Annotated in this window: 100 protein-coding genes and 2 tRNA genes (2 of these 102 cut by a window edge); 58 read left to right on the top strand and 44 right to left on the bottom strand. The window is 61.8% G+C overall.

Translation table 11 applies throughout. From position 1 onward, the window contains the following. Positions 1–1,212: the 3' portion of a TRAP transporter permease gene (locus PAF12_RS06555; protein ID WP_271109329.1), read on the top strand. Its footprint begins 1,629 nt before the window's first position; 1,212 of the gene's 2,841 nt are visible here — the last part of the coding sequence; its start codon lies off the left edge, out of view; the stop codon is at positions 1,210–1,212. Between the two features lie 13 nt (positions 1,213–1,225). Next, a complete protein-coding gene (locus tag PAF12_RS06550) occupies positions 1,226–1,651 on the top strand; it encodes a universal stress protein (RefSeq protein WP_271109328.1) in 426 nt (141 codons plus the stop codon). Positions 1,652–1,668: 17 nt separating this feature from the next. Here PAF12_RS06550 and PAF12_RS06545 read toward each other — a convergent pair whose 3' ends face one another. The 8 genes from PAF12_RS06545 to yidC all read right to left on the bottom strand — a co-directional run bounded on the left by PAF12_RS06545 (position 1,669) and on the right by yidC (position 9,212). Continuing rightward, complete coding sequence (locus PAF12_RS06545) at positions 1,669–2,151, bottom strand: hypothetical protein (RefSeq protein WP_271109326.1); 483 nt, start codon at positions 2,149–2,151, stop codon at positions 1,669–1,671. Between the two features lie 68 nt (positions 2,152–2,219). Further along, complete coding sequence (locus PAF12_RS06540; protein ID WP_271109324.1) at positions 2,220–2,930, bottom strand: TerB family tellurite resistance protein; 711 nt, start codon at positions 2,928–2,930, stop codon at positions 2,220–2,222. 94 nt (positions 2,931–3,024) lie between these two features. Next, entirely contained in the window at positions 3,025–4,230 is a 1,206-nt protein-coding gene (gene trpB / locus PAF12_RS06535) for a tryptophan synthase subunit beta (protein ID WP_271109322.1), read from the bottom strand. Between the two features lie 15 nt (positions 4,231–4,245). After that, on the bottom strand, positions 4,246–4,764 hold the full coding sequence (locus tag PAF12_RS06530; RefSeq protein ID WP_271109320.1) for a histidine phosphatase family protein: 519 nt from the start codon (positions 4,762–4,764) through the stop codon (positions 4,246–4,248). A gap of 143 nt (positions 4,765–4,907) precedes the next feature. Continuing rightward, a complete protein-coding gene (argB, locus tag PAF12_RS06525) occupies positions 4,908–5,807 on the bottom strand; it encodes an acetylglutamate kinase (protein ID WP_271109660.1) in 900 nt (299 codons plus the stop codon). A gap of 119 nt (positions 5,808–5,926) precedes the next feature. Further along, positions 5,927–6,577 (bottom strand): ribosome biogenesis GTP-binding protein YihA/YsxC, encoded by a 651-nt coding sequence (yihA, locus tag PAF12_RS06520; protein ID WP_271109318.1) that lies wholly within the window; start codon positions 6,575–6,577, stop codon positions 5,927–5,929. After that, positions 6,574–7,371 (bottom strand): MOSC domain-containing protein, encoded by a 798-nt coding sequence (locus tag PAF12_RS06515; RefSeq protein WP_271109316.1) that lies wholly within the window; start codon positions 7,369–7,371, stop codon positions 6,574–6,576. The genes yihA and PAF12_RS06515 overlap by 4 nt, the downstream gene beginning before the upstream one ends. Then, positions 7,368–9,212, bottom strand: coding sequence for a membrane protein insertase YidC (gene yidC / locus PAF12_RS06510; RefSeq protein ID WP_271109315.1), 1,845 nt, complete (start codon positions 9,210–9,212; stop codon positions 7,368–7,370). The genes PAF12_RS06515 and yidC overlap by 4 nt, the downstream gene beginning before the upstream one ends. Positions 9,213–9,402: 190 nt before the next feature. Between yidC and hmgA the strand changes: the two genes are divergently transcribed. Both hmgA and PAF12_RS06500 read left to right on the top strand, forming a co-directional pair. Further along, a complete protein-coding gene (gene hmgA, locus PAF12_RS06505; RefSeq protein WP_271109313.1) occupies positions 9,403–10,770 on the top strand; it encodes a homogentisate 1,2-dioxygenase in 1,368 nt (455 codons plus the stop codon). A gap of 58 nt (positions 10,771–10,828) precedes the next feature. Continuing rightward, positions 10,829–10,904: transfer RNA gene (locus PAF12_RS06500), tRNA-Val, on the top strand. 112 nt (positions 10,905–11,016) lie between these two features. Here the strand turns inward: PAF12_RS06500 and PAF12_RS06495 are convergent. The 6 genes from PAF12_RS06495 to PAF12_RS06470 form a co-directional block, all read right to left on the bottom strand. Beyond that, on the bottom strand, positions 11,017–11,988 hold the full coding sequence (locus PAF12_RS06495; RefSeq protein WP_271109311.1) for a formylglycine-generating enzyme family protein: 972 nt from the start codon (positions 11,986–11,988) through the stop codon (positions 11,017–11,019). 199 nt (positions 11,989–12,187) lie between these two features. After that, the gene (locus PAF12_RS06490; protein ID WP_271109309.1) at positions 12,188–13,114 is read right to left on the bottom strand and encodes a PHP domain-containing protein; all 927 of its coding nucleotides are present in this window, start codon (positions 13,112–13,114) and stop codon (positions 12,188–12,190) included. Between the two features lie 7 nt (positions 13,115–13,121). Beyond that, the gene (locus PAF12_RS06485) at positions 13,122–14,201 is read right to left on the bottom strand and encodes an ABC transporter ATP-binding protein (protein WP_271109308.1); all 1,080 of its coding nucleotides are present in this window, start codon (positions 14,199–14,201) and stop codon (positions 13,122–13,124) included. Then, positions 14,198–15,010 carry an ABC transporter permease gene (locus PAF12_RS06480; protein ID WP_271109307.1) on the bottom strand — a complete coding sequence of 271 codons (813 nt, stop codon included), beginning with the start codon at positions 15,008–15,010 and terminating at the stop codon, positions 14,198–14,200. Before PAF12_RS06480 ends, PAF12_RS06485 begins: the two co-directional genes overlap by 4 nt. Further along, positions 15,007–15,894, bottom strand: coding sequence for an ABC transporter permease subunit (locus PAF12_RS06475; RefSeq protein ID WP_271109659.1), 888 nt, complete (start codon positions 15,892–15,894; stop codon positions 15,007–15,009). Before PAF12_RS06475 ends, PAF12_RS06480 begins: the two co-directional genes overlap by 4 nt. Before the next feature lie 98 nt (positions 15,895–15,992). Further along, positions 15,993–17,081, bottom strand: a complete 1,089-nt coding sequence (locus PAF12_RS06470; RefSeq protein ID WP_271109658.1) for an ABC transporter substrate-binding protein — start codon at positions 17,079–17,081, stop codon at positions 15,993–15,995. Positions 17,082–17,460: 379 nt separating this feature from the next. On the opposite strand from PAF12_RS06470, the gene PAF12_RS06465 reads away from it, so the two are divergent. Genes PAF12_RS06465 through PAF12_RS06435 form a run of 7 tightly spaced genes read left to right on the top strand, consistent with a single transcriptional unit; the run spans position 17,461 to position 25,233 of the window. Then, a complete protein-coding gene (locus PAF12_RS06465) occupies positions 17,461–18,519 on the top strand; it encodes a transporter substrate-binding protein (protein WP_271109306.1) in 1,059 nt (352 codons plus the stop codon). An 8-nt stretch (positions 18,520–18,527) separates the two neighbouring features. Further along, positions 18,528–19,112: an ANTAR domain-containing response regulator gene (locus PAF12_RS06460; protein WP_271109304.1), complete on the top strand. Its 585-nt coding sequence runs from the start codon at positions 18,528–18,530 to the stop codon at positions 19,110–19,112. Beyond that, a complete protein-coding gene (locus PAF12_RS06455; RefSeq protein WP_271109303.1) occupies positions 19,109–19,987 on the top strand; it encodes an ABC transporter permease in 879 nt (292 codons plus the stop codon). Before PAF12_RS06460 ends, PAF12_RS06455 begins: the two co-directional genes overlap by 4 nt. Next, entirely contained in the window at positions 19,987–20,907 is a 921-nt protein-coding gene (locus PAF12_RS06450) for an ABC transporter permease (RefSeq protein WP_271109301.1), read from the top strand. The genes PAF12_RS06455 and PAF12_RS06450 overlap by 1 nt, the downstream gene beginning before the upstream one ends. A gap of 24 nt (positions 20,908–20,931) precedes the next feature. Continuing rightward, positions 20,932–22,551 (top strand): ABC transporter substrate-binding protein, encoded by a 1,620-nt coding sequence (locus PAF12_RS06445; protein ID WP_271109300.1) that lies wholly within the window; start codon positions 20,932–20,934, stop codon positions 22,549–22,551. A gap of 1 nt (position 22,552) precedes the next feature. After that, positions 22,553–23,512, top strand: coding sequence for an acetamidase/formamidase family protein (locus PAF12_RS06440; RefSeq protein ID WP_271109299.1), 960 nt, complete (start codon positions 22,553–22,555; stop codon positions 23,510–23,512). Further along, on the top strand, positions 23,512–25,233 hold the full coding sequence (locus PAF12_RS06435; protein ID WP_271109297.1) for an ABC transporter ATP-binding protein: 1,722 nt from the start codon (positions 23,512–23,514) through the stop codon (positions 25,231–25,233). The genes PAF12_RS06440 and PAF12_RS06435 overlap by 1 nt, the downstream gene beginning before the upstream one ends. A 108-nt stretch (positions 25,234–25,341) precedes the next feature. Here the strand turns inward: PAF12_RS06435 and PAF12_RS06430 are convergent, their stop codons facing one another. From PAF12_RS06430 to PAF12_RS06405, 6 genes are all read right to left on the bottom strand, one after another. After that, positions 25,342–25,545, bottom strand: coding sequence for a formate dehydrogenase subunit delta (locus PAF12_RS06430; RefSeq protein WP_271109295.1), 204 nt, complete (start codon positions 25,543–25,545; stop codon positions 25,342–25,344). Continuing rightward, complete coding sequence (gene fdhD, locus PAF12_RS06425) at positions 25,535–26,356, bottom strand: formate dehydrogenase accessory sulfurtransferase FdhD (RefSeq protein WP_271109293.1); 822 nt, start codon at positions 26,354–26,356, stop codon at positions 25,535–25,537. Before fdhD ends, PAF12_RS06430 begins: the two co-directional genes overlap by 11 nt. 3 nt (positions 26,357–26,359) lie before the next feature. Next, positions 26,360–29,281, bottom strand: coding sequence for a formate dehydrogenase subunit alpha (gene fdhF, locus PAF12_RS06420; RefSeq protein WP_271109291.1), 2,922 nt, complete (start codon positions 29,279–29,281; stop codon positions 26,360–26,362). After that, on the bottom strand, positions 29,278–30,813 hold the full coding sequence (locus PAF12_RS06415) for an NADH-quinone oxidoreductase subunit NuoF (RefSeq protein WP_271109290.1): 1,536 nt from the start codon (positions 30,811–30,813) through the stop codon (positions 29,278–29,280). The genes fdhF and PAF12_RS06415 overlap by 4 nt, the downstream gene beginning before the upstream one ends. After that, positions 30,810–31,286 (bottom strand): formate dehydrogenase subunit gamma, encoded by a 477-nt coding sequence (locus PAF12_RS06410; protein ID WP_271109289.1) that lies wholly within the window; start codon positions 31,284–31,286, stop codon positions 30,810–30,812. Before PAF12_RS06410 ends, PAF12_RS06415 begins: the two co-directional genes overlap by 4 nt. Positions 31,287–31,362: 76 nt before the next feature. Further along, a complete protein-coding gene (locus PAF12_RS06405) occupies positions 31,363–32,250 on the bottom strand; it encodes a LysR family transcriptional regulator (protein WP_271109287.1) in 888 nt (295 codons plus the stop codon). A 234-nt stretch (positions 32,251–32,484) separates the two neighbouring features. Here PAF12_RS06405 and PAF12_RS06400 point away from each other — a divergent pair, with 234 nt between their 5' ends. The 3 genes from PAF12_RS06400 (at position 32,485) to PAF12_RS06390 (ending at position 36,403) form a co-directional block, all read left to right on the top strand. Next, the gene (locus PAF12_RS06400) at positions 32,485–33,552 is read left to right on the top strand and encodes an ABC transporter ATP-binding protein (protein WP_271109285.1); all 1,068 of its coding nucleotides are present in this window, start codon (positions 32,485–32,487) and stop codon (positions 33,550–33,552) included. A gap of 102 nt (positions 33,553–33,654) precedes the next feature. Further along, the gene (locus PAF12_RS06395) at positions 33,655–34,680 is read left to right on the top strand and encodes a Fe(3+) ABC transporter substrate-binding protein (RefSeq protein ID WP_271109284.1); all 1,026 of its coding nucleotides are present in this window, start codon (positions 33,655–33,657) and stop codon (positions 34,678–34,680) included. A 124-nt stretch (positions 34,681–34,804) separates the two neighbouring features. Beyond that, complete coding sequence (locus PAF12_RS06390) at positions 34,805–36,403, top strand: iron ABC transporter permease (protein ID WP_271109281.1); 1,599 nt, start codon at positions 34,805–34,807, stop codon at positions 36,401–36,403. Between the two features lie 75 nt (positions 36,404–36,478). Here the strand turns inward: PAF12_RS06390 and PAF12_RS06385 are convergent, their stop codons facing one another. Next, the gene (locus PAF12_RS06385; RefSeq protein WP_271109280.1) at positions 36,479–37,546 is read right to left on the bottom strand and encodes a saccharopine dehydrogenase family protein; all 1,068 of its coding nucleotides are present in this window, start codon (positions 37,544–37,546) and stop codon (positions 36,479–36,481) included. Positions 37,547–37,671: 125 nt separating this feature from the next. On the opposite strand from PAF12_RS06385, the gene PAF12_RS06380 reads away from it, so the two are divergent. Continuing rightward, entirely contained in the window at positions 37,672–38,103 is a 432-nt protein-coding gene (locus tag PAF12_RS06380) for an Lrp/AsnC family transcriptional regulator (protein ID WP_271109279.1), read from the top strand. 40 nt (positions 38,104–38,143) lie between these two features. On the opposite strand, the gene PAF12_RS06375 is transcribed toward PAF12_RS06380, so the two are convergent. Beyond that, a complete protein-coding gene (locus PAF12_RS06375; RefSeq protein ID WP_271109278.1) occupies positions 38,144–39,484 on the bottom strand; it encodes an FAD-binding oxidoreductase in 1,341 nt (446 codons plus the stop codon). Between the two features lie 218 nt (positions 39,485–39,702). Here PAF12_RS06375 and PAF12_RS06370 point away from each other — a divergent pair, with 218 nt between their 5' ends. From PAF12_RS06370 to arsH, 5 genes are read left to right on the top strand one after another with little or no spacing between them, the layout of a single operon-like run. Further along, positions 39,703–40,035 (top strand): helix-turn-helix transcriptional regulator, encoded by a 333-nt coding sequence (locus tag PAF12_RS06370; protein ID WP_271109277.1) that lies wholly within the window; start codon positions 39,703–39,705, stop codon positions 40,033–40,035. 11 nt (positions 40,036–40,046) lie between these two features. Beyond that, the gene (locus tag PAF12_RS06365) at positions 40,047–40,559 is read left to right on the top strand and encodes an arsenate reductase ArsC (RefSeq protein WP_271109276.1); all 513 of its coding nucleotides are present in this window, start codon (positions 40,047–40,049) and stop codon (positions 40,557–40,559) included. Next, positions 40,556–41,239, top strand: coding sequence for an MIP/aquaporin family protein (locus tag PAF12_RS06360; RefSeq protein ID WP_271109274.1), 684 nt, complete (start codon positions 40,556–40,558; stop codon positions 41,237–41,239). The genes PAF12_RS06365 and PAF12_RS06360 overlap by 4 nt, the downstream gene beginning before the upstream one ends. A 10-nt stretch (positions 41,240–41,249) precedes the next feature. Beyond that, complete coding sequence (gene arsC / locus PAF12_RS06355) at positions 41,250–41,672, top strand: arsenate reductase (glutaredoxin) (RefSeq protein ID WP_271109272.1); 423 nt, start codon at positions 41,250–41,252, stop codon at positions 41,670–41,672. Next, a complete protein-coding gene (gene arsH / locus PAF12_RS06350; RefSeq protein WP_271109270.1) occupies positions 41,647–42,378 on the top strand; it encodes an arsenical resistance protein ArsH in 732 nt (243 codons plus the stop codon). The genes arsC and arsH overlap by 26 nt, the downstream gene beginning before the upstream one ends. Before the next feature lie 86 nt (positions 42,379–42,464). Here the strand turns inward: arsH and PAF12_RS06345 are convergent, their stop codons facing one another. Further along, a complete protein-coding gene (locus PAF12_RS06345) occupies positions 42,465–42,746 on the bottom strand; it encodes a metal-sensitive transcriptional regulator (RefSeq protein WP_271109269.1) in 282 nt (93 codons plus the stop codon). Positions 42,747–42,916: 170 nt separating this feature from the next. Between PAF12_RS06345 and PAF12_RS06340 the strand changes: the two genes are divergently transcribed. From PAF12_RS06340 to PAF12_RS06300, 9 genes are all read left to right on the top strand, one after another. Next, positions 42,917–45,214 carry a heavy metal translocating P-type ATPase gene (locus PAF12_RS06340; RefSeq protein WP_271109657.1) on the top strand — a complete coding sequence of 766 codons (2,298 nt, stop codon included), beginning with the start codon at positions 42,917–42,919 and terminating at the stop codon, positions 45,212–45,214. 487 nt (positions 45,215–45,701) lie between these two features. Further along, positions 45,702–47,711 (top strand): TonB-dependent receptor, encoded by a 2,010-nt coding sequence (locus PAF12_RS06335; protein WP_271109268.1) that lies wholly within the window; start codon positions 45,702–45,704, stop codon positions 47,709–47,711. Between the two features lie 79 nt (positions 47,712–47,790). Next, positions 47,791–48,687 (top strand): ABC transporter substrate-binding protein, encoded by an 897-nt coding sequence (locus tag PAF12_RS06330; RefSeq protein ID WP_271109266.1) that lies wholly within the window; start codon positions 47,791–47,793, stop codon positions 48,685–48,687. Then, positions 48,684–49,766 carry an iron ABC transporter permease gene (locus PAF12_RS06325; RefSeq protein ID WP_271109265.1) on the top strand — a complete coding sequence of 361 codons (1,083 nt, stop codon included), beginning with the start codon at positions 48,684–48,686 and terminating at the stop codon, positions 49,764–49,766. Before PAF12_RS06330 ends, PAF12_RS06325 begins: the two co-directional genes overlap by 4 nt. Beyond that, on the top strand, positions 49,763–50,515 hold the full coding sequence (locus tag PAF12_RS06320) for a heme ABC transporter ATP-binding protein (protein WP_271109264.1): 753 nt from the start codon (positions 49,763–49,765) through the stop codon (positions 50,513–50,515). The genes PAF12_RS06325 and PAF12_RS06320 overlap by 4 nt, the downstream gene beginning before the upstream one ends. A 196-nt stretch (positions 50,516–50,711) precedes the next feature. Then, a complete protein-coding gene (locus tag PAF12_RS06315) occupies positions 50,712–52,982 on the top strand; it encodes a FepA family TonB-dependent siderophore receptor (RefSeq protein ID WP_271109263.1) in 2,271 nt (756 codons plus the stop codon). A 71-nt stretch (positions 52,983–53,053) separates the two neighbouring features. After that, positions 53,054–54,403, top strand: a complete 1,350-nt coding sequence (locus tag PAF12_RS06310; protein ID WP_271109261.1) for a class I SAM-dependent methyltransferase — start codon at positions 53,054–53,056, stop codon at positions 54,401–54,403. A 30-nt stretch (positions 54,404–54,433) separates the two neighbouring features. Then, positions 54,434–58,357 carry an amino acid adenylation domain-containing protein gene (locus PAF12_RS06305; RefSeq protein WP_271109259.1) on the top strand — a complete coding sequence of 1,308 codons (3,924 nt, stop codon included), beginning with the start codon at positions 54,434–54,436 and terminating at the stop codon, positions 58,355–58,357. 106 nt (positions 58,358–58,463) lie between these two features. Further along, entirely contained in the window at positions 58,464–59,861 is a 1,398-nt protein-coding gene (locus PAF12_RS06300; RefSeq protein ID WP_271109257.1) for an ATP-binding protein, read from the top strand. A gap of 50 nt (positions 59,862–59,911) precedes the next feature. Here PAF12_RS06300 and PAF12_RS06295 read toward each other — a convergent pair whose 3' ends face one another. From PAF12_RS06295 to PAF12_RS06285, 3 genes are read right to left on the bottom strand one after another with little or no spacing between them, the layout of a single operon-like run. Beyond that, on the bottom strand, positions 59,912–60,760 hold the full coding sequence (locus tag PAF12_RS06295; protein ID WP_271109256.1) for an alpha/beta hydrolase: 849 nt from the start codon (positions 60,758–60,760) through the stop codon (positions 59,912–59,914). Between the two features lie 12 nt (positions 60,761–60,772). Then, a complete protein-coding gene (locus PAF12_RS06290; RefSeq protein ID WP_271109254.1) occupies positions 60,773–62,005 on the bottom strand; it encodes a TRAP transporter large permease in 1,233 nt (410 codons plus the stop codon). Next, positions 62,002–62,514, bottom strand: coding sequence for a TRAP transporter small permease (locus PAF12_RS06285; protein WP_271109252.1), 513 nt, complete (start codon positions 62,512–62,514; stop codon positions 62,002–62,004). The genes PAF12_RS06290 and PAF12_RS06285 overlap by 4 nt, the downstream gene beginning before the upstream one ends. Positions 62,515–62,571: 57 nt before the next feature. On the opposite strand from PAF12_RS06285, the gene PAF12_RS06280 reads away from it, so the two are divergent. From PAF12_RS06280 to PAF12_RS19005, 6 genes are all read left to right on the top strand, one after another. After that, complete coding sequence (locus PAF12_RS06280; protein WP_271109250.1) at positions 62,572–63,558, top strand: TRAP transporter substrate-binding protein; 987 nt, start codon at positions 62,572–62,574, stop codon at positions 63,556–63,558. Next, positions 63,555–65,171 (top strand): (2,3-dihydroxybenzoyl)adenylate synthase, encoded by a 1,617-nt coding sequence (locus PAF12_RS06275; RefSeq protein ID WP_271109249.1) that lies wholly within the window; start codon positions 63,555–63,557, stop codon positions 65,169–65,171. The genes PAF12_RS06280 and PAF12_RS06275 overlap by 4 nt, the downstream gene beginning before the upstream one ends. Continuing rightward, a complete protein-coding gene (locus PAF12_RS06270) occupies positions 65,168–65,386 on the top strand; it encodes a phosphopantetheine-binding protein (RefSeq protein ID WP_271109247.1) in 219 nt (72 codons plus the stop codon). Before PAF12_RS06275 ends, PAF12_RS06270 begins: the two co-directional genes overlap by 4 nt. A gap of 44 nt (positions 65,387–65,430) precedes the next feature. Continuing rightward, positions 65,431–66,051, top strand: coding sequence for a flavodoxin (locus PAF12_RS06265; RefSeq protein WP_271109245.1), 621 nt, complete (start codon positions 65,431–65,433; stop codon positions 66,049–66,051). 707 nt (positions 66,052–66,758) lie between these two features. After that, complete coding sequence (locus tag PAF12_RS06260; protein ID WP_271109244.1) at positions 66,759–67,340, top strand: hypothetical protein; 582 nt, start codon at positions 66,759–66,761, stop codon at positions 67,338–67,340. Positions 67,341–67,406: 66 nt separating this feature from the next. Beyond that, the gene (locus tag PAF12_RS19005) at positions 67,407–68,768 is read left to right on the top strand and encodes an AAA family ATPase (RefSeq protein WP_368045165.1); all 1,362 of its coding nucleotides are present in this window, start codon (positions 67,407–67,409) and stop codon (positions 68,766–68,768) included. Between the two features lie 144 nt (positions 68,769–68,912). Here the strand turns inward: PAF12_RS19005 and PAF12_RS06245 are convergent, their stop codons facing one another. Next, entirely contained in the window at positions 68,913–69,473 is a 561-nt protein-coding gene (locus PAF12_RS06245) for a metallophosphoesterase (RefSeq protein WP_271109243.1), read from the bottom strand. A gap of 173 nt (positions 69,474–69,646) precedes the next feature. Between PAF12_RS06245 and PAF12_RS06240 the strand changes: the two genes are divergently transcribed. The 7 genes from PAF12_RS06240 to PAF12_RS06210 all read left to right on the top strand — a co-directional run bounded on the left by PAF12_RS06240 (position 69,647) and on the right by PAF12_RS06210 (position 83,366). Beyond that, the gene (locus PAF12_RS06240) at positions 69,647–70,657 is read left to right on the top strand and encodes a YafY family protein (protein ID WP_271109242.1); all 1,011 of its coding nucleotides are present in this window, start codon (positions 69,647–69,649) and stop codon (positions 70,655–70,657) included. 233 nt (positions 70,658–70,890) lie between these two features. After that, a complete protein-coding gene (locus PAF12_RS06235) occupies positions 70,891–73,425 on the top strand; it encodes a PD-(D/E)XK nuclease family protein (protein ID WP_271109241.1) in 2,535 nt (844 codons plus the stop codon). A gap of 2 nt (positions 73,426–73,427) precedes the next feature. Continuing rightward, positions 73,428–76,595 carry an exodeoxyribonuclease V subunit beta gene (locus tag PAF12_RS06230; protein ID WP_271109240.1) on the top strand — a complete coding sequence of 1,056 codons (3,168 nt, stop codon included), beginning with the start codon at positions 73,428–73,430 and terminating at the stop codon, positions 76,593–76,595. Further along, entirely contained in the window at positions 76,592–77,803 is a 1,212-nt protein-coding gene (locus PAF12_RS06225; protein WP_271109239.1) for a hypothetical protein, read from the top strand. The genes PAF12_RS06230 and PAF12_RS06225 overlap by 4 nt, the downstream gene beginning before the upstream one ends. Beyond that, positions 77,803–79,596, top strand: a complete 1,794-nt coding sequence (locus PAF12_RS06220; protein WP_271109238.1) for a hypothetical protein — start codon at positions 77,803–77,805, stop codon at positions 79,594–79,596. The genes PAF12_RS06225 and PAF12_RS06220 overlap by 1 nt, the downstream gene beginning before the upstream one ends. Further along, the gene (locus tag PAF12_RS06215) at positions 79,596–82,136 is read left to right on the top strand and encodes a helicase-related protein (RefSeq protein WP_271109236.1); all 2,541 of its coding nucleotides are present in this window, start codon (positions 79,596–79,598) and stop codon (positions 82,134–82,136) included. The genes PAF12_RS06220 and PAF12_RS06215 overlap by 1 nt, the downstream gene beginning before the upstream one ends. A gap of 471 nt (positions 82,137–82,607) precedes the next feature. Continuing rightward, positions 82,608–83,366 (top strand): IS5 family transposase, encoded by a 759-nt coding sequence (locus tag PAF12_RS06210; protein WP_271109234.1) that lies wholly within the window; start codon positions 82,608–82,610, stop codon positions 83,364–83,366. 120 nt (positions 83,367–83,486) lie between these two features. Here the strand turns inward: PAF12_RS06210 and PAF12_RS06205 are convergent, their stop codons facing one another. Beyond that, positions 83,487–83,693 carry a hypothetical protein gene (locus PAF12_RS06205; protein ID WP_271109233.1) on the bottom strand — a complete coding sequence of 69 codons (207 nt, stop codon included), beginning with the start codon at positions 83,691–83,693 and terminating at the stop codon, positions 83,487–83,489. Next, positions 83,657–83,842 carry a DUF2842 domain-containing protein gene (locus PAF12_RS06200; protein WP_271109232.1) on the bottom strand — a complete coding sequence of 62 codons (186 nt, stop codon included), beginning with the start codon at positions 83,840–83,842 and terminating at the stop codon, positions 83,657–83,659. Before PAF12_RS06200 ends, PAF12_RS06205 begins: the two co-directional genes overlap by 37 nt. 24 nt (positions 83,843–83,866) lie before the next feature. Here PAF12_RS06200 and PAF12_RS06195 point away from each other — a divergent pair, with 24 nt between their 5' ends. Continuing rightward, positions 83,867–84,073, top strand: coding sequence for a hypothetical protein (locus PAF12_RS06195; protein ID WP_271109230.1), 207 nt, complete (start codon positions 83,867–83,869; stop codon positions 84,071–84,073). Here PAF12_RS06195 and PAF12_RS19000 read toward each other — a convergent pair. The 5 genes from PAF12_RS19000 to hemE all read right to left on the bottom strand — a co-directional run bounded on the left by PAF12_RS19000 (position 84,055) and on the right by hemE (position 87,525). Continuing rightward, positions 84,055–84,237: a hypothetical protein gene (locus tag PAF12_RS19000; RefSeq protein WP_368045164.1), complete on the bottom strand. Its 183-nt coding sequence runs from the start codon at positions 84,235–84,237 to the stop codon at positions 84,055–84,057. The genes PAF12_RS06195 and PAF12_RS19000 overlap by 19 nt on opposite strands. A gap of 73 nt (positions 84,238–84,310) precedes the next feature. After that, a complete protein-coding gene (locus PAF12_RS06190; RefSeq protein ID WP_368045163.1) occupies positions 84,311–85,330 on the bottom strand; it encodes an integrase in 1,020 nt (339 codons plus the stop codon). Positions 85,331–85,467: 137 nt separating this feature from the next. Beyond that, positions 85,468–85,557: transfer RNA gene (locus PAF12_RS06185), tRNA-Ser, on the bottom strand. Positions 85,558–85,625: 68 nt separating this feature from the next. Then, the gene (locus PAF12_RS06180) at positions 85,626–86,495 is read right to left on the bottom strand and encodes a DMT family transporter (RefSeq protein WP_271109228.1); all 870 of its coding nucleotides are present in this window, start codon (positions 86,493–86,495) and stop codon (positions 85,626–85,628) included. A 1-nt stretch (position 86,496) separates the two neighbouring features. Then, positions 86,497–87,525, bottom strand: coding sequence for a uroporphyrinogen decarboxylase (gene hemE / locus PAF12_RS06175; RefSeq protein ID WP_271109227.1), 1,029 nt, complete (start codon positions 87,523–87,525; stop codon positions 86,497–86,499). 78 nt (positions 87,526–87,603) lie between these two features. Here hemE and hemC point away from each other — a divergent pair, with 78 nt between their 5' ends. From hemC to ribD, 9 genes are all read left to right on the top strand, one after another. After that, positions 87,604–88,581 carry a hydroxymethylbilane synthase gene (gene hemC, locus PAF12_RS06170; RefSeq protein ID WP_271109225.1) on the top strand — a complete coding sequence of 326 codons (978 nt, stop codon included), beginning with the start codon at positions 87,604–87,606 and terminating at the stop codon, positions 88,579–88,581. After that, positions 88,581–89,165, top strand: a complete 585-nt coding sequence (locus tag PAF12_RS06165; RefSeq protein ID WP_271109223.1) for a TetR/AcrR family transcriptional regulator — start codon at positions 88,581–88,583, stop codon at positions 89,163–89,165. The genes hemC and PAF12_RS06165 overlap by 1 nt, the downstream gene beginning before the upstream one ends. 39 nt (positions 89,166–89,204) lie before the next feature. Continuing rightward, entirely contained in the window at positions 89,205–91,094 is a 1,890-nt protein-coding gene (dnaG, locus tag PAF12_RS06160; RefSeq protein WP_271109222.1) for a DNA primase, read from the top strand. 123 nt (positions 91,095–91,217) lie between these two features. Then, positions 91,218–93,200 (top strand): RNA polymerase sigma factor RpoD, encoded by a 1,983-nt coding sequence (gene rpoD, locus PAF12_RS06155; RefSeq protein ID WP_271109220.1) that lies wholly within the window; start codon positions 91,218–91,220, stop codon positions 93,198–93,200. Positions 93,201–93,295: 95 nt separating this feature from the next. Beyond that, on the top strand, positions 93,296–93,697 hold the full coding sequence (locus PAF12_RS06150) for a BLUF domain-containing protein (protein WP_271109218.1): 402 nt from the start codon (positions 93,296–93,298) through the stop codon (positions 93,695–93,697). 78 nt (positions 93,698–93,775) lie between these two features. After that, complete coding sequence (gene rmuC / locus PAF12_RS06145) at positions 93,776–95,269, top strand: DNA recombination protein RmuC (protein ID WP_271109216.1); 1,494 nt, start codon at positions 93,776–93,778, stop codon at positions 95,267–95,269. Further along, complete coding sequence (locus PAF12_RS06140) at positions 95,266–95,682, top strand: secondary thiamine-phosphate synthase enzyme YjbQ (RefSeq protein ID WP_271109214.1); 417 nt, start codon at positions 95,266–95,268, stop codon at positions 95,680–95,682. Before rmuC ends, PAF12_RS06140 begins: the two co-directional genes overlap by 4 nt. Before the next feature lie 101 nt (positions 95,683–95,783). Beyond that, a complete protein-coding gene (gene nrdR, locus PAF12_RS06135) occupies positions 95,784–96,257 on the top strand; it encodes a transcriptional regulator NrdR (protein WP_271109212.1) in 474 nt (157 codons plus the stop codon). After that, on the top strand, positions 96,254–97,258 hold the full coding sequence (ribD, locus tag PAF12_RS06130; RefSeq protein ID WP_368045162.1) for a bifunctional diaminohydroxyphosphoribosylaminopyrimidine deaminase/5-amino-6-(5-phosphoribosylamino)uracil reductase RibD: 1,005 nt from the start codon (positions 96,254–96,256) through the stop codon (positions 97,256–97,258). The genes nrdR and ribD overlap by 4 nt, the downstream gene beginning before the upstream one ends. Here the strand turns inward: ribD and PAF12_RS06125 are convergent. The 3 genes from PAF12_RS06125 to PAF12_RS06115 form a co-directional block, all read right to left on the bottom strand. Then, entirely contained in the window at positions 97,255–99,261 is a 2,007-nt protein-coding gene (locus tag PAF12_RS06125; protein WP_271109210.1) for a capsular polysaccharide biosynthesis protein, read from the bottom strand. The genes ribD and PAF12_RS06125 overlap by 4 nt on opposite strands. Next, positions 99,261–100,403 carry a polysaccharide biosynthesis/export family protein gene (locus PAF12_RS06120; protein ID WP_271109209.1) on the bottom strand — a complete coding sequence of 381 codons (1,143 nt, stop codon included), beginning with the start codon at positions 100,401–100,403 and terminating at the stop codon, positions 99,261–99,263. Before PAF12_RS06120 ends, PAF12_RS06125 begins: the two co-directional genes overlap by 1 nt. Before the next feature lie 94 nt (positions 100,404–100,497). After that, positions 100,498–101,841 carry a capsule biosynthesis protein gene (locus PAF12_RS06115; RefSeq protein WP_271109208.1) on the bottom strand — a complete coding sequence of 448 codons (1,344 nt, stop codon included), beginning with the start codon at positions 101,839–101,841 and terminating at the stop codon, positions 100,498–100,500. A gap of 154 nt (positions 101,842–101,995) precedes the next feature. Here PAF12_RS06115 and PAF12_RS06110 point away from each other — a divergent pair, with 154 nt between their 5' ends. Then, entirely contained in the window at positions 101,996–102,595 is a 600-nt protein-coding gene (locus tag PAF12_RS06110) for a riboflavin synthase (RefSeq protein WP_271109206.1), read from the top strand. A 16-nt stretch (positions 102,596–102,611) separates the two neighbouring features. Here PAF12_RS06110 and PAF12_RS06105 read toward each other — a convergent pair whose 3' ends face one another. The 5 genes from PAF12_RS06105 to PAF12_RS06085 form a co-directional block, all read right to left on the bottom strand. Then, positions 102,612–103,664: a trans-acting enoyl reductase family protein gene (locus tag PAF12_RS06105; protein WP_271109204.1), complete on the bottom strand. Its 1,053-nt coding sequence runs from the start codon at positions 103,662–103,664 to the stop codon at positions 102,612–102,614. Between the two features lie 208 nt (positions 103,665–103,872). Beyond that, positions 103,873–105,147, bottom strand: a complete 1,275-nt coding sequence (gene eno / locus PAF12_RS06100; RefSeq protein ID WP_271109202.1) for a phosphopyruvate hydratase — start codon at positions 105,145–105,147, stop codon at positions 103,873–103,875. A 68-nt stretch (positions 105,148–105,215) separates the two neighbouring features. Next, positions 105,216–105,899 carry an endonuclease/exonuclease/phosphatase family protein gene (locus PAF12_RS06095; protein WP_271109201.1) on the bottom strand — a complete coding sequence of 228 codons (684 nt, stop codon included), beginning with the start codon at positions 105,897–105,899 and terminating at the stop codon, positions 105,216–105,218. Further along, a complete protein-coding gene (locus PAF12_RS06090; RefSeq protein ID WP_271109199.1) occupies positions 105,896–107,305 on the bottom strand; it encodes a YdiU family protein in 1,410 nt (469 codons plus the stop codon). Before PAF12_RS06090 ends, PAF12_RS06095 begins: the two co-directional genes overlap by 4 nt. An 81-nt stretch (positions 107,306–107,386) precedes the next feature. After that, the gene (locus PAF12_RS06085; RefSeq protein WP_271109197.1) at positions 107,387–108,082 is read right to left on the bottom strand and encodes an MIP family channel protein; all 696 of its coding nucleotides are present in this window, start codon (positions 108,080–108,082) and stop codon (positions 107,387–107,389) included. 129 nt (positions 108,083–108,211) lie between these two features. Here PAF12_RS06085 and obgE point away from each other — a divergent pair, with 129 nt between their 5' ends. Beyond that, positions 108,212–109,240 carry a GTPase ObgE gene (gene obgE / locus PAF12_RS06080; RefSeq protein ID WP_271109196.1) on the top strand — a complete coding sequence of 343 codons (1,029 nt, stop codon included), beginning with the start codon at positions 108,212–108,214 and terminating at the stop codon, positions 109,238–109,240. Further along, positions 109,228–110,358 (top strand): glutamate 5-kinase, encoded by a 1,131-nt coding sequence (gene proB, locus PAF12_RS06075; RefSeq protein WP_271109195.1) that lies wholly within the window; start codon positions 109,228–109,230, stop codon positions 110,356–110,358. The genes obgE and proB overlap by 13 nt, the downstream gene beginning before the upstream one ends. A 62-nt stretch (positions 110,359–110,420) precedes the next feature. Here the strand turns inward: proB and ilvD are convergent, their stop codons facing one another. Together ilvD and PAF12_RS06065 are read right to left on the bottom strand one after the other, a co-directional pair. Further along, a complete protein-coding gene (ilvD, locus tag PAF12_RS06070; RefSeq protein WP_271109194.1) occupies positions 110,421–112,259 on the bottom strand; it encodes a dihydroxy-acid dehydratase in 1,839 nt (612 codons plus the stop codon). Between the two features lie 124 nt (positions 112,260–112,383). Then, a complete protein-coding gene (locus PAF12_RS06065) occupies positions 112,384–113,133 on the bottom strand; it encodes a PAS domain-containing protein (protein ID WP_271109193.1) in 750 nt (249 codons plus the stop codon). A gap of 175 nt (positions 113,134–113,308) precedes the next feature. On the opposite strand from PAF12_RS06065, the gene gmk reads away from it, so the two are divergent. The 3 genes in view from gmk to PAF12_RS06050 are tightly spaced (at most 12 nt apart) and all read left to right on the top strand, a layout consistent with a single transcriptional unit that may run on beyond the window. Beyond that, complete coding sequence (gmk, locus tag PAF12_RS06060) at positions 113,309–113,941, top strand: guanylate kinase (protein WP_271109192.1); 633 nt, start codon at positions 113,309–113,311, stop codon at positions 113,939–113,941. After that, positions 113,938–114,459: a gamma carbonic anhydrase family protein gene (locus PAF12_RS06055; RefSeq protein ID WP_271109191.1), complete on the top strand. Its 522-nt coding sequence runs from the start codon at positions 113,938–113,940 to the stop codon at positions 114,457–114,459. The genes gmk and PAF12_RS06055 overlap by 4 nt, the downstream gene beginning before the upstream one ends. A gap of 12 nt (positions 114,460–114,471) precedes the next feature. Beyond that, positions 114,472–115,343 carry the 5' portion of a cell wall metabolism sensor histidine kinase WalK gene (locus PAF12_RS06050; RefSeq protein WP_271109190.1) on the top strand. 223 nt of this gene lie beyond the right edge of the window, so 872 of the gene's 1,095 nt are visible here — the first part of the coding sequence; its start codon is at positions 114,472–114,474; its stop codon lies beyond the right edge, outside the window.

Genomic DNA, 115,343 nt, shown 5'->3' with positions numbered 1-115,343 from the left:
TGGGCGACCGCGTTCATGATCTTCATCCTTGTGACCCAGCGTCCGCTGATGGTGATGATGCGGGGCGAGGACCGGACCCATAACAACAGTGTCGGCGCGGCGTTCCGGGCGGGCGTTGATGACCTTGTTGACGGTATGATCTCCGGCGCGCGCAATATGATCGGGATCGGTATCGCGACCGCCACGGCGGGGATTATCGTCGGTGTCGTCAGCCAGACCGGGGTCGGCGCGGCGCTGGCCGATGTGGTCGAGGTGCTGTCCGGCGGCAATCTGCTGGCGATCCTGTTCCTGACAGCGGTTCTGTCGCTGATCCTGGGGATGGGGCTGCCGACAACGGCGAACTATATCGTCGTCTCGGCGCTGCTTGCGCCGGTGATCGTGACGCTCGGCCAGCAGAACGGGCTGATTGTGCCGCTGATCGCGGTGCATCTGTTCGTGTTCTATTTCGGGATCATGGCGGATGTGACGCCCCCCGTGGGGCTGGCCTCCTTCGCGGCGGCGGCCGTGTCGGGCGGCGATCCGATCAGGACCGGGGTTGTCGCCTTCTTCTACAGCCTGCGGACGGCGGCGCTGCCGTTCCTGTTTATCTTCAACACCGATCTGCTGCTGATCGACGTGGGCTGGCTGCACGGAATATTCGTGTTCATTACGGCGACGCTGGCCATGCTGCTGTTTGCGGCGGCAACACAGGGCTGGTTCCTGACCCGGAACAATATTCTGGAAACCGTGGCGCTGCTGCTGGTGGCCTTCACCATTTTCCGCCCGGGTTTCTGGATGGATATGGTCGCCCCGCCCTGGGACGATTTGCCGCCCGCGCAGCTTGAGCAGGCATTGGAAGATGCGCCTGTGGGCGAGCCGTTCCGCCTGTCCGTTGCCGGTCTGAATGCGGTTGGCGATCCGGTGGAGTTCCGCGTCGAACTGCCCGTGCCCGAGGGGGAGACGGGGGCGGACCGTCTTGCCGCGCTCGGGATCGAGACGATCCAGAACGGCGATCAGGTGATGATCGACAATGTTGCCTTCGATAGCCCCGCAGCAGAGGCCGGCCTTGACTGGGATCAGGAAATTCAGCTTGTCCGCGCGCCCGCTGATGCCCCGTCGAAATATCTGATGTATATCCCGGCCTTCCTGCTTCTGGCCTTCGTTGTCTGGATGCAGCGTCGCCGGGCCGGGCCGGGTGATTCCGGTGTGGCGGCGCAGCCTGCCGCGACCTGAGGAGGAACGTATCATGTTCAAGACAATCCTGATGCCGATCGACCTTCAGCATAAATCGAGCTGGTCGCGCGCGCTGCCAGCCGCGCGGGCGCAGCTGGGTGAGGGGGTGGAACTGCATCTGCTGGGCATCGTCCATGATGTCGGCAATGCCTGGGTCGCCAGCTATCTGCCGAAAGGTTATGAGCAGCGGGCGCTGGAGGAAATGAAGGCGGAGCTCGACAGTTTCGTCGCGCGCGAGCTGGCGGATGTCGACGGGGTCACGACCCATGTCGGATATGGCCATGTCGCGGAGACCATTGTGGAGACTGCGGACCGGATCGGGGCCGATCTGATCGTCATGGCGTCACGGTCGCCGGATGAGCTTCGGACCTTTCGTATCGCCAGCCAGGGCGACCGGGTCGTGCGCCACTCCCCGATCAGCGTACTGATCGTTCGCTGATCATGTCACCGGCCCGTTCACGCTGGGCATAGGGTGTCAAAGCTCGATTGGCGGGGGCGGGGCGAGGTCATCTTGCGGCTCTCGCCCGTTTTCGCCCGGATTTCCGGATTTGTTCCCGTCAGGCAAAAGCCGCTGCAATTCATTGGTGGAGGGCGGCGGCGGCGCATCGGCGCGGCGGCGGATGATATGTCGCCATTGGGCAGGCGTTCGGGACGCTGGTAATTGCCGATATCGTCCATCAAACCCGCCAATTCCTCGAAAGCCGGGCCGAATTCGGTGACGGTTTCGGCAAGCTCATTGCCCAACCCCTCCAGATGCGGCTGAAAACGCTGGAACATCTCGTTCATCATGCTCTCGATGCCCTGCTCAAAATCTGAAAGCGGCTCGTCCGGGGCGGTCACGGGCGGCTCCTCGGCAGGGGGCATTTGCCATTCCTGCGCGGACAGCGGCGCGATGACCGACAGGGAGAGGGCCATTGATGCGAGGAAAATGCGGGTCATGGGGACGCCTCCGGCGGTTGGGTGTGATGGGAGAACCGGACAAGGCCCGGTTGAGTTCCGGCGCAGTGTCAGCCCGGGCTTCTGCTCGCGCGGAATTGTTCCCAGGCCGTGTTGATGGCACGGGTACGGGCCTCCGCCAGCCGGATTGCCTCACGCGGCAGGCCGGCAGCGATGGCGCGGTCCGGGTGGTGTTCGTTCAGCAATTCGCGCCACCGTGCGCGCCCTTCGGCCAGTGTCGCATCCGGCGGCAGGCCAAGCTGCTGACAGGGCGGGCAGGCGGCTTCGGCATCATGCCGCGCGATGATGGTTGCGAGCCGTTCCTGCGGGACCGAAAAGATCCGGCTTATATCGTCCAGCATCGCCCGCTCGGCCGTGTGCATCGTCCCGTCGGCAGTTGCGATGATCACCAGCCCCTCGATCACGTTTTCCAGTGCGGGATCGCCGGGGCGGAACAAACGCGCGATCCGGTGCGCCCATGCGTCGTAACCCGCGACGTTCTGCCGGGCGAGATCGAAGACGCGGGCGGCGTTTTTTTCCTCCCCGCGGGGGATTTTGAACACCCGCCGAAATGCGGCCACCTCGGAGCGGTCGACCCGCCCGTCAGCCTTGGCCAGCTTCGCCCCGAGCGAGATCACAGCTATGGTAAACGCCACCGATTTTTCCGGCGGCGTTGCCGGTCTTTTCGATCCCATGAATGCGGCAAGCCGGTCCGCGATCCGCTGCCAGAAGCTGCGCGGGCGGGGAAGTTCGGGGGCCTGTGCGGGTACAACGTCTTTCATTCTGCGGATGCTAACTGGAATTTCCGCGTCACGCCAGACGCCCGGTCACCGATCTTGAGAATCGGCAAAGCCGGGCTGAACGCTGTACCGGAGATCAACCCTCGGCACTGAATCCATATGTTTCAGTCACATAGTCGATATCCTTGTCACCGCGCCCGGACAGGTTGATGAGGATGGTCTTGCCGGGATGTTTCGGCGCCTCGCGCAGCGCAAAGGCAACTGCATGGGCGCTTTCGAGTGCCGGGATGATCCCCTCGCGCCGGGACAGGCGATAGAAGGCGTCAAGCGCCTCCTTATCATCCGCCGCACTATATTGCGCGCGTCCGATCTTGCGCAGATAGGCATGTTCCGGGCCGACGCCGGGGTAATCCAGCCCCGAGGCGACGGTGTGGACCGGGGCCGGATTGCCATCGGCATCCTTCAGCACCACGGTTTTGAAGCCATGAATATCGCCATCCTCGCCATAGGTCAGCGTGGCCGCGTGATCGCCCAGCTTGGAAGAGGTGCCGAGCGGTTCGACCCCGTGCAACTCCACCTCCTCATCGTCGATGAAACCGGCGAACAGACCCATTGCGTTTGAGCCGCCACCGACACAGGCGGCAACCATGTCGGGCAGGCGGCCCGTCATTTCGAGGAATTGCTCGCGCGATTCGATCCCCACGACATGCTGGAAATCGCGCACCATCATCGGGAAGGGATGCGGGCCGACGACGCTGCCGATGGCGAATAGCGCATGCTCCGCCTGCGCGACATAGGATTGGAAACAGCTATCCACGGCCTCTTTCAGGGAGCGTCCGCCAAAGCTGACCGGCACGACCTCCGCGCCGAGCAGCTTCATCCGGGTCACGTTCGGGGCTTCCTTGGCGATATCGATCTCGCCCATATGAATCTCGCAATCGAGCCCGAAATAGGCCGCCGCCGTCGCCAGCGCCACGCCGTGCTGGCCCGCCCCGGTTTCGGCCATGACCTTGGTCTTGCCCATATGCTTGGCCAGCAGGACTTCTGCCATGCAATGGTTCAGCTTATGCGCGCCGGTATGGTTCAGATCCTCCCGCTTGGCATAGATCTGCGCGCCGCCGCAATCGGCGGACAGGTTGCCGAAATAGCTGATCGGGGTCGGGCGGCCCTGAAAATGCTTGCGGATATAGCGCAGCTCGTTGATGAAATCCGCCGACCGTGACAGCCGCAGATAGGCCTGATGGATCGCGTTGAAATGCTCCACCAGAACCGGCGGAAGCTCCGCACCGCCATAAGGACCGAAGAAGCCATTCGCATCGGGGTGCGATTTCAGATAACCCATATCAGTATTCCCTGCTCAGTTGCGTCCGTCGATACGGACGAAGTCCATTACGCTGCCGGTGCCTTTTTCAATCTCGGCCCAGTCCTCAATCTGAAAATCGACCACCAGAGTCGCCGCCGTCGGATAGCGCCGGAAATCGGGATCCATCGGCACCCGCGCCGGCAGGCTTTCGGCCAGTTCCGCGATGCCGGGATTATGGCCGATCATCATCACGGTCTGATGCTTCGCGGTCTTGAGGATCTTCAACATCTCCGCCGGGCGGGCGTGATACAGCCCGTTCTCGATGCGCAGATCGGGCCGCACCTCAAGCGTCGCGGCAGAGATATATTCCCATGTCTGCCGGGTCCGCAGAGAGGGCGAACACAGCACCTCCTCCGGTTCATAGCCGCGCGAGGCGAGGAAATCCCCCAGCAAAAGCGCGGCGCGGCGGCCACGCGCGTTCAGCGGGCGGTCGGAATCATCGAGCGTCGGATCGTCCCATGCCGATTTTGCGTGGCGGGTGAGGATCAGACGGCGATAGCCAGATGGGGTCATATGCAACAAAGCCTCGATTGCCACGCAAGATTGACAAATCCTGCCATAGGTTTAGCGAATAGGGCAAGCGCCTGAATCGCAAGAAATATGCGTTTTTGTACGTTTCTTCAACGTGATGCGGGTGTTATTGCTGTCAGGCATTTTCAAATCGCACCAGCGGCCTGCCGCAGCCCGCGCGGTTTCACCCGCGGCTCGGTCGAGCGGATCAGGCTGCCCGCCCCGTGTTCGGTGAACAACTCCAGAAGGCAGGCATTCGGCACCCGCCCGTCAAGGATCACCACGGCGCGCACACCCTCTGCGATTGCGTTCAGTGCGGTTTCGGTCTTGGGGATCATACCCCCCGCGATTGTGCCGTCAGCGATCATGGCGCGGACCTGATCGGGGGTCATCTGGGTGATAACCTCGCCCGATTTGTCCTTGACGCCTGACACATCGGTCAGCAGCAGCAGCCGGTCGGCCTGAAGTGCGCCGGCAATTGCACCTGCCGCCGTGTCGCCATTGACGTTGAAGGTCTCGTTATCCGCCATGCCGGTCGCGACCGGCGCAATCACCGGAATCAGCCCGGCCTTATAAAGATCGCGGATGATCTGGATATTCATTTCGACCGGCTTGCCGACGAAGCCCAGTTCCGGGTCATCGGCCTCGCACACCATCAGGTCGTCATCCTTGCCGGAAATCCCGATGGCCCGCCCGCCCGCGTCATTGATTGCCTGAACGATGCGCTTGTTGACGAGGCCGGAGAGAACCATCTCCACCACCTCGACGGTTTGCTTGGTGGTGACGCGCTTGCCGCGCACGAAATGGCTTTCGATCCCCAGCCTGCCCAGCAGATCGTTGATCATCGGTCCGCCGCCATGCACCACGACCGGATGAATGCCGACCTGCTTCATCAGCACGATGTCAGAGGCGAATTTCGCCATCTCCGCATCGTCGCCCATGGCATTGCCACCGAACTTCACCACGACCACGGCATCGGAATATCGCTGCATATAGGGCAGGGCTTCGGACAATGTCGTTGCGGCGGCGGCGAAGTCTCGGTTCATGTCCTGCTGTCTCATCATGCGTTCCCTGTGGTTGGAAGCACGTTAGGGGCAGCGACACGCCGCGTCCAGAGCTACACGCCCCGTAGGGTGCGCTTCAGCGCACCACCCAAAACCGCCCCCTAATCCAACCCGCCAATAATCGCGCGCAGCGTCGCAATTCCCTGACCCTTGTCGGACGAGGTCACCACAAGCTCAGGAAAAGCCGCAGGATGTTTCTGCAATTCATCCTCGACCTGCGCCAGAACCGGCTTGATGGCGTTCGGCCCCAGCTTGTCGGCCTTGGTCAGCACCACCTGAAACGGCACTGCGGATTTATCGAGCAGCGTCATGATCTCGTGATCCACGGGTTTGATCCCGTGGCGCGAATCGATCAGGCAGAAGGCGCGCCGCAGTGTCGGTCTGCCCGCGAGGTAATTTTTCAGCAATTCCTGCCATTTTTTCACCACGGCAACCGGGGCTTTGGCAAACCCATAGCCGGGCAGATCGACGAGATAGGCCCGCTGACCGAGCGCGAAATAGTTGATTTCCTGCGTGCGGCCCGGTGTGTTCGAGGCGCGCGCGATCCCCTTGCGCCCGGTCAGCGCATTGATCAGGCTGGATTTGCCGACATTGGATCGTCCGGCGAAACATATCTCGGGCCGGTCGGCGGGTGGCAACCCATCCATTGCGACCACGCCTTTGACGAAATCAACCGGCCCGGCGAAAAGCTGGCGCGCGGCTTCCGCCTCGGCAGGGTCCGGCTCGCCCGCGACAGGGAAGGAGACCTTCATGCGCCATCCGCCGCATTTGGATCAGGCGCAGGCGCGTCAGCCACGATCACCTCGTCCATCGGCGCGATATCCGCACCGTCGATCACCTCGGCATAGACGCCGAAATTCGTGTGGTCGTATTTTTCGTTGACGATTTGCACCATCGAACGATCCGGTCTGCCGGTTTCGGTATCGACCGCCGTCGCTGCACAGCGGCCAATCGGTTCGCGCACGATCAGACGCGCCGCGCCGATGCGGATTTCGCGACCGATCCAGTCGAGTTCCTCGAACGGTTCCCCGCCCTCAATCCAGAGATTGCCGCGCCATCTTTCCACGCCGATACGGTGACCGACATGAATCTCGATTTCGCGCAGGCTCTCGATTGAATTGATCGAAACATAGGGATTCTTCGCATCCGTCAGCGGCACCGAACCGCTGACCAGACGGGACGGGGCCGGCTTGTCCTCCGGCCAGAGCGGACGCAGCCAGTCGATCAGCCGTGCCTCGTCCTCATCCTTGGTCGGGTCGACGGAAATATCCGCTTGATCCGGGTGGCTGAGCATCAGTTTCCCATTGCTCAACCCGCCACTGATCGCTTGCAGAGACGGGCCTGCCGCGCCGCGCAGGAAGGCGGATTTCGGCATCCAGCCGTCCAGACCATCCGCATCACCCAGCTTCTCCGCCGAGGCCTCGTGCATGACCGCCCAGTGCCGGTCGAAGGGCAGACGTTCACCCTTGGTCAGCTTTACGCGATCCAGCTTCTGGCGTCCGATGGCTTTCAACGGATAGCGCCAGATCTGTGCGAGGCGGATCATTCTTTTTTCTTCTTGGGCCGTACGCTGTCACGGATATTTCCGAACAGGTTCGGCGGGCTGCCATGCATCGACATGATCGTGTATTGCTGCAGGATCGTGATGACGTTGTTGGTGATCCAGTAGAGCACCAGACCCGAGGCGAAACCGCCCAGCATGAACATGAACACCCACGGCATCCAGGCGAAGATCATTTTCTGCGTCGGATCTGCGGGTGCCGGGTTCAGCTTCTGCTGGAGCCACATGGAGATACCCAGAATGATCGCCATGACCGACAGCGAGATGATCCCGATCATGCTGTCGCGCGCCGGGGCGGCATAGGGCAGCAGTCCGAACAGGTTCAGGATCGAGGACGGATCGGGCGCGGACAGGTCGCGGATCCAGCCGATCCACGGCGCGTGGCGCAGTTCCAGCGTGACGAAAATCACCTTGTAAAGGCTGAAGAAGATGGGAATCTGGATCAGGATCGGCAGACAGCCTGCCGCCGGATTGACCTTCTCCTTCTTGTAGAGCGCCATCATCTCCTGCTGCATCTTGGCACGGTCGTCGCCGACACGCTCTTTCAGCGCCTCCATCTGGGGCTGCAGCTCACGCATCCGCGCCATCGAGACGTAGGATTTGCGCGCCAGCGGGAACACAAGCGCCTTGAGGATGAAGGTCAGGGCGATGATCGACCAGCCCATATTGCCGAGGAAACCGTTCAGCCAGTGCAGCAGGCGGAAAATCGGCTTGGTCAGGAAGTAGAACCAGCCCCAGTCGATGGAATCGACGAAACGCTGAATGCCCGGATCCTGCTCGTAACCGCGGATGGTTTCCCATTCCTTGGCCCCGGCAAACAGATAGCTCTCGCTCGACGCGCTGGCGCCGGCTGCGACCGTGATCACCGGAAAGCGGGTTTCGGTCTGATAGATATCCAGGCCTTCGGTATATTTCGCGACTGCGCGGAAGGGCTGGCCCGACACCGGAGCAAGCGTGGTCATCCAGTATTTATCGGTGAACCCGATCCAGCCGCTTTCCGCCACGTCGATGATTTCGGCCCGGCCGTCTCCAGCCACCGGGTCGAAATCCGGCATCTTCTTGTACTTGGTCTCCATCAGCTCGCCATCGGTCATGGCGACCATACCCTCATGGAGAACAAAGAAATTCTGCGTGTCAGGTTGGCCGTGGCGGGCGATGATGCCGTAAGGGGCGGCCTCAAATGGCGTATCGGAAGTGTTTTCGACCGATTGCGTGACAGTAAACAGGAATTTGTCGTCCAGCGTGTAATGACGGCGGAAGATCTGGCCTGCACCGTTATCCCAGCGAAGCGTGACCGGGCTGTCAGGGCCCAGCGTATCACCCGATTCCACCTCCCAGACGGTTCCGGTGCCCGGAACCAGCGACGGATCGGCGCCTGCAACAGGGCTCCAGCCATAGATGACGTAATAGGGTTTCTGCCCGGCCAGCCCGGGGTCGTTCGGGTTCAGCTGGTTGGCAACGGTTGGTGTCAGGACCCGCACGTCGGGCGACGATTCATCCAGCGTCTCGCGGTAGTTCTTCAGCAGAAGATCATCAATCCGGCCGCCTGCCAGCGACAGCGAGCCTTCCAGCGACGGGCTGTCGATGCTGATCCGTGCCGCCGTGGCCGAGACATCATCGCTCGCCGCAACCGCCGCGCCGCCCGTCACCGCATTGCCGCTGGTCACCGGCGCTGCCGGTGTCGCGGGTGCGCCGGTTTCGGTCTGCACGGTTTCGTCGACCGGTGCCGGCGGCGGAGGCTCCGGGGCGAAGAAGCTGTACCATACCAGAACCACCAGCATGGACAGAACCATCGCCAGGATCAGATTGCGGTTGTTATCTTCCATACGAGACTGAGCCCTCTGTTGTCAGGGGTGGGTTCAACAGAAGGGGCGGGCAAAGGTCAAGGTGATTCCCTGAAACCCCATGCGTCAGACGGCAGATTGCGGGCAATGAAGGCGGGTTTGACGAATTTTCCTTTTGACATAGTTGCAATTGCAACTTAATTGTCGGGAAACGTCTCAACAGGGGAACCAGATGACCGCCGACACCCTGCCCGAGGGCATGATCCGCGCAACCACGCAAAACGGAACCGAACTGCATCAGGGCTATATGCCCGGATTCGGCAATGATTTCGAAACCGAGGCATTGCCCGGCGCGCTGCCACAGGGCCAGAATTCGCCGCAGAAGGTGAATTACGGGCTTTACGCCGAACAGCTCTCCGGCACCGCCTTCACCGCCCCTCGTGGCCAGAACGAACGCAGCTGGTGCTATCGCATTCGCCCTTCGGTCAAGCATGTCGGGCGGTTCCAGAAGATCGATGTGCCGTACTGGAAATCCGCGCCGCATGTGTTGCCCGATGTGATCAGCCTTGGCCAATATCGCTGGGATCCCGTCCCGCATTGTAAAGACAACCTGACCTGGATCACCGGGATGCGCACGATGACGACGGCGGGGGATGTAAATACTCAGGTCGGGATGGCGGCACATATCTATCTTGTGACCGAGTCGATGGCGGACGAATATTTTTTCAGCGCCGACAGCGAATTACTGGTGGTTCCTCAGGAGGGCCGGCTGCGTTTCGCGACGGAGTTGGGTATCATCGACCTCGAACCGCGCGAGATCGCCATCATTCCCCGCGGCCTCGTCTATCGCGTCGAGGTGTTGGAGGGCCCCGCCCGCGGTTTCGTCTGCGAGAATTACGGCCAGAAATTCGACCTGCCGGGGCGCGGCCCGATCGGCGCGAACTGCCTCGCCAATCCGCGCGATTTCAAATGCCCGGTCGCGGCCTTCGAGGACCGTGAGGCACGATCGCGCGTGGTCATCAAATGGTGTGGCCAGTTCCATGAAAGCTATATCGACCACTCGCCGCTGGATGTCGTCGCATGGCACGGCAATTATTGCGCCTATAAATATGATCTTCGGACATATTCTCCGGTCGGGGCGATCCTGTTCGACCACCCGGACCCATCGATTTTTACCGTACTGACCGCGCCTTCCGGGCAGGAGGGGACGGCGAATATCGACTTCGTGCTGTTCCGCGAACGCTGGATGGTGGCGGAGCACAGCTTCCGGCCGCCCTGGTATCACAAGAACATCATGTCGGAACTGATGGGCAATATCACCGGCATTTATGACGCCAAACCCGATGGCTTTGTCGCCGGCGCGACAAGCCTGCACAATATGATGCTGCCGCATGGCCCGGATCGCGATGCTTTCGAACACGGCTCAACCGAACCGATGGAGCCGTTCAAGCAGGACAATACCATGCAATTCATGTTCGAGACCCGATTTCCACAGCAGCTGACCGCCTTCGCCGGGCGCGAGGCCCCGCTGCAGGATGACTACGCCGATTGCTGGAGCAGCCTTGAAAAGAAATTCGACGGGAAACCGGGGGAAAAATAACCAACAGCCCTTGATCCGCGCGCCGCACCGGGCTAATCCGGCGCGGTTCGCGACAGGCGGGCGGTTAGCTCAGTTGGTAGAGCGCTTCGTTTACACCGAAGATGTCGGGGGTTCGAGCCCCTCACCGCCCACCATTTAATCCATTGATATTTAAAAATAATTCTTTCAACCGCCACGGTTTTACGACGTGCATTCGGGGTCTCGTGAACCCACTTCGCCGTAGTGCCGGGAATTACGCTTTCATGTTCATGCTTTTCCCATCACCCGAAATCCGCCGTGGCCTGTCGAGCTGTCCGGGTCGTTCTTGGTGCGGGAATGGACGTGGTAGCGGTCGCAATAGCTGACATGGCACAGATATGAACCGCCCCGCTGGACCCGTGCGTAGCCTGTATCGGGGCCTGTGGGATCGCGCAGCGGGAATGGCCCCTCGGCGGGATGGTAGGCGAACAAATCCGCCGTCCATTCCCAGACATTCCCACAGCAATTGTAAAGCCCAAAGCCGTTCGGTTCAAAAGCGGTCACCGGGGCGGTTCCGACATAGCCATCCTCTGCCGTGTTCACCTTCGGGAAATCGCCCTGCCAGGTGTTCATCGCGGGTTTGCCATCAGGCCAAAACTCATCGCCCCACGGGAATTTCCGCCGCCGCAGCCCGCCGCGCGCCGCGAATTCCCACTGCGCCTCCGTCGGCAGATGCAGCCCCGCCCAGTTGCAATAGGCCAGCGCGTCATACCAGCTCAGATGAACGACGGGATGATCCTCACGGTTTGCGGTGCTGCTGCCCGGTCCTTCGGGTGCGAACCACGCGGCGCCATCGACCTTGCGCCACCACGGCAGGCCGGGCGGCCATTCGGTCCATTGCGAAGGATCGTTCAGCAGCAGATGAAATACATAGGACCAGCCCTCGACCTCCGACACAGTCCGGTATCCGGTCGCTTCGACGAACCGGGCATATTGCGCATTTGTGCAGGACGTCGCTGAGATACGGAAATCCGACAGCTTGACCTTGTGGCGTGGCGAATCGAAGTCGTCATGGAAGCGTGACCGCCTTGTGCCCATGTCGAAAAAACCGCCCCGTATGGTCAGCAGGGCGTCGGCGAGTTCCCTCTGAACGTTTGACGGCGCGGGCTGCACGGACTGGGCGGCATCCAGATAAGCTGCATCGCGGGCGGATATTTCGCCGTCAGGGCTGAACGCCGGGGAGCAGCATGTTTTCGACATCGGGCCGGTTTCCTTGCAGAGGTCACGCCGCCGCAAATCCATCGCGGCGCTTGCGAAAATATGTTCGCATAGCATTTCCTGCATTGCAGGGAAACGGGAGATGGCATTTGCCCGCAGCCGGATCAGATCACGGGCGCGCCCGAAGGAAGGCGTCGCCCGTGGAAGTCACCATTTCTCGCGGCACCCGACGGTCGCCGGGTCAGGCGCGGACGGAAACCGGGTTGGTCCAGGCGCATTTGCCCGCGCGATCCATGACCGTGACCCGCAACCAATTGCTGTTCTCAAACCGCGCCAACGGAACCGTCGCCCGCGTCAGGCTTTCGCCATGCACCGCGACAGAGGCCGATCCCGCGCCCTGAACGATCACCCTTGCTGCGGCGCTGCACTCCACCTCGACGCCGGTCGCGGTGAGTTCGGCGCGATGGATTTCCGGCCCTTGTGAACTGTAAAACTGCCCGGCTTTCAGCGCGTCGAGCAGGGCGTCAGGCGTATTCTCCGCCGCCTTGACCATGACCCAGCCGCCGAAATGATCCGGCTCGGTGAAATGGCTGTCATCGGTGGCGATCAGGGTCAGCTCGCGCCCCTCGCTCAACAGCAGATCGGCAATGGCCGTGCCGTCACCTCGTGCGACGCAATTGCCGCAGCCGTGGTTATAGATCTCGACCGCATGGGCGGCGTCGATGGAGCGTGCGTCGTCCAGCGTCAGCCCGGACCATTGCGGATGGGCTATGGCGATGAAGGCCCCGGCATCGCGGGCGCGCCGCGCCAGATCGGCAGCGCTTTCCATGCCCTCCACCGGGACAAAGGCCGGCGCGTTCGGCGGGGTGAAATCCGCCGGCAGGCCCACGGCGAGGATATGCCACAGCTCGCCATTCTGCATCGCGCCGGAGTGGATTTCCGCGCCGAGGATGGTGGTAAAATCATTGCGGCGGAACGGCGTCGTGTCGGTGATGGGGTATTTGTAGATGCCGATGAAATGGTCGGTCACACAGGTGAAATCATAGCCCTCCGCGGCATAGCGGCGGCAGACCTCTTCCGGGGTCAGGCTGCCATCGGACAGGTTGGAATGGCCGTGCAGATTGCCGCGCCAGAAACGGCCGGGCGCATCAAAACCGGGAAATATCATTGGTGCCTCACTTTGGCAGGACAAGAAGGTCGTCGGGGGAGAAATAAAGCTCGGTATCGTTACCCGGCTGCGGCAGTGCCGCGTCGATGCTGTTGAACATATCGACGGAGACCGGCTTGCCGCCGACATCGACCCGCGCCCGCACCACGGAGCCGAGGAAATCGCTGTAGACGACGCGCCCCTCGATCGCCAGGTCACCGGCGCGGCGCGGTTGGAACGACAGGGCCTCCGGGCGCAGCGCGACAGTGACCGGGCCGTCGATCTTGCCGTCGACCGCGCCGTCAGAGGCGAGCAGGCGCAGCTGATCCATTGCCGGGAAACGACGACCGGCAAATTCCAGTGAGGCATCGTTTTCCATCCGCGCATCAAACGTGTTCAGATGGCCGACGAAGCTGGCGACGAAGCGGGTGGCGGGACGGTTATAGATCTCTGCCGGGGTGCCGATCTGATCGGCGCGGCCCTGATGCATGACGACGACCCGGTCGGAGATCGACAGCGCCTCCTCCTGATCGTGGGTCACGAAAATCGCCGTAATACCCAACTCACGCTGAATGGCGCGAATATCGTCGCGAAGCGAGACGCGGACCTTGGCATCGAGCGCCGAAAGCGGCTCATCCAGCAGCAGCAGATGCGGCTGCGGGGCCAACGCGCGGGCAAGCGCCACGCGCTGCTGCTGACCGCCGGACAGCTGATAGGGGTAGCGGTTGCCCAGATGGTCGAGCGCGATCAGTTCCAGCATCTCGCGCACGCGGGCGTCGATGGCCGCCTTGTCCATCTTGGCGATTTTCAGGCCGAAGGCGACATTTTCGTGCACGGTCATGTTCGGGAAAAGCGCGTAGGCCTGAAACACCATCCCGATTCTCCGGCGGGAGGCGGGGAGCGCGGTCACGTCCTTGCCATCGACAAGGATTTCGCCGGAGGTCGGCGTCTCGAAGCCTGCGATCATACGCAGCACCGTGGTCTTGCCGCAGCCCGACGGCCCGAGGAAGGACACGAACTCGCCCTTGTCGACCGACAGGTTGAAGTCGCGCACGACCGTGTTCGGCCCGAAGCTCTTGGTGATGGAGGTCAGTGTCAGAAAGCTCATGTTTTGGCCCTTTTCAGAAAGCCCGGAAGAATGCCCTGTCCCGGTTTACGGGTGGCGAAGAATGCCATCAGCGCCATGCAGACCCAGGTAAACGCAAATGCCATGATGGCGATGGCGGCAGGCTGGTAGGCGTAATCCTGCCCGATCTGGACCATGTAAGGCCCGAAGCCCGGACGGCTGAGCAGGCTGGTGATGACGAACTCGCCCAGCGAGATGGAGAAGGTCAGGAAGGCGCCCGACACGATGGCAGAGCGGACATTGGGGAAGATCACCCCGGTGACCGTGCGGGCACGCGATGCGCCAAGGCTTTCGGCGGCTTCCGTCAGCGTGCCGATGTCGATGGCGGCCATGCCGTTATCGACGGCGCGATACATATAAGGCAGCGACAGCACCACATAGCCGACGACCAGCAGCGCATTCGTGCCAAGCTGCGTCATGGTCAGCGGCAGGAAGGAATCGGTGCCGTAGATGCGGACATAGCCGAACACCAGAACCACCGGCGGAATGATCAGCGGCATCAGGCTGAGGAACTCCGTCACCGGGCGCATCGCGGGCAGTTTCAGCCGCACCCAATAAGCGGTCGGCACCACCAGCAGGATGCCGAACAGGATTGCCAGAAGCGAGGCAAGGGCGGAGAAGCTGAGCGCGTCGATGAAGGTATTGCTTTCCAGCACCGAGCGATAGGCGGCGAAGGAAAGCTGATCCCGCTCCATCCGCAGGGAGAAGTTGAAGGTGGCGAAGAGCGGCACGAGGAAGAAGAGTGCCGCGAAAATCACCATGAAAACGGAAAGGACACGGGTCAGCTTCATTTCTGCCACCTTTCGGCCCGACGGCGCAGGATGAAATACAGCGTGTTGGAGAACGCCATGATGACGATCATGCCAAGCGCAATCGCATAGCCGAGATTGGGGTTATACAGCACATTGCCGCGGATCTGCTGGAACAGCACGATCGGCACGACCGGGAAGTTGGACGAGGTCAGGGCATAGGTTGTGGCCAGCGTGCCGAAGGCGTTTGCGAACAGCAGCAGAAAACAGCCCATGACCGATGGCATCAGGATCGGCAGTGCCACGCGCTGCCAGTATTCGCGACCGGATGCACCGAGGCTCTCAGCGGCTTCGCGCCATTCGCTGCGCAGCCCCTCGATCGAGGGTGTGATCATCAGCAGCATCAGCGGCAACTGGAAATAAAGATAGGTCAGCGCCAGCCCCCAGAAGGAAAACAGGCTGAACCCGGCCGCGTAGATATTGATCCCGAACAGATCGCGCAGCAGCAGCGTGACCAGACCCAAACGGCCCAGCGTGGCGATAAAGGCGAAGGCCAGCGGCACCCCCGCGAAGTTCGAGGCGACACCGGAAAACGTCATGAAGGCGCGCCGGACCCAGCCCGGCAAACCGCCCAGAAGCAATGCACAGCACAGCAGCAGACCGAAAATCGCCCCCATAGCAGCGGAGACGAAGCTCAGCCGCAGCGACAGCCAGTAAGAGGTCAGGAATTGCGGATCGCGTAACGACAGGATCGTCTCCAGTGAATAGCGCCCGTCAGGCGTCTGGAACGCGCCGTTGATCAGGTACAGGACCGGAAAGATCAGGAACAACATGCAGAACAGCATGAACGGCACCAGACCCAGCCAGTGCAAACCGATCCCGCCGGTCAGCCTGCGCTTCGCGGTCGTGGACGGCTGTGGGGTCATCTGGTTCGGGGTGGTAATATCGGCCAATCCGCCCTCCATTCACCGAAAGCGCGGGCGGCGTTGTCCGCCACCCGCAACATCACAAGGCATCAGTGAAATTACTGGATGCCCATCTCCGTCGCCCAGTTTTCGGCAACGGCGGTTTTCGCCTCTTCCTGTTCGTCAAGCGACGGGAAAACGGCCTTGGCGTAGTTCTCTGCCGGGGGCAGGTTGTCGATCAGCTCCTGCGGGATGACACCGCGCTCGGCCATGTCGTTGAAGCGGATCGGGTGGCAATAGCCTTTCAGCCAGCCAAGCTGACCCTCGTCGGAGTAAAGATACTCCATCCACAGCTTCGCGGCGTTCGGGTGCGGCGCGTAAGCGGAGATCGCCTGAACATAGACGCCTGCGACAACCGAATCCGACGGCACGACAACTTCAACCGGCGGGTTGCCGGCCAGCTTGTCGCGCATTGCCAGCAGGTTATAGTCCCAGTCGAAATAGATCGGGGTGGTGCCCTGTGCGAGGTTCTGGGCGTTGCCGTTCACGGGCACCAGATTGCCGCTTTCTTTCAGTTCTTTGAAATAGGCGATGCCCGCATTCAGCGCGTCGCCGCCGCTTTCGGCGCCGGTCGAGATGCCGCCCGCCAGAACCGTCATCATCGAGCTGTTGCCGGTCCGCGGATCGCCCGGAATGGCGATGGCGTTGGCGTATTGAGGATCTTTCAGATCGGCGAAGCTGGTCGGCGCTTCGGGGAAGATGTCCTTGTTCACGGCGAAAGCCAGAACGCCGTAATAGTCGCCATACCAGTAACCATCGGCTTCCTTGGCATCATCCGGGATCGAATCCCAGGTGGAGACCTTGTAGGGCTGGATCAGACCCTGTTCCATCGCGGCGGGGCCGAAGGACAGACCGACATCGATCACGTCCGGGGCCTGCGGGCCGGTATTGCCTTCGTTGGCCTTGATCGCTTCCAGCTCGTCGCCGGAACCGGCATTCGGGTCGAGTTCGTTGATCTCAATGCCGTACTTGGCCTTGAAACCTTCGATCACCTCGCCATAGCCGCACCAGCTATGGGGCAGGGCGATCGTGGTCAGCATGCCTTCTTCCTTGGCAGCGTCGATCAGTTCCTGGCTGGGTTCGGCATAGGCCGTGGCGCTGAGGAGCGCACCGATGGCGCAGCCGAGGGTCAGGGAGCGGATTGTCAGGGGCATGATCACCTCCATACGAGAGCCGCTGACGCGGCCCGGGTTACATCGGGGGGAACCGCTAACCGTGAATCGTGAAGCCAATGTTGCGAAGGCGTGACGCTCTTGTGACGTTTTGGGTTAATTTGTTTGTTTTTCGTATGTTAGAATGCAATCTTCATCGCGTGGTTGCATCAGGCGTATACGCTGCAATCCCGCCGTTAAACCAACTGAACATTACCTGCGGAAACGGCAAAAAACGGGCCCGCTCATATTTAATCCTTGACGGTTGGGTCAGTCCGTCGCAGTCTGATCCGACATCGCGAACTCGCATGGCAGCAAGGCCCCAACCCTCATTATGCAGGGATGGGGCCTTTGTTGTTTCACGGAAAGGAACTTGATGAAGCGGAAGGTTCACATTGGCATCCTGCTGTCGCATTCCGGCGATTACAGCATGATAAGCCGCTCCAGCCTGCGCGGCGCGCTGGCCGGGATAGATCAGGTGAATGCGGATCCTTCCCTGTCGGTTCATCTGGTCCCGGTGGAGCGCGACCCGAAGGGGCAGGTCGATCTCTATGCCCCGCTTTGCAGCGACATCCTGTCCGCAAGTCCGGCCCGGCACATCTTCGGCTGCACGACCTCCTGGAGCCGCAAGGAGGTGCTGCCGGTGCTGGAACGCGCCGGGGCTTCATTGTGGTACGGGATCCCGCATGAGGGGTTCGAGGCCTCGGCCCATGTCGCCTATATGCATGCGTGCGCCAACCAGCATCTGCTGCCCTTGCTCGACTGGGCGATGCCGCGATTCGGGCGGCGGGTGCATCTGGTCGCATCGAATTATATCTGGGGATGGGAAATCGACCGGCTGGCGCGGGAACTGGTGACGACAGCAGGTGGCGAGATCACCGGCGAGCGGCATCTCTCGATCGCGGAGACGGATGTGAACGGCATGGTCGACGATATCGCGGCGGCGCGACCGGATTTCGTGCTGAACTCGCTGATTGCAAGCTCTCAATACGCCTTCCTGCGGGAAATGAAGGCCCGTCTGCCCGATATTCCGATTCTGTCCTGCAACCTGACAGAGTGCGAATTGCCGATGATCGGCGATTCGGGCGAGGGGGTTATCGCCGCGGGTCCCTATTTCCATGAGCCGGGTACACAGGAACGCTTCGCCAACTCGCACGAGGCTGCGGGCCATGCCGCGATCATGGAGATGGCCCGGCTGTTCCATCGTCATCCGGGCGGGGAGGCAATGACATTGTCCGATCTGCTGGCGCTCGATGCAGGGGGCGGGCCTGTCGATCCGCAGACCCATCACGTCAGCCTGCCGGTCCTGATCGGAGAGGTCAGGGATGGCGGGTTCCGGGTCGTGCACCGCATGGATCCGGTTCCGGGCGATCCTTATCTGACACGGCCCGACCGGCTCCGGCTGGTACGGCCATCGCTGAAGTTGGTAAAATGACGGGTGGGTTGCGCATACTCGAACTGGCCGGGGCGCGGGCGCTGATCCTGCACCGGCCCCATACCGCGATCACAGCACTTGAGCGGCAACTGGCCGCGATCGGTCTGCATTCGGAGGTCATCTGGCCCGAATTGCCGGCGGAATGCGACGCGGATTTCCTGTTTTTCGACGTGGATATGGGCTTCGACGCCCAGTTCCCGTGGCCAGCGGGCCAAAGCCCGATGCCGATGATCGCGCTGATCGGGTCTGAAGCACCGGGTCGGATCGAATGGTCGCTGGCGCGCGGCGCACATGCGCAACTGCTGAAGCCGGTCGGCGACAGCGGCGTCTATTCGGCGCTTCTGATCGCGCGGGCGACCTATCAGGCGCAGGCTTGCTATGCGGCAGAAGTCGCGGGTCTGCGCGACCGTTTGGCGGGGCGCGAAACTGTGGTGCGCGCCGTCATGGCGCTGGTCGCGCAAGGGATGAGCGACGAGGATGCGTTTGCAAAGCTGCGCCGCCTCGCCACCGACCGGCGCGAGAGCTTTGAGGCGGCGGCGGAACGGGTGGTTGCCCAATTCGATCCCTCTGGCAGACGGGGGAACGGACGATGAGCGTCGCCACCACAAACCCGGCAGAGCGGGGCGCGTTCTCGCGGCTGCTCCGCCGCCCGCTGGCCCTGCTGGGGCTGGTGCTGATCGTGATCGTCGTGGTCGGCGCCATCGCAGCCCCGCTGATCGCGCCCTATGCGCCGGATCAGCAGAATTTCGACGGGCTGACGCTGGAGGGCGCGCCGATGCCGCCCGGGGGCCCGTGGCTGATGGGCACCGATCTGCTGGGGCGCGATCTGTTCTCGCGGTTGCTCTACGGCGCGCGAACCTCGCTGCTGATCGGGATCATTGCCAATGGAATTTCGGTCGCGTTCGGCACGGCGGTCGGTCTGACGGCGGGCTGGGTGCGCGGCTGGTTCGGCAATCTGCTGATGCGGTTCACCGATCTGATGATGGCGTTTCCGGCGCTGCTGCTGGCGATCTGCCTTGCCGCGATCTTCCAGCCTTCGCTGTGGATCGTGGCGCTTGTCATCGCGCTGGTGAACTGGGTCCAGACCGCCCGCGTGGTCTATACTGAAACCACGACGCTGGCGGAGCGGGATTTCGTTGCCGCCGAGCGCACGCTGGGTGCTTCGGGCGCGCGGATCCTGTGGCAGCATATCCTGCCGCATCTGGTGCCGACGATCATCGTCTGGGCGACCTTGGGCATTTCCACCACCGTGCTGCTGGAGGCGACGCTGTCTTATCTGGGCGTGGGCGTGCAGCCGCCGACGCCAAGCTGGGGCAATATCATCTTCGAAAACCAGACCTATTTCCAAAGCGCGCCGTGGCTGGTCTTCATCCCCGGTGCCGCGATCCTGATCCTGGCGCTAGCCTTCAACCTTGTGGGTGACGCGCTGCGCGAAGTGCTCGACCCGACCCAAAGGGGGCAGCACTGATGGCCGCTTACCTGATCCGGCGTCTGATCCAGTCGGTGCTGATCCTGCTTGGCGTCAGCCTGATTACCTTCCTGCTGCTATATGTGCTGCCCGCCGATCCGGTGCGCCAGATTGCCGGACGCTCCGCGACGCCGGAGGTGGTGGAGAATATCCGCCGCCAACTGGGCCTCGATCAGCCGGTCTGGGTGCAATATTGCAATTACCTGTGGGGGCTGGTGCAGGGCGATATGGGGCGGAGCTATCTGCAACGGACTGAGGTCGCCTCGCTGATCGCCGCCCGGCTGCCTGCGACGCTGCAACTGATGGTTGGTGCGATCTTCTGCGAATTGCTGTTCGGTCTGACGCTCGGCATGATCGCCGCGCTGCGCCGGGGCAGGCCGCTTGATACCGGGCTGATGGTGGCGTCCTTCGTCGCCGTCTCCGCCCCGCAATTCGTCGTCGCGGTGCTGTTGCTGTACGTCTTCGCCGTCAAGCTCGGCTGGTTCCCGATTGGCGGTTACGGGACATTCGCGCATCTGGTGCTGCCCTCCGTCACGCTGGGGATCATGGGGGCGGGGTGGTACAGCCGGATGATGCGCTCCTCCATGCTGGATGTGCTGCGGGCTGACTATATCCGCACTGCCCGCGCCAAGGGGCTGAGCCGCCTGCGTGTCCTGCTGCGCCACGCGCTGCCGAACGCCATCCTGCCGGTGATCGCCATGATCGGCATGGATATCGGCATTTTCATGGGTGGGGTGGTCGTCGTCGAAAGCGTCTTTGGCTGGCCCGGCATCGGCCAGCTTGCATGGCAGGCAATCCAGCGTGTCGACATCCCGATCATCATGGGCGTCACCATCACCTCTGCCGTGGCCATCGTGCTGGGGAATTTGCTGGCCGATCTGATCACGCCAATGATCGACCCGCGCATAAAACTTCGCTGAACAGCAACCAACAGGAGAGAGAAGATGAAAAAATGGATGATCTCAACCGCGCTGGCCCTGACGCTGGCGCTTCCGGCTTCGGCGCAGGACGGGATGGACCCGAATGCGACGCCGGGCGGCAATATCATCATCACCTACAAGGATGATGTGGCGACGCTGGACCCGGCCATCGGCTATGATTGGCAGAACTGGTCGATGATCAAATCCATCTTTGACGGGCTGATGGATTACGTCCCGGGCACGACCGATTTGCGCCCCGGCCTCGCCGAAACCTACGAGATGAGCGAGGACGGGCTGACCTATACCTTCACGCTGCGCGAAGGCGTGACCTTCCATAATGGCCGCGAGATGACGGCTGAGGATGTGAAATACTCGCTCGACCGCGTGACCAACCCCGAAACCCAGTCGCCCGGCGCGGGCTTCTTCGGCTCGATCAAGGGTTATGACGAAGCCGCCTCTGGCGCGGCGGAAGGGCTGTCCGGCGTTACCGTCGTCGATCCGCGTACCGTCCAGATCGAACTGACCCGGCCCGATGCGACTTTCCTGCATCTGATGGCGCTGAATTTCAGCTATGTGGTGCCCAAAGAATCCGTCGAGGAATTCGGCGCGGATTTCGGCAAGAACCCGGTCGGTACCGGCGCGTTCAAGCTGGGTGAGTGGACCATCGGGCAGCGTCTGGTGTTCGAGAAGAACCCGGATTACTGGATTGAGGGCATCCCCTATCTCGACAGCATCACCGTGGAAATCGGGCAGGAACCGGTCGTGGCGCTGCTGCGTCTCCAGAATGGCGAGGTTGACGTCCCCGGCGACGGCATACCGCCCGCGAAGTTTCAGGAGGTGATGAGCGATCCCGAACAGGCCGCGCGCGTGGTCGAGGGCGGGCAGTTGCACACCGGCTATATCACCATGAATGTCGAAACTGCGCCGTTCGACAACGCCAATGTCCGCCGCGCGGTGAATATGGCGCTCAACAAGGAGCGCATCGTCCAGATGATCAACAATCGTGCGGTGCCGGCGAACCAGCCGCTGCCGCCGTCGATGCCGGGTTATACCGACGGTTATGAGGGTGTCGGCGGGGATGTCGAGGCCGCAAAGCAGCTGATGGCCGATGCGGGCTATGGCGACGGTGTGGAGACCGAGATTTATGTGATGAACACCGACCCGAACCCGCGTATCGCGCAGGCGATCCAGCAGGATCTGTCGCAGATCGGGATCAACGCAGAAATCCGCGCGCTGGCACAGGCCAATGTGATCGAGGCGGGCGGCAATGGCAGCGCGCCAATGATCTGGTCGGGCGGTATGGCCTGGATCGCGGATTTCCCCGATCCGTCGAATTTCTATGGCCCGATCTTGGGTTGCGCGGGCGCTGAGCCGGGCGGCTGGAACTGGGCGAAATACTGTAACGCCGACCTCGACGCCGCCGCCGCCGCTGCGGATGCAATGGTGGGTGCGGATCAGGCGGAGGCGCGGCTTCAGGCATGGTCCGACATCTATATGAAGGTGATGGAGGACGCGCCCTGGGCCCCGGTCTTCAACGAACAGCGCTTCACCATGAAATCGCCGCGTATGGGCGGGGATGATGCGCTTTACGTCGATCCGGTCTCGATCCCGATCAACTACGACTATGTTTATGTGAGCGAATAAGATGTGCGGAAACTGCGATTACACGATCCATCGGGCGCATCACCATTTCGGCTGGGATAACACGCTCGCCCCCGTTCAGCGGGTGGAGCCGGGTCAGTCGGCGTTCTTCGAATGCATGGATTCTTCGGCGGGCCAGTTTGGCCCGTCCTCCACGGTCGAAGACGTCAAAACGCTCGATTTCGGCAAGATCAACCCCGTCACCGGCCCGATCTGGGTCGAGGGGGCGGAGCCGGGCGACGCGCTGAAAATCACCATCGAAAAATTCTTCCCTCAGGAGGCTGAGGGGAGTGCCTGGGGCTGGACCGCGAATATCCCCGGTTTCGGGCTGCTGGCCGATCAGTTCCCCGATCCGGCGCTGACAATCTGGAAATATGACGCCGCAACCCGCGAGCCCGCCCTGTTCGGGAAGGAGGGTCGCGTGCCGCTAAAACCCTTCGCGGGAACCATAGGCTGCGCCCTGGCGGAGCCGGGGGCGCATTCCATCGTGCCGCCACGCCGCGTGGGTGGCAATCTGGACATCCGCGATCTCGCCGAAGGGACAGAACTTTACCTGCCGGTGGAGGTCGCGGGCGCGCTGTTCAGCGTCGGTGACACCCATGCCGCACAAGGCGATGGCGAGGTTTGCGGGACAGCCATCGAAAGCCCGATGGATGTCGCGCTGCGCTTCGATCTGGTGAAGGGTGCAAATCTGAAAATGCCGCGCTTCACCACGCCCGGTCCGGTGACGAGCCATCTCGACACGAAGGGCTACGAGGTGACGACGGGGATCGGCCCGGACCTGATGACGGGCGCGCGGGATGCGGTCTCGGGAATGGTCGATCTGTTATGTGCCACGCGCGGCATGTCGGCGGTCGATGCTTATATGCTTGTCTCGACCTGCGGCGATCTGCGGATTTCAGAGATCGTGGATATGCCGAACTGGGTGGTCAGCTTCTACTTCCCACGCGCGGTCTTCGAGTAATGAGCGAGGCCGTGCTCTCTGTCCGCGACCTGACCGTCGCGGTTGGCAGCAGGACCGATCCGAAGCCACTGGTTTCGGGTCTGTCCTTCGACCTGGCCCGGGGTGAGACTTTATGTATCGCGGGCGAATCCGGGTCGGGGAAATCGATCACCTCACTCGCGATCATGGGGTTGCTGCCAAATGCTGTCCGGGTGTGGTCGGGGAATATTCTTCTGTCCGGGCAAGACCTGATCGAGTTGAGCGAAGCCCGAATGCGCGCCATTCGCGGCGCGCGTATTGCCATGATCTTTCAGGAACCGATGACCTCGCTCAATCCGGTCCTGACCATCGGCACCCAGCTTGCGGAGGCGATCCGCAGCCATGACCCGAAGGCCGACGCCAGAAAACTGTCGCTTGAGGCGCTCAGGGCCGTTCGCCTGTCGCAGCCGGAGCGGCGGATGAAGCAGTACCCGCATGAGCTTTCGGGCGGGATGCGGCAGCGGGTTATGATCGCCATGGCGCTGGCCCTGAAACCTGACGTGCTGATCGCCGATGAGCCGACAACCGCGCTTGACGTGACCGTTCAGCGTGAGGTGCTGGACCTGCTGCGTGATCTTCAGCGCGATATCGGCACGGCGATCATACTGATTACGCATGATATGGGTGTGGTTGCCGAAATGGCCGACCGTGTCATCGTCATGCAATCGGGCCGCGTGGTCGAAGCCGGCAAGGTAAAGCAGATTTTCACCCGACCGACGCAGGGCTATACCCGCGATCTTCTGGCCGCTGTGCCGCGCATGGGGGATGGCAGTGGTGGCAGGCAGGTCGTGTCCAAACCTGTCGCGCGGCTGGAGGATGTTTCTGTCCATTACGACATTCCGGGCGGGTTGCTCGGGCGCGTGACCCATCGGGTTCATGCGGTAGAGAAAATCGGGTTCGACATCCGCGAGGGCGAGACCTTCTCGCTGGTTGGGGAGTCGGGCTGCGGCAAGTCGACAATTGCCCGCGCCATCACCGGGCTGGTCCCGCATCAGGGTGAGATCGAGGTGGCCGGTCATGTCGTGCCGCATGACGGGCTGTCTGCCAAGCTGGAACTGCGGCGCGATGTGCAGATGGTGTTTCAGGATCCCGCTGCGGCGCTGAACCCGCGCAAGCGGGTCGGTGATCTGGTGGCAGAGCCGCTGGTCATTCATCGCATCGGTGACACGGCCAGCCGACGGGCGCGGGTGGAAGAGCTGTTTCAGCGGGTCGGGCTGTCGCGCGACCAGATCGACCGCTACCCGCATGAATTCTCCGGCGGGCAGCGGCAGCGCATCTGTATCGCCCGCGCTTTGGCTTTGCAGCCGAAGCTGATCATTGCGGATGAAAGCGTCTCGGCCCTTGATGTTTCGGTGCAGGCGCGGGTGCTGGACCTGTTGGCGGCGCTGAAATCGGAATTCGGCATTTCCTATCTGTTCATCAGTCACGACATGGCCGTGGTGGAAAACATCAGCGACCGTATCGCGGTCATGTATCTGGGCCAGATCGTGGAGATGGGCAGCCGCGCGCAGATTTTCGGCAATCCGCAGCATCCCTATACCCGCAGGCTGATCGAGGCGGTGCCGGTGCCCGATCCGTCGCATGTGCATCCCGCCCGCCCGCGCATGGCCTCCGACATGCCCAGCCCGGTCTGGCCGGTCGGTGCCGGTCCCGATCAGGTGGCCTTGCGCGACATTGGCGGGGGCCACCACGTCGCGCAATAGGCGCGGGCATGTATGTCCTCGCGCCAGGCTTGACCGATTCCCCGGCTCTCGCCGACAGCCACGGCGCGGGCGGGCAGGGTTGTGCGCGCGCCTTGTCCGGGGCCGGGATCAGATCAGCGGCGCTGCCTCGATCACCACATCGTCGAGCCCGCCGCCGCCATCCGCGACATAGGACCGCAACTGGTCCCGCATCCGGGGCTCCCAGAAATCGCGGATATGCCCGGCGACCTTCGCGGCAGGATCGTTCCCCGGCTGGGTTTTGAAAAACGTGGCGATCTGGTTGGCCATATGAACCATCTTCTCAGGCGACATCATTGTCCTCATCTGAAATGCGGGCAGGGTGGGTGTAGACCTCGAACCCATCTTCCCGCGCGAAGGCGATCAGCGTCATCCCCGCCTCATCCGCCACCCGCGCTGCATAGCCGGTCGGGGCAGAGACAGCTATAAGGGTAGATATACCAGAAATTGCGCATTTCTGCACGAGATCAACTGAAACTCTGGATGTTATGACCGCCGCGCCCTGCGACGGGTCCAGCCCGGCGCGGCATATGGCCCCGATCAGCTTGTCGAGTGCGTTGTGCCGACCGACATCCTCACGCGCCAGCACCACGCCTTCACCGGGGATAAAGAAACCCGCGGCATGCGCGGCGACGGTCTGATCGTGCAATGGCTGATGCGCGTGCAGACCCCGTATTGCGCCGCAGACCTCCTCCGGACGCAGCCTCAGCGGTGCTGTGCCGATATGGGGCACTTTGCGGGCTGCCTCCTTCAGGCTGTCGATTCCACACAGGCCGCAGCCGACCGGGCCCGTCAGCACCCGCCGCCGCGCCGCCAGCGCATCGGCCCGCTGGTCGTTGAGCCATAGCCGCGCCTCGATCCCGTCCTTGCTTTCAATCGTCTCATACCGTTCGATCTCGGCCAGCGTGCCGACGATCTGCTCCGTCACGGCGAACCCGCAGGCGAAATCCCCGATATCCGCAGGCGTCGCCATCATCACTGCATGGGTCGTGCCGTTGAATACGAGCGCGACCGGCACTTCTTCGGGCAGGTCGCGCCGGACGGCCACGCTGCCATCGTTGCGATAGCGGATAGCGCGCGCGCTTCGGATCGTCGGAAAGGTCAATCGCTACTCCGCCGCTGGCAGGATACGACGCGCCTTCTCGGCCTGGGCGCGATAATCCTCCTGCCACGCCGTCGGGCCGTTGGACGGGCTGACCTGAACCGCCGTGACCTTGTATTCGGGACAGTTCGTCGCCCAGTCGGAATAATCGGTTGTGATCACATTGGCCTGCGTGTCGGGGTGGTGGAAGGTCGTGTAGACCACGCCGGGGCTGACCCGGTCGGTGATCTTCGCCCGCAAGGTGGTTTCGCCCGCCCGGCTCGCCAGCCTGACCCAGTCGCCATCAGCGAGACCGCGATTTTCGGCGTCGTGCGGATGGATCTCCAGCAAATCCTGCGCATGCCAGACCGTGTTGTCCGTCCGCCTTGTCTGCGCGCCGACATTATATTGCGACAGGATCCGCCCGGTTGTGAGCAGCAGCGGAAAGCGCGGTCCGGTCCTTTCATCGGTCGCGATATATTCGGTGACCATGAATCGCCCCTTGCCGCGCACGAAGCCATCGACATGCATCATCGGCGTGCCGTCGGGGTGGTCCTCGTTACAGGGCCACTGGACCGATCCCTTTTCGTCGAGAATGTCGTAAGTCACACCGGCAAAGCTGGGCGTGGTCAGTGCGATCTCATCCATGATCTCGGAAGGGTGGGTGTAGCTCCAGCCCGCGCCCATGGCGTTCGCCAGAAGCTGCGTCACCTCCCAATCGGCGTAACCGTTCAGCGGTTTCATCACCTCGCGGACGCGGTTGATCCGGCGTTCGGCATTGGTGAAGGTGCCGTCCTTTTCCAGAAAGCTCGATCCGGGCAGGAAGACATGGGCGTAATTCGCGGTCTCGTTCAGGAACAGGTCATGCACGATGACGCATTCCATTGCGGCGAGCCCTGCCGCGACGTGCTTCGTATCCGGGTCGGATTGCAGAATATCCTCACCCTGACAATACAGCCCCTTGAACGTGCCATCGACGGCGGCGTCCAGCATGTTCGGGATGCGCAGCCCCGGTTCCGGGTCGATGCCCACGCCCCAGACACGCTCGAATATCTCGCGCACATCGGCGTTTTTCACATGGCGATAGCCGGGCAATTCATGCGGGAAAGACCCCATATCGCAGGAGCCCTGCACATTATTTTGTCCCCGCAGCGGGTTCACGCCGACGCCTTCGCGCCCGATATTGCCGGTCAGCATGGCCAGATTGGCGATGCCCATCACCGTGGTCGAGCCTTGCGAATGCTCCGTCACGCCCAGCCCGTAATAGATCGCGCCATTGCCGCCGGTCGCATAAAGCCGCGCGGCCGCGCGCAATTCGGCGGCAGGAACGCCGGTCAGCAGCTCCGTCGCTTCCGGGCTGTGGCGGGGATCGCTGATGAACTCGGCATAATGCTGGAACTCATCCCAGTCGCAGCGTTCGCGGATGAATGCCTCATCCATCAGCCCCTCGGTCACGATCACATGCGCCATCGCAGAGACCACGGCGACATTCGTTCCCGGCCTGAGCGGCAGATGATGCGCGGCCTCGATATGGGCGGATTTCACCATGTCGATCCGGCGCGGATCGATCACGATCAGTTTTGCCCCCGCACGCTGGCGTTTCTTCAAGCGGCTGGCAAAGACCGGATGCCCGTCGGTCGGGTTCGCCCCGATAATGACCGCGACATCGCAATGCGCGACGCTGTCGAAATCCTGTGTCCCGGCGCTGGTCCCGTAGGTTTGGCCCAGCCCGTAACCCGTGGGGGAGTGGCAGACGCGCGCGCAAGTATCGGTGTTGTTGTTGCCGAAAACCGCGCGGGCGAGCTTCTGGACCAGAAAGGTTTCCTCATTCGTGCAGCGGCTGGAGGTGATGACGCCGATGCTCTTCTGCCCATAGCGATCCTGCAAGGAGCGGAGCTTGTCTGCGGCGAAGCGCAGCGCCTCCTGCCAGCCGACCTCGCGCCAGGGCTCGTCGATGCTGTCGCGGATCATCGGGTTCAGGATGCGATCCTTGTGATTGGCATAGCCATAAGCGAACCGGCCCTTGACGCAGCTATGCCCGCGATTGGCCTTGCCGTGCTTGTAAGGGACCATGCGGACGAGCCTGTCGCCGTTCAACTCTGCCTTGAACGAACAACCGACCCCGCAATAGGCGCAGGTGGTGATGACGGCACGGGTCGGGGTGCCCAGCTCCGCCACTGATTTTTCCTGCAAGGTCGCGGTCGGGCAGGCCTGCACACAGGCCCCGCAACTCACGCAATCCGAGGTCAGGAAATTGTCGAGCGGTCCACCCGGCTTCACGCGGCTTTCAAATCCACGGCCCTCGATGGTCAGGGCGAATGTCCCCTGAACTTCTTCACAGGCCCGGACACAGCGGGAGCAGACGATGCATTTGCTGGGATCGTAGGAGAAATAGGGGTTGGTCTCATCGCGCGGAACGTAATCCGGGTTGCCCAGATCGCCCGCCGGAACACGCGCCCGCGCATCGCCAAGCGCCAGCGTGCCCGCCCCGCTTGGGTCATAATGATTGCGAACGTCCTTGTAGCGGACATCCCGCAGCCCGACCGCGCCCGCCATATCCTGCAACTCGCAATCGCCATTGGCGGCGCAGGTCAGGCAGTCCAGCGGGTGATCGGAAATATAAAGCTCCATCACGCCTTTGCGGATCTTGCGGATTTTGGGTGACTGGGTGTGCACCACCATCCCTTCCGCAACCGGCGTCGTGCAGGAGGCGGGGGTGCCGCGACGCCCTTCGATCTCGACAACGCAGAGGCGGCAGGAACCGAAGGCCTCGACGCTGTCCGTCGCGCAAAGCTTCGGAACCGGGATACCCGCTTCCGCCGCCGCCCGCATGACGGAGGTGCCTTCGGGAACGGTGACCGCGAAACCGTCGATGCTGAGCGTGACCGGCGCGCCGTTGCGGGCCGGGGTGCCCATGTCGCGGTCATCGGGGATGATGAAATCCTTCATTCCGCTGCCTCCTTCTGGCGGGCGAAGTCGTCGGGGAAATGCGTCAGCGCCGACATGACCGGGAATGGTGTAAACCCGCCAAGCGCGCAGAGCGAGCCGTCCTTCATCGTCTCGCACAGATCGGTCAACAGTTCCGCCGCTTCGGCATCGCCCTGAGCGATCCGGTCGATGGTCTCCACCCCCCGGACGGCGCCGATCCGGCAGGGCGTGCATTTGCCGCAGCTTTCCACGGCGCAGAACTCCATCGCGAAACGGGCCATGCGGAGCATATCGGTGCGGTCGTCGAAGACTGTCAGCCCGGCGTGACCGATCAGCCCGCCTTCGGCATCGAATTCCTCGTACCCGAATGCGGTGCCGAATTTTTCGCGCGGCATATAGGCACCAAGCGGCCCGCCCACCTGAACCGCCTTGACCGGGCGGCCGCTGGCGGTGCCGCCGGCGATGTCATCCACGATCTCGCCAAGGCTGAGGCCGAATGCCGTCTCAAACAGCCCGCCACGCGCGACATTGCCCGCGATCTGAAGCGTGACCGTGCCGCGCGAACGGCCCAGCCCGAAACCGGCGTAATATGCCGCGCCCTTGGCCATGATTACCGGCACGGTGGCGAGGCTGATGACGTTATTCACAACGGTCGGGCGGCCCAGAAACCCTTCCAGCGCGGGCAGGGGAGGTTTGGCGCGCACCACGCCGCGTTTGCCCTCCAGCGAGTTCAGCAGCGCGGTTTCCTCCCCACAGACATAGGCCCCAGCCCCGACGCGTATCTCCATGTCGAAGGCCTTGACAGAGCCCAGAATATCCGCACCGATCACGCCTGCATCGCGCGCAATCTCAACCGCGCGGCGCATCACCCGGATTGCGTCGGGATATTCGGAGCGGAGATAGACATAGCCCCGCGTCGCGCCGACGGCGAGGCCAGCAATCGCCATCCCCTCGATCAGGGTGAACGGATCGCCCTCCATCAGCATGCGGTCGGCGAAAGTGCCGCTATCGCCCTCATCAGCGTTGCAGACGATGTATTTCTGCGGCGCATCGGCATCATGGACTGTCTGCCATTTGATGCCGGTCGGGAAACCCGCGCCGCCGCGACCGCGCAGGCCGGACTCTGTGATTTCCCGCACAATCTCCGCCCCGGACATGGTGGCGGCGTGGCGCAGACCGGCAAGTCCGCCATGGGCCTCGTAATCGGACAGGGACAGTGGGTCGATCACGCCGACGCGGGCGAATGTCAGCCGCGTCTGCCGCTTCATCCAGTCGAGATCGTCCACCGGGCCGAGCGATTTGGCGCTGTCACCGCGTAAAATGCCACCGGACAAAATAGCGCCCGCATCCTCCGGCGTCGCAGGACCGTAGCCGTACCGCTGGCCGTCGATCTCAACCTCGACCAGCGGTTCCAGCCAGATCATGCCGCGCGAGCCATTGCGGATGATCTCCACATCAACCCCGCGATCCCGCGCCGCGTCAGCAATCGCCGCCACCACCTGATCCGCGCCGAGCGCCTTGGCGGCGCTGTCTCCCGGAACCCAGACCCTCATGCCCCGGCCTCCGCCAGCAGCGCATCCATCTGCGCGGCGTCGACCCGGCCCAGGACCCGGTCGTCAACCATTGCCGCAGGCCCGCAGGCGCAGAGGCCGAGGCAATAGACCGGCTCCACCGTCAACGCGCCATTCTCGGTCGTGCCGTGCCAGTCGAGCCCGAGTTTGCGAAGCGTCTCCGCCGCAAGCTCTTCGCCGCCTACGGCCTGACACGCCTCCGCCCGGCAGATTTTCAGGACATGACGCCCGGCGGGCTTGTCGCGGAAATCGTGATAGAAGCTGATAACGCCGTGCAGTTCCGCCTCGGTGATATTGAGCGCGTCCGCGATCAGGGGCCGCGCTTCTGCGGGAATATGGCCATACGCGTTCTGGATCGCGTGAAGGATGGGCAGAAGCGGGCCCTCAAGGCTCCGGTGTTCGTCGATAATCTGGCGCAGCTCCTCGATGGGTGCGGCGGATCTGGCTGGGCTCATGGCGTAATCCTCGTACCTGCCGGGGCAGCATCGGGTTCCGGGGATAGAGAATCAATAACGTTGTTTCGTTAATTGATCAGGTTTCCCGATCAAGACGCTGCGCTTCCTGATAGAGCGCTTCCAGCACCGGGGTGCGCGGATCGCGATGCGGCAGCACCAGCCCGACGGGCAGCGCCCGCCCGGTTTCGCGCAGCGGCACCAGCACCAGATCGCGTCCCGTGGCCAGAAAACGGGCGATGTCCTCCGGCAGGACAGTCATGCAGCGCCCGGATGACACGCTGGCGGTCAGCGCGACGATGGAGTTCGACTCAATGCTCGCACGCGGGGTGACACCGCTTTCCTCGCTCAACCGGTTGATGATGCGCCGGTTCTGCATATCCGGCGTCAGCAGCGCCAGCGGCTGATCCTTCAATTCCTGCCAGCTTATATCGGGACGTGCCGCCAGCGGATTGCCCGCGTCGCAGATCAGCACCATGCGTTCGTCATAAAGCTGGACCGTTTCGACCCGGCCAAGCGGTTCATTGTCGAGATAGGAAATCCCGGCATCGGTTTCGAGATTTTCCAGCATCTCAAGAATTTCGCGAGAGGTCCGGGACAGGATGGTGAACCGGACACGCGGGTGCTTCTCCATGAACACTGCGGCCAGCCGCGCGGCCCAGGTCAGCGCCGTGGGGATCACCGCCAGACGCAGCTCACCTGACAGGCCGTGGCGTTTGACCCGCATCTCCTCGCGCAGCTGCCGGGCGTCGCCGACGATCTTCTGCGCCCAGCCGAGCGTCGTCTGCCCCTCCGGCGTCAGCCCGCCGAAGCGCGAGCCGCGATAGACAAGCTGCACGCCAAGCTGTTCCTCCAACTGCTTGATCCCCGCCGAAAGGGTCGGCTGAGAGATGTTCATGCTGTCGGCCGCCTTGCGGAAATGACCTTCGCGGGCCAGAGCGATGAACATTTCGAGCTTATTGATCATGATAGGGCTGGCCGATTGACTGGGGCGTTGCTGATCGAATTGTCCCATCGAACCCGTTTCCGCGTCAAGCAAATGCATGATTGAGCCATGAACTTGCGCCGGGATCGCGGGCGAAATTTTTCCTGCGACAGTTCGCGAATTGCCTTCCCTGATCCCTGAGAATAAAAAGTAAAACACTTGGTTATATCCGCCAATGCCGTTAAAGGCAGGCAGGCAAAATTCGGAGTTCAGACGATGCCGGCAGATCAACCGCCCAGCCTCCGGCTTGACCGGATATCGCGCCGGTTCGGTCGTCATGTCGTGCTGTCCGACATAACGCTGGCCGTCCCTCCCGGTCAGATCACCTGCCTTCTGGGCGAGTCCGGCTGCGGCAAATCGACCCTGCTGCGGCTCATCGCCGGGGTGGACCAGCCCGATGGCGGCACGATTGAACTTGGTGGAGAGCGGATCTCCGGCCCGGATTGTTTTATCGAACCCGAACTGCGCCGGATCGGGTTCATGTTTCAGGATTATGCGCTTTTCCCGCATCTGAGCGTTTCGGACAACATCGCCTTTGGTCTGCAAAAGCTGAGCCGTGGCGAGCAGAAAGCCTGTATCAGGGACGTGGCGGAGCGGATCGGGATTACCCATCTGCTCGACCGTTATCCGCATGCCTTGTCCGGCGGCGAGCAGCAGCGGACGGCGCTGGCGCGCGCGCTGGCCCCGCAGCCCGAGATTTTGCTGATGGACGAGCCGTTCTCCAATCTCGATCAGGGTCTGCGGGAGCGGGTCCGGCGCGAGACGCTGGATATTCTGCGGCAATTGGGCACGACGGCGATCCTCGTCACCCATGATCCGCAGGAGGCGCTGGCCGTCGGCGATCTGATCGTGCTGATGCGTGACGGCGTGATCGAGCAGATCGGTACGCCTTTCGATATTTATGACCGCCCGATCACCAGCTATACGGCTGAGTTCATGGGACCGTGCAACCGTCTGGCCGGGATATGGCGTCAGGGCGAGATCGAGACGCCTATCGGGCGTTTTCCGACCGATCTGAAACTTCCCGATGAAACCGCAGCCCTGGCCTGTATCCGCCCGCAGGCGCTGTCGATCGCGCCGGATGGGAACGGCATCTCCGCCCGCATCGTCTCCAAGACCTTTCTCGGTGAAAGCGAACAGATCGAGATCAGCGTGCATCCGCTGTTCGAGCCGCTGCGGATGCACAGCCATGAGCGCATTCCGATGGCCGTGGGCGACAAGGTCGGTCTGTTGCTGAACGGCGCGCAGATCCATGTTTTCGCCGAGGAGATCCCGGTCGAATAAATCGCAATTTCATATTCTTATAACTTGACTAAAACAGTCAACCAATTTACGCCGCCCCTGAACTGCTTTCCGGCAAAGCCGGTTTTAACATGAGGAGCTGACATGACACGATCCATCCAGTTGACCAGTGCGATTGCCATTGGCGCAGCAACGCTCGCCAGTGCCGGTGCCGTTTCGGCGCAGGAACTGAACCTCTACACCTCGCGTGAGCCGGGTCTGGTAGAGCCCTTGCTGGAGGCGTTCACCGAAGCCACCGGGATCGAGGTTAACACGGTCTTTCTGAAAGACGGCCTTGCCGAACGGGTCGAAGCAGAAGGCGAGGCGTCGCCCGCCGATGTGCTGATGGCCGTTGATGTCGGCAAGCTTGCCGATTTCGTCGAAAAGGGCCTGACCCAGCCGGTCGAGTCCGAGGTGCTGAATGCCGCCGTGCCGGAAAACCTGCGCGATCCGGGGAACCAGTGGTTTGCGCTGTCCACCCGTGCCCGCGTCGTCTATGCGGCGAAGGATCTGGACCTTGACGCGATCACCTATGAAGACCTTGCCGATCCGAAATGGAAAGGCAAGCTCTGCATCCGTTCCGGCCAGCATCCCTACAACACCGGCCTGATCTCCGCCTATATCGCCCATCATGGGGCCGAGGCGGCAGAGGAATGGCTGGAAGGCATGAAAGCCAATCTCGCCCGCAAGGCAGGTGGCGGCGACCGCGACGGTGCCAAGGATATTCTGGGCGGCATCTGCGATATTGCCGTGGCGAACTCCTACTATGTCGGTCGTATGCGGTCCGGGGCTGGCGGGGAAGAGCAGAAAGAATGGGGCGACGCGATCAAGGTGATCTTGCCGACCTTCGAGGGCGGCGGCACCCATGTAAACATCAGCGGCGCGGCGGTTGCCAAATATGCCGGCAACAAGGACGAGGCGGTGCAGCTTCTGGAATATCTGGTCTCTGACGAGGCGCAGAAAATCTATGCCGAGGCGAATTTCGAACACCCCGTCAAACCCGGCGCGCCGGTCGATCCGATGGTCGCCTCCTTCGGGGAGCTGACCGTGGACAGCGTGCCGCTGACCGAGATCGTGACCTATCGTAAGGAAGCCAGTGAACTGGTCGACAAGGTCGGCTTCGACAACTGATGCCGGGGCATCCCGGCGAATTTTGAGATGTTAGCTGTTGGATATCACATCTGCCATCACATCCCGGACTGAAACGTCGAGACCCTCTCGCTCACGCGGGAGGGTCTGGATCGTTGCGGGATACTTGATCGCCGGGCTGGTGCTGCTGCCGGTGCTCGCGCTGCTGTGGCAGGCGGCGCAAGGATCGGCCGGGCTGTGGTCGCATCTGGCGGCGAATGTGTTGCCGCATGCCATCTCGCAAACCGTGATGCTTCTGGCCGGGGTCGGGGTGCTGGTCGCGGTCATTGGCACAAGCTGCGCGTGGCTGGTCACGGCTTATGATTTTCCGGGCCGCCGGGTGCTGGAATGGGCGCTGCTGCTGCCGCTGGCGGTGCCGACCTATATCGTCGCCTACGCCTATCTGGACCTGCTGCACCCGCTGGGTCCGGTGCAGGGGGCGATCCGTGCCATTCTGGGCTATGACAGCCCGCGCGATTTCCGCCTGCCGGATATCCGTTCAATGGCGGGGGCGATCTTTCTGCTGAGCTTCGTGCTCTATCCTTATGTCTACCTGCCGACGCGGGCGATGTTCATGACCCAGGCCGCCAATCTGGTCGAGGTGTCGCGCGCGCTTGGCACCACCCGCGGTCAGGTGTTCCGTCGCGTCGCGCTGCCGCTGGCGCGTCCGGCCATTGCCGTGGGCGTCAGCCTCGCCCTGATGGAGACGCTGAACGATATCGGCGCGTCGGAGTTTCTGGGCGTCCGGTCGCTGACCATCTCGATCTATACGACATGGGTAACGCGGTCGGATCTTCCCGGTGCGGCGCAGATTTCGCTGGCGATGCTGCTGCTGGTCGTGGCGCTTGTTTCGCTGGAACGCTGGGCCCGCCGACGCCAGCGCTATTCGACCAATGCGCAGCGCGGACGCAGCTTTGCGCCGCGCGTTCTGTCGGGCAGGGCGGGCATCGCCGCCTTCGCACTCGGTTCTTTGCCGGTGCTGCTCGGCTTTCTGATCCCGGCGCTTTATCTGAGTATCGAGGCATGGAGGCGGTTCCAGTTCGCGGGCCTCTCCGATGTGCTTCTCACCGAGGCGCGCAATACCTTCCTGCTGTCAGCCATTGCGACCGTCGCGGTTCTGGTCTGCGGCGTCAGTATTGCCTATGCGGCCCGTATTTTCCCGCGCCCCGGTGTGCTGGCCGCGCAGCGTATTGCGACGCTTGGCTATGCGATGCCGGGGACGGTGCTGGCGCTCGGCATTCTGATCGTGGTTGCGGGTCTTGACCGGCAGATCGCGAAGCTGGCCGAAAACTGGCTGGGTCTGTCGACAGGGCTGATCCTGATCGGCTCCGGCGTGGCGCTTGGCTATGCCTATCTGGCGCGGTTCCTTGCTATCTCCGTCGGTTCGGTCGAGGCGGGGTTCAGCCGTATCCCGCGCAGCTACGATCAGGCGTCCCGCACGCTGGGCCACGGCGTGTCGGGCACGCTGTGGCAGGTCCATATGCCGCTGTCGCGGGGCGCAATGGCCGCAGCAGGCTTGCTGGTGTTCGTCGACTGCATGAAAGAGCTGTCCGCCACGCTGCTGCTGCGCCCGCTGAACTTCGAGACACTCGCGACGCATCTGTATGGCGAGGCCGCGCGCGGCACCTATGAAGACGCCGCGCTTGCTGCACTCGCCATTGTACTGGTCGGCCTGCTGCCGGTGATATTGCTGGCCCGCGTCGGTCGAGGCGGGCCGGGGTCCTGATTTGGACTGTTGGGGGTGAAAGGCTTTGGGGCCGATCCTTGCAGTCATTGCCATTATCAGGAATGAGCTAAGACCCTAAACCAGACCACCCGCAAATGCCGACCCCGTCGGGGTGTTCAGAAGTGCGTCCATCGGGATATCCTCCTGTTTCAGGAAGCCCTGCTGTGGCAGGGTGCCTTCGCGGACCATCTCGATCACGGCGACGACAGAGCTTGCGGTTGTCCATGCGATGGCGGGGCGCTGCTGGCCGGCGAGGTCCAGCGGGTAGTAGGCGCGCACGAATTCCTTTCGCGCTAGCTTGCCGCCGGTCGTGCCTTCGGCGGCGACATGGACATAGACCACATCGTCCTTCACCGGCGGCTTTGCGTTGACGAGGATATCCTCGGCCTCGGCCCGGCGTTCACGCATCAGCAATTCGTGGAAGAAGAAATTCATCAGCTTGACGTGACCGGGATAACGCATGGTTTTGTAGTCCATGTTCGGCACCCGGTCCTTATAGGTCTCGCACATCGTGCCGAGCCCGCCGGAGGTGGTGAAGGCTTCGAGTTCGACGCCGCCGATGACGTGTTTCTCGACCCATTCCATTGCCGAGACCCATTTGACGGTCCCTTCCTCGATAACCTCGCAATCGTTCAGATATTCGTTGACGACACCGGCGGGCGACCAGTTGAAGGCGTAGCCCATCAGTCCGGTCGGGTGCTGGGGCAGGGCGCCGACGCGCATCTTGCAGGACCGGCAGTCGTCGAATTTGGAGATCAGATCGGCACCGACGATGCCGACGAAACCGGGGGCAAGACCGCATTGCGGGGCCATCAGACCTTTCGAGGTTTTCGACAGTTCGATAATCGCCTTGGTCGTCGGCACATCCTCGGTCAGGTCGAAATAATGGATGCCGGCGGCGTGGGCTGTTTTCGCCACGTTGATGTTCAGGTGAAAGGGCAGGCAGGAGAGCAGCCCGTCCACCTGTGCCAGCTCCGCTTCAAGCGCCGCGACATCTGCCACATCGACGGGCTTCACCTGATAGGGGCGATCATGATCCGTGACCGCGTTGTCGAGGCCGGTGACCTGAAAGCCGCGCTCGTTCAGCAACTCCGCGGCAAGGCTGCCGACCTTTCCAAGGCCGAGCACTGCGATTTTTTCCATCCCTGTTTCCTCCGTCTGACGGGTGGTTTCAGGCCGAGTTTCCCAAGCGGGTTCGTTGATTTGAAGCGGCTTAAACGATAGAAACGTCGGAAAATTCTGACAGATCGAAGGGGAATTTCATCGAAATGACGATTTCTGACAAGGACCGGCAGCTTCTGACCGTGTTATCGGAGGATGCAAGGATGCCGATTGCGGTCCTTGCGCGTCGTCTGGGGCTGTCGCGGACCACGGTTCAGGCGCGACTTGAGCGTATGGAGCGTGAGGGCGTGGTGGCGGGATATGTGGTTCGGCTGTCGGACAGCTATTGGCGCAATATCGTCCGCGCGCATGTCATGATTGTCCTGAAGGAAAAGGCGCTTGGCGGCGTGGTTCAGGCGCTTCGCAGCCTGCCGGAGATCAGTGCGGTCCACTCGGTCAGCGGCAGCGTCGATCTGATTGCAGAGGTGGCGGCACCGTCGATCAGCGATCTCGACCGGACGATTGACAGGATTGGCGAGATGGATGGGGTTGCCAGAACCCAGTCCTCGGTCATTCTGTCGACGCGCTTCCAGCGCTGAGGGGTCCGGGGCCTTGCAAGCCGCGTGACGGATGTGCTGGCTATCGTATGAATCGCTCAGGGGCGAATGGTGCGGCAGGAATCTCCGTCGCTTTTCGCTCCATCAGATCGGCCAGAATGCGGGCCGTTCCGGGCGCGGTGCTGAACCCTATATGCTGATGGCCGAAGGCAAGAAACAGCCCCCTGCGGTTCGGCGCTTCGCCGATGACCGGACGGCTGTCGGGCATGGTTGGCCGGTGGCCGAGCCAGGGTTGCGGGTCAAGCCGTTCGCCAAGCTCGATGGCCTGATATGCGGCTGCTTCGGCCATATTGAGCTGCGCGTGATTGGGGGCGGCGTCGATTTCGGTCAGCTCCACGCCCGTGGTCAGGCGCAACCCTTCTGCCATCGGGGACAGAACATAGCCGCCGCTGACGTCAAAGACCGGACGGGTCAGGGAGGGATGAGGCCCGGAAGCCGCACCTGAATAATGCATATGGTAGCCGCGTTCATACCCCATCGGCACCCGCATCCCCGAGCTTTCGAGCAGTTTGCGCGACCACGGCCCCAGTGCGACGACGACCTTGTCCGCGCTCAGCGTGGAACTGTCCGTCACGACCCGCCAGCTATCGCCGTCCTTTGCAACTTCCCGGATATCTGCCTTGCGGATTTCTCCGCCCCTCGCCGCAAACAGATCGGCATAGGCGCGCACGACCGCCCCCGGAGCATTCACGGAATAGCAGTCCTTTACCCAAACCGCGCGCGCGAAGATCGGCTTTAACCCGGGTTCGTGCTGTTGCAATGTCGGTGCATCGAGGATTTCTGCCTGAACCCCAAACTGTTGATAGATGTTCAGCGCCAGCGCCGATTTCTGGAAATCCGCGTCGCGGCGATAAAGGAAGAACCAGCCGGTGTCGTTGAGCCTGCCGGTTTCCTTCGCCGCCGCCAGAAGATCGAGATGCAGCGGTGCTGACAGGCGGATCAGCGCGTCGAGAGCGGTCGCGGTCTTGTTGAAAGCCTCCCGCCGTGCATTCGCCAGAAAGCTGATCGCCCAGCCGGGATTGCGCAGGATGAAGGGCAGCGAATAGCGCAGCGCGCATGTGCGGTTGGTCAGCAGTCGCGGCAGTTTCGACCAAAGCGTGGGGTTGTTGAGCGGCACCAGTGACGAACGGGAAATGACACCGGCATTCCCGAAAGACGTCTCTGAACCCGGCTCCGCGCGGTCGACCAGCGTCACCTGTCCGCCGCGCGCCTGTAGCTCCAGTGCCACACAGACCCCGACGATGCCCGCGCCGAGGACGACGATTTTTTGGCCTGCCAGATTATCCAGCGTGGTCTCCCAAAGCGAATCTGTTTTGACGGGTCTATATCCGGCTTTCGCGCCGGGACCAGCCGCATTTGTCAAAGGGCGGCGATATTTAACGATCCGACCGGCAGAACAGGGCAATTCATGCTTTCCGGGTCGCATGTATTACGGGTCCGGCATGCCAGAGAGCCTGCGCGTTGGTGCGGGTTCTCGATAGCGGAGGCCCCCCTTGCCGGCAATCATCTGAGCTTTTGAATTCGTCATTCAAATTGCGACTCCGTCTTGCAACTTATCCATATATCAACTAACTTGGATATATGGATAAGAATCGCGCTCTCACATCTCTGGCCGCCCTTGGACAGGACACAAGGCTCGATGTCTTTCGCCTGCTGGTGAAGGCTGGGCGTGATGGGATGCTGGCCGGTGAAATATCGACCGCACTCAATGTCCGGCAGAACACGATGTCGGCCAATCTGTCGGTTCTGTTGCACGCCGGGCTGGTGCGGAATGAGCGTGAGGGCAGGGCGATCAGATATTTCGCCGACATGACCCATATGCGCGGGCTGCTGTCGTTTCTGCTTGAGGATTGCTGCGGCGGAAAGCCGGAGCTGTGCGAGCCCTTGCTCGAAGAGTTAATCTGTAATTGCTGAGGAATTCCGAGATGCCTGACAAGTACAACGTGCTGTTCCTATGTACCGGAAACTCCGCCCGGTCGATCATTGCCGAAGCCGTTCTCAACCGGGAAGGTATCGGCAAGTTTCGCGGCTTCTCTGCCGGATCGAAACCGAAAGGGGATGTGCATCCCTATACGATCGACCTGCTGAAGCGGCTGAATTACAACACCGATTTCGCCCGATCGAAAAGCTGGGACGAATTCGCGACGCCGGATGCGCCCAAGATGGATTTCGTCTTCACCGTTTGCGATCAGGCAGCGGCGGAAGAATGCCCCTACTGGCCGGGTCAGCCGATGACCGCGCATTGGGGCCTGCCGGACCCTGCCGCCGCGACCGGGACGGAGGCTGAAATCCGGCTCGCCTTCAGTGAAACCTACCGGATGCTGCGCAACCGGATTTCGATCTTTGCCAGCCTGCCGATGAAGTCGCTCGACAAGCTGTCGCTTCAGGAAAAGCTGGACGAGATCGGGAAGACCAAGGAAGGGTCCGAGACCGCATGACATTTACCCCGTCCCGCCGCCTCGTCGCCGAGGGGCTCGGCACCCTGTTGCTGGTCTGTACCGTGGTCGGGTCGGGCATCATGGCGGACGCGCTGTCCGCCGATGATGCTGTCTCGCTGCTGGGCAACACGATCCCGACCGGCGCCATCCTGATCGTGCTGATCACGTTGTTCGGCCCCGTCTCGGGCGCACATTTCAACCCCGCCGTGACGCTTGTGTTTGCGCTGCGCCGGGAATTGCCGGTGACGCTTGCGGTTGGCTATGTCGTGGCGCAGATCGCGGGCGGCATTCTCGGCTCCTTTCTGGCGCATGCGATGTTTGACCTGCCAGTGGTGCAGATCTCGCAGAAGCTGCGCACCGGGGATGGGCAATGGCTGGCGGAGGTCGTGGCCACGTTCGGGCTGCTTGCCAGCATCCTCATCGGGCTTCGCGTCAAGGCGGAGGCGATCCCGTGGCTTGTCGGTCTGTATATCACGGCAGCTTACTGGTTCACGGCCTCGACCAGCTTCGCCAATCCTGCCGTTGCCATTGCGCGCGGTTTCTCCGACAGCTTCGCGGGGATCAGGCCCTTGGATGTGCCGGCTTTCGTCGTGGCGGAGATCATCGGCGCATTGATCGCCGCATGGTTCGTCGCATGGCTGTTCCAGCCACAGGCGGCACAGCAGGACAACGTCAAATAACAGGAACGACATGACCATCGTTATCCATCACAATCCCGATTGCGGGACATCCCGCAACGTCCTCGACATCATCCGCAAATCCGGCGAAGAGCCGGTTGTGATCGAGTATCTGAAAGAGGGCTGGACACGCCCGCAGCTTCTGGCGCTGTTCGCGGCTGCCGATCTGACGCCCCGCGAAGCACTGCGGGTCAGCAAGTCGCCCGCCGCCGAGCTTGGCCTGACCGATCCGGCCGTGTCGGACGACGACCTGCTGGACGCCATGCTGGAACATCCGGTATTGGTGAACCGTCCTATTGTGTGCTCGCCGAAAGGGGTGCGCCTGTGCCGCCCCTCCGAAACGGTCCTCGACCTGCTGGAAAAACTGCCGCCGGGACCGCTGCACAAAGAGGACGGGGAACTGATTATCGATGCGGAAGGAAACCGGATTGCCTGACACGCCTGCACTCGACGAAAGCCATTTCAGGACAATTGATCCGAACTCTCTCTTTCCGGCCGCAAGAACGACGTCTCCGCCGAAATTTTTGCTGCTTTATGGTTCGCTTCGGGAACGCAGCTTTTCGCGGTTCGCCGCCGAGGAAGCCGCGCGGATCCTGCAACGCTTCGGGGCTGAGACAAGGATCTTCAACCCGTCCGGCCTGCCTTTGCCGGACGATGCCCCGGTCGATCATCCGAAGGTCGCGGAACTGCGCGATCTGGTGACATGGTGCGACGGCATGGTCTGGTCGTCGCCGGAACGGCATGGCGCGATGACCGGCATCATGAAAACCCAGATCGACTGGATCCCGCTATCGCTCGGCGCAGTTCGCCCGACACAGGGCAAGACGCTGGCGGTGATGCAGGTCTCCGGCGGCTCGCAGAGCTTTAACGCCGTGAACCAGCTTCGCATCCTTGGCCGTTGGATGCGCTGCCTGACGATCCCCAACCAGTCCTCTGTCCCCAAGGCGTTCCAGCAGTTCGACGAGGAAGGGCGGATGAAACCGTCGCCCTATTACGACCGGATCGTCGATGTGATGGAAGAGCTGGTCCGCTTCACGCTTCTGACGCGCGATATTCGTGAGCATCTCGTTGATCGCTATTCCGAACGTAAGGAAAGCGGCGCGGAGCTGATCAGCAGGGTCAACACCACTGCGGCCCGGTAAGCAGACCACCCTATCGCCTGACCTGTGGCCCGGCGCGACGCGAAGGAAGGTGCCGGGTTCATGCCGCTGGCCTCAGAGGCCGCGCCTTATTCGCGAACTTTTTCCAGCAAGCCGACGACTTCGCGGAACATGACACGCTGACGTTCCTGATCACCGGACTGGATCGCGTCTTCCATGCAGCTTCGGGCGTGATCTTCGATAAGCAGACGCTCGACCGCCCGAAGGGCGGACCGGATGGCCGCCGTCTGGTTCAGAATATCGACACAGTACCGGCCTTCTTCGACCATGCGCGAGACGCCTTGCACCTGACCGTTCAATCGCGACAGGCGTTTCAGGATTGCGTCACTGTTTTGCTTGCTATGCGGCATGAATTGCCTCCGCGGCTCGGAAATTGGACTTGATTTATACCCTGCTGGGGTATAGGACAAGAAAAATATACCCCCTACAGGTATTTGCGAGAGGGACGTTCATGGATCACAAGCACCACGGTTCTCACGGCAATTCCGCTTCGGATACGACATCTCACGGCGCGCCCGCGATGCCTGAAGAGGGTAAGGCTATTGACCCGGTCTGCGGCATGCAGGTGACCATCAAACCGGAGGCTCGGCAGCGCGAATATGACGGCGAAACCTTCTATTTCTGCTCCGATGGGTGTCAGTCGAAATTCGACGGCGATCCGTGGTTCTACGCATCCGGTGCCGCGGCCCGGGTTGAGACATCGACCCCCGCAGGCACGCAATGGACCTGCCCGATGCACCCCGAGATCATCCGCGACGAACCCGGTGCCTGCCCGATCTGTGGCATGGCGCTTGAACCGATGGTCCCCTCGGATGAGCCGAGTGAGGAACTGACCGATTTCACCCGCAGGCTGTGGATCAGCGTTGCAGCGGCTGTGCCGCTGCTGATCCTGACGATGGGGGAGATGGTCGGCATTCCGGTCCGCGACTGGATCGGACACCGGACGGCGATTTGGCTGGAGTTCCTTCTGGCAACGCCGATTGTGCTGTGGGCGGCGCGGCCCTTCTTCCAGCGCGGACTGGATTCGTTTCGGAACCGTTCCCCGAATATGTGGACGCTGATTTCCCTCGGGGTCGGGGCGGCGTATCTCTATTCGCTGTTTGCGACCTTCCTGCCGGGTATCTTCCCTGAAGAATACCGTATGGGCGAAACCGTCGGCACCTATTACGAGGCCGCCGTGGTCATTGTTGCGCTGGTGTTCGTCGGGCAGGTGCTGGAGCTACGGGCGCGTGAACGAACCGGCGACGCTATCCGCGCGCTGATGGATCTGGCACCAAAGATGGCGCGCCGGATCCTGCCGGATGGCACGGAATACGACGCACCGCTGGAGAATATCATGGCCGGCGACCTGTTGCGGGTGCGGCCCGGCGACAGCGTGCCGGTTGATGGCGAAGTGGTCGAGGGGCGCTCCTCGGTCGATGAAAGTATGATCACGGGCGAACCCGTGCCGGTCGAAAAGGTCCAAGGCGACCGCGTGACCGGCGGCACGATCAACAAGAACGGCTCGCTGGCAATCCGCACCACCGATGTGGGCGCAGATACCGTGCTGGCGCAGATCGTGCAGATGGTGGCAGGCGCCCGGCGGTCCAAGGCGCCGATCCAGGGTCTGGCCGACCGCGTGTCCGCCATTTTCGTGCCGACGGTTGTGGTGATCGCCATTCTGGCTTTCATCGTCTGGCTGATCTTTGGCCCCAGCCCGTCCTTCGTCTTCGCCATCGCGTCGGCTGTCTCGGTGCTGATCATCGCGTGCCCCTGTGCGCTTGGGCTGGCGACGCCGATTTCGATCACCACAGCTGCCGGGCGCGGCGCGCAGGCGGGCGTTCTGGTCAAGAATGCCGAGGCGCTGGAGCTGATGGCCGATGTCGATACGCTGATCGTCGACAAGACCGGCACGCTGACCGAAGGCAAGCCGGCGTTGACCGATGTGACCAGCTTCGGAGATGTCCCCGAGGATGAATTGCTGTCCGCCGCCGCCGCACTGGAGCGCGCTTCCGAGCATCCGCTGGCCGAAGCGATTGTCGACGGTGCAAAGCAACGCGGTCTGGGCCTTGGCAGTGGGGAGGAGTTCGAGGCGATCACCGGCAAGGGCGTCATCGGCAAGGTTGATGGCCGCGATGTGGCGCTTGGCAACAATGCGCTGATGAAATCACTCGGCATCGACTGCGATACGGGCGAGGATACCGCCGACCGTCTTCGGGGTGAAGGCAAGACGGCGATGTTCGTGGCGCTGGACGGAAAGCTGGCAGGCCTCGTCGCCGTCGCCGATCCGATCAAATCTACCGCCGGGGCTGCGATCCGCGACCTGCATGAACAGGGGATCAGGGTGATCATGGCCACGGGTGACAATGAACGCACGGCGCAGGCGGTCGCATCGCAGCTGGGTATTGACGAGGTCCGCGCGGGAATGCTGCCCGAGGGCAAGAAGGATCTGATCGACGGCCTGCGCGACAAGGGCCGCAAGGTCGCTATGGCAGGGGATGGCGTGAACGATGCACCGGCCCTCGCCTCGGCAGATGTCGGTATCGCCATGGGAACCGGCGCCGATGTGGCGGTCGAAAGCGCCGGCCTGACCCTGCTCGGCGGCGACCTGACCGGCATCGTCCGCGCCCGCAAGCTGGCCGTGGCAACGATGCGCAATATCCGCCAGAACCTGTTCTTCGCATTCGCCTATAACACGGCAGGCATCCCGATCGCCGCCGGCGTGCTGTACCCGGTCTTCGGCGTGCTCCTGTCACCCATGATCGCAGCGGCCGCCATGTCGCTATCCTCGGTCTCCGTCATTGCTAATGCGCTGAGGCTGAAGCGGGTGAAGTTGTAAGGGAAGGATAGGGGGCCTATTCGGTGATTTTCGGATTATGCGTTACTGAAATGTGCTGACCGGCCTGTTTGTCACGGCGGCCCTGTCCACCGAAACACGCCTGAGCATGGACAATGACGGCGGGAGAGACATTTAACGCCGCCAAGAACCCTGGGTCTTCGTTCTTAGATAAGTCTCAGAACCGCCGCCGAAACGCTTCAGACGACGGCGTTATTGTAGTCGATACACTAACACTGATAATTTATTGATTTTATAATCAATGCATTAGGAAATTCGGGGTGCGGATTGTGAAGTTGCTGAAGTAGTTTTGCACCGCAACAAAACAAGAAAACAAGTGGTGCGGATCGGCAACTAATTTGGGAGCAAGCATAGTAAAATGCCCATGAACTGACGGGTAGTGTTCATTTCCCGGCCGAAGATACCTAGCATCTGCGCCGCGAGCAGAACGGCCAGCCTCATGATCCTTTAACATGATGGGAAGGCCGAGATGAAATCCGCATATTACTATCGCTTTGTAACCGGCACGTTAGGTGCTTTGCTGGGTGGTGCAGCACTGCCCGTTTTAGCGCAAGAAATCACCGCCGAAAGCGATCCGGTTGTTCTGGATACCATTGTCATCACGGCGGCGGGCTTCGCGCAGCAGATTGTCGATGCACCGGCGACGATTACGGTGATCGACAGCGATGATATCGCGTCGAAGCCCTATTCCAGTGTTGCGGATGTGATGCGTGATATTCCCGGCGTGGTTGTCAGCGCGCCGTCTTCGCGTTCGGGCGGGGAGCAGGTGTCGATCCGGGGCCTCGGTGAGGAATATGTTCTGACGCTGATCGATGGCAAACCAATCGGCAACTCGCAGGAAGCGACCTATAACGGCTATGGCAGCGGCCTCGCCAAGACCTATCTGCCGCCGCCGTCGGCCATCGAGCGGATCGAGGTGATCCGTGGGCCGATGTCCTCGCTTTACGGTTCTGCCGCATCGGGCGGCGTGATCAATATCATCACCAAACCTGTTGCAGATGTCTGGTCCGGTTCGACCACGGTCGGATTGACCAGCTACAAGAACGGGGATGCGGGTGATGCGCGCGAGGCGCGGTTCTATCTCAGCGGTCCGGTTTCGGATCGGCTCGGGCTGGCGCTGTTCGGGTCGTATCACGACCGCGACAAGGACAGGATGGTTGTGTCTGGTCGCAGCGGTGACACATTGCAGTCGCAGGAGATCGACCGGAAATCGCTCGGCGCGCGGCTGAACTGGGTCCTCAACGATATGCAGGATCTTTCCTTCGAGGTCGCTTCGAGCACGAACGATACCGAGACGACCACATTGGAAACCGGCGACTCGAACGGGATCGGCGTCGACCGGATGAACTATAGCATCCGGCATAATCTCAGCTGGGGTACGGGGTATGAAACCACCTCCTTCGTGACCTTCGAGGATGTCGATTTCGAGAATGGTAATAACGTCTCGGGCTACGAGATGCTGAACTTCAACTCGAAAACAAACATGGCTTTCGGCAATCATGAGATGACCGTCGGCATCGATTATCGCGATGAAAAAACCGTGCATGATCTGGACCGCTTCCTGTCCGATCCGCGCGACCAGAACGCGAGACCGAATGCAGCGATGGAGCGCTGGCACTGGGCGTTGTTCGGTGAGGATAACTACAGCATCAATGACGATCTGACCGTGACGATGGGTCTGCGCTACGACGATAACGAGAAATATGGATCCAAGGTCACGCCCCGCGTCTATGGCGTGTGGCATGCGACCGATGCGCTGACCATCAAGGGCGGTGTCAGCGGCGGTTACAATGTGCCGTCACTGAAACAGGCCGACAGCAATATCTTTGAGTCTGCCGGTGGCGGACGCGGCAGCGATCAGGGCAATACCGATCTGAAACCCGAAGAAACCACCAATTTCGAAATCGGCGCGATCTGGGAAAGTGCGGGCGGGGCGCAGCTTGGCCTGACCGCATATCACACCCGCTTCAAGAACGGCATCGACCGGAATACGGTCTGTGATATTGCCGTCGACACCGATTGCGGGCAGCGGCCAAATGGCGACCCCAACCAGTGGATCCGTCAATATGTAAACCGCGACCGTGCCGAGTTGAGCGGCATCGAAGCGACCGCCGATTTCTCGCTGGGCGATGTCGATATCGCGATGAACTACACCTATGCCGACAGCAAGATCACAAAGGGCGAGGCCGAGGGCGAGCGGTTCAACAACAATCCGCGCCACGTCGTCAATATCGGCGTCGACTGGCAGGCAACTCCGGCGCTGAATACCTGGGCGAACGCGCAGTATCGCAGCGATACCTTCGATACCGGATCGTCCTTCGTTGAAGAGCACGCCACGTTTGATATCGGCGTGCATTATGACGTCAACGACAATTTCCGCGCCAGCGCAGCGGTTTACAATGTCGGCGACAAGACCTTCGGTACGACCAATTATAATGACGGCCGTCGCTACTTCGTCGGTCTGACAAGCACGTTCTGATCGCAAGCAAACGGATGGGGGTCGGGCGAATGTCCTGTCCTCCGTCCGTTCGTTCCTGCCAGTTAACCCTGAGGCATCCATGTTTCGCGTCATATCAGCCGCATTTCTGGTCCTGCTGGCCCGTCCCATCATGGCGGAAACCATCGACGTTACCGACCGGCTGGCCTATCCGCAGTTGTTTGAAGCTGACCAAACCGGCGCAGGCCCACGGGATCTGGTCCTTCTGGGCACCGATCTGGTTGAGATCGCGGTTGCGCTTGGCGCTGCGGATCGCATCCTCGCCCGCCCGGATGCGGTCGATCTGCCGGGGATCGGGGATACGCCGGTGAAGATGCGGGAGACTGCTGGGGTCGAAGGGATCGCCGCCATGCGGCCCGGCGTGGTGGTGGCTTCGAATGTAAGATATGAACGCCTGCTGACCGGCCTCGATGCCATCAAAATCCCGACCGAACTGATCGACCGGACCCTGCCTGCCACCGAGAAGGTCACGCGTATGGCCGCTTTGCTCGGGCTGAAGGACAGGGGTGATAAACTCAACGAAGCGATATTGGCCGATTATGCGCAGGCCGAAACCATAACGCGCGCGGAGCGTCCGCTGCGTATCCTCCACGCCTCGAAACAGGGGGCGGGCGGCAGTTTTTCTGCGGGCGGGACGGGAACGGCGGTGCATAATCTGATCCGCCGGGTCGGGGCAGAGAATGCCGCGGCGGATGTCGGCATGGACCGTTATCGCTCGGTCACGCCTGAAGGTGTCATTCTGATGGCCCCGGATGTGGTCATCATCTCGGCAGCGGAACTGCCGATGTTTGGCGATCCGGACCAGATCTGGCTGAACTATCCCGGGCTTGCGCATACGCCTGCCGGTCAGAACAAGCGGTTGATCGTCATGCAGGAATTACACGTCCGCGCCGATGCCGCCTCCAGCGGGATAGCTACACTGGCTTTGGCCGAGGCTTTGGCGGAGATGTTTCCGTGACATCAATACGATCCGACTTCGATGCCTCACCCGTTGCGCCGCAGCGCCCGGCAGACCGGACCGCCCTCATCGCAACGCTGCTCGCAGTGTTCTTTGTGGTTACCTTTCTTGCGACAATCGCAATCGGGCCGGTTTCGCTGAACTTGAGCGAACTTGCGGCGGCCTTGTCTTCCCGATTTTCGGGGGCAGAGCTTGATGCGGATCAGGCGCTGAATGCCGCCGTGGTCTGGGACTTGCGGCTGGCGCGCAGCGTCACGGCCATCATTGTCGGTGCGAGCCTTGCGACCTGTGGGGCAGCGATGCAGGGGCTGTTCGGCAATCCGCTGGCCGATCCGGGCATTGTGGGCGTGTCTTCGGGCGCGTCACTGGGGGCGATTGCGGTCATCGTGCTCCAGATCTCGGCCTTCGGGATCTGGACGCTGCCGATTGGTGCATTTGCCGCCGGTGTGGCTACGACGTTTCTGATCTATGGCCTTGCCCGGCCCGGACGTGAGGGCGCCGACAGTTCGCGGCTGCTGCTGGTCGGGATCGCGGTCAATGCCATCGGCGGGGCCTTTGCCGGATATCTGACCTATCTGGCGACCGCCGATCAGCTTCAGACCCTGACCTTCTGGTCGATGGGGTCACTGTCTTCAGCGAAATGGCTGACCGTCGGGATTACCATTATTCCTGCGATTGCGGGTATTGCGCTGCTGATGGCGTGGGCGCGGCCGCTGGATCTGCTGGCGCTCGGCGAAAGACAAGCGCGGCATCTGGGTGTCGATGTAAAGGGCCTGCGGCGCAAGCTGATCTTTGTGACCGCGCTGCTGGTCGCCGCGGCGGTGTCGTTCAATGGCACCATCGGCTTCGTCGGGCTGGTCGTTCCGCATATCTTCCGGCTGCTGATCGGCCCCGGCCATCTCAAGCTGATCCCGTTTTCCGCAGTCGGAGGCGGGCTTCTGGTCATGCTGGCTGATCTGGCTGCGCGGACGATGGACCCGCCGAACGAGGTGCCTATCGGTGTCATCATGGGATCGCTCGGCGGGCCGTTCTTCCTGTGGATGATCTGGCGCGGCAAGGCTCGGGGGGCGCAATCGTGATTGAGGTATGCAATGTCAGCCTCAGCGTCGAAGGCAAGCTGCTGCTGGACGATGTCAGCCTGACCTGTCGGCCCGGCACTGTCACCGCTCTGGTCGGGCCGAACGGGGCCGGAAAGTCCACGCTTTTGTCGGTCATTGCCGGTGATCTCGTCCCCGATCGGGGTGAGGTCCGGCTGAACGGCAAGCCAATGAAGCACTACAGCGTGCGTGATCTGGCGCAGATCCGCGCCGTGTTTCCGCAAGGCTCCTCCATCCGCTTCGGCTATCAGGTGCATGAGGTCGTCGGCATGGGCCGCGCCTTTCGTGACCTGCCGCCTGATGATGACGCGACAGTGATTGATGCCGCCATGACGCAGGCGGAGATCGCACATATGGCGTGGCGCGATGCGCAGACGCTGTCCGGCGGCGAGCAGGCGCGGACCACCTTCGCCCGGGTTCTGGTGCAGGAATGCCCGGTTGTCCTGCTGGATGAACCGACCGCCGCGCTCGATCTGCGCCATCAGGAACGGGTTCTGAGCGGCGCTGTGGAACTGGCCCGGAACGGCGCAACGGTTCTGGCCGTGCTGCACGATCTGAACCTTGCGGCAGCGCATGCCGACCGGATTGTGCTGATGCGCAACGCCGCCATCGCGGCGGAGGGTACCCCGTGGGAGGTGTTGACCGAAGAGTTGATCGGCAGCGTCTACCGGCAGGATGTCTGCGTCATGACCCATCCGCGCCGTGCCTGCCCGGTCATCCTGACAAGCTGATGTTCCACAGGCTTTCAGCAACCCACTCAACATGCGTGTCCGTCCCGGCCTCTCCTTGTGACAATTAAACAACGCCCGCGAATAGCAGCGCGGCGTTCTATTCGATAAAGCTATACCGCACTAAAAGAGTCGCCTAAATTAACCTCGGCCAGCAGGTCTGCCAGCTCTCACGCCTATTATTTCAGGAGACCTGGTCATGTTCACCGCCAAACAGAAATTACGGACAACGACTGCGCTTGGACTGCTGCTGAGCGGCATGTCTGTTTCTGCACTGGCGCAGGAGGTCGCCGCGCCGGGGGATGCTATCGTGCTCGACACGATTGTCCTGACGGCCGAAGAACAGGCTTTGCAGGCGCTCGGCGTGTCGAATATTACCGAGGCAGACCTTGAGAAACGCCCTGTCACCAATGATATTTCCGAGGCTGTGCGCAGGCAGCCGGGTGTAAACCTGACCGGCGCAACAGCAACCGGACAAAGGGGAAACCAGCGACAGATCGACATTCGCGGTATGGGTCCGGAGAACACGCTGATCCTGATCGACGGCAAGCCGGTGCTGTCGCGCAATTCGGTCAAGATGAGCCGTGGTGGCGAGCGCGACACGCGCGGGGATTCGAACTGGGTGCCGGCAGAACTGGTTGAGCGGATCGAGGTCATTCGCGGACCCGCAGCAGCACGTTACGGATCGGGCGCATCGGGTGGCGTCGTGAATATTATCACCAAGCGTCCCGATACGTTCATGGGACAGCTGGGCGCGCATCTGGAGTTTCCCGAAAGCGACAAGGAAGGCGCGACCAAACGCACGAATTTCATGATCGCGGGACCGGCCGGAGAGCGGCTGACGTTCCGGCTGTTCGGCAACTATAACAAAACGGACGCGGACGAGCCGGACATCAATCCGACGCGCCCCAATATCGATCCGGACAGCGGCGCGGTGCTGGAGGACGATCCGGCGCTGGCCGGGAACGAGGGTGTCGTCAACAAGGATATCGGTGCGCTTCTGACCTGGAATGCCGCGCCGGGGCATGAAATTGATTTCGAGGCGAATTTTTCGCGTCAGGGCAATATATACGCGGGCGACTCGCGCAACGGCAGCGTTCAGGAAGATGTGGGCGATCAGAATCTGATCGGCACCGAAACCAACCGCATGTATCGGCGCACGCTGGCGATGACGCATCGGGGCGAATATGGTTTCGGTGAATCGAACAGCTATCTGCAATGGGAGCAGACCGACAATACGCGTCTCTGCGCCGGTACGGCAGGCGGCGTCGAAGACAATATCACCCAATGCATTGATACTGACGGTGACGGCGAAAATGACGCGACGGCGTTCAGCACGATCACGCTGGACAATATCTCGGCCAAGACGGAATGGATTTTGCCGATGACACTTGCGGGCCGCGACAGCCGCGTGACCTTGGGTGCCGATTATCGCGGCGAATTTCTGGACGACGCAATCTCGATCCGTGGCGGGCTGAACGAGGATCTGGCAGCACAGCTTGGCATCCCGTCCGAGGGCGCGGACCGCGACCCCAAGACCGAGCAGAACACCATCGGGATCTATGCCGAAGCCAATATCGAGTGGACCGACCAGCTTACGCTGACGCCCGCGCTGCGTTACGACCACAACGACAATTTCGGCGGCAATCTGTCGCCAAGCCTCAACGCCACCTATGATTTCAACGATGAATGGTCGATGAAGGTGGGTATCGCGCGGGCGTTCAAGGCACCGAACCTGTATCAGCTCAACCCGAACTACGTCTATGTCACGCGAGGCATGGGCTGCCCCTATGTCGCCGGTGAGCGTCTGAGCGGTCCGTGCTATGTCCTCGGCAACCCGGATCTTGAGCCCGAGACCAGCTTCAACAAGGAAATCGGCGTGGCCTATACGGGGCTGAACGATGTCAATGCCAGCCTGACCTATTTCCACAACGACTACGACAACCGCATCGGCTCGGGCTTTGTTCAGGAAAACACCGGGGCTGTGGAAAACCGTCTGTTCCGTTGGGAAAACCAGCCCGATGCCGTCATCTCGGGTCTTGAGGGGAATTTCGCGACCCCGATCGGCAGCCAGTTCGCCTTCAACGCGAACTTCACCAAGATGATCAAGTCGGAAAATGGTGATGGCCAGCCGCTGAGCCTTGTGCCCGACTACACGATCAACGCGGCGCTCGACTGGTATGCGACACCTGATCTGACGTTTACCCTGTCAGCTACGCATTACGGTGAAATCGAAGCGGCAAGCGTTAATTCGACGACCAAGTCGGAATTTGAAGAGACGACGACCCGCGATCCTTATACGCTGGTCAATCTCGGCGCAGTCTGGGACATCAACGAAAACTCGCGCGTGGCCGGCGGTGTCTCCAACGTTTTCGACAAGACCATCCTCAGGACGGATTCCGGTGGCGGTGCGAATACATATAACGAACCCGGTCGGGCCTTCTACCTGTCTCTGAAACAGTCTTTCTGATACGGGTCCGAACTTTGGCGGGGCGGCTCCGGTCGCCCCGGTCTGCATTTTCAACGCGCGACAACGGTAGTATGACCGGGGATTATCTTCAGAACGTCGTCTATCCGGCATTCTTCCACAGGGAGCAGTCACCCCTGTGGCTTTCGGCTGTAAGCGAGGCGCTCGGTCGGCCCGCTCCGGCACGCGACGGAAGCTGGTGTGAGCTTGGATGCGGGCAGGGTTTCGGGGTTGCTGTGCTGGCGGCTGCCAATCCGGCGATGCGCTTTGTCGGGATCGACCTCAACCCTCAGCATATCGCGATGGCAAAGGCCCGCGCCGATGCTGCCGGGCTGGAGAACGTCACCTTCATCTGCGCCGACCTGACCGATCCGGGCGCGGTTGAGGGCGCTTTCGATTTCGTCGTCTGCCACGGCGTCCTGTCATGGGTGCCGGACCGCGTGCGTAGCGCCATAGCCGCGACCTCTGCGGGCGTTCTGAACCCTCGGGGCCTCGCCGCCTTGCATTACATGAGCGAGCCGGGCGGGGCCGCATTCCGCGCCTTTCATGCCGTGTTCCGTGCCGTGGCGGACAGGCCCGATCCGATTGCCGAAGGGCTGGCGCTGCTTCAGGCCATGCGCAAGGCGAAGGCCGGTTTCTTCCAGTTGCATCCTCATGCAGAGAAAACGCTGGATACACTGCTGGATGAGCGTCCAGCCTATCTGGCGCATGAATATCTGAACCCGAATTTCACGCCGCTCGGCTTTGCTGAAGTTCACGGCCTGATGTCGCAGCATGGTTTGCGCTGGCTGGGCAGTGCGAAGCCGATTGAGAATATCGACGCCGTCTCGCTGCCCGAGGCCGCCGCCAAGTCCATTCTACCGATCAAGGATGTCGTCCTTCGCGAGACCATGAAGGACATGGCCAGAAATCAGCCCTTGCGGTACGATCTCTTTGGAAAACCCGCGGAACCGGCGAGCGATAAGGCGCATTTGCAGATGCTGCGTGACCGCGAATGGACGCTGCTGCCCGATGCGCCCCCTGCGGGCGCGTTACGGTTCGAGACCACCATCGGCCCTGTTCAGGGCGATGCCGCAATTTTCGGGCCGCTTCTGGATGCTCTCAAGAAGGAATCGCTGCGTTTTGATCGCCTTGAGCAGATCGCGCCGTTCAAGGGGCGACCCGGTCTGCTGAATCAGGCATTGCAGATGGCACTCTGGGCAGGGATCGCTCATCCTTGGGTGAGTAAGCCTGAGATCCAGCCAGCCGCGCGGCTGAACCGGCTGCTGTTGAAAGAGGCCGAGGCGGGACATGACGTCCCCGCACTCGCCGCCCCGGCGATTGGGTCCGCCCTTGCCGTCACCCCGAAAAGGCTCGACGAACTCAGGCTGGGGCTGGGGGGATCAAGGCTGCGCAAGTTGCTATGCCTGAACGAATTAAAATAGATCGAAGCATCGTGCGCCGGCGTATCCGCCGTGACGCTCTCCAATGACGGTGGCGAAAACGTGACGATAAACACCACCTTTTCCGGTCCCGCTGATTCCGGCGAACGAGGCGAACCGCCCTCAACCCTGCACCGCCTTACGGAAGCGCAGGAGGGGCTGTGGTATGCGCAAGCGCTCGATCCCGCCAATCCGATCTTGAATACCGGGCAATATCTCGAAATGACCGGGCCGCTCGACACGGATGCGCTGGTCGAGGCGGTCCGGCTGACGACGGAAGAGGCGCAGGCCCTGCATCTGCGTTTTCGGCAGACCCCGGACGGGCCGGTTCAGTGGTGCGATCCCGGACCGTTGGCACTTTCTGTCGAGGATCTGACGCATTGCGATGAACCCTGGCGCGAAGCCCTGACCCGGATGGAAACCGACAGCGAGCGTCCGCTTGATCTGGCGCGTGAACCGGTTGCGGCGTTTACCCTGTTCCGCCTCGGCGCGCAGCATCACCTGCTTTACGAGCGTATTCATCATCTGGCCATTGACGGTTACGGAATGGTGCTGGTGACCAACCAGATCGCGGCTCATTACAATGCGCTGATCGGGTCGGGTAAGGCACCAATGCCCTTTCCTGCATACGGGGAAGTGCTGAACGATGACAGCAAATGGCGCAGTGCGGACAGACGGGAGGCCGCGCGCCTCTGGTGGCACGACAGGCTGAGCGACATGGCCGAAGTCACCGGCCCTGCAGGTCCGCAGGCGGTCACCGCCAGGCATTTCCTGCGCGAAAGCCGCTGGCTACCGGAGAAGCTGCTGGAACGGCTCAACCTCTTTGCAAAGCAAGGGGGGCAGAACTGGGCGGATGTGCTGACCAGTCTGACGGCGGCTTATCTGGCGCGCTGGACCGGGGGCAGCATCACCGTTGGATTGCCCTTCATGGCCCGGCTTGGCAGGCCGATTGCACGGATCCCCTGCATGGCGATGAACGTGCTGCCGCAGAAGGTGGCACCGGATGAAGACCGCCTGACGGCTGATTTTCTTTCAGAGCTAGCTGACGACATGCGACAGGCCCGCCGGCACGGTCTCTATCGCAGCGAATATCTGCGGCGTGAACTGGGCCTGATCGGCGGCGCGCGACGGCTCTACGGGCCGCTTGTCAATGTTCAGCCATTCGACAGACCGCCGCAATTCGCCGGGTTGAAGGTCGCGCTGCATATCCTCGGCGCGGGTGCGGTCGATGATCTGACGCTGACGTTTCGCGGCGATCCGGAGGCTGGTATTTTGTTCGAGGTCGATGCCAATCCTGATCTTTACAGCAAGCCGGACGTCGCCGGTCATTCCTTGCGGCTGCCAGAGTTTCTGCTGGGCGCGCTTTCTTCCGACAGGCTTGCAGAAATTCCCACGGCCAGCCCGGCAGAAATTGCGACGCTTGAAAAACAGGTCGCTGCGGCGCGTCATCCGTTGCCTGATACGACGCTGCCAGAACTGATCGAAACCCGGATGAGGGCCACGCCAGAAGCAACCGCGCTTCAATTCGGCGGCACAAAGCTCAGCTATGCGCAGCTTGATCAGCGCAGCGCAGCACTTGCCCATCGGTTGATGCAGACGGGTGCGGGGCCGGATCGGATCGTGGCGGTGGCGTTGGAACGCTCGGTTGAACTGGTAGTGGCCTTGGTTGCCATTCTGCGCGCGGGCGCGGCCTATCTGCCGCTTGATCCTGAACATCCGCCGGACAGGTTGTCGGGGATCATCGGGCAGGCCAAGCCGGTGACGGTGCTGACAAGCCCCGATCTGGCCGCGAAACTGCCCCGCGACGCGGCAATGCTGATGACCGATGATTGGCCACGCACGGGCGGCAACAGCGTCAGGCCTGCCCCCTCCGATCTGGCCTATGTCATCTTCACCTCTGGCTCGACCGGCGCGCCGAAAGGGGTTGCTGTCGAACATGGCGCGATTGTGAACCGGCTGCTTTGGATGGCTTCGCATTACCGGATCAGGCCGGATGACCGCATCCTGCAAAAGACGCCCGCGAGTTTCGATGTGTCAGTCTGGGAATTTTTCCTGCCACTCATAACGGGTGCCACGCTGGTCATCTCGCCGCCCGCTGCGCATCGCGATCCGAGGATGCATGCTGAGTTGATAAGGCGGCACGATATCACGACCATTCATTTCGTCCCCTCGATGCTGTCGGCCTTTCTGGCCGCGCCGGAAAGCGAAGGTCTGTCGCTGCGGCGTGTGTTCTGCTCGGGCGAGGAGCTTACAGCCGATTTGCGCAACCGGTTTCACCGGCGTATCGGGGCGGAGCTGCACAATCTGTATGGACCGACCGAAGCGGCGGTCGATGTCAGCTACTGGCCCGCCACGCCGGTAGATGCGTCGAACCCAGTGCCGATCGGCTGGCCGGTGTGGAACACCCGGCTTTCGGTGCTGGACGACCGGATGCGCCCTCAACCGCCCGGCCTTGCGGGTAATCTCTATCTGGGCGGCGCGCAGCTTGCGCGGGGTTATCTTGGCCGAGATGATCTGACTGCCGAGCGGTTCATCCCCGATCCAGCCGACCCGCATCAACGCTTATATGCAACCGGCGATGTGGCAAGGCAGCGCCATGACGGTGCGGTCGTGTTTCTTGGCCGCAGCGATCATCAGGTCAAGATTCGCGGCCTCCGCATCGAACTGGGCGAGATCGAGGCGGCGATCATGGGAACCGGCCTCGCCCGGGAAACGGTGGTGCTGGCCCGGGAGGATCGGCACGGCGACAGGAAGCTGGTCGCCTATCTGATCCCTGACGGCGATTACCACGCCGGAAAGCTGGCTCAGGCGCTTGCAGCGAGGCTGCCTGCCTATATGGTTCCCGTGGCTGAAATCGCGATGGATGTCATGCCGGTGACGCCAAACGGCAAGCTGGATCGCAAAGCCCTGCCGGAGCCGTCCTTCCGTGCCAGCGGTCGCGCCGCCGAAACGGCAAGCGAGGAATTGCTGGCGCGGCTTTTTGCCGAAATTCTTCACCTGCCCGAACCTGCCACGGCGGAATCGGATTTCTTTGCGCTTGGAGGCGACTCACTAACGGCGGTCCGGCTGATCCTGCGGATCGAAGAGGAAACCGGCGCGAAACCCGGCCTCGGCACGGTGTTTGAAGCACCCGTGCTGCAAGATATGGCTGACGCATTGGCGCGCGGCGTGGTGGCAGACGGGCTCGGCCCGCTGATCAGGCTTGCCGATGGAAACCCGGACGCGCCGCCGCTGTTCATCGTCCATCCTGCCGGCGGACTGTCCTGGGGCTATCGCCATCTTGCCCGCGGGATCGCGCCCGGTCGGCCTGTCTGGGGGATCCAGCATCCGGGGCTTGATCCGGACGTGGAAATGCCGCCGAGCCTGACCGCATTGGCACGCCACTATGCGTCGCTGGTGGAGGAGAAGGCGTCAAGCGGCCCGGTCCATCTTCTCGGCTGGTCTGTCGGCGGAATTATCGCCCATGCGATGGCGACCGAGCTGGAATCGCGCGGCCGCGCCGTCGGGCTGGTCGCGCTGCTGGACAGCTATCCGGCCGAAGCCTGGCGGTCCGAGCCGGAACCTGACGCGATGGCAGCGCTTCGTGCGCTTCTGGCCATCGCCGGTCATGACCCGGAGGCGCATCGCGACCTGGACACGCGCGAAAAGGTTCTGGCGTTTCTGAAGCGGGGCGATACCGCGCTTGGTGCGCTGCCTGACCGCGTGCTGGACGGGGTTGTGCGTGTTGTAACCGACACCAACCGTCTTGTCCGGGGTCATCATCACGCCGTATTTTCCGGGCGGCTGACCCATATCCGCGCCGGTCTTGACCACAAGGACCGTGATCTGAGCAGCGATATGTGGCTGCCTCATGCCGCGTATGTCGAGCAGCTTTCCGTGCCTTTCCTGCACGCAGAGACGACCTCGCCGGACGCCTCGGACCAGATCGCAGAAATTATCGCGGCAAGGATGGTTTAAGTCGCAGCTTATGGTTGACAATTTTAATCTGGAATATAGTGCTGCAATCTGCGCAGCCAGCCGATGAGAAGGCAAGCCGTAGGACCTTTCTCATAAGGAGATCACTATGAAATCCGATTTTCGCCTTGCATTGCTGGGCACTTGCTCTCTTGTCGCTGTCTTTGCAGCCCTGCCAACCGTCGCACAGACTCCGTTCACGGAAACCAATGACGTCTTTAAAGGCAATGTCGGCGTGGAAGCCGCCGACGGCTCTGCGCTGAATCCGGGCGATGCGGCGACCGTCACCGGCGAGGGGCTGATCGCGGGCCAGCAGATCACCCTGATGCGCGGCCCGAACGTGCTGAACACGGAAGGCCCGCTGAGCGTCGATGCTGAGGGGAATTTCAGCTTTGATCTGACCCTTTCAGACGATGCGGCGACCGGGCTTCAGCCGCTGGTCGTGATTGCCGAGAACCCTGCAGCCGCGACCGTGGTAGATATGAAAATCTCGCCTGATGTGCCGATTTCGGGCGGGGATGCCTTCGAAATCACCTCCGCCCCTGTGGCGCGCGGGCTGTATCAGGCGATCTACAGCGAAGCCGCCGACGCGGTCTTCGTAACGGCCTCGGTTGGCAGGCCCCCGGTCCGGGACTCTGCGATTCTGAAGATCGACCCCGAAACTCTGGAGGTGATCGCACAGACAGCACCGGCTGCGGCGCCCGCGCGCGATGACGGAAGCGATGGCGGTGTGTTCGCGGTCTATGGCGTCGGCGTCGATGATGCGCATGGCAATGTCTGGGTGACGAATACGCGCCAGAACACCCTCGCGGTTTACAGCCAGGATGATCTGTCTCTGGTCAAGCAATTCGATCCCGGAACCGTCAACCACTCGCGCGACGCGCTGATCGACGAGGGGCGCGGGCGCGCCTATGTCAGCGCCACTTTCACCCCGAAAATCCAGGTCTTCGATACGGAAACGCTGGAAGAGCTGGAGCCGATCACCATTCAAAGCGGCGTTCGCCGCGCCGAATTTTCGGCCATGAGCATCGATCTGGATGAGGAGAGCGGCACGCTCGTCACGGTCAGCCTCAGCACTCCCGAGGCAGCGATTGTCGATCTGGACAGCGGTGATATCAGGGTCATCCCGCTCGACGGCGCGATCAGCGCCTCCGGCGTCGCCTATGATCCGCAGGAAGGGCTGATCTTCGTGGCTTCGCAGGCCACCGATAATCTTCTGATCGTCGATGCCGAAAGCGGCGAAACGCTACATGATGTCGAGGTCGGTGCAGGCGCGCTGAACGTGGCGTTCGAGCCGAAATCACGTCTGGCCTTCGTGTCCAGCCGTGTGGCCGAGACGATCACGGTGGTCAATACCGAAGGTCAGATCGTCGCGAATATCGACGCGGGTTATCAGCCGAACCAGCTTCGCGCGGATGGTCGCGGCAACGTCTATGCGGTCAACAAATCCGCCGGTGGCGACAGCGACGAAGGCGGCAGCATCTGGCGGCTACGCGCGGCCGAGTAAGGCCGAAAGATAAGGGATCGACAGAAACGCCGCCCGACCGGGCGGCGTTTTCATTCGGGCGCGCTTGCCGCAAGTGACATCATATCCGGCAGCGCCCCGGCCAGCGTCTGGCCGTGCGTCAACCCCGGCAGGATCGACAGAGAAACGTCCTGCCCGAGTGCCGCGGCCCTGTCGACGAAATCGCGTGTCTGTTTTGGCACCTGAAAGGCGGGGTTGCGCGGGTCCGTCAGCCTGCCGCGCTCGCGCTCCTGATCGCCGACATAGATTGTCAGCGGCGCATCGCCTGCCGCCGGCATGTCGGGATGCAGCCAGAAAGACGGGCTTGCGGCGCAGAACCGACTGAAAATGCTTTGCTGACCGCGCGCGTAAATGGCGAACAGCCCGCCATAGGAATGCCCGCCCAGACAGCGCGTATGGGGGTCGACAGGCAGATTTTCCTCGGCAAATTCGCGCAGAGGGCCGTTCAGGCGCGCCAGAAACGCCGCGGCCCCGCCGACCATCCGCTCCGGACGCTTCGGGTCCGGGCGCAGCGGGGGTGGTGTGTAATCCAACGCCCGCTCCGTCGATGCAAAAGGCAGGTCGGTGTCATAACCGACCGCCACGATCATCAGCCCCGGATAACGGGCCAGCAACTCGCCCGCCATGCGATCAAAAAACGCATTGCCGTCGGTGAGCCATAGCACCGGCCATCCGTCTGCGGGTGGCTCGGCCTTCGGAATGGCACGGAACACGCGATAACGACGCCCGTCGGGCAAGTCCAGCAGCCGGTCGTCCAGCCGGTGTGTCGGGTGGCTTTTCTCAAACAGCGAGAGCGTGATGGGCTCGAACACGGGCTGCGCGACTGCGCCACTCGCCGCCGTGGCAATTGCGCCCTGAATAAGGGTTCGCCGGGTCATCATGACGGGCTCCTTCTAGACCGCGCGGAAAATCAGTATCAGCACCGCCGCGAGAGAGGCGGCAAAAAATGGCAGCAGACGCCGGCTCAGCCGTTCGGGGCGTATATTGCCCAGCATCGCCGCCGCGAACAGGCCGGAGCCGACCGGAGGTGTCAACAGCCCAAGTGTGAGGGTCACACAGCTTATCACACCAAAATCAATCGCGGAAATCCCACGGGCGGCGGCCAGCGGCATCAGCACCGGAACGGTCAGAATGATCGCCGGGATCGGGTCCATGACGGTGCCGATGGCCAGAAGCAGGACCACGACCAGAAGCAGGAAAGCAAGGGGTCCGGCCACCGCGTTATCCACGGCACCGGCCAAGGCTGCGGGCAGGTTGCCGTAGGCCAGCACCCAGCTCAGAACCTGCGCAGTCGCCACCAGAAACAGGATGACGCTGGTTGTCTTTGCCGTGTCGAGCAGCGCGTCGCGCGCCTTGGCCAGAGTGAGTTCACGATAGACGACCGACCCGATCACAGTGGCTGCCAGTGAGGCCAGCACCGCCGCCTCGGTCGGGGAGGCATAACCGCCGAGGATGCCGCCAACGATCAGCACCGGCACAATCAGGGCCGGTAGCGCTTGCCATGCAGTGCGCCCCGGGTTGGTACGCGGGGTTTCCGGCAGACCCTCGCGCCGGACAAGCCAGCCCGTCACCAGAAGGAAAGCGAGCGTCATCAGCGCGCCGGGCAGAATTCCCGCCATGAAAAGATCGCCGACCGGCACCTGCGCGACCACGCCGTAGAGGATGAACAGCATCGAGGGCGGGATCACCGGCGCCAGCAACCCGCCCGCAGCCGTGATTGCCACGGCGAGGTCGCGGGGATAACCGGCCTCCTCCATCTGGGGCACGGCGACGCGGATCATCACCGTCAGCTGCGCCACTGTGGAGCCGATAATGGCCGCCATAAGCACACTCGCGGCAAGGGTTACATAGGCCAGCGCCCCATTCACGCCGCCGATCACGGATTGCGCCAGTGCCATCAGCCGCCGCCCGATCCCTCCGGCTGCCATGAGTTCGCCCAGCAGGATGAACATCGGCAGAGCCAGAAGGGCATGGCTTTCTATGCCGCCGAATAATTGCTGCGGAAAGCTGGCCAGAAGGATCGTGTTACCGCCGCTGAAAATCAGTGTCAGCGCAGTCAGGCCAAGCGCCACGGCGATAGGCGTCGCGACGGCCAGTGCAGCGACAAAGACCAATGCGGCGATCATTCCCACCCCGCAGCCAGATGCAGCAATGCGCAGATCGTGCTGAACGGCATCACCAGCCAGAACCAGAATTTCGGCAGGCCGAGTGTCTGGGTGGGCTCGGTATAGACAAAATTGAAGCTCTCGCGGGCAAGCGCCTCGCCGCTACCAGCCGCGATCAGCCCCGGCAGATCGAACCAGTTCCACAACGTGGCCGAAAGTGCCAGCAGGAACAGCGCGGTCAGCAGCGTTGCCACCCGGTTGACCCGACCCCGGCCAGCGGCACCCATCATATCCGGCAAAAGCCCGATCACCATGTGGCGTCGTTCCCGTATCGCAAGCGATGCGCCGATAAAGGCAACCCACACCATTGCCAGCGTCGCGGCCTCATCACTGCGGATCAGCGGACGGCCCAGACCGCGCATTGCCGTACCGGCCAGCAGAATCAGGGCGATGAACAGGATGAGCGCGATCAGCAGCCCGGCCTCGAATCCGGCGATGGCACGGCTGAGATTTACCAGTCTTTTCCGCACGAATAATTCCCGAGTAATTTTATTTGCTTTTCTGGTTTAACCAAGTCAGAAACCGTCATGCAACTTGAAAGGCCCATGATGCGAAATTCGCTGTATACCAGTCTGATGTTATGTCCATTGCTGGCCGGTCCGCTTGCGGCTGAGACGCTGAGGATCGGCACCATCACCCCGCCGCCGCATCAATGGACGATTTCGGCTGAAGCTCTTTCTGCACGGCTGGCAGAAGCCAGTGACGGCGAGATCGACCTGCAAGTGCATCCGGCGGGCAGTCTTGGAAACGAGGCCCAGATGCTCCAGCAATTGCAGAGCGGTGCCCTCGATATGGCGTTTCTGACCATCGCGGATCTGTCGACGCGGAATGCGGAGTTCGGCTCGCTCATCGCGCCTTGTCTGGTCAGCGAGCCTGCCGAGGCGACGCAACTGCTGCAAAGCCCTCCGGCGCTTGATCTGCTGGATCAACTCGGGGAACAGGGGCTGCATGGGATCGGGTTCGGCATGGCCGGCCTGCGTCAGGTGGTGCTGCGCGACAACTGGAACCGCAGCGATTTCGACGGCCTCAAGATCCGCACCCTGCCGATACCGCAGGAAATGGAGTTCTGGCAGCAACTGGGCGCCGCACCGACGCCGATGCCACTGCCCGCACTATTCGATGCGTTCGCCAATGGTCAGATTGACGGCATGCAGATCGACTTCGAAGGGACGTGGAACAGCGGCTATTACGAATATGCAGGCGAGATTCTCGCAAGCGATCACATGATCTTTCCGATGGTCGCGGTGTTTTCTGCCCGGAAATGGCAGGCGCTGGATGAGGCCACGCGCCAGATGATCTCCGAACAGACAGCGGCTGAGCTGGACGTGCTGCACGAGGCTTATGCCCGCATCGACAGCGATTATCGCGCCAAGCTGGAAACCACCGACGTTCCGGTGACCGATGCGCGTGCGGAATTCTGCGACCTGCCGGGCGTGGCCGCGTGGTACGAGAAATGGGAAGCTCAATCGCCGGTTCTCAAGGCGCTGCGCATTGAGGCCGGCGATCCGTCATGACCGGGACCGGCCCATTGCCCGAACAGCGCTGGCCCGAGGAATTCGCGGCGCGGTATCGGGCCGAAGGGTGGTGGCGCGGCGAAACCTTCGGCCAGATGCTGCGTGCGCGTGCGGCCCGTCATCCCGATCGCATCGCAATCACCGGCGCGCGCAGCCTGAGCTATGCCGGGTTGCTGTCCGAGGCGGAAACCCATGCAAGGCGCTTCGCCGGGGCGGGGCTGCTGCCGGGTCAGCGTGTCGTCGTTCAATTGCCGAATATCCCGGAGTTTCTGCCGGTGGTGTTCGGCCTGTTTCTCGCGCGTCTGATCCCGGTTTTCACCTTGCCCGCGCATCGTGATGTGGAGATCACCCATTTCATTGCCCGTTCGCGGGCATCGGCCTATGTGATCGCCGATCGTTTCGAGGGCTTCGATTACCGCAGTATGGCCTCCCGCGTCGCCCCGGAACTCCCGGTCTTTGTGATCGGGGACCCGGGCAGCTTTGCCGCGCTGGACAGCCTTTCGCCAAACGGTGTGTTGCCTGCCGAACCCAGCCCATCTGACGTCGCCTTTCTTCAGATATCGGGCGGCAGCACCGGGCTGTCCAAGCTGATCCCCCGGACGCATGACGATTATCTCTATTCCTGCCGCGCCAGTGCGGAGATTTGCGGGCTCGGTCCCGACAGCGTTTATATGGTATCTCTGCCCGCTGCGCATAATTTCCCGATGAGCAGCCCCGGCCATTTCGGCACGCTCTGTGCCGGAGGAACCGTCGTCATGTGCCCGAACCCGGCGCCGCAGGTCGCGTTCGATCTGATCGCCCGGCACAGGGTGACGATGACCGGGCTTGTGCCGCCCCTCGCACTGGCCTGGATGAAGGCGGCGAAGATGATGTCGCCGGATCTGTCCAGCCTGGGCGTGTTGCTGGTGGGCGGTGCCAAGCTGACGCCTGAAATCGCTTCCCGCATCGCGCCGACCCTCGGCTGCCGGTTGCAGCAGGTGTTCGGCATGGCCGAGGGGCTGGTGAACTACACAAGGCTGGACGATCCCGACGAGCTGGTGATCCACACACAGGGCCGCCCGATCAGCCCCGGTGACGAGGTGCTGGTGCTGGACGATGACGGGACCCCCGTTCCCGACGGAGAACCCGGTCATCTGCTGACGCGAGGCCCCTACACGATCCGGGCTTATTACGACGACCCTGCGGCCAATGCGCGGTCCTTTACCGCAGACGGGTTCTACCGGACCGGGGACATCGTGCGCCGCCTGCCGAGCGGACATCTGGAGGTGCAGGGACGCGCCGGCGATCACATCAACCGCGCCGGCGAAAAGATCTCCGCCGAAGAAATCGAGGACCACCTGCTGGCCCATCCCGCCATCTTCGACGCCGCCGTCGTGTCCTTGCCGGATGACGCCCTGGGCGAGCGCAGCTGTGCTTTCGTCGTTCTTGCAGGCGACACCCGACCCGGTGCAGCCGATATCCGGGGCTTTATGCGCGGACGCGGGCTGGCCGCTTTCAAGATCCCGGACGAGATCGTTTTCGTGCCGGAACTCCAGACAACCGCAGTCGGCAAGATCAGCCGCAAGGGATTACGGGCAGCACTACGCGACAAATTACTGGGGGACAGGAAATGACCATCGAGGACATGCGCGCCGACCTCGCAAATGCGCTGCGGATACAGCCCGACGAGATAGCAGATGAGGACAATCTCTATGATCTGGGGCTGGATTCGATGCGGGTGATGGATCTCGTCATGAAGTGGGAAGCTGCGGGCCTGAAGCTGGACATCGGCACCCTCTACGAAAAAGCCACGCTGCGCGATTGGTGGCAGACTGCCGAGACTGGTTGAGGCTGCGACCCGGTTGGCGTGATGGTCAGACGTCGTAAGAAGTTATGACAAGTGCCCCCTCACGCTCAGGCTCTGAACTTCGACTATGGCAGGCGATCACACGATTATTCATGCTCATTGAAACTTGCTGGCCGATAACGCCAGTGCTGCAAGCACGCTGTCCCTGCACGCCAATCAGTACATTGCGAATAGCGAAGCCGATGCCGTTCGATATCCGCCGGTTCATCTCCGCCTACCTGAAGGGTGAGATGACGCGGCCGTCAGAACGGGGCGCGCCACGAAAAGGCGCGCTGCTGAACCGCCTGATCTGCGGTGTGATTGAGGATTTGATCGATATCTATGATCTTAACCTGCCCTTGAACTTTCATCCAGCCGTGACCGGAGCGCTGTCGGGCTACCGCATCATCTTTCTGGGCTTTCCGATCTGGGGGATTGCCCTGCCGGACGTGATGGCCGGTTTCTTGCGCAGCCAAGATATGACGGGCAAGACCATTCTGCCCTTCATTACACATGGCGGCTATGGTCAGGGCAGCGCGATGGACACGTTGCGTGCGCTGGCGCCAGGTGAAGATATTGCCCCGCCCCTCGTACTGGAATGCGATCAGGAACGCTCAACCTTGCGCGCTATGAACGGATGGCTCGGGGAGGTAGAGGAACTGCCGTGACACAAGACAAGCCGTTCTACCCTGATGCCATGTTGTGCACGACCGCGTTAGCGGACTGCACCGCAGCATTCAAGTTTCCGACAGACGACCGAAATGTGTCGATCATGCTTGTTTGAGCCCACTTTCGGGGTTCGGGAGGACTTCTCGCCCGCTGGCTCAGTCACCCCATCACGAACGGCAATATTGCGGAAGGGACACTTGGAAGATCAACTTTTCGGTTCAGGCTGGAGTGCGAGCGGTTGCGAAGGTTCGATTTACGTTCCGTGCAGCAAAAGCCACTGGCGTCGAATCCTTCAGTTACACGCTGAACAAAATATCGCAATTACGATTTCTTACGGAAATTTTACCAAATCGACGTAGTCAACAGGTTCAGAGAATATCAGCCTTGAGAGAAAGTTTTGCGGCTGCTTAGTCCCCGGGTCGCGGTTTTCAGTCCTTCCCGCACAACACTCTAAAATAACGGAAAAATCAGCGCGTAGCCGGACCAAGAGAACGCTTCCGCAAGGGCGGCTGGCGGAGGAAGTGGGCCTGACCTCAAACCCTCTCCGTTGAAAAAACGTCGCCGGTTCTAGTCGGTTGATCCTCTGATTATAAGAAACTGCAGCCGGGTAAAACATAGCCGATAGTTCTCGACGACAGGCGGCTGAATGCGGCCGAATCTGACGCAAGCGCTGACTACGTTCTCTCTTTGTTAGTGGAGAGAAAAGATGACCTATGAAAAACACCTTGCGCTTGGCCTCGTCTCCTCTTTGGCAGAACGCTTCGGTCCCAGCAGCAAAATCGCCAAGGAATTGCCCGGCTGGATTGAATATCTGACCGATGTGGAATGTCCCGAGCGGCCGCAGGCGCGGCCCGAGTTGGATTGGTGGGTGCAGATACGAAGTCTGCTGGACGATCTCTGCAAAGACGCCAGCTATGGCGACGGGAGCATGGTACGCGTAAACGCAATGCGGATCGGACGTCATTTTGGCCTGACGGAACTCGAGGCGCGGATCCTTGAATTCTTTGCTAACTACCGAATTTTCGAGATGTTCGAGCATGTGGTCGATCAGGCAATGCGGACAAATGAAGTGACAACGTCATTCCTCCTCGGGCAGTTCGCCGGTGCCGAGCAAGGAGAAGCCCGGGCAGCGCTGCGGCCGCAAGCACGATTACGAGCTTTCGGCCTGTTGCAGTGCGAAGATCGCCACTGGGTTGACCAGAGCATTTCCTATCTTGTTCCGCCGAGACTGGCGAATGCAATGCTGGCGGAGGTCGATGATGTTGAAGAGCTGGTTGCTCTAATGTGACCAGTCGCCACACCACCAGACGCCGAATGGAGTGATTTCGATGGGCTGGGTGAAACTGCGGATCTTATGCGCGATCTGCTGGCCACTGCGCTTAGAAATGGCACGGCGGGCGTCAACATCCTGCTGTACGGTGCGCCTGGTACTGGGAAAACCGAATTCTGCAAGGTGCTTGCCGGCGAATTGGGGGCTAAGCTGCACGCCATTGGTGAGTCTGACTGTAGTGGCGAAGAGCCATCGCGAGGCGAGCGGCTGGCTGAGCTCGGCATTGCCGGACGGATGCTATCGTCGCGACGCGATACCGTGCTGCTGCTTGATGAAATGGAGGATCTGTTCGGTGGCACTATGTCGCGGTTGTTCCGACGGGAACGGATGTCCAAGGTTTTTGCGAACCGGCTGCTCGAAACCAATCCCGTGCCGACCCTTTGGACGACGAATTCCATTTATGCCTGCGATCCTGCATTGCTCCGCCGGATGACTTTTTCGGTCGAGATGCGTTCGCCGTCCGACCGAATGCGTAAACGCATTTGGCGAAAGCTCGCGGATCGCCATCAGTTGTCGGATCAAGCGGACACTTTGATGGCCCTGGCCGAGATCCATGACCAGCCCCCGGCGATGGTGTCTGACGCAATGCGCGTGGCCCGCTACTGTGGCGGTGGGGCTAGGACGTTTGCCCAAGTGCTAGGGGCTTCTGTCAAGCTGACCAACGGTGGCGTCGAACCGATACCGCAACATTGTGATGAGGCTGGGTGGGATGCCGCTTTGGCCACTACAGACACTGACCTTTCCTTGCTGGAGGCTAAGCTTGGGGACGCCGATTCAGCAGCACGGGTTTCCTTCTGCCTCTATGGCCCGGCCGGGACCGGCAAGAGCGCCTGGGCCCGCCATCTGGCCAGACGGAAGGGGTGGCCGGTGATCGAGAAGCGTGCGTCTGATCTTCTGTCCATGTGGGTTGGCGAAAACGAGAAGGCCATTGCGCGCGCCTTTGCCGACGCGCGGGCGGAAAGGGCGCTGCTGATCTTCGACGAGGCCGACAGCTTGCTGGCTGACCGGCGCAATGCCTCGCGGCAATGGGAGGTCAGTCTGGTTAACGAGATGCTGACTTGGATGGAAAGCCATCCTCTGCCATTTGTCTGCACAACCAACCTGGCCGACAACCTCGATCCTGCGACCCAGCGCCGCTTCACGTTCCGCATCCACTTTGATTGTTTGCTCGGTGATCAGTTGCCGTTGGCATGGGGCACCCATTTCGACGCACCGGTGCATCCCGATATCCAGTTGCTCGACAGGCTATCTGTAGGCGATTTTGCCAATGTCGCCCGTAGGATGCGTGCGCTCGGTCAAAGCGATGCTGCCACGATCTTTGCGGAGTTGCGCCGTGAAGTTGAGGCGAAGGAGGGTCGACCAAGGCCCATCGGCTTCGGTCGTTAACGCTCGATAGGAAGCGAGTGTGAGGTGAAGTGAGGTTAGTAGGTAAACAGCACCGAGGAAGGATTTCTCCACCGCAGCGATTTATCCGCGTGAGGGCGATTTTGCGGTCGCCGACACCCCATAGCATTTGCCAGCCTAGATAAGTCATTCAACAGTGGTTTCAATGCCCTCCGCAATCTGATGCAAGCGGGACTGCGGTAGTATCAGAGCTTCAAGCTCGGCTTGATCCGGGGTTATGGGGGTGAAATCCCATTGGTCGACACCAACATTCAACTGACCCTCTCCCCCGCGCCAGCGATTATGCACATGGCCAAAAAGCTGGATCGTCCCTGATCGGGCATTATTCCATGTAACCAGCGGATAATGGCAGAGAACGAAGCGCAGTTCTCCGATACTTATCTCAACCAGATCGTGAATTGAAGTCCACGGCAATGCTTGAACCAGCCACTCGGGGTCGTGGTTCCCGCGCACCAGGTGTTTGCGCCCCGGCAGCGCGTCAAAGGCGGCCTGCGCGGCCAAACGCCCAGCATCAGTCTCGCATGCGGCAAAATCTCCGAGAATCCACAGATCGTCATCGGCTCTGACCATGCGTGCCCGATCAACAATCGCGGCATCCATCGCCTCAATCGAGGTGAAGGGCCGGTCAAAGAAGCGGCGCACCGGATCATCTGCGAAATGAGTGTCGGCGGTGAAAAAATGTGCCAAGCGTAATCCTTCGAAGTGGAAAGGGGGCGTGAAGCCGCCCCAGCCTGCACGTGACGCGTGCTCCTGCCAAGATGTAATCGCTTTTTTCGGTTGCACGCTCCGGACGAAGTTGTGAGCGCCGGTATCATTATTGGGTTGAGTTAGGAGGCATAACCCTGCGTCGACGCAGTCAGATGGCGGTTTTGCCGTTGACGTTGCTTTCGTCAATAGCAAACTTGCAAAAACGGGCCGGAGGCATAATGCGTTATTCTCGTCAGGAAGATCTTCTGCGGCTCGCCGTCAGGATGCAGGGTTCAGCCGAAGGAATATCGCTCACAGATATCGAACGTGAATATGGTGTGTCGCGCCGCACGGCCGAAAGGATGCGGGATGCGTTGTTGCGCGCCTTTCCCGCGATCGAAGAACTTACAGCCGAAGGCGGGCGCAAATCCTGGCGTTTCCCACCTGGTACGTTGGGCAAGATGTCCGAACCAACTCTGGACGAATTAAGCGCGGCTCAGCGTGCTGCCGCCATCACCCGGCGGGAAGGCGACGAGGCGAGTGCGGAAGCCCTGGAGAGCCTTCTTGCCAAGGTTCAGGCAATGTTCAGTCATGACCGTCGTCGTCGCATCGCCGCTGATCTTGAGGCCCAGCTTTTGGCGGATGGCGTCGCATTCCGCCCCGGCCCACGCGAAAAAATCGCGCCCGAAATCCTGAAAGCGTTGCGCGAAGCAATTTTGGCAGGGGTGATGATTTCCGCGGATCATCGCGCGCGCGGCACCGGCAAGTTGTCACGCAACACAAGGTTGGGTCCGATCGCCGTGCTGTTCGGTCAGGGTAGGCAATATCTGCTTGCCCATAGCGAGTATCAGGATGACCTACGATTGTTTGCGCTGACGGGTTTCGAGAGGGTGTCGGCGCTCAATGAGGTGTTTGTCCGACCTGAAGAATTTGATGTTCAGGAATGGCTGGCGGAGGGCTTCGGCATGTGGAGGGATGATCCGGTCGATGTTGAATGGCACTTTGCCCCCGAGGTGGCGGAAGAGGCTGCGGGCTTCGTCTTTCATCCTCGACAACATGCAGAGCTGCTCGCCGATGGGGCATTGTTGGTGCGCTTCCGCGCCTGTGGTCGGCAGGAGATGGAATGGTATCTGGCCCGATGGGGCGACAAGGTCGAGGCGTGCTATCACCCGGTCACCAATTGACCAGATGATGCGTCCGAAATTGACGCATCGCACCGATAGTATCACCAGTGAAGTAAAAGAAGGGTCATCGTTGCTCGAACCAGCCATAGTCAGCAGTAGCGCGCCATACTGCAGCTTGTTGATCGAGTTTGATCAAGCTCGGACGGGATCGTTGGTCGCTCCCATCAGGGTAGGTGATGCTCCAGCAGTGCATCCGATAAATCCGAGCTATCCCGTTTTCTGTCAGGTCTCTCATGTTCTATCCCTTTCTCGTTACGGACCCTCTCTCGAAGCTGAACTATCGCCTGTCAGATACGGTTCTGGCCGAATTGTCGCTCGCGCCCCGGCCGGTCGAGTGGATGCCGGGACGAGTGATCGCAAGCAACCTTGAGCATGCAGTCTGGGGCGAAAGCCTGGTCAATGCGCCAATAGAGACGACTGCCGCGGTGACCGCTGCGCTGGAGGATCTTGTGCTGGCGACAGCTGACCTGACCCCCCCAAACCTGCCTGTTTCGCCAGACAGCCGGGCAGTACGGCATCTTGCGGCGCTGATCGCTTTGTGGCGCGAACTGGGTGATGCCCTGCCCGAGGGACTGGCACCTGTGCGCCACGTATTGAGCCTTCCTCACGGACGGCTTCTTTCGGCGCTGCCGGTGGTTGAAGGCTCGCTCGACCCACTGGCACCAGCGTCGATGGGGGCACTATATGCGCGACTGAAGGCTGAGTTCGGGACGGTCGCGGCCACGCCGCGAAACAGCCTGGCGACGCCGAACACGCGACTTCATGCGCTACAAGGCGGCGTCACAGCGGCAAAAGTCGCTTCTGGTTTGCCGGACGCAAGCCTCGCGTTTTATGGTCTGCGCGACGCGGCCGCCTGTGCCGAGTTCGCTGCGGCCCACGCCCGCGCGCTTATCAAATCCGGGGTCGAGGCGCGTGATATCGCGGTGCTCGCGGCGGATACACGCCACCTCGCACGTGCCTTCGACGAGCAGGGTGTGCCGTTATCAGGGCTGCCGGCTCTTCCGGCCGAACGAGACCTGATTGGCGAGACAGCATTTCAATTGGTGCTGGCCAAACACGCACCGACACCAACGATGGTACTTGCCAGCCTCGCGCTCTCGCCGCTCATGCCATGGGTGCCTCAGACCGGGCGCGACCTGGCGGAAAGTCTGATGGCGGGCGATTTCCGTGGGGAAATACTGATACCCGAACATAAGGCGCTGTGGGACGATGTCCGCCGTCCGGCCGGCAGTCTTGCGCAACTGCGTTTCCTTATCGATCGGATTTGTAGCGAGCTCTCGCAGGGTGATTTGCTGCGCAAGCGCCTGCTCATTCCGCCCGGTGATGGCCCGCCGGATTGGGAGACAATCCTACGCGGCATCCGGATTGATCCGGATCGCGAGGCAGAAACGCAGCGTAACCTTGAGGGCGTCAGCTTCTGGTCGGCGTATGAAAGCCCATGGCGGTCCTGCCGACACCTCATTGTTGCGGACTTCACCGACGGGTTCTATCCTACCCGACCGCGCGCCAACCCCTTGTTCTTGGACAGCGAGATAACCGCGATCCGCGCGGCGACCGGACTTCATTTGCGCGGCCGTACCGAGGCTCTGGCACAGAGCGTAGCCTCGTTTGACGAGCAGCTTCAGGCCGTTTCCGACAGCGTCACGTTCCTGACTCCGTCGCGCGATCTAACTGGCGGGCGACTGGCCCCTTCCGTGGGATTGTCGTTGATCGCACGCGCGATTGATGGCGTTGATGATGCCGTCGACCTCGTCACGGATGTTTCTGCAGCCGCGCCGGATGATTGGCCGGTTCCATATCACTATCCGCCGCCCCTGCCACCTGAATTGACGCGGCCCGAGGTGTTGAACTTTGGCCAACATGACCTGCTCGCACTACGCCGCGAAGATGACGGCACGGCGAAACCTCAATCGCCCTCTCGGCTGGAGGTGTTGCTGGTCAGCCCTCTAGCCTGGTTACTGGGTGAAATCGGGGCCGAGGATATGGTCTGGCTGCCCGAGGATCTGGATATCATGGCCAAGGGCAGCATTGCCCATGATGTATTCGAGCAAAGCTTCCCCGCAGGCGCGGAGATCCCCGAGGCAGAGACGCTGAAAACGGCAGTCGCCGAAGCCTACGACAGAGCATTGTCACGTCACGCCGGCTTCTTACGGAGCCCGTCATGGGAGATGGAGCGAAACGGGCTGGAACGCGAAATTCTTGGCGCCGCGCTGCTCTGGCGCCAGCATCTGCTGGAAATCGGCGCTACAATCGTTGGTAATGAGCTATGGCTCGCCGGCAAGGTTCTCGGCATCCAGATTCGTGGCAAAGCCGATGCTATTCTGGAACTGCCCGATGGTGCGCTGATCGTAATTGATCACAAGAAAAGCGGGACGAGCGGGCGACAGCGGCGGATGGCGGCTGGCTGGGATCTGCAAGCCGGGCTGTATCGCGACATGATCGTTCGCCCGATCAGGCGGGAGGGTGATGGAATGGACGCGCTGATCGGACGCGAGACCGCCATAGGCTATTACCTGATGAACGACGGTGGACTTCTGACTTCAGGGCTTGAACTTCCGGAAGGATCGCCCGCGCGCGATATGGGTGATGAGGTCAATGACGGCGCGATGGCGATGCTGAAGGAAAGATTGGCTGAACTAAAAAAGAGGCTGGTCGTTCTGAACACCACCGCAGATGCCGAGTTTTTCAGAAAAGAATGTGGGTTCACCCCCTACGCACTCACAGCAGGGTCGCCCCTCGTCGGCGCCTTCATGCACGAGGAAGAATGATCATGGATAAGGGACTCGTGATCGTGCCAGCCGGTGCCGGCGCGGGCAAGACGCACCGCATCAAGACTCAGTTGGCAGATTGGGTCAGTCGTGGCACTGTGCGGCCCGAGCGTATTCTGGCAGTGACATTTACCGAGGCTGCCGCTGGCGAGTTGCGCGAACGGATCAGGGCGGCTTTGCTGGCAGATGACCTCGTGAACGAAGCGATGGCGGTCGAACGGGCCTATGTCTCGACCATCCACAGCCTGGGCCTGCGGCTTCTGACGGAACATGCGTTCGCGGCGGGGTCCTCACCACAGCCCCGCCATTTGGGCGATGCTGAACGCGACGTACTGATCCGTCAGGCGCTGGCCCACGCACGCGCGCTTGATCCGATCAAGGCAGATCCGGGGCGTTTTGGTTACAATGCGAACGTCGTGACAGGAGAAACGGCTGAGGCAGCATTGCGCACGCGAGTGATTGGGCTGATCGACCTGTTGCGCGGGCTCGGGGATTCTGGGCTTGATCCCGGCCTCATTCCGCCGGCTGAGGCGCAGCTGGACGCCGTTTACGGCACGGTCCTAAAAAACGCCGCTGCTGCACGAAGAGCGCTAGTAAAAGCAATTTCGAAGATGCTGTCCGAGTTCCCTGATGGGGGTATGGGCACTGTCACCGCAAAAGGGCCATGCGAGGCGTTGGAAAAAGATCTCGCTCTTTTCAGGCAGATCGACATGAAGCCGAAACTGCTAGATAGTGACTGGGCTGCTTGGCAGGCATTGCGCAGGCTTTTTGTCTCAAATCTCCGGACCAAAACGCCCGCCGGCTACGATGATCTCGCCAAGCGGATCATGAAGGCGGCTGACGTATTGCCCTCACATCCCGGCCCGCTTGCTGATGCGAAATTGCATCTGAGTTGCCTTATCGCATGTGCGCAAGAGGTCATGACTGCTTACGAGGCACGCAAAAAAGCCCTCGGGCTCATCGACTTCGCGGACATGATCACGGGGGCCGAAAGGTTGCTGCGCGAGAAAGCGGTCGTGCGTAGCGCCGTGTTGGATGAGATAGACTGTGTGATCATTGATGAGTTTCAGGATACCAACCCGGTGCAGTTTGCACTTCTCTGGCAGCTTGCATCGCGCGCGCCGCGCTGCCTGCTGGTGGGTGATATCAAGCAATCAATCATGGGGTTTCAGGGCGCCGATCCGCGCTTGTCGCAGGCCTTGGCAAAAGCAAATCCAGCGGCCGTGCAACCGCTGGACCGCAACTGGCGGTCGACGCCAGCAGTGATGCAATTTGTCAATGCGCTCGGTAAGGGCCTGTTTGGGAAAGGCTACCACGCACTTGAACCGACCCGAGATGATGTGGTCGGAGCGGCATTGGAAATTCTCTATACGACCAAGTCGCGTGGGGTACGAACTGCGTCGAAACCACAGGAACATGTTGCCGAGCGCATTGCCCGTATTTTGATTGACGAGGAAGTTATCACAGATCGCTACAGCGGTGCGTCTCGTCCCGCCAGGCCTTCGGATATCGCTCTGCTCGTGTGCCGCCACACGACCGCCGCCCGGTATGCTGAAGAACTGCGTTGGCGAAATGTTCCCGTACGCATAAGTGACGATGGATGGCTGAATAGCCCTGCAATTCTGACTGCTCGCGCAGCGCTGGCCTATGCCGCAAATCCGTCTGATATCCATTCTGCACTGCTCTTGCGGACTCTTGGACCGGATCCTCTGGGATTAAATGAAGCATTAGCGGCTCAGATGGAGGGTTCGCTGGCGGGGGACAAAGTTCTCGTGCGACTGGCGGCCCTGTCGGACCGGCTGCCGGGAATGCCGGTCAGCGCAGCGCTTGACCTGGTTCTGGATGCTGCTGGGTTGCGCCTTTGGGCCGATCGTCAGCCGGATACGGCACAGGAGCGCGCCGACCTTCTGCGGCTTGAGGCGGAAGCCGAGGATTTTGAGAATGCGCATCGCGATCTCAAGGCGGCGTCTGGATTTCACGGCAACACCGCAAAAGTGTTTCTTGGCTGGCTGGAAGCCCGATTGGTTGAGCGTGACTTCGATCGGCACCCCGATCCTTCGGGCAACAGCGCCGAGGCGGTTGAGATCGTGACCTGGCACGCCTCGAAAGGCCGCGAATGGCCGATCACCGTGGTGGCGGAATTTGACCATGGCATTGAGGAGCGTCCCGGGACCACTTCGGTGCGCTTTGATGCGCTGGACCAGGGTTTTGACATGGAGAAGGCGTTGGCATCGGCAGCACTGATACATACGCCAGAAATGGTTGCGCCGGAGGCACAGGCGCGTTTCATCGCTGATCGTCGTTCCGATTTCGAGGCCAACGCGCGCAATTTGCTCTACGTTGCCCTGACACGCGCCCGCGATCGTTTGATACTGGAATGGCCGGCTTTTCTGAAGCAGCGAACTGACGAACGCCCTGAGGCAAGCAAGCTATTTCATGTTTTCGAAGATACCTGCCAGCCAAACCTTGCTGATGGATTGTTGCAGCTCTCCGGTGTGGATTGCCCAGCAGTAATTTGGGCTGCGCCTGAGTGGGCGGAATTTTCCGAGTATGTTGCGGAGAGTAATACTGCGAAGCCGCGTTTCGGTCACGTCGACCCAATGCCAGCCATTGCATTATCGCCGTGGCGTCCGCGGCCATCGCAAGCCGCGCGTGCGACCCCTGTGCCGATGTCCCGCACTGTGGTGATAGGCACACCATGGCCTACTGCGCAGGGGGGGGCGGCCCGTGGAACCGCCTTGCATCTTGCGCTGCGCTGCCACCTGATACGCCCTGATCTGGCACCTGCGCTAGGCAACGCGACCGGGCTGGATGATGCGACACTCGAACGCGTGGCCGAGCGCGCAGCCGCGCTGAAAAGCTGGCTTTCCGTCGAGGGGTACAACGAACTGTACAGCGAAATCCAGGTTTTGGGTCGCAGTGCCCAGGGGGCCGAGATTGCAGGTAGTATCGATCTTTTTGCCATCGGGCCCGAAGGTTACCTGCTGATCGACCACAAATCGAGCGGTACGGGTGTGGGATTGGGGACCCATTGGCCGCAATTATCGGCATATGCCGGTTTGGCGCGGGAACTGCGCCCGGAACTGCCGTTGATGGGATTGGGGCTGTTCTGGCTCGATCATGGGCTGCTTGAGATTATCGATGATTTACCAAAGGAGCTTGTTCGATGAACTGGGGTATTCTTGCGCCCGATAGTGTCGTCTCTCTGCGACGGCAGCAGAGTCTTGGGCTGGCTGCGGCTGTCCGTTTTCACAATGACAGCGCCGTGCCCGGGCTGGGCGGCATGTGGTTTGCCATGCCGATCCTGTGGTCGGTGCTGGCGGTGGCTATCGCCGAGGAACAGAAGCGCCCCACGTTACCGGTCGGCAATGCGGTTGAGGCGTTGATGATGCGTGATGCCATCGGTCCCGGTAGCGATCCCCGCGTGCGCGGTGCGCGAAAGTTGCAAGATGTGGATGATTGGAGCTTTCAGAATCTGAGTCGGCGCGGGACCTATGTCATGCAGCCGATCCGCATGGCCATGGTGCAACCTCTGGCTGCCTTGGGATTCGTGGAGGGCGGCCGTTATGGTGCATTCAGGATCGGCCCAGCAGGTCGCAGGATGCTCGATCAGTCGGTGATGAAAGGACACCATGATGTCCTTGCAAAATGGGTGCGGGGTGACAAGAGACCGAAGGGGTTGTCTAGTGTCAGAAAACAGCTCTCGGCGACGGCTGAAGTGCCGAGAGGAGTCCGCAACTTGATCTACACTCAGTTGCAGGGCGGTAGTAACGAAGGCGCCGCCCGCCGCCGAAATCTGATCGCCTTGGGCCGCGGTCCCTCTGCGCAGCAGCTTGAGGGGGAGGGCCCGCTATCCGGCATTGCGCCTGACCACTGGCGGGATCTTCGCGGCGGGGTGGGTTTTATGGACTTGCGCGATGCAGCCCTTGCCGTTCTGGATAGGATAGAGAAACGCCTGCGTGAGATGCGCGATGCGAATGAATCTGTCAGACTGACGCCAGATGACGCAGCCAAGCATGCAGAACAGGAAATCGAGCATTTGCAAAGTCTTGCCCGCAGAAAGGGTCCCCGCATTGCCGCCACGGAAGAGCCCGTCAGTTGTACTTTTCTGACCGAAATTGAGTCCTCACGGAAACATGACCTGATGGAAGGTCTCGCGAAACGCGACGCCTCGGTGATCACATTGCGCGACGGTCATCTGACCCTCGGTCCGGCTGCGGGTGAAGGTCTTGTGGGACCCGGAGAGAATGACGGACAGCCTGCCGATGAAAATGATGTCTTCGCGCCGCAGTTGTCCCGGCTCTACAATCTGCATTGTCTCGCTCAAGAACTGAGAACCGGCAGAAACCCACGCAGCCCCGTCGCAGGAGACGCGTAATGAACACAACTCTTTATACGCTGTTCACGCCGCCCGAAGGCTGCTTTGGTGATTTCGGCCTGTTTTCCGGTTTTACCGCCACGCCAGCGGTTTTGCGCGAAATCCGATGCAGCTTTACCGGCGATATGTCGCGCCCGGTTCTCGCAGCGTTCATTCATCCGACAGTTAATCCGGTATCAGATGTGCCACAACTCGCTTGGATGTGGATGAAGCCTGATAAGCGAGGATATAATCTTCTGCACGCAAAAGTCGCGCTGCTGGGCTTCCGTAAGCGTGATGAAAAGGGATATGTGATCCGACTTGCGGTTACTACCGGGAACTGGACGCAAGATCCGCTGACGAACAGCATAGACCTGTTCTGGTCGATTGATGTTGATGTTTCAAATCCTAAGCCGCAGGATATTGCCGATATCCGCGCTGCTTGGGCGATGTTTGACTGGCTGCGGGAGCGCGCCGACTGCTCGCTGATCGAGCGTGAGTATGATGGGTATCTTCCCGATTTCCGTCTCAGGGCAGCGATAGTCGATCTGCCTGCGTCGGGCGAGCGGTCGCGTTTTATCGATAGCCGCACTAAGGCGCTGTTTCCGCAGGTCGTTGAGCGGCTGGCCGCACGGTGGCGGGCAACCAGCCTTGTCCTCGGCTCAGGCTACTTTGATGCGAAGATCAAGTCCGATGGTGGCCTGATCGATCGGTTGTGGCAGCGTCTGGTGTCGGAGCGTTCGCTTAAAGAAGATGCAGTAGGGGCTGTGTTTCTCAATCCACGATCTTGTCAGGGGCTGGCCGGAGTGGCCACGGAACTGAAAGAGGCGGGATGGGAGCTGAGACGGCCCTCCTCCTTGCTGCATGGCCCGGACGCACAGCTCCACGCAAAATTCGCTATGATTGCCTGCGGAGGGGACGAAAAAATAACCTCGGGGCGGATCTATCTCGGGTCGGGCAACCTCACCCGAAACGGTTTTGAAAAAGCAGCGAACGAGGGCGGTAACCTGGAGGCCGGCGTTGTCATCGACTTGCCGGCTGGCTTGAGTTGGTCTAACCCAAAAGGCATCGCCGAATTTCTGCCGATTGACGGTTGGAAGGAGGCGGAGCCGACCGATCTGGCGACTGGCGAGGAATTTACGCATCCCGAGGCACCTGCGAGCACGCCACCTGTATCCTGGCTGTTCTGGCAGGACGGCAAGCTATCCGCTCCGAACGACACAAAGGTTAAGGTGATCGGCAAGAATGGTGATCCCGTCGAAACGCCATGCGAATGGCCAGAGCCTGCCCCGACATTCGTGACCTTGGCAGAAGCAGGCTGGCAACTACCAGTAATTGCGGACGGTGTTCTGGTGACGCAACGCCCACGGGATCTGACGGTCGAGGATGTTCTGGCGGGGCTGCTATCCTTCCCCGAGCCCTCCGAAAGCGACTATCCCGATGATGGACCTGAAGGAAGTCAGGCGTCGTTCGAAGGAACAATCGCCCCCGCGACGCAGTACGCTCGCTATCCGATCCGCCGAATGATGCAATTGATCGTCGGCTTGGGTGACTCTCAGGTCAATATCGATGCCCTCGATTGGCCGCGTTGGTGCCGTGAATTGCAACAGAAACTGTGTGCCATTACGAAACAGGAAGGGCCCATTATAGAATTTTTTCGTGAGGCCAAAGCCAACCCTTTGCCTGTGCTTGCTGATCCCCGCATGTTGCCCGACGGCGCGGATGTGAAACCTCTGAATGATACTCTTGACGTGATCGCGAAGGAGTGGGGATTGAACGACTGTCCCTCGCTTTGGGATGAGGAGGAAGTCTGATGGTAAACTGGTCACAAGTTGCCGATAAGCTGCAAGAATATGCCTGCCCCGAAACTGCGAACTTAGACGTCGGCCAACGCGCGAGTGTTGCAGAACTGGCTGAGCGCATCCGTGCTGGTCGCCGCGCGATGCTGCTGGCTGACGAGGTTGGCATGGGCAAAACCCGCATTGCGGTGGCGCTGATCGAAGCCGTCCGTCAAGCGGGAGGGCGGGCGGCTATCGTATTGCCGGCTGGCCTCGGCGTTCAGTGGCAAAAGGAGCTGCGCCTGTTCAACCCCGACGACAAGACATTGTTGCCGCTGCGCAGCTATGACAGCTTCATCGCTGGCTTCATGCATGACGACGACGATGACCGCGGCGGGATGCGCGGGGAAAAGCACAAGGAACGGCTCCGAGATCGCCGTCAGCAGCGCGAGCTGCCTGAAAACGGTTGGGCCGCCGAGCAGGTGTTGATGATTTCACACAGCTTCGCCGCTATGCGCTTTCCGACCAGAGAGGATGAGCCTGCAGGTGGTTGGCGCCGTGAACTGCTGCCGCATGTAGCAAAGCTGGTCGCGGGTAGCCGCCGGAATCTCATGCGCGATAGTTTCTACTGGAGCGAACTTCCCAAAGTTCGCGCGACCAGGCGCGCTGCCGAGGAGATTGCAGGCATCATTGATAGCCGCAAACTTTCATGCAATCTGAAAGGCGATCAGAAATGGCTTTCTGCTGATGACTACAAAGGAAAAATTCTTCCGCTGATCGGATACGGACTTGGCGAATTCGATCTGATCGTAGTTGACGAAGCGCATAAAGCCCGTGGAGAAGATTCGAGCCTTTCGCGAATTCTCGGTCCGGTGACATGGGAAAGCGATGATCCGTTCCGGCTTGGGGTGACTGCGACTCCGGTAGAATTGAACGCAAAGCAATGGATTGACACATTGGCGCGCGTCACCGGGCGGGATGATGGTGCGAACACGGACAAATTGAATGAGATGACGGGCGCGATCGAAGGTTATGTCGACATAGTCAAGCGGCTTCAGCGGGAAGAACTGGACGAAGAATTGACGCGCAGTTTTGAAAGCGCAGCGGCGGATTTTGCGAATGCACTACGTCCCTATGTCCTGCGCAGAGACAAGCGCCACGATCCGCAATACAGTAATTTTCGCGCTGAGCATGGCGACTACCGTGTTATTGAGGACTTGACTGTTTCGCCAAACGGAGTGGGCTATGATTGCAATTGGCTGCGTCGGTTCTGCGCTGCCGAGGCCTTGTCGTTGCAGCCCCAGGACGACCCCAGAGTTAAGCGCGCGCGCCTGTCCGTTGCCAAGGGCTTTGGCTGGGGATTTGCGACCGACGAAGACGCCGATCTGCCTGAGGAACAGGAAAACGGGGACAAACAATTGATTTGGCTTCAAGCTGCGAAGGGCACGGAGACCGATATTTACACTCACCCAGCCATTCTTGAAGCCGTTCAACTGATCGAGGAGTATGCCGCAAAAGGCGAAAAGGTTCTGGTTTTCGGTCGTTTCATCAAACCCATGAAAGCGCTGACGCAACTGCTGGACGCGCGCGAGATCTTACGGCGTTTACGCGACGATATACAGCATTGGCCGGCATCGAAGCTACACGATTATATCATTCCGGCAATGAACGTCGCGATGCAGGATCCTGAGCTGGTAGCGCCTGATGGTGGTATTCATGCAATAAACGAGATGCTGAAGAAAAGATATGACGATTGGGAGGCGTCGCGCAAAAAGATGTTGGCCCAGCATCGCCGCCAGTTCGACGAATTGGCCGGGGGCGACAAGGATGCTAAACTTCTGACCGATCTGCTTGGCCCCTCGGATGACGAGAATCTGAATGCAGATACCGGCGCGCTTCTCGAGGCGCTCGAGGCGCGCGAAGACATGCGTAGCAATCCCATGACAGGCCCAAAAATACTCAATGCGTTCAAGTCTCTGCTGTCTGAACTTGTTGGTGACGATGAGAAGGACGACGACGAGACACTTCAGTCCCGCCTCGATTTCTATCTAAGCGATTATTCGGGTCGGGAAGGCAACTTCGCCCGCATGATGTCCGGGAATACGGCCCCTCAGACCCGCCGTGTGCTCCAGGCGTCTTTCAACCGTCGGTCAAGTTGGCCGATGGTGCTGATTGCCCAATCTCAGGTCGGGCGAGAGGGACTCAATTTGCACGAGGCGTGCCGGACCGTCGTCTTGCTCCATTCGGAATGGAATCCCGGTATCGTCGAGCAACAGATCGGGCGCGTTGATCGAAAGAACAGCCGCTGGCTGAGCGATCTTGCTTCTTGGGAGGCGAACGGCCGCGACGACTGCGCACCGCGCATCCACATTCGCCCCGTCATCGTTTCAGGCAGCTATGACGATTACAACTGGCAGGTGCTTAAATTGCGCTGGTCGGAGTTGCGGGCGCAGCTTCATGGTGATGTTTTACCGTGCTTGGAAAGTTGCCCCGTTGCGGAGACGGAGAAGCACGAGTGGCAAAGGCGGGTCAAAGAAGCAACTCCAAGTTTCGCGCCGCCCAAGCTTGGGTCGTGATCGAAGCGCTTTCATGGCCGATATGATGGACTTTGCATAAGAAATTGCATGTACCCCGCGCATTATTTTTTTCTTGGAAGAAGGCGGCAGCCTCACGCTCGAAGATTGCGCACCGCTTTCTTTTGGATAATTCAATGGTCAGGGATTGCCCTTACCTCGCATGCGTGAGTTCGGCGAGACCAATCTTTCGCTAGAGCGGCGAATGTAGTGTCCCGCGAGACCGCACAATGGTAAAGATTGCCGTAGACGGTGGGTCGTGCTTGTTGGGACCGCTCTGTCTCAGGCCTGGAAGCTCCATCGTCCGCTCGCTTGGTGGCGCAATAGCGAACGGCAATATCGACGAGGGCAGATTCGCAAGATCAACTTCTCCACCCAAGTCGGGGTGCGAGCATCCAGGCAATACGTTTAGGCTCCGGACCCATTGATTTCGTGCGTTTGACGTGATTCAGGCTCCGCAAGGAGATCTGATGAATGAGCAATCTTTTCTGGCTGACGGACGCGCAGATGGCGCGTCTGAAACCGTTCTTTCCCAAAAGTCACGGCAAGCCACGCGTTGATGACCGTCGCGTGTTGAGTGAAATAATATTCATCAATCGCAACGGGTTGCGATGGTGCGATGCGCCGAGGGAATGCGGCCCGGCAAAGACGCTCTATAACCGCTGGAAGCGCTGGAGCGAGAACGGCGTCTTCGCCCGGATCATGATGGGCCTGGCCGCTGAGAGTGCCGAACACAAGACGATCATGATCGATGCGACTTACCTGAAAGCACATCGCACGGCCTCAAGCCTGCGGGTCAAAAAAGGGGGGCGCGGGCGCCAGATAGGGCGCACGAAAGGCGGCATGAACACGAAACTGCATGCCGTCACCGATGCGAAAGGACGCCCAATCCAGTACCTCATGTCGGCCGGGCAAGTGAGCGACTACACTGGCGCCGCAGCGCTGCTGGGCAGTTTGCCAAAGGCCGGCTGGATGCTTGCGGACAGGGGCTATGACGCCGATTGGTTTCGGGAAGCGTTGAAAGACAAGGGGATAAAGGTTTGCATCCCCGGCCGAAAGTCCCGCATGAAGGCGGTCAAATACGACAAGCGGCGCTACAAACGTCGCAACCGCATCGAGATCATGTTCGGTCGCCTCAAGGACTGGCGCCGCGTGGCCACTCGATACGACCGATGCCCCGAAACATTCTTCTCTGCAATCCTGCTCGCCGCCACCGTCATCTTCTGGTTATGATCGGGAACGAGTCCTGACCCTAGGGTAAGGTAACCTGTAGGCGACCCTCCTGGTGTTCGCCGATATTCGGGTCGCGATCCGCAAGAACCAGCCCATGTGATGCAAGCCATTCCTTTACGGTCAAGCTGTCACCCCATTCCTTCGCTCCAAGCCGCGTTTTGTGGTGTGCGACGGCATGGCGCCAAGTGATGGTGCGGCATCCGGCCCGCCATCCGCCGCCACCAGAACCGGCGCATAGCTGCGGGCAAGCGCCATATCCTCAGCGATCACAGCGCCCCCGCCGATCAGCATCACGCCGCCGGAAAAGGTCCGAACAGGCGCGCGCACTCCTCGCCCTTGCCGATGCCGGTGTAGATTTTCTTGAATGGCACGATCCAGACAAAGCCGAGCAGGATGACGATCAGCAGTTTCGCCCAGAATGCCGGGCGACCATAGGTGTCGTCGGTCCACGCCAGCAGCACCCATGAGACGATCACGGGCAGGGCGGGTAAAATCCGATTATGAACAAGCCCGCAACCACACCGCGCCCGGTCACTCTGGAAGACCTGCAATGGATGCACCGCATGGCCGCTGAACTGGTTATCGCTGATCCGGTGTATCTGCCGATTTTTGAGCGGATCGAACGCGAGCTTGCCGCCTATGAGACGGCGCAGGACGCCATCAGCCGCGCCCGTGCCATCGCAGCAAATCAGAAGGCAAGCGCCTGAACGATCCGCTGCAAGTGTTCCAGCGAAGCACCCTTGCCATAGCGTTCCCGGTCAAGCCGATGCCCGAACAGATCACGCCTGATCCGATCATCAACCCCGGCAGCAAGCATCCGATCTTCAAAGCTGTGGCGCAGTCCATACATCGAATGCGCGGGCGTTTCCATCAGGCCATTCCCACGAAGAAACTTGTTCACCGTCGCAGACAGGCCGGGCTTGTCCCGATACCGGGGGAACCCGTCAGGATGCGCCCGGGATCGCCTCCAGCGACACGCCACAAAGCGGAATGACGCGCTTCGCATAGCTGGACTTGAGCTGACGACCTTCGCCCTCAATCGAGATATGCGGCACGTTGCTTTCCAACTTGATGCGGTCTGCCGCAAGGTTAGCAATCTCACTGGGCCGCGCGCCGGTATTGACCATGACCAGCAAGATCGCGCGCGCATCTTCGTTCAGCCCGTCCAACGCGCCGGGCGCAAGCAGCTTATCCTTGATCCAATTAGCCGAGAACGGCGGGCGCTGCGACACATCGGTTTCCCTAAAGCTCAGACCGCCCAGCGGCAGGCGCAGATTAAGCCGCTTCATTTTGTTCACGGTCTTGAGAATTTCGCCAAGGTGGATCAAGTCTTTATTCGCTGATCCCGGCCCGACTTCGCCAGCCTCAATCCGATCAAGCCACCACGACCGGAAATCCAGCATGTCATCTGCCGATATTTGGGAGATCGGCTTATCGCCAACAACATCAATGAAATTTCTCACGGCCTTGATGCTTGGATTTTTCCAGCGGCGAAGCTGGTCAGCACTCTTGCCGAAGGTCTTTTCACGCGCCAATTCCCAAAAGGCTTCCAGAGCGGCGGAGACGGTCAGGGGAGGCTCTTGAGCGCCACCGAGGACCGCAGCCGCATCATGTGCGTCATAGCCGTCCTGACGCTTCTGCACGGCCTTCATGCGGTCGCGAAGATCTTCCATAGGCAGCTCTGCGACCTTGGCGGCAGGACGATACCGAAAGCCGCGCACCGCCGCCAATTCCTTGGCTGCTTTGAAGCGTTGTTCCGCGTCCTGCGTATCCCCGGCAAGTTTGGCCTCCCATGCCTCCACCATTTCAGCCCATGTCGCAGCCTCTTTGCGAGTCGCTTCGGCCAAGCTGTCTGTATGAAGCGCCAGCCAAATGAACTTACGCGGCTCAATCGCCGCATACCGGGCCGGAACCCGCTTATAAAGCGAGAGCTGACCACCCTTGCCACGTTTCTTAATTGCCATGCCGATCCCCTATCTGATGGGCCGACTGTAACGTAAAATGTATTGCAAACTGTATAGCAAAAAAGGAGACTGCAGCCCCGAAGTTTCTTTAATATTCAACAATTTCAGGGGGTTGAGCAATTTCATAACGGCGTGAGTGGCGGAGACGAAGGGATTCGAACCCTCGATACCATCTCTGGTATACTCCCTTAGCAGGGGAGCGCCTTCGACCACTCGGCCACGTCTCCGTCGACGCGTTTAGCAGCCGGGGCGCGGCAATCACAAGAGGAAAAACGTCTTTTCCGCAAACCGCCCCTCAGGCGACGCGGATCAGGAGGGCGACGCCGGCGATCAGCAGTGCCATGCCGGTGAGTTGGCGCAGGCTGGCACCTTCGCGGAACAGGCGGGCGGAGAGGATCTGGGCGAAGACCACCTCGATCAGGGCCAGCGTGCGGACGTTGGCGGCGGAGGTCAGCGCGAAGCCGATGAACCAGAAGAGCGAGGCGAAGGCGCCGAGGGCTCCGGCGGCGAGTGAGCTGCGCCAGTGGGTGATGATCGCACGCAGCACGCCGGGGTCGCGCAGGCCCAGCCAGATCAGCATGGCGGCGGATTGCATGGCCAGTGCGACGACCAGGATCAGGCTCGCGCGCAGGACCGGGTCGCCAAAGGGCAGGCTCAGGATCGCGCCGCGGAAGCCGATGGCGGACAGGCCGAACAGCGCACCGGCGGCGATGCCGATGCCGACGCTGGCGGCACGGGCGCGCGACCAGGTGGCGCCCGACATCAGCACCACCCCAAAGGTCGCCAGCAGGATCGCAGCGAGGCGGGGCAGGCCGAGCGGTTCTGACAGAAACAACACGCCGAAAATCGCCAGCGTCACCGGCTCTGTCTTCATCAGGGCGGTGGCGACACCGAAGCCCTGACCTTTCATCGTCACCAGCATGAAGGCGGTCGCGGCGATCTGGGAACCCGCACCAAGCGCGGTCCAGAGCAGTGTGGCGACGCTGAGCGCGGGCAGGGGGCTTTCAATCGCCATCACGGCCAGAAACAGCGCCGCGAAGGGCAGGCCGAAGATGAACCGGACGGCGGTCGCGCCTATCGTGCCGATCTCGCCGGTCAGCCCCGCCTGTGCCGCGTTGCGCCCGGTCTGGGCGGCGGCGGCGATCAGCGTGGCCAGCACCCACATCTCAGCCGTTCCGGACGGTGTCGATCATCAGCGCGACGTTTTCCGGGTCGGCGTCGGGGGTGATGCCGTGGCCGAGATTGAAAATATGCGGCCCGCCGCTGAAGGCCTGCACAATTGCGCGTGTTTCGTCGATCAGCGCCTGACCGCCTGTGACCATATGACCGGGGGCGAGGTTGCCCTGAACGCAGCCGCTGCTCTGGACATGGCGGGCCGCCCATACCGCGTCGACACTGTTATCGAGCGCCACGCAATCCGCGCCGGTCGCGGCGGCGAAACCCTGATAACGGTCCTTGGCTTCTCGCGGGAAGGCGATGACAGGGATGCCCGGATGGCGCGCTTTCAACGCCGCGATGATACGGGCGGTCGGGGCGATGGCAAAATCGTCGAAATCCTGCCCCTCGAGGCTACCGGCCCAGCTATCGAAGATCTTCACGACCTCCGCGCCTGCCTCGATCTGGGCGGAGAGATATTCGATGGTTGCGTCAGTGATCCGGTCGATCAGGGCGGAAAAGGCGGCGCGGTCGGCATTCTTGAAGGCGTGGGCCGGGCCCTGATCCCTGGTGCCGCGACCGGCGATCATATAGGTGGCGACGGTCCAGGGCGCGCCGGCAAAGCCGATCAGCGTGGTCTCGGCGGGCAGTTCGCGCGACAGGATGCGGACGGTTTCATAGATCGGGGACAGCTTGTCATGCACGGCATCCGCAGGTTTCAGCGCCGCGACCCCGCCTGCATCGGTGATTGTGGACAGGCGCGGCCCTTCGCCGGTGACGAACCACAGATCGGCACCGAGCGCCTGCGGCACCAGCAGGATGTCGGCGAACAGGATTGCCGCATCGAAACCATAGCGGCGGATCGGCTGCAGCGTGACCTCGGCTGCGAGATCGGGGGTATAACACAGCGACAGGAAGTCACCGGCCTTCGCGCGCGTCGCCCGATATTCGGGCAGATAGCGGCCCGCCTGACGCATCATCCAGATTGGCGGGGTCGGCAATGTCTCGCCCGAAAGCGCGCGCAGGATCGTCTTTGTCATAAGGCCTCTCTTTCCGCGACCGTTCAACGCAGAGGGACCGGCATTGTCAAGCCGCGCCGGCCTCGCTATGGCTGACCAATGACTGACTGGCCCGACCCCGAGAAGACGCTCAAGATTGGCACCCGCGGCTCGCCGCTGGCGCTTGCGCAGGCGCATGAAACCCGCGACCGGCTGATGCTGGCGCATGGATTGCCGCAAGAGGCATTTGAGATCATTGCCATCAAGACCACCGGCGACAAGGTGCAGGACCGTGCCTTGCAGGCAATCGGGGGCAAGGGGCTGTTCACGCGCGAGATCGAGGATGCGCTGCTGGACGGCCGCATCGACATTGCGGTGCATTCGATGAAGGATATGCCGGTGCTGCAACCGGACGATCTGGTTATTGACTGCTACCTGCCGCGACAGGACGCGCGGGACGGTTTCGTAAGTCTTGAATTTGCGTCGATTGCCGATCTGCCGGAAGGGGCGGTTGTCGGCAGTTCCTCGATGCGGCGGCGGGCGCAGCTTGCACATCGGCGGCCCGATCTGACGATGGTCGAGTTTCGCGGCAATGTTCAGACGCGGATGCGCAAGCTGCATGATGGGGTGGCGCAGGCCACATTTCTGGCGATGGCCGGGCTGAAACGCCTTGGGCAGCCGGAACTGGCGCGGTCTGCGATTTCGCCTGATGAGATGCTGCCCGCGATTGCACAAGGCGCGATTGGGGTGGAGCGTCGGAAGGGCGACGCCCGGGTCGCGGCATTGCTGGCCCCGATCACCGATGAAGATACGGTTCTGCGGGTGACCGCCGAGCGGGCTTTTCTGGCCGCGCTTGACGGGTCATGTGAAACGCCGATTGCCGGGCTGGCGGAGCTTGATGGCGGGCGGCTGCGGCTACGCGGGGAAATCCTGCTGCCCGATGGCTCGCAAAGTTTCAGCGGCATGCGCGAAGGTCTGGCGGCAGATGGTCCGGCAATGGGCCGGGATCTGGCGGAAGAGCTGCTGTCGCGCGCGCCGAGTGGTTTTTTCGAGCTGATCGGGGTGAACCCGCAACGCGGCTCGCCCCCGGTCGTCTGATGGCGCGCACGCAGGGTTCTCGGGCCGAGATCACCGGGCCGCTGATCCGCGACGCCGCACGCAGCCTGTTCGCGCGCCACGGCTATGCCGCCGTCTCCATGCGCCAGATTGCCGCGGAGGTTGGCGTGCAGGTCGGCACGATCTACGCCTATACCGAGGATAAGCAGGCGCTGCTGGCCGATCTGCTGCGCGATCACATGGAAAGCCTGCTGGCGGCGTGGAACGATGACGCTGCACTTGCCCCGCTGGAGCGGCTGGATAATTTCGTGCGCTTCCATATCGACACAAGCCTTGACCATGCGGACGGGGTGTTTCTGTCCTATATGGAACTGCGCAACCTGACGCCGGAGAACCACGCCGGGATCACGACGCTTCGGCGGCAATATGAAAACGCGTTGCAGGATATTCTCGACGCCGGAACCGCTGCCGGAGAGATGCGCCTTGCCGATACAAGGCTGGCGACAATGGCGCTGATTGCCATGCTGACCGGGGTGACGAACTGGTATCGCGCCGGTGGCAGGCTGGACCGTGCGGCGCTGCACAGCCATTATATCTCGCTCGTGCGGGGCGCGGTTGGCGCTTAGCCCTTGCCCCAAGTGGCGGGGCTGCCGATATTAGCGCCTATGTCGATTTCGCCCGCCTTCCTCGATGAGCTTCGCAACCGCATTCCGGTCAGCCGGATCGTCGGGCGCAAGGTGACATGGGATCTGCGCCGCTCCAATCAGGCCAAGGGCGATTGGTGGGCGCCTTGTCCGTTTCATGGCGAGAAAACCGCGTCCTTCCATGTCGACGACCAGAAGGGGTTTTATTACTGCTTCGGATGCCATGCAAAGGGCGATGCGCTGACCTTCCTGCGCGAATCCGAAGGGTTGGACTTTATCGAGGCGGTGAAGGTTCTGGCGGCAGAGGCGGGCTTGCCGATGCCCGAGCGCGACCCGGCAGAGGCCAAGCGGGCGGATCGCCGCAGCGTCCTGGTCGAGGCCATGGAGGCCGCAACGCGTCATTACCGCATGCAACTCGCCACTTCGCACGGGGCGGAGGCGCGCGATTACCTCGCCCGGCGTGGCTTGCAGCAGGAGGGCATCGACCGGTTCGAGCTGGGTTTCGCACCCGATATGCGGCAGGGACTTTTCCATGCGCTGCGCGAGAAGGGCTTGGCCGAGGATGTGATTGTCGATGCCGGGCTGGCCGCGAAACCGGATGACGGCGGCGCGGCCTATGACAGGTTCCGGGGCCGGATCATCTTTCCGATACGCGATGCAAGGGGCCGGGTCATCGCCTTTGGCGGTCGTGCAATGGACCCGAATGCGCGGGCGAAATATCTCAACAGCCCGGAGACCGCGTTATTCGACAAGGGCCGGAACCTGTACAATATCGCCCCCGCTCGCAGCGCCGTCAGCAAGGGTGCGCCGCTGATCGTGGCGGAAGGCTATATGGACGTGATCGCCCTGTCGCTCGCCGGGTTCGAAGGGGCGGTCGCCCCGCTTGGCACCGCGATCACCGAAGATCAGCTTCGCCTTATGTGGCGGATTTCGCCCGAGCCTGTGATTATGCTGGACGGCGATACGGCGGGCCAGCGGGCGGCGCGGCGGCTGATCGATCTGGCGCTGCCGATGACCGGGCCGGGGCAGGCGCTGCGTTTTGCCATGCTGCCGACCGGGCAAGACCCCGATGACCTGATCCGGGCGAGTGGCCGGGCGGCGGTTCAGAAAGTGTTGGACGGCGCCCGCCCCCTTGTCGACCTGCTGTGGGAGCGGGAGGTGGAGGGGCGCGAATTCGACAGCCCGGAACGCCGCGCCGCGCTTGACGCGTCGCTGCGCAAGGCGATCGCGCAGATCCAGGACGAGGCGACGCGCAACCACTACGCCGCCGCGCTGCGGGAACGCCGTTATGAGCTTTTCGGCGGCAGGCGTGGGGCAGGGCGGCTGACCCCCGGCAGGCGCGAACAGCGGCTCGCGGATCGTGCGCCGCGCGCCCAGACCCGGGCCACCCCGCTGGGCCAGCAGGATACCGGCGATCTGACGCTGGAGGCGATGGCGCTGGCGATCTGCGCCAACTATCCTGATCTCGCGCATCGGGTCGAATCCCAGCTTGAACTGCTCGCCCCCGCCGATCCGGGGCGCGCGGCATTGTGCCACGATCTTCTGGCCGGCAGCGACAGCATGGCCGGACGCGCCGCCCTCGCCCGGATCATGGAGGACAGCTATGTCCGCGCCGCCCCGATGATCCGCAGCAGCGGCGATCCCGACAAGGCGCTGGCGGTGCTGCGCAATATTCTCGACAAGATCGAAGCGCGCCGGATGGGTCAGTCGGAATTGTCCCGTGCCGAGGCGGAGATCGAAGGGCTGGTCGATGAGGGGCTGACCTGGCGCATGACCGAATCAGCCCGTGCCCGGCACCGGGCGGAACACCCTGAACTCGACGATACCTCCGATCTGGGGGAGGACCGCGAGGCGTTGACGGCACGGCTCGCCTCGTATTACCAATTCAAACCCAACAAGAAAAAGCAATGATAGGTGGACCGATTCGCCTGATTCGAATCGCCAGTGATTTGACCGTCCGCGCATCTTGTCTAAAACGGTCTCAGTACCCACATGATTCGGGTTCCACCGAATCACTACGTTGATAGGAAGCCTATGGCCGCCAAGGACGACGACAACTCCCGCGACGACAGCCAGGATAACGCCCATTCGCTCGACATCAGTCAGGCTGCGGTCAAGAAGATGATCGCCGAGGCGAAAGAGCGTGGCTATATTACCTATGACCAACTCAACAATGTATTGCCCCCCGATCAGGTCAGTTCCGACCAGATCGAGGATGTGATGTCGATGCTGTCCGAAATGGGCATTCAGGTCGTCGAAAACGAGGAGGAGAGCGAGGAGGCCGAGAGCGCCGGTGCCGTCGTCACCACCTCCACCTCGCGCGAAGTCGCTGTCGCCACGACGGAGACGGAGAAACTGGACCGGACCGACGATCCGGTGCGGATGTATCTGCGCGAGATGGGCAGTGTCGAATTGCTGTCTCGTGAAGGCGAGATCGCCATTGCCAAGCGGATCGAGGCAGGGCGGAACACCATGATCGCGGGGCTGTGCGAAAGCCCGCTGACCTTCAAGGCCATCACCATGTGGCGGCAGGAGCTTCTGGACGAAGACATCCTGCTGCGCGACGTGATCGATCTGGAGACCACCTTCGGTCAGTCGATGGATGATGACGAGGAGGAAGAACTCACCCCGACAGCGGCGAACGGTTCGGAGGCACCGACCCAACAGGCCGGCGAGCGCAAGCAGGAGGTGGATGCCGATGGCAACCCGCTGCAAAACGACGATGACGAGGATGACGACGGCGCCAATCTGTCGCTTGCCGCGATGGAAGCCAGCCTGAAGCCGCAGGTTCTGGAAACCCTCGAAGCCATTGCCCGGGATTATGAAGAACTCGCCCATATGCAGGATCAGCGTATGTCGGCGACGCTGAGCGAGGATGGCAGTTTCTCCACCTCGGACGAATCGGCCTATCAGAAGCTGCGCAGCGAAATCGTAACCATGGTGAATTCGCTTCACCTGCATAACAACCGGATCGAGGCGCTGGTCGATCAGCTTTACGGCATCAACCGCCGCATCGTGACCATCGATTCCGGCATGGTCAAACTGGCCGACGCCGCGCGGATCAACCGGCGTGAATTTGTCGACGCCTATCGCGGCTCGGAACTTGACCCGGCATGGATCGACCGGATGGGCGAAAACAAGGGCCGGGGCTGGCAGGCGCTGTTCGAACGCAGCATGGGCAAGGTCGAGAAGCTGCGTGGCGACATGGCCGAGGTGGGGCAATATGTCGGCGTCGATATTCAGGAATTCCGCCGCATCGTCAGCCAGGTTCAGCGCGGCGAGAAAGAGGCGCGTCAGGCCAAGAAGGAAATGGTCGAGGCGAATCTGCGTCTGGTGATCTCGATCGCCAAGAAATACACCAACCGTGGCTTGCAGTTCCTTGACCTCATTCAGGAAGGCAATATCGGCCTGATGAAGGCCGTGGATAAGTTTGAATACCGCCGCGGCTATAAGTTCAGCACCTATGCGACATGGTGGATACGGCAGGCGATCACCCGGTCGATTGCCGATCAGGCCCGCACGATCCGTATCCCGGTCCATATGATCGAGACGATCAACAAGCTGGTCCGCACCGGTCGCCAGATGCTGCATGAGATCGGCCGCGAACCGACGCCGGAGGAACTGGCCGACAAGCTGCAGATGCCGCTGGAAAAGGTCCGCAAGGTGATGAAGATCGCCAAGGAGCCGATTTCTCTCGAAACTCCCATCGGGGATGAAGAGGACAGCCAGCTTGGCGATTTCATCGAGGACAAGAACGCCGTCCTGCCGCTGGACAGCGCTATTCAGGAAAACCTCAAGGAAACCACGACCCGGGTTCTGGCCAGTCTGACCCCGCGCGAGGAACGGGTTCTGCGGATGCGTTTCGGCATCGGCATGAATACCGATCATACGCTGGAAGAGGTCGGTCAGCAGTTCAGCGTCACCCGCGAACGCATCCGCCAGATCGAGGCCAAGGCGCTGCGCAAGCTCAAGCATCCAAGCCGTTCGCGAAAGCTGCGCAGTTTCCTCGATCAGTGACGCTGGGTTAAACTATCGCAAGCGACGAAATAACTCCTTGCGTTGATTGACAAAACTACCCTACGCTTTCCCTTGGGACATGTGCCGGGGCGAGAATGACGCTGGAATACCTTCTTTATCGAAGCACGGGCCGGATTGAGCAGTTTGGCGACGACTGCACAAATATTCTGCGCGTTGCACGTTTGCGGAATGCCGATCTGGGTCTGACCGGCTTTCTGCACGCGGAAGATGGCGTGTTCGTTCAATGGCTTGAGGGTCCGGCAAAGGCGCTGAACCATGTGGCAGAGCTGATTCTGTCGGATCGGCGCCATAGCGGAATTACCGTCTTCGGCCGCGGCCCGGTCATCACGCGGCAGTTTCCTGATTGGTCAATGGGATTTTCCAATGGAGAGAAAGCCCCGCTTTTCGACTGGCTGGTCGAAAGCGATGCGAATTCCCACGATCATCGGGCGTTCGGCAACAGCCTCCACCAGTTCCTGCTGCACTGCGCCGCTTAACCCTGATTTGCTTGACCCGGTTGCGGTAATGCATCCAATCGGATAGGTACAAAGCAAGAACAATAATCTGGTGACGTAATGGGCGAGCAACTTCCGCCGCAGCTTGCCATCTGGTTAAGCGATCCGGTGCTGTTGAGCAGAATACTGATCGCGGCGGCTGTTCTGCTGTTCGTGCTGCTGGTCCTGCTCTGGCGCAAAGGCGGGCAACTGGCAGCGGAGCGGGAGGAGGTGCAGCGGCTCGCGCGCGACCTGACCCAGAAACGCGATGAACTGGCGAAGCAGGAAACCGCCTTCACCGATCTGCGCACCCGACATGACACAGAGGCGGAGGCGGCGCGCGCCGGTGCCCTGCGTGCCGGTCAGGCGGAGACACGGCTGGAAGACCGCATCGCGCGGCTTGCCGAACTTGCGGAGGAACGTGACGGGTTGAACGACGCGCTTTATGCTGCCCGCCAGCGTGTGTCGTCGCTGGAGGCCGAGCTTGCGCGCGCCCAACTCGCGGCGGAAAAGGACCGGGAGCGGGCGGCGCATGATCTCAAACAGATCCGGGAACTGCGTGAGGAGATGACCGGGCAATTCCGCCTCATGGCCAACGAAACCCTGCGGGTTCAGGGCGCGGATATGCAGAAATCACATGGCGAGCAGTTGAACGCGCTGCTGAACCCGTTTCGCGAACAAGTGCAGCATTTCCAGCGGGAACTCCGCGACCGCAACCGCATTCTGGATGAAGAAGGCGCAAGACTGCGCGACCAGATCGCCAATCTCGGGACAGAGGCCAGCGCGCTCACCCGCGCCCTCAAGGGCGACAAGCAGAAGCAGGGTGCATGGGGCGAGATGATCCTTGAGCGTATCCTTGAGGAATCCGGGCTTGAACGCGGACTGCATTACGACGTGCAGGCAAGCTGGACCGACGAGGATGGGCGGACATGGCGGCCCGACGTCATCGTGAAAATGCCGCAGAAAAAGCTGCTGGTGGTCGACAGCAAGGTTTCACTCAACGCGTATGAGGAGGCCGTCAACGCCGAGGGCGATCTGACCCGGACGGCGGCGCTGAAACGCCATGTCGATGCCATTCGGACGCATGTCAAATCGCTTTCGGCCAAGGGTTATGACCGGCTGGACGAAGGTGCGGTCGATTATGTGCTGATGTTCATCCCCATCGAAGGCGCGTTTTCTGAGGCGCTGCGTGTCGATCCCGGCCTTGCCAGTTTCGCGATGGATCTGCGCGTCGGGCTGACCACGCCGACCACGCTGATGCTGACCCTGCGGACAGTCGAACATATCTGGATGGTGGAACGGCGGGAAAACAACGCGCTCGAAATCGCCAAACGCGCTGGCGCTGTCTACGACAAGGTCGCCGGCTTCGTGGACAGCCTCGAAGGCGTCGGCAAATCGCTCGATGCGGCCAGTCGCGCTCATGGTCAGGCGATGGACCGGCTGACGCGCGGGCAGGGCAATGTCATCCGGCAGGTGGAAATGCTGCGTGAATTGGGGGCGCGTACCCAGAAAAAGATTGAGTTGGACCACGACAAGACCGATGCGCTGCCGCCACCGGATGAGGAGGGTGAATGATCGGCAAGATCAGCGTCGAAACCGCCGGGCCGGGTCTTTATGAGATCACCGGCGAGCTTGCGCGCTTTGTTTCCGCCTCCGGTGACGGCGTTCTGACGGCCTTGATCCGGCACACTTCGGCCAGCCTGCTGATACAGGAAAACGCCGATCCCGATGTGCAAACCGACCTTCTGGCATGGCTCGACCGCAGCGTGCCGCAAAGCGACGACCCGTCGATGCATTGGATCACCCATCGTTATGAAGGCCCTGACGACATGCCGGCGCATCTCAAGGCCGCGATGCTGCCGACCACGCTTTCCATCCCTGTCCAGTCGGGCCGCATGATGCTCGGGCGCTGGCAGGGCGTTTATATTGTCGAACACCGAACCAGCCCGCATCGGCGCGAGGTTGCGCTTGTTTTCAACGCGTGCTGACCTTCATCTGGTGGTATTCTGCCACAAAGCCACAAATCCTGTTGCGCTTTTGCCTCTGCTTGTGGATAAATCAGAGGTGAGAGCCAGATAAGGGTCAAAACATGCGCTGCCCGTTCTGCGGAAACGCTGACACACAGGTGAAGGATTCCCGGCCCGCCGAAGAAAACGCGGCGATCCGGCGGCGGCGCTTCTGTCCCGGTTGCGGCGGACGCTTTACCACTTATGAACGTGTGCAGCTTCGTGACCTGGTCGTCGTCAAGACCAATGGCCGTCGCGAGGATTTCGACCGCGACAAGCTGACCCGCTCGATCCGGATCGCCATGCAAAAGCGCCCGGTTGAGGCGGAGCGGATCGATCAGATGATCTCCGGCATCGTGCGGCGGCTGGAAAGCATGGGCGAGACCGATATCAACTCCAAGGTGATCGGCGAGATCGTGATGGAAACCCTCGCCCGCATCGACAATGTCGCCTATGTGCGCTTCGCCAGCGTCTACAAGAATTTTCAGGATGCCGGCGATTTCGACAAATTCGTCTCCGAGTTGCGCCCTCCCCAAGGGGCTGACGAAAAGGCGTGACCGACGATCTTCGGCACATGAACCATGCGTTGCGGCTCGCGCAGCGCGGATTGGGCAATGTGTGGCCCAATCCGAATGTCGGCTGCGTTATCGTGAAAGACGGCATCGTTGTCGGACGCGGCTGGACCCAGCCCGGCGGTCGTCCTCATGCCGAGCGGATGGCGCTCGATCAGGCAGGCGATGCCGCATGCGGGGCGACGGTCTACACCACGCTGGAACCTTGTGCGCATCACGGACGAACACCGCCTTGCGCAGATGCCCTGATCGCTGCGGGGGTGGTTCGGGTCGTCTCGGCACTGACCGATCCTGATCCGCGCACCGCCGGGCAGGGTCATACCCGGCTGCGCGATGCGGGGATCACAGTGGCCGAAGGGATCGCGGCGGAGGCGGCGGCCCGGCTTCAGCGTGGTTTCTTGAAGCGCGAAACCCAAGGGCTGCCGATGGTGACCCTGAAGCTCGCCTCCAGCCTCGACGGCCGGATCGCGACCGCGTCGGGCGAAAGCCAATGGATCACCGGGCCAGCAGCGCGCCGTCATGTTCACCTGCTGCGCATGCGGCACGATGCGGTCATGGTTGGCGGCGGCACGGCGCGGGCGGACATGCCTTCGCTGAATGTGCGTGGCTTCGGCCCGGTGCGCCAGCCGGTGCGGGTTATCGTTTCGTCGCAATCGCTGCCGGACCTGCCGCCGGAGGATGCCGCGCATGGACCGCTGCGTCAGATTTCCGGCAATCTTCGCGACGGGCTGGCGGAGCTGGCCGGTCAGGGGATCACGCGGGTGTTCTGCGAGGGCGGCGGCAGGCTTGCCGCCAGCCTTCTGGCCGATGATCTTGTTGACGATCTGGTGTTTTACAGCGCCGGGTTGGTGCTGGGCTCGGAAGGGCGGGCCTCGGTCGGGGCGATGCCGCCGGGTCGCCTGACCGACGCGCCGCGCTTCGATTTGCGCCGCAGCCTTCGCCTTGGCCCGGATCTGTGCCAGTTCTGGAGCCGTAGCGAGGCTTAGCGTCGCCAGATCCAGCTATGCTGGCTGAACAAAGACTGCGCCTTGGACAACCAGCGCAGGCGGGGCGCTTGGGCGGCGAGGCCGGGATCGGTCAGGCGATCAACCGCGACTTCGGGCGGGCAGGGCAACAGGCGCACCGGATCGAAATAGCGGGGATAGGCAATCAGCGCGGCATGGGTCAGCCCGTCCAGCCCCGGTCGCGCGTCTCGCCGCCCGGCGATCGGGCCCAGATCGCGGCTCAGACCCCAGCCAGCATAGAATGGCGCGCCCAGAGTCGTGACAGGCACGCCGCGCAACAGCGCCTCAAACCCAAGGGTAGAGGTGATCGTCCACACCTCATCCGCATCGTTGATCAGCGCCACAGGGTCCGCATCCCGCGCCACATGGTCGGCAAGCCGGGTCAGATCGGCTTCGGGGATGTCACCCGGACGCAAGCCCGCCTCGATATCCGGGTGCGGTTTGTAGATCACAAACGCATCCGGGTTTTCCGCGCGCACCCGTTCCAAGAGCGCGAGATTGCTGCGTTCCGCGCCCGCGCCGCGCTGGATGGAGGCGTCGTCCTCCACCTGTCCCGGCACCAGAATGCGCCGCCGCCCGTCACGAGGGGGCAGCGAAATGGATGTCTTGAGATTATACTTGGTCAGCCCCGCAGCGATCAGCCTTTCCCGAAGCTGCGCCGCACGCGCGACCCCGCCCGGCGGCAGCGGCGCTGCCATCAGCTTTTCCAGCCGTGACGGGCGCGTCGGATCGTAATAGATGCCAAGATCATCCGCGACCAGCGAAAGCGGCGGAACCAATGCTGCACCCAGACCACGGGAGCGCAGGAACCCGTCTTCAACCCTTAGTTTGGGCGGATGCTGAAGCTCCTGTTCCCGGCTGGCCCAGCAAAGCGTCGCCCTCTCAGCACGGTCATTGGTGAATCGGACGCCACGACCGGAGCCGAAGCTGCGCGCGATCGCGGCCCGCTTCCACAGCCGCATACCATAAGCACGATGCCCCGCGTGATCCTGACGCCAGGCCTTTGCCTCGGCTTCGAGTTGATTGACCGCGCCGTTGAAATCCGTCAGCCGGTCATGGCAGGGATCGTACCAGATCGGGGCGAGCAGATGAGAGGCCGCCAAAAGCGTTTCGATTGAGGCATGACCGCGACGCGGAAAATTATGTTCATCATCGCTCAACCCCCAACCGGCATAGAAGGGGTGGCCGAAGATGCGCGGCACATGCCCCGCCAGCATCGCCTCATATCCAAGCTGAGAGCTGTACACATAGACCGCTTGCGCACCACGCAGCAAAGCCCAGGGTGAGAGGGGACCATCCGCGATCTCCTCCCCGTCCCGCAGATCATCGCGCGTAAAATGCCCGGCCCGCAGACCGTTTGCGGATTCCGGGTGGCTTCGGATGACGATGCGCGCGCCGGGGTTTTCCGCCCGCGCAACCTCCAGCATCCGCAGGAATTCCGCGCGACCGGCACCCATGAGCGAGGCGTCACCCGCGACCTGATCTATCACCAGAACATAGCCGGGGGCGGGCAGCGGGGAATCGGGCAGATGTCCGTTATACTTGGACAGATCAGCCGCGATCAGCCGGTCGATCCCTGTGCGGGCCTGACCGGCAAACGCCGCTGCCCTGCCGGAGGTCACCAGCGTCTCGATCAGTGACGGGCGGGCGGGGTCAAAATGCAGGCCCAGCGGATCGACGATCAGCCCCAGCGGACCCCGTCGCGCCACCGGACCCCGTGCCCGCCCCGGAAGGACAGACCGCAGAAACGCGTCCTCCACATGCACCAGATCGGCACGACGGCGCGCAGCAACCGCTTTTCCGCGCCACGACGTAGCCGCTGCCCCCCATATGCCGACCGCGTCACCGGTGTCCGGTATCCCGACACAGGGCGTCCAGCCCGCAAGGTCGAGTATTCTGCGCACCTGCCCGCGCAGCAGCCCGCCATTGAATACGAAAAGCCGCCGGGGCCGAACCCCGGCGGCTGAAGATGGTTCAGGCTGCATTAAAGCGTGTTGGACAGCGCATTCGCAGATTGCGCGCCGCCGGTAATCGCGCCGAGGATCTTCTGCCACTGCACATAGGGTGCCTCGGTGACATAGATCGTATCGCCATCGCGGACGAGGAAGTCACGCGCCAGGAACAGTCCGTTCGGCCGCGTCAGGTCCAGCACATAGGCCATACGCTGTGTCCCGTTGATCGGCTGGCCAAGCACGGCGGAGGCGACGGCACCGGGTTCGTCCCGCAGCACGAACACACCCGTCGGATCGGCGGTGTTGGTCGAAAGCCCGCCGACCATCGCCACAGCCTCAATCGCGCTCACCTGCTCGTTGCCCAGCGGCACCTGAGTTTGGGAGCCGAGCGCACCGAGGGCGGTAAAGCTGCGCTGATCCTCCTCCACCAGAATGACGTCACCGGGCCGCAGCGCGATGTCGTAGGAGGGGTTGAAATACAAATCCGACAGCCAGACCTTGCCGGTCTCGCGCCCGCGTTTCACGGTGACCACGGCGACCTCGGGTTCAATATTGACGCCACCCGCCTCCGCCAGCATCGAGGACAGGTTCCGGGTTGGCCGTTCGATCGGGTAGACACCCTGACCGAAGACCTTGCCCATGACCGACACCGTCGCGCCGTCACCGGCCACGCGGGTGACGGTCACCTGCGGGTCGGGGGTCTGGCTTTCCAGCCGCGAGGTGATGGCGTTGCGAAGCTGTTCCGGGGACCGGCCGGCGGCGCGCACACGCCCGGCGTAAGGGACGAAGATATAGCCCGCGCTATCAACCTGAAGCTGTTCAAGCTGGGTCGAGCTTTGACCCAGACCGGCCAGCAGCCCGTCATCGACGTTTTCCCAGATCATCAGGCCCAGCGTGTCGCCCGGACGAATCTCATCCGCGCCGACCGCGCCTGCACTCAGGAAACCGCTGGAAAACCCATAGGACGGGGTGAAATTGGCGGTCCGGTTAACATGGTTGTTGACGTAAATAATATGCGCATCGCCGCCGTTTTCGACGGCACCGGACAGGATTTCATTCTTGCTCGGGCCTGAACGCGGCAGGCCGCATCCCGCCAGCGCTGTTACAGCAATCATTGCCAATGTCAGGGGCATGCGCATGTTGCGCGGCTTTTCGACCGAGATCGGGTTAGACATGTATCCTCTACTCCTGATTGTGCCGCTGCCTGAAGCTGCCTCTTGCGTCGCAAGATAACGGCTGATCGCGATATCTTCTATAGTTACTTGCATGTTAACCGGAATCCGATCCGGGTTGTTGCCTCGTTTCCGCATGTCCCGTCGCGAAGGCGTCATAGGGATCGGCAGGGGCCAGCATCATATCGACCAGCAAGCGCAGCGCCGGGGCCCGGGCCCTTTCTGCGTAGAAGCCACCGGGAAGCTGGCTCGTTTCCAGCAGGTAATCCCGGTAACGCCGGTAGAGATGCGGATTTGGCCGCGCCGGACGCACGAAAAATTCCGCAAGATGCTGCGAAGAAACCAGATTTTCCTTGCCATAGACCGCCCGGCCCAAAGCCTTGACCGGAAGCCCGCGCCACAATGCCTGCTGTGCTGCCGTCGAGTTTACCGTAACGACCGAGCGCGCATGGCCCAGAAGCGGTGCAAGCTTGCCGCCCGGCACCAGATGCACGCGCTGCGAAATGCCCAGCTCGGCGGCTTTTTGCCTGATGACGGTGCCGTACTGGCCGCGATTATCCTCCAGCGGATGCGCCTTGAACACCAGATGGTGATGATTAGGCGCATGTTCGGCAAAGTTCTTCAGCACCTCATCGACGAACTCGCGCGTGGAGCCGTAATCGGAATGGGCCCGAAAACTCGCATCATGTTCAAGCTGCATCAGAACCAGCGTGAAGGGGTTTCCGCTCCGCCGGATTCTGCGCGACCTCATCGACTGGCTGACCATCATGTAAGGGCTGAAGATCAGGCGGCGCAGATGCAGCCTGAACTCGCGCATGACCGAGATATCGCGATGCGTCCGATAGTCGGGGAAACGGCCGTTCGCGGTCAGCAGGAGGAAATGATAAAGCGCGCCATAGAATTTATGCTGCCGCATATCCCCCCAATTCGCCGGGGGACGCGGAATATCACCCTGCGGCCCACGAAGCGCCGCACGCATGTCGGACAGCGAAATTTGCATCAGCCGCGAATGTCCGTTCGATCCGCCCCGCTCATAGGTGATCCAGAAGGGGCGAAGATAACCTTCCTCGAACACATGCAGCGTCAGGCCGTGGTTCCGTGCTGCCTGCCTGGCCGCGGCATGAACCGGCCGCACATCGCCGTAAAGCACGATATCGGTCACGCCTTTTTCGGATATGATCCGGGCCAGATGCGCGGGCCATTCCTCCGCCGGGGCCTGATGCCGGATCAGCCGGTCCTTCCGGTCCCAGAAAAATACATCGCCGGCATTGAACGCCACGCGCCAGACGGTCGCGCCGGTCTGGTCCAGAATATGGCCGAGACGATTGAAGAACGGCCCATGCGGCCCTTGCAGCAGCAGGAACACCCGCTCGCCCGCAGGCACATTCGCGGCCCAGCAGGTCGCGTCCTGTGAAAGCTCTGGCTGTAGAATGCGCGGCATAAGCAGAATGCAGTCCCTCGTCTTGTCAAAGACATATATGTCCCATTCTACCGATGGTTGAAACCTTTTTTTGCAATACAAAAAAAACTTGCGCCAACAGACTTGCCGTCGCGCCCGCGCTTCGCTAGCCAGAATGCAAAGCGCAGGAGGCTAAATGTTCACCGGCATTATCACCGATATTGGCATCGTCACCGGGGTCGAGATGCGCGGCGACATGCGCGCCCGTATCCAGTGCGGCTACGATATGGACAGCGTGGACATGGGGGCCTCCATCGCCTGCGACGGCGTATGTCTGACGGTCATCGCCAAAGGCCCGGACTGGTTCGATGTCGATATTTCGGCAGAGACAGTTTCCAAGACCAATATCGGTGCGAATGGCTGGAACAATGGCAAGCGGCTGAATCTGGAGCGGGCGCTGAAAGTCGGGGATGAGCTTGGCGGTCACATCGTCAGCGGCCATGTCGATGGCGTGGCCGAGATCGTCGATATGCGGGACGAGGGCGACAGCACGCGGCTGGTCTTTGACGCGCCTCCGTATCTGGCACGGTTCATTGCGCCAAAAGGCTCGGTCGCGCTGAACGGCACGTCGCTGACCGTGAACGAGGTCGATGGCAACCGCTTCGGCATCAATCTGATCCCGCACACGCAGGAGGTCACGACCTGGGGCGATGCGAAGACCGGCGACATGGTCAATCTGGAGATCGATACCCTTGCGCGCTATGTGGCACGGCTGGCAGAGGCGGATCTGTCCTGACCCGCTGCCGGATGGCTTAAGAAGGGGGTTCCTTCATCGCTGACACGCCGGGGCGGGTGGTAATGAAATCCGCGCCCATGATCATGGATGCTGTCGCGTAACCGGAAGCGCCGCTTTGGGCCTGGCACCACGCGGCAATCTCAACCGCCGTATCGACCGTAAGGCTATAGACATTCGGGGCTGAAAAACTCAGCGCAACCCGCTCGCCATCCGGGGCAATGGCCTCGCCCCAGAACTCGGTCCGCTGTTCGGAACGCGCCTCGTCATCTGGTCCGCCAGCAAAGCGCGCTTCGACCATTTTTTCGAGCCGTTTCTTGACCGAATCCTTGCCCAGCAATCCGCGGAACGGTGATGCAAGCCGCATCGCGATGGCCAGCGACCGGGGCAGGGCGGCATAGACCATGCCATTCGGCACGCCGGTTGAGACACCAGATGTAAAGACATCGCCCCACGGGATCGTCGCGGCCCAGCGATCGCCCTCGGGGAAGGGGATTTTGCGGATGTCATACGCGTTGCCAACCTGCTCCAGCTTGTGATCGCGCCGGACAAGCCCGCCATGCTCCAGCGCCTCCAGCGTGGTTTTCGCGGTGCCGATGCTGGGTTTCGTGCCAAAGGAAAAGGCGAGATTGATCGTCTCGGCATTCGGCAGGCGTTCTTTCAGCGACGCGGCGAGGCAATCGGTCGGGACGATGTCGAACCCCGCACCGGGGCACAGGATGACACCGGCCTGCCGCGCGGCCTCGTCGAGATCGTGACAATGAGAGAAAACGGGAATTTCTCCGGTGATGTCGACGTAGTGGGTTTTCCGGTCAAGGCAGGCCGCGACAAGCGGTGCCGCCGTCCGGGAGAAAGGTCCGGCGCAGTTCAGGACCGTTCCCACATCCGCAAGATGTTCCGCCGCATCTTCCGCATTGAACGCGCGGTAATCCAGCAACAACTCTTCAGCCAGCGGGAGCAGCTTGCCCTCGCTGCGGCCGGCGATGATCGGCTGGTGTCCGCGCTCAACCGCCGCGCGGACAATGAGTTCGCCGGTGTAACCATAAGCACCGTAAATCATGAGATTGCGCATTCAGACCTCCGCGCCGTTTCGGCATCGAGTTCAGGGCATCAAGGGGAATTGGCGTGTTCGCATCTATAAGCGTAGCGCATGGCGTGCCGTGGTTTCAAGCATCTCCCCCGTCCGCCCGCTCGCCAGGATTGCCGACACAGCCCCGACGGGTGGAGGCAAATGAAAAGGGGCGCGACCGCGCCCCCTTCGTTCCTAGGGTGGATAAAACCTACCGCAGGATCGACTTGCCCGCATAAACCGCAGCCTCACCCAGCGTTTCCTCAATCCGGATCAGCTGGTTGTATTTCGCCAGCCGGTCGGAACGCGCCAGCGAACCCGTCTTGATCTGGCCGCAATTGGTCGCAACGGCGAGGTCGGCAATTGTGGCATCCTCGGTCTCGCCCGAGCGGTGCGACATCACCGAAGTAAACCCGGCGCGCGTGGCCATCGCGACCGCATCCAGCGTCTCGGTCAGCGTGCCGATCTGGTTCACCTTGACCAGCAACGAGTTGCCGCAGCCCTTCTCGATCCCCTCGGCCAGCCGCTTCGGGTTGGTCACGAACAGATCGTCACCGACAAGCTGAACCGAGCCGCCCAGTTTCTCGGTGAGCAGTTTCCAGCCCTCCCAGTCGTCTTCCGAACAGCCATCCTCAATCGACAGGATCGGATAATCGCCGCACAGCGCCGCGAGGTAATCCACATTCTCCGCCGGGCTCAGCGATTTTCCTTCGCCCGCCATCTCGTATTTGCCGCCCTTGAAATACTCGGTCGAGGCGCAGTCGAGCGCCAGCATGATGTCGTCGCCGGGCTTGTATCCGGCCTTTTCGACCGCCTTCAGGATGAAATCCAGCGCATCGCGGGTCGAGGACAGGTTCGGCGCAAAGCCGCCCTCATCGCCGATCCCGGTCGACAGACCCGCCGCCGAAAGTTCTTTCTTCAGCGTGTGGAAGATTTCGGAGCCCATGCGGACGGCGTCGCGGATATTCTCCGCCGAGACCGGCATGATCATGAATTCCTGGATATCGATCGGGTTGTCGGCATGTTCGCCGCCATTGATGATGTTCATCATCGGCACCGGCAGCACATGCGCCGAGGTGCCGCCGACATAGCGGTAAAGCGGCAGGCCGGAGGCATCCGCCGCCGCCTTCGCCACGGCAAGGCTGACGCCGAGGATCGCATTCGCGCCCAGACGGCCCTTGTTCTCGGTCCCGTCGAGTTCGATCATCAGCCCGTCAATGGCACGCTGATCGGTGGAATCCTCACCGATCAACTGCTCGACGATCTCGGTATTGACGCTCTCAACCGCCTCCAGCACACCCTTGCCGAGATAGCGCCCCTTGTCGCCATCGCGCTTTTCCACAGCCTCATGCGCCCCGGTCGACGCGCCAGAGGGCACAGCGGCACGGCCCAGCGTGCCGTCTTCCAGCGTGACATCGACTTCAACAGTCGGATTGCCCCGGCTGTCGAGAATTTCGCGGGCGTAAATATCGATAATGGCGGTCATCTGGTCCTCCAATATGGTCCGTTAGCGCTTTCATACTTGCCCTGTCATGAAGCTGAAAGCCGCAATTTTTATGACAGCCGTATTTCAGCCCAGATCGGAAGATGATCGGAGGCCCGGCGGGCAAGCTGACTGTCGCCCACGCCATGATCCAGTATCTCGATCCCCGGAGACAGCGCCATCCGGTCCAGCCGCAGCCGTGGCATCGGCGCGGGATAGGACGGGCCGGGGGCAAGCACATGCAGTGCGCCCAGCGATTCCAGCCCGCGATCATCGCGCCATTCGTTGAAATCGCCCATCACCACGACCGCATCCCCGGCCAGCCGCGCAGCCTTCGCCGCCAGCCGCGCAAGCTGCGCCCGGCGGGAGGAACGGGCGAGGCCCAGATGAACGGCAATCAGCGTCAGCCCGTTCACCCGCAACGCAATCGCGCCGCGCGGCTCCAGCCCCGGCAGGGGCAGGCGTCGGGTTTCGGCCATCTCCGCCAGATTGGGACGCAGCAGCACCGACTGCCCGTGCCAGCCGAGCGAGGTTTCTCCGGTCGTACGCATCTCGACCGGCACCAGCCCGGTCATTTCTTCAATCATACCGCGCGGCAGGGCTTCGGGGCGGGCGCCGAAGCGGAAATCGACCTCCTGCAAGGCGATGATGTCGGGGGCGAGGTCGGCGATGACCTGCAAATTGCGTTCGGGGGCATGCGGGCCGGTCAGGCCGCGACATTTGTGCAAATTGTAGCTGGCGATGCGAAGTTTCATGTGCCGCAGAATGTGCGGGTCACGCGCTCCTCCGCAAGGGGGGGATTGGACAGATCGTCCCACGCGGCGCGATTTTCAAACGGCGCGCGCAATGCGGCATCGAGCCGGTGGAACGGTGCGTAATCGCCCGCGACCGCTGCCTGAATGGCCTGCTCGATCCGGTGATTGCGCGGGATGCGGACGGGATTGGTGCGCCGCATTAGCCCGGTGTCGGGGCTTTGGGCCTGCCAGTCGTGTTGCCAGTCGTCGAAGGCCTCGCGATTGAGGAACTCGTCCCGCGCCGTGCCGTCGGACAAACCGGCAAAGACACGGGTGAAATCCGCCTGCTCCGACGCCATCAGATCCAGCAGCCGGTCGATCAGGGCTTTCCCTTCCGCCGAGGGGAACAGACCGATCTTTGCACAGAACCGGTCCATCCACGCCGCCTGATAAGTCGCCGGAAAACTATGCACCACCCGCGTGGCGTCCGCGATGGCCTTGTCCTGATCCGACCCCATCAGCGGGATCAGGCAGGAGGCGAGCTGGGCGAGGTTCCACACTGCCACATGCGGCTGCTGCGACCAGGCATAGCGGCCATGCCGGTCGATGGAGGAAAAGACCCTATCCGGGTGATACCCATCCATGAACGCAGCGGGACCGTAATCAATCGTCTCGCCCGAAACCGCCATGTTATCGGTGTTCATCACCCCGTGGATAAAGCCGAGCGCCATCCAATGCGCCACCAGCCGGGCCTGCGCGGCGACGACCATCTCCAGCATCTCAAGGGGCGAGGATGCTTCGGGGTAATGTCGCGCCATTACATGATCGCACAGCGCCCGCAACGCCTCCAGATCGCCGCGAATGCCGAAATATTCGAATGTGCCGACGCGGATATGGCTCGCCGCGACACGGGTCATGATGCCGCCGGGCAGGACGGTTTCACGCTGCACCCGCTCGCCGGTCGCGACGGCGGCGAGGGCGCGGGTGGTCGGCACGCCAACCGCCGCCATGAATTCGCTGTCGAGATATTCGCGCAGCACCGGGCCAAGCCAGCTTTTGCCATCACCCTGCCGCGAGAATGGCGTCCGGCCCGCGCCCTTCAATTGCAGATCGAAGCGTTTCCCGTCCGGCGCAACAACCTCACCGATCATCAGCGCCCGACCGTCGCCAAGCTGCGGCGACAGATGCCCGAACTGATGCCCGGCATAGGCCTGCGCGATCGAGGCCGCGCCTTCGGGCAGGGCATTCCCCGACAGCATCGCCATCCCGGCCTCGCTTCGCAACCAGTCGGTGCTCAACCCCAGCCGTGCTGCCAGCGTTTCATTCAGCGCGATCAGCTCCGGGTCGGGGCTGCCAGCGGGTGCCACCTGCGCAAACATGCGCGGCGGCAGGTCGGTATAGCTGTTGTTGAATTCAGGCGCGGTCATGGGCCTGATGTAAGGCGCTTCCGGCGAAAGAAAAGGGGCGCAGACCGCGCCCCATCCAGTTCATGTTCGTCCCGGCCCCGATCAGGCTGCCTGATCTGTCGCCCGGCTGATGCCCATCCCGTGCAGGATACCGGCAACCGCGCCGCCAGCCAGCGGGGCGGCGATGAACACCCAAAGATCGGCGAGCGCGCTTCCACCGGCGAACAGGGCCGGTCCGATGCTGCGGGCCGGATTGACCGAAACGCCGGTCACGTCAATGCCGACAAGATGGATCGCCGCGAGGGTCAGGCCGATGGCCAGCCCCGCGAAGCCGACCGGCGCCGAGGAATGCGTTGCACCAAGGATCACGGTCACGAACAGGAATGTCGCGACGAACTCGAACAGAAGCGCCGCGATGAGGCTGTATTCGCCGTTATATCCCGCGCCAAAGCCGTTCTGCCCCAGCCCGTTAACCGCGACGGAATAATCGGCCCGGCCCTGGGCTATCAGCAGGATGACCAGCGCCGCCAGAATTGCACCGGCAATCTGGGCGATGACGTAGCCGGCCAGCTCGCTGGCCTGCATCCGGCCCGACAGCACAAACCCGAGCGACACCGCCGGGTTCAGATGCGCGCCCGAGATTGCGCCCAGCCCATAAGCCGCCGCGACAATGGACAGACCGAACGCCATTGCGATTCCGTGATAGCCGATCTGATCGCCCATCAGCACGGCGGAGCCGCAGCCGAAGAAAACGAGGATGAAAGTGCCGATAAGCTCGGCAGTAATTTTTTTCGACATGAGTGCCTCAAATGTCCAGAAATCAATGAGGTCGAAAAATACTATCTCTGGTTGAAAAGCAAGCCATACAACCGCTTCTCTTGCAGGCTGCGACATGAGCGCGTATCGCGGACGGAAAGGAGAACGGCGATGAAATTTCTCGATCTGGCCAAGGTCTATATCCGCTCTGGCGGTGGCGGCGCGGGAGCGGTCAGCTTCCGGCGCGAGAAATATATCGAGTTCGGCGGCCCCGATGGCGGCGATGGCGGACGCGGCGGTGATGTCGTGGCCGAAGCGGTCGAGGGGCTGAACACGCTGATCGATTTCCGCTATCAGCAGCATTTCTTCGCCAAGAACGGCCAGCACGGGATGGGGCGGCAGCGCACCGGCGCGGGCGGCGACGACATCGTCCTGCGGGTGCCGGTCGGAACCGAAATCCTTGAGGAGGATCAGGAGACGGTCATCGCCGATCTGACCGAGGTCGGGCAACGCGTGGTGCTGGCAAAGGGCGGCAATGGCGGCTTCGGCAATCTGCATTTCAAATCCTCCACCAACCGCGCGCCGCGCAACGCCAATCCGGGGCAGGAGGGTGTGGAGCGGACCATCTGGCTGCGGCTGAAACTGATTGCCGATAGCGGGCTGGTCGGGCTTCCGAATGCGGGGAAATCCACTTTCCTCGCCGCGACATCGAATGCCCGGCCCAAGATCGCGGATTATCCGTTTACCACGCTTCACCCAAATCTCGGCGTTGTCGGCGTGGATGGGCGCGAATTCGTCATGGCCGATATTCCCGGCCTGATCGAGGGCGCGTCGGAGGGCAGGGGGATCGGTGACCGTTTCCTTGGCCATATCGAGCGCTGCGCGGTCCTGCTGCATCTGGTTGATGCAACGGCGGAGGATGTGGTGGCGGACGCGCAGACCGTGCTGACGGAACTGGCGGCCTATTCGCCGGTGCTGATGGAAAAGCCCCGCGTGACTGTGCTGAACAAGATCGACGCCGTGGATGAGGAGATGCTGGCTGAGAAGCGTGACGCTCTGGCCGATGCGCTCGGCACCGAAATCATGACCATGTCCGGCGCCACCGGCAAAGGCGTGCAGGAGGTGCTGCGCGCGCTCTGGACCCGGATCGCGCCGTCGCGCGCGGTCGAGCAGAAGGAAGACGGGCCGTGGCGTCCCTGAGCCCCGATCCCGCGCGGCCAGATATTGCAGCCGCGAAACGGATCGTCATCAAGATCGGCTCGGCCCTGCTGGTCGGGCCGGAGGGGCTGCGTGGGGATTGGCTGCGCGGGCTTTGCGACGATGTGGCGGCGTGGCGGGTACGGGGGGCAGATGTGGTGCTGGTCTCCTCCGGCTCCATCGCGCTTGGGCGTCGGGTACTGGGGCTCGCGGCCGGGGGGGCGCTGCCGCTGGAACAGGCGCAGGCGGCCGCGGCTGTCGGGCAGATCAGGCTGGCCCGCGCCTATGAGGAGGCGCTTGCCCCGCATGGGGTCTCGACCGCGCAGGTGTTGATGACGCTGGAGGACACCAGCGACCGCCGCCGCTATCTGAACAGCCGCGCGACGCTGCAAACGCTGTTGTCTTTCGGCGTGGTGCCGATTGTGAACGAGAATGACACGGTTGCGACGGATGAAATCCGCTATGGCGACAATGACCGGCTCGCCGCCCAGATCGCGGTGACGGTCGGCGCGGATCAACTGATCCTGCTGTCCGATGTGGATGGGCTTTATACCGCGAACCCCAAGACCGACGCATCGGCACGGCATCTGCCCGTCGTCGCGCGGATCACGCCGGAGATCGAGGCTATGGGCGGTGATCCCGTCTCCGGCCTGTCAAAGGGCGGAATGAAGACCAAGCTGCTGGCAGCGCGTACGGCGGTGACCGGCGGTTGTGCGATGGCGATCGCCGAAGGGTCGGTGCTGCGGCCCCTGTCGGCTGTGGCCGGGGGTGCGCGGGTGACATGGTTCCTGCCGGACGGTGACCCGCAACTGGCCCGCAAACGCTGGATCGCGTCGATGAAACCGCGCGGCGAGGTGCTTGTCGACGATGGCGCGGCAAAGGCGCTTGGACAGGGCAAGTCGCTGTTGCCTGCCGGGGTGACCGGGATCGGTGGCGATTTCGGACGCGGCGATCCCGTCGCGGTGCTTGGACCTGCGGGGGAAACGCTGGCACGCGGGCTGGTGCGTTATACAGCCGATGAAGCGCGCGCGATTGCCGGGCATCGCAGCGCCGAGATCGCGGAGATCCTCGGCTATGAGGGCCGCGCGGCGCTGATCCATCGCGACGATATGGTGATGTGAGGGCAGGACCGGGGCGCTGCCCCGGACCCCGGGATATTTGGTCAGGATGAAAGCGTGGCCGGTTATTCCGGCAGCACCCGTACCGCGCCCTTATCGGCGCTGGCGGCGAAGGTGGCGTAGGCTTTGAGCGCCGTGGTCACGTTCCGCTTGCGCTTCTCGGCGGGTTTCCAGCCTTGCTTGTCCTGTTCGGCCCGACGGGCGTTCAGCTCATCCTCCGGGAGGGCAAGGTTGATGGTGCGGTTCGGGATATCGATTTCAATCCGGTCGCCGTCACGCACCAGCCCGATGGCGCCGCCATTCGCCGCCTCCGGCGAGCAATGGCCGATGGAAAGCCCAGAGGTGCCGCCGGAGAAGCGGCCATCGGTGATCAGCGCACAGGCTTTGCCCAAGCCTTTCGATTTCAGATAGCTGGTCGGATACAGCATTTCCTGCATGCCCGGTCCGCCCTTGGGGCCTTCGTAGCGGATGACGACCACGTCGCCCTCCTTCACCTTACCGGTCAGGATACCGCTGACCGCCGCGTCCTGGCTTTCATAAACCACGGCAGGACCGGCGAATTTCAGGATGGATTCGTCGACCCCGGCTGTTTTCACGATGCAGCCGTCAAGCGCGATATTGCCCTTCAGCACCGCCAGCCCGCCATCGGCGGAGAAGGGCGAATTCACGGCGCGGATCACCCCGCCCTGACGGTCGAGATCCAGCGTCTCCCAGCGATTATCCTGGCTGAACGCGGTCTGCGTCGGGACGCCGCCGGGGGCTGCGGAGTAGAAACGATGCACCGCCTCGTCCTGCGTGCGGGAGATGTCCCACTGATCAATCGCATCGCCCAGAGTCGCGGCGTGAACCGTGGGGCTGTCACGATGGATCAGCCCGCCCCGGTCAAGCTGGCCAAGGATCGCCATGATCCCGCCCGCACGGTGGACATCCTCCATATGGACGTCCTGCTTGGCGGGTGCAACCTTGGACAGGCACGGCACCTTGCGGCTGAGCGTGTCGATATCGTCCATGTCGAATTCGATCCCGCCTTCGTAAGCGGCGGCGAGGATATGCAGCACGGTGTTGGTGGACCCGCCCATTGCGATATCCAGCGACATCGCGTTCTCGAACGCTTTCTTGTTGGCGACGTTGCGGGGCAGGACCGATCTGTCATCCTGCTCGTAATAGCGCCGCGCGAGGCCGACGATGCGCTGACCGGCCTCCTCGAACAGGCGCTTGCGGTCGGCATGGGTGGCCAGCGTCGAGCCATTGCCTGGCAGCGACAGGCCAAGCGCCTCCGTCAGGCAGTTCATCGAGTTGGCGGTGAACATGCCCGAGCACGACCCGCAGGTCGGGCAGGCGGAGCGTTCGATTGCCGCCACATCCTCGTCGCTGACATTGTCGTCGGCAGCGGCAACCATCGCGTCAACCAGATCGAGCGCGTGCATCTTGCCGTCTTTCAGCACGACCTTGCCGGCCTCCATCGGGCCGCCGGAGACGAAGATTGCGGGGATATTCAGGCGCATGGCCGCGTTCAGCATACCCGGCGTGATCTTGTCGCAGTTGGAGATGCAGACCATCGCGTCGGCGCAATGCGCGTTGACCATATATTCCACGCTGTCGGCGATGATCTCCCGCGAGGGCAGGGAATACAGCATCCCGTCATGGCCCATGGCGATGCCGTCATCCACGGCAATGGTGTTGAACTCCTTGGCGACGCCGCCCGATTTTTCGACCTCGCGCGCGACAAGCTGGCCGAGATCCTTCAGGTGGACATGGCCCGGCACGAATTGCGTAAAGCTGTTCACAATCGCAATAATCGGCTTGCCGAAATCGTCATCCTTCATGCCGGTCGCACGCCACAGACCGCGTGCGCCCGCCATATTGCGTCCGTGGGTCGAGGTACGGGAACGATAGGCCGGCATGGTGATTCCTTCCTTTGGCAATGCCCGATGGCTGCTATGGCGGAGAGGCTTAACGGAATTTTACCGGTTCCGCCAGAAGCGGAATGCAGCTTCTGCGAGGGGGCGCTGGCCGTCCCGCGCAGGCTCAGCCCGGAAGATCGGGGCGAATGATGCGAAAACTGGCGCGACGCTCCTCCGGGGTGGCTGTGTTGCTTGGCGGGGGTTCGCTGCGGCGTGGTTTTGGCGGCGAGGCGCGGCGGAAATTTGGCGCGGTCTCGCTGATGCCGTTTGGGGTTGGTGGCAGCGCGGATTTGCCCTTGATGATCGGGATGACCATGTCGTATGCGATTTCGAAACGCCGTGGGGCGCGGCCCATCTCGCCCGGGTTGACCACACAGCCGAGCGCACGGGTAATGTCGCCCAGATCCGATTTCAGCGGCAAAATCAGCATCCTGCCGTTCAGTTCCGGCCGTGCATAGGTCTGCGGCGAGCGCAGTTTTATTTCGGCAATCTGCGGGGCCTGAAACACGGTTTCGAGCACATCGGAAAGGCGTCCGCGCGAATCCGGATTGAACAGCGCGCAGAACGGCAACCCCCGCACCTCCATCCCCATGAGGTCGACCAGATGCCGCCCGGCCAGCCGGAACCGCGCCGCACCCGGTGCGATACGTTCAAGGATGAAGGCGTAATCGAGCGCAGCGGCGATTCCGCGCGGCTGCACATCCGCACGATCCGGCACGACGCGCCCGCGACGCAATCCCTCCCAATAATCGCGCAGCCCGAACGTGATCCGCAACGGGTCTGGTCGCGCGACAATATTCAGCGAGACGATTTCGCCGCCCTTACGCGTTTCGCCCGGCGGAGCCGGTTGTTTGTCCTCTGTTTCGTCGGTCATCACCTTGCGCCATTGCCGCGAGACACCGCCCGGGATGGTGAAGGGCCGCTCGCTGGCAGCTATTGTAACCCGGAGCATGCGTTGCAGCGCAGCAATTTCTTTACGAATGGTTAAGCCGGGGCTTGATTCTCCGGCTTCGGCGGGATCAAAAGCGGCAAACACGCAAGAGGGCAGCATGGACCGAACCGGGCTTCTGATCATTCTCTCATCCCCATCCGGGGCGGGAAAATCGACGCTCGCACGCCGTTTGATGGCATGGGATCCGACGCTGTCCTTCTCCGTCTCCGCCACCACACGACCGGCACGCCCCGGCGAAATCGATGGCGAGCATTACAGTTTCATGTCGCGCGAGGCGTTCTCGGGCATGGTCGCCTCCGGGGATATGCTGGAACATGCGGAAGTGTTCGGCAATCTTTACGGCTCGCCCCGTGCCCCGGTGGAGGCCGCAATGCAGGCCGGGCGGGACACGATTTTCGACGTGGACTGGCAGGGCGGACAACAAATCCGCGCCTCGGTGCTTGGGCCGCATGTGGTCAGCATCTTCATCCTGCCGCCGTCTCTGGCGGAGCTCGAACGGCGGCTGGTCGCCCGCGGGCAGGATGCGCCGGAGGTGATCGCAGGCCGGATGGAGAAGAGCCGCGACGAAATTTCCCATTGGGCCGAATATGACTATGTTCTGGTCAATGACGATCTGGACGAGACGTTCGAGCGGCTGACCGCCATCCTCGTGGCAGAAAGATTGCGCAAGGACCGGCAGAAAGGACTTGGCGCGTTCGTCAAGAAGCTGATGGAGGGAAGCAGCAGATGATCTGGGAACTCGATGGCAATGTGCCGCAAATCGCCGATGACGCATGGATTGCGCCCGATGCGCAAATCATGGGCCGCGTGGTGATCGAGCCGGGGGCAAGCGTCTGGTGGGGTGCCGTGCTGCGTGGCGATAACGAGGAAATCCGGATCGGACGCGGCTCAAACGTGCAGGATCTTTGCTGCCTTCACACCGATATGGGTTTCCCGCTGGTGATTGGCGAGAATGTCACCGTTGGACATCGTGCCATGCTGCATGGCTGCCGGATCGGCGATGGCTCGCTGATCGGCATGGGGGCGACGGTGCTGAACGGTGCCAAGGTCGGGTCCGGCTCGCTCATCGGGGCCTCGGCCCTTGTGTCAGAGGGCAAGGAGATCCCTGACCGGGTGCTGGTAATGGGCGCACCGGGACGGGTGGTGCGCGAGATCGACGACGCGCAATATGAGGGGCTTCTGGCCTCCGCACAGGGTTATCGCAACAATGCGGCACGGTTTCGCGCCGGGCTGAAACAGATCGGCTAGGATCGACCGTTCGTGGAGCGCAGCGTCATTCACAATCTGATCGCGGCGCTGCCGGTTGCTGTCGTGGCGGTCGATCACGAAGCACGGGTCAGTGCGGCCAATGTCGCGGCCTCGGCGCTCTTGGGTGAAAACCTGACCGACCGGCCTTTCGTGACCGTGCTGCGGCATCCGGTGGTGGTCCAGGCCGTGGATGCGGTGCTTGATCCTGCCCATGTTTCGCTGCCGGTGCCGGACCCGACGCTGGCGGCGGTCGGCTCGGGCGGGTATCGCAACCGCGTCATCATCTCGGCGCGCGGACGGGACATCCCCGCCGAGGTCACGGTGTCGGCGCTGCCGGACCGGATCGGCGCGCTCGTGGTGATCGAGGACAGCTCCGGCATCGAGGAGGCCGAGCAGCAGCGACGGGATTTCGTGGCCAATGTCAGCCATGAGCTGCGCACCCCCCTGACCGCGATGATCGGATTCATCGAGACCCTGCGTGGCCCGGCGCGTGACGATGCGGCGGCACGCGACCGCTTCCTGTCGATCATGGAGACCGAAGCCGCGCGGATGAACCGTCTGGTCATGGACCTGCTTTCGCTCAGCCGCGTTGAATCCGAAGAACGTCGGCGCCCGGCGGAGGCCGTCGATCTGACCATGATCATCGGTGCCGTCGTCGCGACGCTGACGCCCCATGCAGAGGCGCATAACGTCAATATCAGCCTGATCGGTGCGGAGAATGAGGCATTGGTCACAGGCGATCCCGACCAGCTGACACAGGTTTTCCATAACCTCGTCGAAAACGCGGTCAAATATGGCGGTTCCGGCGGCGAGGTCCGGCTGGAACTGTCCCGCATCCGGCATGAACCGGCGCTGCGTGGCCCGGCGATTGCGGTCGCCGTCAT

The organism is Paracoccus sp. SCSIO 75233 (assembly GCF_027912675.1).
Taxonomy (GTDB): domain Bacteria; phylum Pseudomonadota; class Alphaproteobacteria; order Rhodobacterales; family Rhodobacteraceae; genus Paracoccus.
This window is presented reverse-complemented; position numbering and strand designations above follow the sequence as displayed.

What these genes read in the sequence shown, in the direction of transcription:
- PAF12_RS06410 (WP_271109289.1), bottom strand. Translation starts at nt 31,286, where the DNA reads ATGAGCCCAGCCAGATCCGCCGCACCCATCGAGGAGCTGCGCCAGATT.
- rmuC (WP_271109216.1), top strand. Translation starts at nt 93,776, where the DNA reads ATGGGCGAGCAACTTCCGCCGCAGCTTGCCATCTGGTTAAGCGATCCG.
- PAF12_RS06515 (WP_271109316.1), bottom strand. Translation starts at nt 7,371, where the DNA reads ATGATCCGCCTCGCACAGATCTGGCGCTATCCGTTGAAAGCCATCGGA.
- PAF12_RS06120 (WP_271109209.1), bottom strand. Translation starts at nt 100,403, where the DNA reads ATGTCTAACCCGATCTCGGTCGAAAAGCCGCGCAACATGCGCATGCCC.
- gmk (WP_271109192.1), top strand. Translation starts at nt 113,309, where the DNA reads ATGGACCGAACCGGGCTTCTGATCATTCTCTCATCCCCATCCGGGGCG.
- dnaG (WP_271109222.1), top strand. Translation starts at nt 89,205, where the DNA reads ATGTCGATTTCGCCCGCCTTCCTCGATGAGCTTCGCAACCGCATTCCG.
- PAF12_RS06530 (WP_271109320.1), bottom strand. Translation starts at nt 4,764, where the DNA reads ATGACCCCATCTGGCTATCGCCGTCTGATCCTCACCCGCCACGCAAAA.
- PAF12_RS06240 (WP_271109242.1), top strand. Translation starts at nt 69,647, where the DNA reads ATGGCGGTTTTGCCGTTGACGTTGCTTTCGTCAATAGCAAACTTGCAA.
- PAF12_RS06275 (WP_271109249.1), top strand. Translation starts at nt 63,555, where the DNA reads ATGACCGGGACCGGCCCATTGCCCGAACAGCGCTGGCCCGAGGAATTC.
- PAF12_RS06150 (WP_271109218.1), top strand. Translation starts at nt 93,296, where the DNA reads ATGACGCTGGAATACCTTCTTTATCGAAGCACGGGCCGGATTGAGCAG.
- PAF12_RS19000 (WP_368045164.1), bottom strand. Translation starts at nt 84,237, where the DNA reads ATGGAAACGCCCGCGCATTCGATGTATGGACTGCGCCACAGCTTTGAA.
- PAF12_RS06335 (WP_271109268.1), top strand. Translation starts at nt 45,702, where the DNA reads ATGAAATCCGCATATTACTATCGCTTTGTAACCGGCACGTTAGGTGCT.
- PAF12_RS06220 (WP_271109238.1), top strand. Translation starts at nt 77,803, where the DNA reads ATGAACACAACTCTTTATACGCTGTTCACGCCGCCCGAAGGCTGCTTT.
- hemC (WP_271109225.1), top strand. Translation starts at nt 87,604, where the DNA reads ATGACTGACTGGCCCGACCCCGAGAAGACGCTCAAGATTGGCACCCGC.
- PAF12_RS06345 (WP_271109269.1), bottom strand. Translation starts at nt 42,746, where the DNA reads ATGCCGCATAGCAAGCAAAACAGTGACGCAATCCTGAAACGCCTGTCG.
- PAF12_RS06235 (WP_271109241.1), top strand. Translation starts at nt 70,891, where the DNA reads ATGTTCTATCCCTTTCTCGTTACGGACCCTCTCTCGAAGCTGAACTAT.
- PAF12_RS06300 (WP_271109257.1), top strand. Translation starts at nt 58,464, where the DNA reads ATGAAATCCGATTTTCGCCTTGCATTGCTGGGCACTTGCTCTCTTGTC.
- PAF12_RS06225 (WP_271109239.1), top strand. Translation starts at nt 76,592, where the DNA reads ATGAACTGGGGTATTCTTGCGCCCGATAGTGTCGTCTCTCTGCGACGG.
- PAF12_RS06435 (WP_271109297.1), top strand. Translation starts at nt 23,512, where the DNA reads ATGAGCGAGGCCGTGCTCTCTGTCCGCGACCTGACCGTCGCGGTTGGC.
- PAF12_RS06125 (WP_271109210.1), bottom strand. Translation starts at nt 99,261, where the DNA reads ATGCAGCCTGAACCATCTTCAGCCGCCGGGGTTCGGCCCCGGCGGCTT.
- yihA (WP_271109318.1), bottom strand. Translation starts at nt 6,577, where the DNA reads ATGAAGGTCTCCTTCCCTGTCGCGGGCGAGCCGGACCCTGCCGAGGCG.
- PAF12_RS06115 (WP_271109208.1), bottom strand. Translation starts at nt 101,841, where the DNA reads ATGCCGCGCATTCTACAGCCAGAGCTTTCACAGGACGCGACCTGCTGG.
- PAF12_RS06370 (WP_271109277.1), top strand. Translation starts at nt 39,703, where the DNA reads ATGGATAAGAATCGCGCTCTCACATCTCTGGCCGCCCTTGGACAGGAC.
- PAF12_RS06265 (WP_271109245.1), top strand. Translation starts at nt 65,431, where the DNA reads ATGACAAGTGCCCCCTCACGCTCAGGCTCTGAACTTCGACTATGGCAG.
- PAF12_RS06165 (WP_271109223.1), top strand. Translation starts at nt 88,581, where the DNA reads ATGGCGCGCACGCAGGGTTCTCGGGCCGAGATCACCGGGCCGCTGATC.
- PAF12_RS06400 (WP_271109285.1), top strand. Translation starts at nt 32,485, where the DNA reads ATGCCGGCAGATCAACCGCCCAGCCTCCGGCTTGACCGGATATCGCGC.
- PAF12_RS06540 (WP_271109324.1), bottom strand. Translation starts at nt 2,930, where the DNA reads ATGAAAGACGTTGTACCCGCACAGGCCCCCGAACTTCCCCGCCCGCGC.
- trpB (WP_271109322.1), bottom strand. Translation starts at nt 4,230, where the DNA reads ATGGGTTATCTGAAATCGCACCCCGATGCGAATGGCTTCTTCGGTCCT.
- arsC (WP_271109272.1), top strand. Translation starts at nt 41,250, where the DNA reads ATGACCATCGTTATCCATCACAATCCCGATTGCGGGACATCCCGCAAC.
- PAF12_RS06480 (WP_271109307.1), bottom strand. Translation starts at nt 15,010, where the DNA reads ATGAAGCTGACCCGTGTCCTTTCCGTTTTCATGGTGATTTTCGCGGCA.
- PAF12_RS06230 (WP_271109240.1), top strand. Translation starts at nt 73,428, where the DNA reads ATGGATAAGGGACTCGTGATCGTGCCAGCCGGTGCCGGCGCGGGCAAG.
- hemE (WP_271109227.1), bottom strand. Translation starts at nt 87,525, where the DNA reads ATGACAAAGACGATCCTGCGCGCGCTTTCGGGCGAGACATTGCCGACC.
- PAF12_RS06105 (WP_271109204.1), bottom strand. Translation starts at nt 103,664, where the DNA reads ATGCGCAATCTCATGATTTACGGTGCTTATGGTTACACCGGCGAACTC.
- rpoD (WP_271109220.1), top strand. Translation starts at nt 91,218, where the DNA reads ATGGCCGCCAAGGACGACGACAACTCCCGCGACGACAGCCAGGATAAC.
- PAF12_RS06270 (WP_271109247.1), top strand. Translation starts at nt 65,168, where the DNA reads ATGACCATCGAGGACATGCGCGCCGACCTCGCAAATGCGCTGCGGATA.
- argB (WP_271109660.1), bottom strand. Translation starts at nt 5,807, where the DNA reads ATGAACCGAGACTTCGCCGCCGCCGCAACGACATTGTCCGAAGCCCTG.
- PAF12_RS06340 (WP_271109657.1), top strand. Translation starts at nt 42,917, where the DNA reads ATGCCTGAAGAGGGTAAGGCTATTGACCCGGTCTGCGGCATGCAGGTG.
- PAF12_RS06450 (WP_271109301.1), top strand. Translation starts at nt 19,987, where the DNA reads ATGGCCGCTTACCTGATCCGGCGTCTGATCCAGTCGGTGCTGATCCTG.
- PAF12_RS06330 (WP_271109266.1), top strand. Translation starts at nt 47,791, where the DNA reads ATGTTTCGCGTCATATCAGCCGCATTTCTGGTCCTGCTGGCCCGTCCC.
- PAF12_RS06445 (WP_271109300.1), top strand. Translation starts at nt 20,932, where the DNA reads ATGAAAAAATGGATGATCTCAACCGCGCTGGCCCTGACGCTGGCGCTT.
- PAF12_RS06085 (WP_271109197.1), bottom strand. Translation starts at nt 108,082, where the DNA reads ATGTCGAAAAAAATTACTGCCGAGCTTATCGGCACTTTCATCCTCGTT.
- ilvD (WP_271109194.1), bottom strand. Translation starts at nt 112,259, where the DNA reads ATGCCGGCCTATCGTTCCCGTACCTCGACCCACGGACGCAATATGGCG.
- yidC (WP_271109315.1), bottom strand. Translation starts at nt 9,212, where the DNA reads ATGGAAGATAACAACCGCAATCTGATCCTGGCGATGGTTCTGTCCATG.
- PAF12_RS06295 (WP_271109256.1), bottom strand. Translation starts at nt 60,760, where the DNA reads ATGATGACCCGGCGAACCCTTATTCAGGGCGCAATTGCCACGGCGGCG.
- PAF12_RS06090 (WP_271109199.1), bottom strand. Translation starts at nt 107,305, where the DNA reads ATGACCGCGCCTGAATTCAACAACAGCTATACCGACCTGCCGCCGCGC.
- arsH (WP_271109270.1), top strand. Translation starts at nt 41,647, where the DNA reads ATGCGGAAGGAAACCGGATTGCCTGACACGCCTGCACTCGACGAAAGC.
- PAF12_RS06190 (WP_368045163.1), bottom strand. Translation starts at nt 85,330, where the DNA reads ATGGCAATTAAGAAACGTGGCAAGGGTGGTCAGCTCTCGCTTTATAAG.
- PAF12_RS06485 (WP_271109308.1), bottom strand. Translation starts at nt 14,201, where the DNA reads ATGAGCTTTCTGACACTGACCTCCATCACCAAGAGCTTCGGGCCGAAC.
- PAF12_RS06280 (WP_271109250.1), top strand. Translation starts at nt 62,572, where the DNA reads ATGCAACTTGAAAGGCCCATGATGCGAAATTCGCTGTATACCAGTCTG.
- PAF12_RS06405 (WP_271109287.1), bottom strand. Translation starts at nt 32,250, where the DNA reads ATGATCAATAAGCTCGAAATGTTCATCGCTCTGGCCCGCGAAGGTCAT.
- PAF12_RS06440 (WP_271109299.1), top strand. Translation starts at nt 22,553, where the DNA reads ATGTGCGGAAACTGCGATTACACGATCCATCGGGCGCATCACCATTTC.
- PAF12_RS06415 (WP_271109290.1), bottom strand. Translation starts at nt 30,813, where the DNA reads ATGAGGGTCTGGGTTCCGGGAGACAGCGCCGCCAAGGCGCTCGGCGCG.
- PAF12_RS06490 (WP_271109309.1), bottom strand. Translation starts at nt 13,114, where the DNA reads ATGATATTTCCCGGTTTTGATGCGCCCGGCCGTTTCTGGCGCGGCAAT.
- PAF12_RS06110 (WP_271109206.1), top strand. Translation starts at nt 101,996, where the DNA reads ATGTTCACCGGCATTATCACCGATATTGGCATCGTCACCGGGGTCGAG.
- PAF12_RS06385 (WP_271109280.1), bottom strand. Translation starts at nt 37,546, where the DNA reads ATGGAAAAAATCGCAGTGCTCGGCCTTGGAAAGGTCGGCAGCCTTGCC.
- fdhF (WP_271109291.1), bottom strand. Translation starts at nt 29,281, where the DNA reads ATGAAGGATTTCATCATCCCCGATGACCGCGACATGGGCACCCCGGCC.
- PAF12_RS06195 (WP_271109230.1), top strand. Translation starts at nt 83,867, where the DNA reads ATGAACAAGCCCGCAACCACACCGCGCCCGGTCACTCTGGAAGACCTG.
- PAF12_RS06380 (WP_271109279.1), top strand. Translation starts at nt 37,672, where the DNA reads ATGACGATTTCTGACAAGGACCGGCAGCTTCTGACCGTGTTATCGGAG.
- PAF12_RS06210 (WP_271109234.1), top strand. Translation starts at nt 82,608, where the DNA reads ATGAGCAATCTTTTCTGGCTGACGGACGCGCAGATGGCGCGTCTGAAA.
- PAF12_RS06290 (WP_271109254.1), bottom strand. Translation starts at nt 62,005, where the DNA reads ATGATCGCCGCATTGGTCTTTGTCGCTGCACTGGCCGTCGCGACGCCT.
- PAF12_RS06055 (WP_271109191.1), top strand. Translation starts at nt 113,938, where the DNA reads ATGATCTGGGAACTCGATGGCAATGTGCCGCAAATCGCCGATGACGCA.
- eno (WP_271109202.1), bottom strand. Translation starts at nt 105,147, where the DNA reads ATGACCGCCATTATCGATATTTACGCCCGCGAAATTCTCGACAGCCGG.
- hmgA (WP_271109313.1), top strand. Translation starts at nt 9,403, where the DNA reads ATGACCGCCGACACCCTGCCCGAGGGCATGATCCGCGCAACCACGCAA.
- obgE (WP_271109196.1), top strand. Translation starts at nt 108,212, where the DNA reads ATGAAATTTCTCGATCTGGCCAAGGTCTATATCCGCTCTGGCGGTGGC.
- PAF12_RS06260 (WP_271109244.1), top strand. Translation starts at nt 66,759, where the DNA reads ATGACCTATGAAAAACACCTTGCGCTTGGCCTCGTCTCCTCTTTGGCA.
- PAF12_RS06365 (WP_271109276.1), top strand. Translation starts at nt 40,047, where the DNA reads ATGCCTGACAAGTACAACGTGCTGTTCCTATGTACCGGAAACTCCGCC.
- PAF12_RS06465 (WP_271109306.1), top strand. Translation starts at nt 17,461, where the DNA reads ATGAAGCGGAAGGTTCACATTGGCATCCTGCTGTCGCATTCCGGCGAT.
- PAF12_RS06360 (WP_271109274.1), top strand. Translation starts at nt 40,556, where the DNA reads ATGACATTTACCCCGTCCCGCCGCCTCGTCGCCGAGGGGCTCGGCACC.
- PAF12_RS06095 (WP_271109201.1), bottom strand. Translation starts at nt 105,899, where the DNA reads ATGAAACTTCGCATCGCCAGCTACAATTTGCACAAATGTCGCGGCCTG.
- PAF12_RS06140 (WP_271109214.1), top strand. Translation starts at nt 95,266, where the DNA reads ATGATCGGCAAGATCAGCGTCGAAACCGCCGGGCCGGGTCTTTATGAG.
- PAF12_RS06455 (WP_271109303.1), top strand. Translation starts at nt 19,109, where the DNA reads ATGAGCGTCGCCACCACAAACCCGGCAGAGCGGGGCGCGTTCTCGCGG.
- PAF12_RS06065 (WP_271109193.1), bottom strand. Translation starts at nt 113,133, where the DNA reads ATGACCGACGAAACAGAGGACAAACAACCGGCTCCGCCGGGCGAAACG.
- PAF12_RS06315 (WP_271109263.1), top strand. Translation starts at nt 50,712, where the DNA reads ATGTTCACCGCCAAACAGAAATTACGGACAACGACTGCGCTTGGACTG.
- PAF12_RS06310 (WP_271109261.1), top strand. Translation starts at nt 53,054, where the DNA reads ATGACCGGGGATTATCTTCAGAACGTCGTCTATCCGGCATTCTTCCAC.
- PAF12_RS06495 (WP_271109311.1), bottom strand. Translation starts at nt 11,988, where the DNA reads ATGTCGAAAACATGCTGCTCCCCGGCGTTCAGCCCTGACGGCGAAATA.
- PAF12_RS06180 (WP_271109228.1), bottom strand. Translation starts at nt 86,495, where the DNA reads ATGTGGGTGCTGGCCACGCTGATCGCCGCCGCCGCCCAGACCGGGCGC.
- PAF12_RS06430 (WP_271109295.1), bottom strand. Translation starts at nt 25,545, where the DNA reads ATGTCGCCTGAGAAGATGGTTCATATGGCCAACCAGATCGCCACGTTT.
- PAF12_RS06475 (WP_271109659.1), bottom strand. Translation starts at nt 15,894, where the DNA reads ATGACCCCACAGCCGTCCACGACCGCGAAGCGCAGGCTGACCGGCGGG.
- PAF12_RS06545 (WP_271109326.1), bottom strand. Translation starts at nt 2,151, where the DNA reads ATGACCCGCATTTTCCTCGCATCAATGGCCCTCTCCCTGTCGGTCATC.
- PAF12_RS06215 (WP_271109236.1), top strand. Translation starts at nt 79,596, where the DNA reads ATGGTAAACTGGTCACAAGTTGCCGATAAGCTGCAAGAATATGCCTGC.
- PAF12_RS19005 (WP_368045165.1), top strand. Translation starts at nt 67,407, where the DNA reads ATGCGCGATCTGCTGGCCACTGCGCTTAGAAATGGCACGGCGGGCGTC.
- PAF12_RS06550 (WP_271109328.1), top strand. Translation starts at nt 1,226, where the DNA reads ATGTTCAAGACAATCCTGATGCCGATCGACCTTCAGCATAAATCGAGC.
- nrdR (WP_271109212.1), top strand. Translation starts at nt 95,784, where the DNA reads ATGCGCTGCCCGTTCTGCGGAAACGCTGACACACAGGTGAAGGATTCC.
- PAF12_RS06395 (WP_271109284.1), top strand. Translation starts at nt 33,655, where the DNA reads ATGACACGATCCATCCAGTTGACCAGTGCGATTGCCATTGGCGCAGCA.